General features: G+C 71.9%; 109 protein-coding genes and 1 pseudogene (1 of these 110 cut by a window edge). 49 read left to right on the top strand and 61 right to left on the bottom strand.

Annotation, left to right across the window (positions count from 1 at the left end):
• Positions 1-160: the start of a gamma carbonic anhydrase family protein gene (locus BM424_RS17100; protein WP_093418931.1), read on the bottom strand. 362 nt of this gene lie to the left of the window's left edge; the window shows 160 of its 522 coding nt (coding positions 1-160); it begins with the start codon at positions 158-160; the stop codon falls past the left edge of the window.
• Positions 157-915, bottom strand: coding sequence for a GntR family transcriptional regulator (locus BM424_RS17095; protein WP_281248780.1), 759 nt, complete (start codon positions 913-915; stop codon positions 157-159). Before BM424_RS17095 ends, BM424_RS17100 begins: the two co-directional genes overlap by 4 nt.
• Positions 916-1,108: 193 nt before the next feature.
• Between BM424_RS17095 and BM424_RS17090 the strand changes: the two genes are divergently transcribed.
• The 5 genes from BM424_RS17090 to BM424_RS17070 are packed head-to-tail and all read left to right on the top strand — an operon-like array spanning position 1,109 to position 6,077.
• Entirely contained in the window at positions 1,109-2,341 is a 1,233-nt protein-coding gene (locus BM424_RS17090) for a CaiB/BaiF CoA transferase family protein (RefSeq protein WP_245775908.1), read from the top strand.
• 35 nt (positions 2,342-2,376) lie between these two features.
• Positions 2,377-3,336 carry a tripartite tricarboxylate transporter substrate binding protein gene (locus tag BM424_RS17085; protein WP_093418928.1) on the top strand — a complete coding sequence of 320 codons (960 nt, stop codon included), beginning with the start codon at positions 2,377-2,379 and terminating at the stop codon, positions 3,334-3,336.
• A complete protein-coding gene (locus BM424_RS17080; protein ID WP_093418926.1) occupies positions 3,333-3,800 on the top strand; it encodes a tripartite tricarboxylate transporter TctB family protein in 468 nt (155 codons plus the stop codon). The genes BM424_RS17085 and BM424_RS17080 overlap by 4 nt, the downstream gene beginning before the upstream one ends.
• A gap of 20 nt (positions 3,801-3,820) precedes the next feature.
• On the top strand, positions 3,821-5,314 hold the full coding sequence (locus BM424_RS17075; RefSeq protein ID WP_093418923.1) for a tripartite tricarboxylate transporter permease: 1,494 nt from the start codon (positions 3,821-3,823) through the stop codon (positions 5,312-5,314).
• Positions 5,304-6,077, top strand: a complete 774-nt coding sequence (locus BM424_RS17070) for an enoyl-CoA hydratase/isomerase family protein (RefSeq protein WP_093418921.1) — start codon at positions 5,304-5,306, stop codon at positions 6,075-6,077. Before BM424_RS17075 ends, BM424_RS17070 begins: the two co-directional genes overlap by 11 nt.
• Here the strand turns inward: BM424_RS17070 and BM424_RS17065 are convergent.
• The 8 genes from BM424_RS17065 to BM424_RS17030 all read right to left on the bottom strand — a co-directional run bounded on the left by BM424_RS17065 (position 6,074) and on the right by BM424_RS17030 (position 15,979).
• Positions 6,074-7,672, bottom strand: a complete 1,599-nt coding sequence (locus BM424_RS17065; protein ID WP_093418919.1) for an ATP-binding cassette domain-containing protein — start codon at positions 7,670-7,672, stop codon at positions 6,074-6,076. The two genes, BM424_RS17070 and BM424_RS17065, sit on opposite strands and share 4 nt — an antisense overlap.
• 268 nt (positions 7,673-7,940) lie before the next feature.
• Positions 7,941-8,471, bottom strand: coding sequence for a DUF1697 domain-containing protein (locus BM424_RS17060; RefSeq protein WP_093418917.1), 531 nt, complete (start codon positions 8,469-8,471; stop codon positions 7,941-7,943).
• Between the two features lie 30 nt (positions 8,472-8,501).
• Entirely contained in the window at positions 8,502-8,960 is a 459-nt protein-coding gene (locus BM424_RS17055; protein WP_245775907.1) for an STAS domain-containing protein, read from the bottom strand.
• 190 nt (positions 8,961-9,150) lie between these two features.
• Positions 9,151-10,146 (bottom strand): alpha/beta hydrolase, encoded by a 996-nt coding sequence (locus BM424_RS17050; RefSeq protein ID WP_093418914.1) that lies wholly within the window; start codon positions 10,144-10,146, stop codon positions 9,151-9,153.
• Positions 10,147-10,223: 77 nt separating this feature from the next.
• On the bottom strand, positions 10,224-12,611 hold the full coding sequence (locus tag BM424_RS17045) for an ATP-dependent Clp protease ATP-binding subunit (RefSeq protein WP_245775906.1): 2,388 nt from the start codon (positions 12,609-12,611) through the stop codon (positions 10,224-10,226).
• Positions 12,612-12,847: 236 nt separating this feature from the next.
• Positions 12,848-13,252 (bottom strand): hypothetical protein, encoded by a 405-nt coding sequence (locus tag BM424_RS17040; protein ID WP_093418908.1) that lies wholly within the window; start codon positions 13,250-13,252, stop codon positions 12,848-12,850.
• 247 nt (positions 13,253-13,499) lie between these two features.
• Positions 13,500-14,165, bottom strand: a complete 666-nt coding sequence (locus BM424_RS17035; RefSeq protein ID WP_093418905.1) for a phosphoribosyltransferase — start codon at positions 14,163-14,165, stop codon at positions 13,500-13,502.
• Positions 14,166-14,224: 59 nt separating this feature from the next.
• A complete protein-coding gene (locus BM424_RS17030) occupies positions 14,225-15,979 on the bottom strand; it encodes an ABC-ATPase domain-containing protein (protein WP_093418903.1) in 1,755 nt (584 codons plus the stop codon).
• Positions 15,980-16,247: 268 nt separating this feature from the next.
• On the opposite strand from BM424_RS17030, the gene BM424_RS17025 reads away from it, so the two are divergent.
• On the top strand, positions 16,248-17,072 hold the full coding sequence (locus BM424_RS17025; protein WP_093418900.1) for a lysozyme: 825 nt from the start codon (positions 16,248-16,250) through the stop codon (positions 17,070-17,072).
• A gap of 70 nt (positions 17,073-17,142) precedes the next feature.
• Here the strand turns inward: BM424_RS17025 and BM424_RS17020 are convergent, their stop codons facing one another.
• Both BM424_RS17020 and BM424_RS17015 read right to left on the bottom strand, forming a co-directional pair.
• Positions 17,143-18,276 (bottom strand): LCP family protein, encoded by a 1,134-nt coding sequence (locus BM424_RS17020; RefSeq protein ID WP_093418897.1) that lies wholly within the window; start codon positions 18,274-18,276, stop codon positions 17,143-17,145.
• A gap of 178 nt (positions 18,277-18,454) precedes the next feature.
• Positions 18,455-19,711, bottom strand: coding sequence for an aspartate aminotransferase family protein (locus BM424_RS17015; protein WP_093418895.1), 1,257 nt, complete (start codon positions 19,709-19,711; stop codon positions 18,455-18,457).
• A gap of 142 nt (positions 19,712-19,853) precedes the next feature.
• On the opposite strand from BM424_RS17015, the gene BM424_RS17010 reads away from it, so the two are divergent.
• On the top strand, positions 19,854-21,332 hold the full coding sequence (locus BM424_RS17010) for an NAD-dependent succinate-semialdehyde dehydrogenase (protein WP_093418892.1): 1,479 nt from the start codon (positions 19,854-19,856) through the stop codon (positions 21,330-21,332).
• A gap of 65 nt (positions 21,333-21,397) precedes the next feature.
• Here the strand turns inward: BM424_RS17010 and BM424_RS17005 are convergent, their stop codons facing one another.
• Both BM424_RS17005 and BM424_RS17000 read right to left on the bottom strand, forming a co-directional pair.
• Complete coding sequence (locus tag BM424_RS17005; RefSeq protein ID WP_093419299.1) at positions 21,398-22,039, bottom strand: LysE family translocator; 642 nt, start codon at positions 22,037-22,039, stop codon at positions 21,398-21,400.
• A gap of 141 nt (positions 22,040-22,180) precedes the next feature.
• Positions 22,181-22,600 carry an Imm1 family immunity protein gene (locus BM424_RS17000; protein WP_175548133.1) on the bottom strand — a complete coding sequence of 140 codons (420 nt, stop codon included), beginning with the start codon at positions 22,598-22,600 and terminating at the stop codon, positions 22,181-22,183.
• Positions 22,601-22,717: 117 nt separating this feature from the next.
• Here BM424_RS17000 and BM424_RS16995 point away from each other — a divergent pair, with 117 nt between their 5' ends.
• Positions 22,718-22,921: a DUF397 domain-containing protein gene (locus BM424_RS16995; RefSeq protein WP_093418887.1), complete on the top strand. Its 204-nt coding sequence runs from the start codon at positions 22,718-22,720 to the stop codon at positions 22,919-22,921.
• Positions 22,922-22,978: 57 nt separating this feature from the next.
• On the opposite strand, the gene BM424_RS16990 is transcribed toward BM424_RS16995, so the two are convergent.
• The 4 genes from BM424_RS16990 to BM424_RS16975 all read right to left on the bottom strand — a co-directional run bounded on the left by BM424_RS16990 (position 22,979) and on the right by BM424_RS16975 (position 25,837).
• Complete coding sequence (locus BM424_RS16990; protein WP_245775934.1) at positions 22,979-23,671, bottom strand: GntR family transcriptional regulator; 693 nt, start codon at positions 23,669-23,671, stop codon at positions 22,979-22,981.
• 33 nt (positions 23,672-23,704) lie between these two features.
• Positions 23,705-24,421: a maleate cis-trans isomerase family protein gene (locus BM424_RS16985; RefSeq protein ID WP_093418882.1), complete on the bottom strand. Its 717-nt coding sequence runs from the start codon at positions 24,419-24,421 to the stop codon at positions 23,705-23,707.
• A gap of 150 nt (positions 24,422-24,571) precedes the next feature.
• Entirely contained in the window at positions 24,572-25,333 is a 762-nt protein-coding gene (locus BM424_RS16980; RefSeq protein ID WP_093418880.1) for a maleate cis-trans isomerase family protein, read from the bottom strand.
• A gap of 9 nt (positions 25,334-25,342) precedes the next feature.
• Positions 25,343-25,837, bottom strand: coding sequence for a DUF3830 family protein (locus BM424_RS16975; protein WP_093418877.1), 495 nt, complete (start codon positions 25,835-25,837; stop codon positions 25,343-25,345).
• Positions 25,838-26,049: 212 nt separating this feature from the next.
• Between BM424_RS16975 and BM424_RS16970 the strand changes: the two genes are divergently transcribed.
• Together BM424_RS16970 and BM424_RS16965 are read left to right on the top strand one after the other, a co-directional pair.
• Positions 26,050-27,018, top strand: coding sequence for a D-2-hydroxyacid dehydrogenase (locus tag BM424_RS16970; RefSeq protein WP_093418875.1), 969 nt, complete (start codon positions 26,050-26,052; stop codon positions 27,016-27,018).
• 19 nt (positions 27,019-27,037) lie between these two features.
• Complete coding sequence (locus BM424_RS16965) at positions 27,038-28,441, top strand: amidase (RefSeq protein ID WP_093418872.1); 1,404 nt, start codon at positions 27,038-27,040, stop codon at positions 28,439-28,441.
• Positions 28,442-28,466: 25 nt separating this feature from the next.
• On the opposite strand, the gene BM424_RS16960 is transcribed toward BM424_RS16965, so the two are convergent.
• Both BM424_RS16960 and BM424_RS16955 read right to left on the bottom strand, forming a co-directional pair.
• Positions 28,467-29,897 (bottom strand): aldehyde dehydrogenase family protein, encoded by a 1,431-nt coding sequence (locus BM424_RS16960; protein ID WP_093418869.1) that lies wholly within the window; start codon positions 29,895-29,897, stop codon positions 28,467-28,469.
• Positions 29,898-29,965: 68 nt separating this feature from the next.
• Positions 29,966-31,249, bottom strand: a complete 1,284-nt coding sequence (locus BM424_RS16955; protein WP_245775904.1) for an MFS transporter — start codon at positions 31,247-31,249, stop codon at positions 29,966-29,968.
• A gap of 73 nt (positions 31,250-31,322) precedes the next feature.
• Between BM424_RS16955 and BM424_RS16950 the strand changes: the two genes are divergently transcribed.
• Together BM424_RS16950 and BM424_RS16945 are read left to right on the top strand one after the other, a co-directional pair.
• On the top strand, positions 31,323-32,000 hold the full coding sequence (locus BM424_RS16950; RefSeq protein ID WP_093418864.1) for a GntR family transcriptional regulator: 678 nt from the start codon (positions 31,323-31,325) through the stop codon (positions 31,998-32,000).
• Between the two features lie 157 nt (positions 32,001-32,157).
• Positions 32,158-32,538 (top strand): annotated as a pseudogene (locus BM424_RS16945) (PAS domain S-box protein); the annotation flags it as partial.
• Between the two features lie 40 nt (positions 32,539-32,578).
• On the opposite strand, the gene BM424_RS16940 reads toward BM424_RS16945, so the two are convergent.
• The 3 genes from BM424_RS16940 to BM424_RS16930 form a co-directional block, all read right to left on the bottom strand.
• On the bottom strand, positions 32,579-33,709 hold the full coding sequence (locus BM424_RS16940) for an SPFH domain-containing protein (RefSeq protein WP_093418859.1): 1,131 nt from the start codon (positions 33,707-33,709) through the stop codon (positions 32,579-32,581).
• Positions 33,710-33,729: 20 nt separating this feature from the next.
• On the bottom strand, positions 33,730-34,158 hold the full coding sequence (locus BM424_RS16935) for an NfeD family protein (protein ID WP_093418857.1): 429 nt from the start codon (positions 34,156-34,158) through the stop codon (positions 33,730-33,732).
• A 72-nt stretch (positions 34,159-34,230) separates the two neighbouring features.
• Positions 34,231-35,037, bottom strand: coding sequence for a DUF3097 domain-containing protein (locus BM424_RS16930; protein WP_093418855.1), 807 nt, complete (start codon positions 35,035-35,037; stop codon positions 34,231-34,233).
• 130 nt (positions 35,038-35,167) lie between these two features.
• Here BM424_RS16930 and BM424_RS16925 point away from each other — a divergent pair, with 130 nt between their 5' ends.
• Positions 35,168-35,962 carry a hypothetical protein gene (locus BM424_RS16925; RefSeq protein ID WP_093418852.1) on the top strand — a complete coding sequence of 265 codons (795 nt, stop codon included), beginning with the start codon at positions 35,168-35,170 and terminating at the stop codon, positions 35,960-35,962.
• 67 nt (positions 35,963-36,029) lie between these two features.
• Here the strand turns inward: BM424_RS16925 and BM424_RS16920 are convergent, their stop codons facing one another.
• The 3 genes from BM424_RS16920 to fabG form a co-directional block, all read right to left on the bottom strand.
• On the bottom strand, positions 36,030-37,046 hold the full coding sequence (locus BM424_RS16920; protein WP_093418849.1) for a ferrochelatase: 1,017 nt from the start codon (positions 37,044-37,046) through the stop codon (positions 36,030-36,032).
• A gap of 129 nt (positions 37,047-37,175) precedes the next feature.
• The gene (gene fabI, locus BM424_RS16915) at positions 37,176-37,943 is read right to left on the bottom strand and encodes an enoyl-ACP reductase FabI (RefSeq protein ID WP_093418847.1); all 768 of its coding nucleotides are present in this window, start codon (positions 37,941-37,943) and stop codon (positions 37,176-37,178) included.
• Positions 37,944-38,034: 91 nt separating this feature from the next.
• A complete protein-coding gene (fabG, locus tag BM424_RS16910) occupies positions 38,035-38,739 on the bottom strand; it encodes a beta-ketoacyl-ACP reductase (protein WP_093418845.1) in 705 nt (234 codons plus the stop codon).
• Between the two features lie 294 nt (positions 38,740-39,033).
• Here fabG and trxA point away from each other — a divergent pair, with 294 nt between their 5' ends.
• Positions 39,034-39,396, top strand: a complete 363-nt coding sequence (gene trxA, locus BM424_RS16905) for a thioredoxin (protein ID WP_093418842.1) — start codon at positions 39,034-39,036, stop codon at positions 39,394-39,396.
• 46 nt (positions 39,397-39,442) lie between these two features.
• On the opposite strand, the gene BM424_RS16900 is transcribed toward trxA, so the two are convergent.
• From BM424_RS16900 to BM424_RS16865, 8 genes are all read right to left on the bottom strand, one after another.
• Complete coding sequence (locus BM424_RS16900; RefSeq protein ID WP_093418840.1) at positions 39,443-40,162, bottom strand: MgtC/SapB family protein; 720 nt, start codon at positions 40,160-40,162, stop codon at positions 39,443-39,445.
• A gap of 180 nt (positions 40,163-40,342) precedes the next feature.
• Complete coding sequence (locus BM424_RS16895; RefSeq protein WP_093418837.1) at positions 40,343-40,933, bottom strand: class I SAM-dependent methyltransferase; 591 nt, start codon at positions 40,931-40,933, stop codon at positions 40,343-40,345.
• A gap of 23 nt (positions 40,934-40,956) precedes the next feature.
• Entirely contained in the window at positions 40,957-41,937 is a 981-nt protein-coding gene (locus tag BM424_RS16890) for a VWA domain-containing protein (RefSeq protein ID WP_217649743.1), read from the bottom strand.
• Between the two features lie 2 nt (positions 41,938-41,939).
• A complete protein-coding gene (locus tag BM424_RS16885) occupies positions 41,940-42,824 on the bottom strand; it encodes a DUF58 domain-containing protein (protein ID WP_093419294.1) in 885 nt (294 codons plus the stop codon).
• A gap of 83 nt (positions 42,825-42,907) precedes the next feature.
• Complete coding sequence (locus BM424_RS16880; RefSeq protein ID WP_245775932.1) at positions 42,908-43,930, bottom strand: AAA family ATPase; 1,023 nt, start codon at positions 43,928-43,930, stop codon at positions 42,908-42,910.
• Positions 43,931-44,281: 351 nt separating this feature from the next.
• Positions 44,282-44,854, bottom strand: a complete 573-nt coding sequence (mobA, locus tag BM424_RS16875) for a molybdenum cofactor guanylyltransferase (RefSeq protein ID WP_093418830.1) — start codon at positions 44,852-44,854, stop codon at positions 44,282-44,284.
• Positions 44,855-44,895: 41 nt separating this feature from the next.
• On the bottom strand, positions 44,896-46,200 hold the full coding sequence (locus BM424_RS16870; RefSeq protein WP_425442024.1) for an NlpC/P60 family protein: 1,305 nt from the start codon (positions 46,198-46,200) through the stop codon (positions 44,896-44,898).
• Between the two features lie 137 nt (positions 46,201-46,337).
• A complete protein-coding gene (locus BM424_RS16865) occupies positions 46,338-47,180 on the bottom strand; it encodes an SIR2 family NAD-dependent protein deacylase (protein WP_425442023.1) in 843 nt (280 codons plus the stop codon).
• Between the two features lie 186 nt (positions 47,181-47,366).
• Between BM424_RS16865 and BM424_RS16860 the strand changes: the two genes are divergently transcribed.
• The 8 genes from BM424_RS16860 (at position 47,367) to BM424_RS16825 (ending at position 60,316) form a co-directional block, all read left to right on the top strand.
• On the top strand, positions 47,367-48,761 hold the full coding sequence (locus tag BM424_RS16860) for an MFS transporter (RefSeq protein ID WP_093418827.1): 1,395 nt from the start codon (positions 47,367-47,369) through the stop codon (positions 48,759-48,761).
• The gene (locus BM424_RS16855) at positions 48,754-50,823 is read left to right on the top strand and encodes a molybdopterin oxidoreductase family protein (RefSeq protein ID WP_093418824.1); all 2,070 of its coding nucleotides are present in this window, start codon (positions 48,754-48,756) and stop codon (positions 50,821-50,823) included. The genes BM424_RS16860 and BM424_RS16855 overlap by 8 nt, the downstream gene beginning before the upstream one ends.
• Positions 50,820-52,235, top strand: a complete 1,416-nt coding sequence (locus BM424_RS16850; RefSeq protein WP_093418821.1) for an FAD-dependent oxidoreductase — start codon at positions 50,820-50,822, stop codon at positions 52,233-52,235. Before BM424_RS16855 ends, BM424_RS16850 begins: the two co-directional genes overlap by 4 nt.
• Complete coding sequence (nirB, locus tag BM424_RS16845) at positions 52,232-54,751, top strand: nitrite reductase large subunit NirB (protein WP_093418819.1); 2,520 nt, start codon at positions 52,232-52,234, stop codon at positions 54,749-54,751. Before BM424_RS16850 ends, nirB begins: the two co-directional genes overlap by 4 nt.
• Positions 54,748-55,071: a nitrite reductase small subunit NirD gene (gene nirD / locus BM424_RS16840; RefSeq protein WP_093418816.1), complete on the top strand. Its 324-nt coding sequence runs from the start codon at positions 54,748-54,750 to the stop codon at positions 55,069-55,071. Before nirB ends, nirD begins: the two co-directional genes overlap by 4 nt.
• Positions 55,068-56,210 (top strand): uroporphyrinogen-III synthase, encoded by a 1,143-nt coding sequence (locus BM424_RS16835; protein ID WP_093418813.1) that lies wholly within the window; start codon positions 55,068-55,070, stop codon positions 56,208-56,210. Before nirD ends, BM424_RS16835 begins: the two co-directional genes overlap by 4 nt.
• Entirely contained in the window at positions 56,207-56,887 is a 681-nt protein-coding gene (locus tag BM424_RS16830) for a sirohydrochlorin chelatase (protein ID WP_245775903.1), read from the top strand. The genes BM424_RS16835 and BM424_RS16830 overlap by 4 nt, the downstream gene beginning before the upstream one ends.
• A 630-nt stretch (positions 56,888-57,517) precedes the next feature.
• Positions 57,518-60,316: an aconitate hydratase gene (locus BM424_RS16825; RefSeq protein ID WP_093418808.1), complete on the top strand. Its 2,799-nt coding sequence runs from the start codon at positions 57,518-57,520 to the stop codon at positions 60,314-60,316.
• A gap of 293 nt (positions 60,317-60,609) precedes the next feature.
• Here BM424_RS16825 and BM424_RS16820 read toward each other — a convergent pair whose 3' ends face one another.
• Together BM424_RS16820 and BM424_RS29745 are read right to left on the bottom strand one after the other, a co-directional pair.
• The gene (locus BM424_RS16820) at positions 60,610-61,206 is read right to left on the bottom strand and encodes a class I SAM-dependent methyltransferase (protein ID WP_093418806.1); all 597 of its coding nucleotides are present in this window, start codon (positions 61,204-61,206) and stop codon (positions 60,610-60,612) included.
• Between the two features lie 361 nt (positions 61,207-61,567).
• Positions 61,568-61,702 (bottom strand): hypothetical protein, encoded by a 135-nt coding sequence (locus tag BM424_RS29745; RefSeq protein ID WP_281248779.1) that lies wholly within the window; start codon positions 61,700-61,702, stop codon positions 61,568-61,570.
• Between the two features lie 335 nt (positions 61,703-62,037).
• On the opposite strand from BM424_RS29745, the gene BM424_RS16815 reads away from it, so the two are divergent.
• Positions 62,038-62,697: a TetR/AcrR family transcriptional regulator gene (locus tag BM424_RS16815; protein ID WP_093418803.1), complete on the top strand. Its 660-nt coding sequence runs from the start codon at positions 62,038-62,040 to the stop codon at positions 62,695-62,697.
• On the opposite strand, the gene BM424_RS16810 is transcribed toward BM424_RS16815, so the two are convergent.
• From BM424_RS16810 to BM424_RS16790, 5 genes are all read right to left on the bottom strand, one after another.
• A complete protein-coding gene (locus tag BM424_RS16810) occupies positions 62,694-64,034 on the bottom strand; it encodes a uracil-xanthine permease family protein (protein WP_093418800.1) in 1,341 nt (446 codons plus the stop codon). The two genes, BM424_RS16815 and BM424_RS16810, sit on opposite strands and share 4 nt — an antisense overlap.
• Positions 64,035-64,144: 110 nt before the next feature.
• On the bottom strand, positions 64,145-65,143 hold the full coding sequence (locus BM424_RS16805; RefSeq protein ID WP_093418797.1) for a TIGR03842 family LLM class F420-dependent oxidoreductase: 999 nt from the start codon (positions 65,141-65,143) through the stop codon (positions 64,145-64,147).
• Positions 65,144-65,154: 11 nt separating this feature from the next.
• Positions 65,155-66,549 (bottom strand): dihydropyrimidinase, encoded by a 1,395-nt coding sequence (gene hydA, locus BM424_RS16800; RefSeq protein WP_093418795.1) that lies wholly within the window; start codon positions 66,547-66,549, stop codon positions 65,155-65,157.
• 11 nt (positions 66,550-66,560) lie between these two features.
• Positions 66,561-67,403, bottom strand: a complete 843-nt coding sequence (locus BM424_RS16795) for a nitrilase-related carbon-nitrogen hydrolase (protein WP_093418791.1) — start codon at positions 67,401-67,403, stop codon at positions 66,561-66,563.
• 202 nt (positions 67,404-67,605) lie between these two features.
• Positions 67,606-68,010 carry a DUF5313 family protein gene (locus tag BM424_RS16790; protein WP_093418788.1) on the bottom strand — a complete coding sequence of 135 codons (405 nt, stop codon included), beginning with the start codon at positions 68,008-68,010 and terminating at the stop codon, positions 67,606-67,608.
• A 215-nt stretch (positions 68,011-68,225) separates the two neighbouring features.
• Here BM424_RS16790 and BM424_RS28880 point away from each other — a divergent pair, with 215 nt between their 5' ends.
• Positions 68,226-68,378 carry a hypothetical protein gene (locus tag BM424_RS28880; RefSeq protein WP_175548131.1) on the top strand — a complete coding sequence of 51 codons (153 nt, stop codon included), beginning with the start codon at positions 68,226-68,228 and terminating at the stop codon, positions 68,376-68,378.
• An 84-nt stretch (positions 68,379-68,462) separates the two neighbouring features.
• Here BM424_RS28880 and BM424_RS16785 read toward each other — a convergent pair whose 3' ends face one another.
• Positions 68,463-69,629 (bottom strand): fumarylacetoacetate hydrolase family protein, encoded by a 1,167-nt coding sequence (locus BM424_RS16785; protein WP_093418786.1) that lies wholly within the window; start codon positions 69,627-69,629, stop codon positions 68,463-68,465.
• A gap of 193 nt (positions 69,630-69,822) precedes the next feature.
• On the opposite strand from BM424_RS16785, the gene BM424_RS16780 reads away from it, so the two are divergent.
• Together BM424_RS16780 and BM424_RS16775 are read left to right on the top strand one after the other, a co-directional pair.
• Positions 69,823-70,446, top strand: a complete 624-nt coding sequence (locus tag BM424_RS16780; protein WP_139274090.1) for a hypothetical protein — start codon at positions 69,823-69,825, stop codon at positions 70,444-70,446.
• Positions 70,447-70,501: 55 nt separating this feature from the next.
• A complete protein-coding gene (locus tag BM424_RS16775; protein WP_093419289.1) occupies positions 70,502-71,308 on the top strand; it encodes an SDR family oxidoreductase in 807 nt (268 codons plus the stop codon).
• Here BM424_RS16775 and BM424_RS16770 read toward each other — a convergent pair whose 3' ends face one another.
• Together BM424_RS16770 and BM424_RS16765 are read right to left on the bottom strand one after the other, a co-directional pair.
• Positions 71,309-72,313: an NADP-dependent oxidoreductase gene (locus tag BM424_RS16770; protein WP_093418780.1), complete on the bottom strand. Its 1,005-nt coding sequence runs from the start codon at positions 72,311-72,313 to the stop codon at positions 71,309-71,311.
• A gap of 78 nt (positions 72,314-72,391) precedes the next feature.
• The gene (locus BM424_RS16765; protein ID WP_093418778.1) at positions 72,392-73,384 is read right to left on the bottom strand and encodes a pirin family protein; all 993 of its coding nucleotides are present in this window, start codon (positions 73,382-73,384) and stop codon (positions 72,392-72,394) included.
• 74 nt (positions 73,385-73,458) lie between these two features.
• Between BM424_RS16765 and BM424_RS16760 the strand changes: the two genes are divergently transcribed.
• Both BM424_RS16760 and BM424_RS16755 read left to right on the top strand, forming a co-directional pair.
• Positions 73,459-73,770 carry a GNAT family N-acetyltransferase gene (locus BM424_RS16760; protein ID WP_093418775.1) on the top strand — a complete coding sequence of 104 codons (312 nt, stop codon included), beginning with the start codon at positions 73,459-73,461 and terminating at the stop codon, positions 73,768-73,770.
• A gap of 88 nt (positions 73,771-73,858) precedes the next feature.
• The gene (locus BM424_RS16755) at positions 73,859-74,842 is read left to right on the top strand and encodes an aldo/keto reductase (RefSeq protein ID WP_245775902.1); all 984 of its coding nucleotides are present in this window, start codon (positions 73,859-73,861) and stop codon (positions 74,840-74,842) included.
• Positions 74,843-74,863: 21 nt separating this feature from the next.
• On the opposite strand, the gene BM424_RS16750 is transcribed toward BM424_RS16755, so the two are convergent.
• From BM424_RS16750 to BM424_RS16740, 3 genes are read right to left on the bottom strand one after another with little or no spacing between them, the layout of a single operon-like run.
• Positions 74,864-75,664 carry a methyltransferase domain-containing protein gene (locus BM424_RS16750; protein WP_093418773.1) on the bottom strand — a complete coding sequence of 267 codons (801 nt, stop codon included), beginning with the start codon at positions 75,662-75,664 and terminating at the stop codon, positions 74,864-74,866.
• Between the two features lie 43 nt (positions 75,665-75,707).
• Positions 75,708-76,490, bottom strand: coding sequence for a methyltransferase domain-containing protein (locus BM424_RS16745; protein ID WP_093418770.1), 783 nt, complete (start codon positions 76,488-76,490; stop codon positions 75,708-75,710).
• Between the two features lie 43 nt (positions 76,491-76,533).
• A complete protein-coding gene (locus tag BM424_RS16740; RefSeq protein WP_245775901.1) occupies positions 76,534-77,655 on the bottom strand; it encodes a VIT1/CCC1 transporter family protein in 1,122 nt (373 codons plus the stop codon).
• Between the two features lie 156 nt (positions 77,656-77,811).
• Here BM424_RS16740 and BM424_RS16735 point away from each other — a divergent pair, with 156 nt between their 5' ends.
• The 13 genes from BM424_RS16735 (at position 77,812) to BM424_RS16680 (ending at position 89,897) form a co-directional block, all read left to right on the top strand.
• Positions 77,812-78,369, top strand: a complete 558-nt coding sequence (locus tag BM424_RS16735) for a YceI family protein (RefSeq protein ID WP_093418765.1) — start codon at positions 77,812-77,814, stop codon at positions 78,367-78,369.
• Positions 78,370-78,498: 129 nt separating this feature from the next.
• Entirely contained in the window at positions 78,499-78,684 is a 186-nt protein-coding gene (locus BM424_RS16730; protein WP_093418762.1) for a hypothetical protein, read from the top strand.
• Positions 78,685-78,766: 82 nt separating this feature from the next.
• Positions 78,767-80,443, top strand: coding sequence for a cytochrome bc1 complex cytochrome b subunit (gene qcrB / locus BM424_RS16725; protein WP_093418760.1), 1,677 nt, complete (start codon positions 78,767-78,769; stop codon positions 80,441-80,443).
• Between the two features lie 43 nt (positions 80,444-80,486).
• A complete protein-coding gene (locus tag BM424_RS16720; protein ID WP_093419287.1) occupies positions 80,487-81,401 on the top strand; it encodes a ribonuclease Z in 915 nt (304 codons plus the stop codon).
• A 101-nt stretch (positions 81,402-81,502) separates the two neighbouring features.
• Positions 81,503-82,012: a mycothiol transferase gene (locus tag BM424_RS16715; RefSeq protein ID WP_093418757.1), complete on the top strand. Its 510-nt coding sequence runs from the start codon at positions 81,503-81,505 to the stop codon at positions 82,010-82,012.
• Between the two features lie 49 nt (positions 82,013-82,061).
• Positions 82,062-82,562, top strand: a complete 501-nt coding sequence (locus BM424_RS16710; RefSeq protein WP_175548130.1) for a DnaJ family domain-containing protein — start codon at positions 82,062-82,064, stop codon at positions 82,560-82,562.
• Between the two features lie 66 nt (positions 82,563-82,628).
• Entirely contained in the window at positions 82,629-82,709 is an 81-nt protein-coding gene (locus BM424_RS29880; protein ID WP_425442026.1) for a putative leader peptide, read from the top strand.
• A gap of 50 nt (positions 82,710-82,759) precedes the next feature.
• The gene (locus BM424_RS29740) at positions 82,760-83,248 is read left to right on the top strand and encodes a winged helix-turn-helix domain-containing protein (protein WP_281248778.1); all 489 of its coding nucleotides are present in this window, start codon (positions 82,760-82,762) and stop codon (positions 83,246-83,248) included.
• 114 nt (positions 83,249-83,362) lie between these two features.
• Positions 83,363-84,652, top strand: coding sequence for a helix-turn-helix domain-containing protein (locus BM424_RS16700; protein WP_093418749.1), 1,290 nt, complete (start codon positions 83,363-83,365; stop codon positions 84,650-84,652).
• Positions 84,653-84,744: 92 nt separating this feature from the next.
• Positions 84,745-85,722: a LacI family DNA-binding transcriptional regulator gene (locus BM424_RS16695; protein ID WP_093418747.1), complete on the top strand. Its 978-nt coding sequence runs from the start codon at positions 84,745-84,747 to the stop codon at positions 85,720-85,722.
• 30 nt (positions 85,723-85,752) lie between these two features.
• On the top strand, positions 85,753-87,225 hold the full coding sequence (locus BM424_RS16690) for a mannitol dehydrogenase family protein (RefSeq protein ID WP_093418744.1): 1,473 nt from the start codon (positions 85,753-85,755) through the stop codon (positions 87,223-87,225).
• Between the two features lie 26 nt (positions 87,226-87,251).
• Positions 87,252-88,589 (top strand): MFS transporter, encoded by a 1,338-nt coding sequence (locus tag BM424_RS16685; protein ID WP_093418742.1) that lies wholly within the window; start codon positions 87,252-87,254, stop codon positions 88,587-88,589.
• A 126-nt stretch (positions 88,590-88,715) separates the two neighbouring features.
• Positions 88,716-89,897, top strand: a complete 1,182-nt coding sequence (locus tag BM424_RS16680) for an alpha/beta hydrolase (protein WP_245775900.1) — start codon at positions 88,716-88,718, stop codon at positions 89,895-89,897.
• Here BM424_RS16680 and lysX read toward each other — a convergent pair.
• A complete protein-coding gene (gene lysX / locus BM424_RS16675) occupies positions 89,827-93,123 on the bottom strand; it encodes a bifunctional lysylphosphatidylglycerol synthetase/lysine--tRNA ligase LysX (RefSeq protein ID WP_093418740.1) in 3,297 nt (1,098 codons plus the stop codon). The genes BM424_RS16680 and lysX overlap by 71 nt on opposite strands.
• Positions 93,124-93,292: 169 nt before the next feature.
• The gene (locus BM424_RS16670) at positions 93,293-94,081 is read right to left on the bottom strand and encodes an MBL fold metallo-hydrolase (RefSeq protein WP_093418737.1); all 789 of its coding nucleotides are present in this window, start codon (positions 94,079-94,081) and stop codon (positions 93,293-93,295) included.
• A 73-nt stretch (positions 94,082-94,154) separates the two neighbouring features.
• Between BM424_RS16670 and BM424_RS16665 the strand changes: the two genes are divergently transcribed.
• Positions 94,155-94,364, top strand: coding sequence for a DUF2277 domain-containing protein (locus BM424_RS16665; RefSeq protein WP_093419285.1), 210 nt, complete (start codon positions 94,155-94,157; stop codon positions 94,362-94,364).
• 188 nt (positions 94,365-94,552) lie between these two features.
• On the opposite strand, the gene BM424_RS16660 is transcribed toward BM424_RS16665, so the two are convergent.
• The 3 genes from BM424_RS16660 to BM424_RS16650 form a co-directional block, all read right to left on the bottom strand.
• Positions 94,553-96,463, bottom strand: coding sequence for a primary-amine oxidase (locus BM424_RS16660; RefSeq protein ID WP_093418735.1), 1,911 nt, complete (start codon positions 96,461-96,463; stop codon positions 94,553-94,555).
• Between the two features lie 100 nt (positions 96,464-96,563).
• Entirely contained in the window at positions 96,564-97,889 is a 1,326-nt protein-coding gene (locus BM424_RS16655; protein ID WP_093418733.1) for a PepSY-associated TM helix domain-containing protein, read from the bottom strand.
• Positions 97,890-97,924: 35 nt separating this feature from the next.
• Positions 97,925-98,722 (bottom strand): helix-turn-helix domain-containing protein, encoded by a 798-nt coding sequence (locus tag BM424_RS16650; RefSeq protein WP_093418730.1) that lies wholly within the window; start codon positions 98,720-98,722, stop codon positions 97,925-97,927.
• A 555-nt stretch (positions 98,723-99,277) separates the two neighbouring features.
• On the opposite strand from BM424_RS16650, the gene BM424_RS16645 reads away from it, so the two are divergent.
• The 3 genes from BM424_RS16645 to BM424_RS28875 all read left to right on the top strand — a co-directional run bounded on the left by BM424_RS16645 (position 99,278) and on the right by BM424_RS28875 (position 100,702).
• Positions 99,278-99,958: a hypothetical protein gene (locus BM424_RS16645; RefSeq protein ID WP_093418727.1), complete on the top strand. Its 681-nt coding sequence runs from the start codon at positions 99,278-99,280 to the stop codon at positions 99,956-99,958.
• A 114-nt stretch (positions 99,959-100,072) separates the two neighbouring features.
• Positions 100,073-100,522, top strand: coding sequence for an RrF2 family transcriptional regulator (locus tag BM424_RS16640; RefSeq protein WP_093418725.1), 450 nt, complete (start codon positions 100,073-100,075; stop codon positions 100,520-100,522).
• Positions 100,523-100,546: 24 nt separating this feature from the next.
• Complete coding sequence (locus BM424_RS28875; RefSeq protein ID WP_175548129.1) at positions 100,547-100,702, top strand: hypothetical protein; 156 nt, start codon at positions 100,547-100,549, stop codon at positions 100,700-100,702.
• Between the two features lies 1 nt (position 100,703).
• Here the strand turns inward: BM424_RS28875 and BM424_RS16635 are convergent, their stop codons facing one another.
• Complete coding sequence (locus tag BM424_RS16635; RefSeq protein WP_093418721.1) at positions 100,704-101,423, bottom strand: helix-turn-helix domain-containing protein; 720 nt, start codon at positions 101,421-101,423, stop codon at positions 100,704-100,706.
• A 521-nt stretch (positions 101,424-101,944) separates the two neighbouring features.
• On the opposite strand from BM424_RS16635, the gene BM424_RS16630 reads away from it, so the two are divergent.
• Entirely contained in the window at positions 101,945-103,198 is a 1,254-nt protein-coding gene (locus BM424_RS16630; protein ID WP_093418718.1) for an amidohydrolase, read from the top strand.
• On the opposite strand, the gene BM424_RS16625 is transcribed toward BM424_RS16630, so the two are convergent.
• The 7 genes from BM424_RS16625 to BM424_RS16595 form a co-directional block, all read right to left on the bottom strand.
• Positions 103,170-104,036 carry a class III extradiol dioxygenase subunit beta gene (locus BM424_RS16625; protein WP_093418715.1) on the bottom strand — a complete coding sequence of 289 codons (867 nt, stop codon included), beginning with the start codon at positions 104,034-104,036 and terminating at the stop codon, positions 103,170-103,172. The two genes, BM424_RS16630 and BM424_RS16625, sit on opposite strands and share 29 nt — an antisense overlap.
• Positions 104,029-104,373, bottom strand: coding sequence for a protocatechuate 4,5-dioxygenase subunit alpha (gene ligA, locus BM424_RS16620; protein WP_093418713.1), 345 nt, complete (start codon positions 104,371-104,373; stop codon positions 104,029-104,031). Before ligA ends, BM424_RS16625 begins: the two co-directional genes overlap by 8 nt.
• Complete coding sequence (locus tag BM424_RS16615) at positions 104,374-104,649, bottom strand: muconolactone Delta-isomerase family protein (RefSeq protein WP_093419282.1); 276 nt, start codon at positions 104,647-104,649, stop codon at positions 104,374-104,376.
• 42 nt (positions 104,650-104,691) lie between these two features.
• On the bottom strand, positions 104,692-105,402 hold the full coding sequence (locus BM424_RS16610) for an alpha/beta fold hydrolase (protein WP_093418711.1): 711 nt from the start codon (positions 105,400-105,402) through the stop codon (positions 104,692-104,694).
• A 129-nt stretch (positions 105,403-105,531) separates the two neighbouring features.
• Positions 105,532-106,200 (bottom strand): response regulator, encoded by a 669-nt coding sequence (locus tag BM424_RS16605; RefSeq protein WP_093418710.1) that lies wholly within the window; start codon positions 106,198-106,200, stop codon positions 105,532-105,534.
• The gene (locus tag BM424_RS16600; RefSeq protein WP_093418707.1) at positions 106,197-107,693 is read right to left on the bottom strand and encodes a PAS domain-containing sensor histidine kinase; all 1,497 of its coding nucleotides are present in this window, start codon (positions 107,691-107,693) and stop codon (positions 106,197-106,199) included. The genes BM424_RS16605 and BM424_RS16600 overlap by 4 nt, the downstream gene beginning before the upstream one ends.
• 87 nt (positions 107,694-107,780) lie before the next feature.
• A complete protein-coding gene (locus tag BM424_RS16595) occupies positions 107,781-109,064 on the bottom strand; it encodes an MFS transporter (protein ID WP_245775899.1) in 1,284 nt (427 codons plus the stop codon).
• Positions 109,065-109,273: 209 nt separating this feature from the next.
• On the opposite strand from BM424_RS16595, the gene BM424_RS16590 reads away from it, so the two are divergent.
• Positions 109,274-110,047: an NAD(P)-dependent oxidoreductase gene (locus tag BM424_RS16590; RefSeq protein ID WP_093418701.1), complete on the top strand. Its 774-nt coding sequence runs from the start codon at positions 109,274-109,276 to the stop codon at positions 110,045-110,047.
• Positions 110,048-110,073: 26 nt separating this feature from the next.
• Here BM424_RS16590 and BM424_RS16585 read toward each other — a convergent pair whose 3' ends face one another.
• Positions 110,074-110,880: an oxygenase MpaB family protein gene (locus BM424_RS16585; protein WP_093418698.1), complete on the bottom strand. Its 807-nt coding sequence runs from the start codon at positions 110,878-110,880 to the stop codon at positions 110,074-110,076.
• Positions 110,881-110,965: 85 nt separating this feature from the next.
• Between BM424_RS16585 and BM424_RS16580 the strand changes: the two genes are divergently transcribed.
• Together BM424_RS16580 and BM424_RS16575 are read left to right on the top strand one after the other, a co-directional pair.
• Complete coding sequence (locus tag BM424_RS16580; RefSeq protein WP_093418695.1) at positions 110,966-111,586, top strand: TetR/AcrR family transcriptional regulator; 621 nt, start codon at positions 110,966-110,968, stop codon at positions 111,584-111,586.
• 34 nt (positions 111,587-111,620) lie between these two features.
• The gene (locus tag BM424_RS16575; protein WP_093418692.1) at positions 111,621-113,087 is read left to right on the top strand and encodes a CoA transferase; all 1,467 of its coding nucleotides are present in this window, start codon (positions 111,621-111,623) and stop codon (positions 113,085-113,087) included.
• Positions 113,088-113,417: the final 330 nt, after the last annotated feature.

The raw sequence follows: 113,417 nt of genomic DNA, 5'->3' as shown, positions 1-113,417 counted from the left end.
TGATGGTTTCCTGGTCGGCGCGCAGCACCGCGCCGTACCAGATGCTGGCGCGGGCGGCGATGGTGAGCTGTCCGATGAGGCTGGTGCCGGGGGCGATGAAGGCCTCGGGGTCGATGTGGGGTGTGGCGCCGTCGACGGTGAGGGTCAGCGGGTCGTTCACGGGGTTTCCTTCCTGGTGGTGTCCTGGTGGGTGCGTTGCTGGGCGAGCCAGGTCAGGGCGACGTCGGTGTGTCCGTCGAGGGTGTTCTCGATGCCGTCGAGGAAGCTGCGGTCGCCGTGGGTGGCCAGGGCGTGCAGGACGGCGTCGGGGTCGCCGCTGTCGATGATCTCGAGCAGGTGGGTGTGGCGGGCGACGTCGCCGTCGAGGTTCTCGTGGTCCTCGCGGGCGCGGCGGTTGAGGGCCATCGAGAGCATGAGTTGCAGGTGCAGGGAGCGGTAGGCCTCTTCGAGGCGGGCGTGGCCGGACAGGCCGACGATCGAGACGTGGAATTCGAAGGAGCGCTCGAGGTAGGCGGGGCGGTCGCCGGCCGCGGCGGCGGTGCTCATGGCGTGCAGGGCCTGGTGGCAGCGGGCGCGTCGGGCGGGGTCGGTGACCGGGACGCCGAGGCGGATGGCCAGGCGTTCGAATTCGGCGCGCAGGGTGCAGATCTCGTAGACGTCGTGCAGCGTCAGCGGGGTGACGATGACGCCTTTGCGGGGGACTTGGCGGACGAGGCCTTCGCGTTCGAGGACGCGCAGGGCTTCGCGCAGGGGTGGCCGGGAGATGCCGAGTTCGCCGGTGAGGCGGTTTTCCACGATGCGTTGACCGCAGAGCAGGTCGCCGCCGACGATCATGCGCCGCAGGGTGGCCGCGGCGAGTTCGACGAGGCTGGGTGGCCCGGTGATGTGCGGGGCGCTGCTGCTGGTGGTGTCCACGGTGACGTCGTCTCCTTCGCGCGGGGCGCGATGTTGGTGGGCGCGATCCTATTGCCTCGGGTGGAGCAACCTGCGTGGCCGAGCTTGTCAGCCATGATCTGACTGCTGTAGACAAAAGTCAGGTGATGCCGATCACGGTCATCGCCGGTCGCCCGAAACGGCGGATCACCGACGACGGTGGGAGGCGTGGCAGGTGCCAACCCGTTCCGAGACCACCCGATCCGAGACCACCCGATCCGAGACCGCGCCGCTGACCGGGGTGCGCGTGGTGGAGATCGGCGCGTTCATGGCCGCCCCCTACGCGGCGATGCAGCTGGCCGACCTCGGTGCCGAGGTCATCAAGGTCGAAAACCCCACCGGGGGCGACCCGGTGCGCCAGACCGGCCCGTTCCTCGACGGCCACTCCTCCCCCTTCGTGCGGCTCAACCGCAACAAGCGCTCCGTGGCCCTGGACCTCAAGACCGCCGACGGCAAGCGGGTTCTGGAATCGCTGCTGGACTCGGCGGACGTGCTCATCGAGAACCTGCGGCCGGGGGCGTTGCGCGCGTTGGGGTTCGGGCCCGAGCAGCTCACCGAACGCTTCCCCCGGCTGGTGTACGTGGCGGTGTCGGGGTGGGGCCAGGACGGTCCGCTGGCCGCCCAGCCGGGGCTGGACATCATGGCCCAGGCCCGCGCCGGGCTGATGAGCATCACCGGCGAACCCGGGGGCGCCCCGGTGAAGGTCGGGGTGCCGGTGTGTGACCTGGTGTGCGGGCTCTACGCGGCGATGAGCGCGATGGCCGGGCTGCGGGCGCGGGAATCCACCGGCCGGGGCCAGTGCGCGGACGTGTCGTTGTTCGAGGCCGGTGCGTCGTTGGCGGTGTGGGAGGCCGGGACGTTCTTCGCCACCGGCGAGTCCGGTGCCAAGCACGGCTCGGCGCATCAGAACAGCGCCCCGTACCAGGCGATTCGCACCCGCAACGGGTGGGTGACGGTCGGGGCGACCACGGCCAAGACGTGGCCGGCGTTCTGCCGGGCGCTGGGGCTGGAGTCGTTGCTCGACGATGAGCGCTACGGCTCGTCCTACGACCGCTACCACCACCGGGCCGAGCTCATCGCCGCCATCGAGGAGACCACCAGCGGGTGGGAGACCGATCGGATCGTGGAGGTGCTGGTCGAGGCGGGGGTGCCGTGCGCGCCGATCGCCGAGACCGCGCAGGTGTTCACCGATGCGCACCTGACCGAGCGGGGGTTCTTCTGGGACGCGCCGCATTCGGAGTTGGGGGCGGTGCGTCAGATCGGGTCGCCGATGCGGCTGTCGCAGACCCCGGCTCGCCGGGACGCGGCGGGCCCGGTGCTCGGTGAGCACACCGGGCAGGTGCTGGCCGAGCTCGGCTGGGACCGGGAGCAGGTCGCCGCGTGGGTGGCGGCGGGAGTGTGCCGGTGAGGTGAGTTCTCGCGACGCGAGCTCGAGGAGGAGCGATGCGTGCGGTGGCGGTGATCGCGGTGGTGGTGCTGCTGGTGTCGGGGTGTTCGGCCGGGTCGGCCTCCCAGGACGCGGCCGGGGCGGATCGGCCGGTGGGCCCGGTGACGATGGTGGTGCCGTTCGCCGCCGGTGGCGGCAGCGACATCGCCGGGCGGGCGGTGGCCGACGGGCTGGTGGCGACGAGCCCGGGGTTGTCGATCAGCGTCGACAACCGCGAAGGCGGGCAGGGCGCGGTCGGCTACTCCTACCTCGTGGGCAAGGCCGGGTCGCCGAACTACCTGCTGGCCACCGAGACGTCACTGCTGTCGCTGCCGGCGTCGGTGCGGGTGGCGTTCTCGCACCGCTCGTTCACGCCGATCATGAAGGTCGGTGAGGACTTCACGCTGCTGGTGGCCCGCCCCGACTCGCCGCTGTCGAGCTGCGCCGAGGCCGTGTCCCAGGCACACCGGCGGCGGGTGCTGGCGGCGATCTCCGGGGCGATGGGCCCGGACGCGGTGGTGTTCTCCCAGATCCGCGCGGCCACCGGCGCCGACATCGACACCGTGCCCTACGAGGGCGGTGGCGAGTCGATGGCCGCGGTGCTGGGCGGGCAGGTCGAACTCGCCTCCCTCAACCCCAGCGAGGTCATCGGCCAGCTGCGGGCCGGGCGGCTCAAGGCGCTGTGCGTGTTCGCCGACCAGCGCTACCCCTACCCCGAGCTCGCCGGGATTCCGACGTCGGTGGAGCAGGGCGTGCCGGTGGTCTTCGCGCAGTTCCGGGGGATCATCGCGCCCGGCCGGTTGCACCCGGCGGCGCGGGAGTTCTGGCTCGCCGCGGCGCGCCGCTTCGCCGGATCGCAGGCCTACCGCGACTACGTGGCCTCGGAGTTCCTGCAGGCCCGCCCGGCCTTCGGTGCCGATTTCGGCGCCTACCTCGCCCGCGCGCAGCGGGAGATCTCGGAGGTGGTGGGGCGATGAACGCGCAGCGCTGGTTGTGGACGCTGCTGGTGGTGCTGGGTGCGGCCGCGGCGGTGTCGGCACCGGTCTACGGGGTGTTCGGTGAGCAGGGCCGCATCGGGCCGGGGTTCATGCCGCTGGCCGCGGGGTTGGTGCTGGCGGTGCTCTCGGCCGCGCAGCTGCTGGGCCGCCCGGTCGCCGAGGCCGCGCCGCAGGCGGAGGACGTGGATGAGGCGGGGCGGACTCCGGCGAGGCGGGCGTGGATCCTGCGGCGCGTGCTGGTGCTGCTGGTCGCCGCCCTGGCCTTGGTGCCGGTGATCGGGCTGGTGCCGGCGCTGACCGGGTTGGTGTGGGTGATCTCGGCCTGGCTGGAGGGCCGGAATCCGTGGTCGTCGCTGGTGTTCGCGGTGGCCGCGGGTGCGGCGGTGTGGGTGATCTTCCGGGTGCTGCTGGCGGTGCCGCTGCCGACGGGGCTTTTCGGCTAGTGGGAAGGAGGTGAGTGGGGATGTGGGACAACCTGTGGCTGGGGATCTCCACGGCCCTCACCCCGGTGAACCTGCTGTGGTGCCTGGTCGGGGTGGTGCTGGGCACCGTGATCGGTCTGCTGCCCGGGATGGGGTCGGCGACCGGGGTGGCGATTCTGATCCCGATGACGCTGACCGTCGAGCCCGTCACCGCCCTGATCCTGCTCGCCGGTATCTACTACGGCGCCCAGTACGGCGGCACGATCACCTCGGTGCTGCTGTCGACCCCGGGTGAGGCCGCCAGCGTGGTGACCACGCTGGACGGGTATCAGATGGCGCGGCAGGGCCGGGCGGGTGCGGCGCTGGCGATCGCGGCGATCGGCTCGTTCACCGCCGCACTGGTCTCGCTGGTGCTGTTGGCGGCGGTGGCGCCGCCGATCGCGCAGGTGGCGTTGCGGTTCGGGCCGCCGGAGAACCTCGCGGTGATGGTGCTGGCGCTGGTGACGATGGTGGTGCTCACGACCGGTTCCACGGCGCGGGCCGCGGCGATGGCCGCGGTGGGGGTGCTGATCGCCTGCGTGGGCATCGACGCCGGAACCGGGCAGGCCCGCTACACCTTCGGCAGCATCAACCTGCTCTCCGGCATCCCCTACGTGGAGGTCGTCATCGGCCTGTTCGCCGTCGGTGAGGTGCTGCACCAGATCCGGGCCGGTGCGGTGCGCCCGATCCGGGCGAGCTTCCGCGACCTGGTCATCCGGCGGCAGGACGTGCGGGATTCGGCGGGGGCGATCGGGCGCGGCAGCCTCGTCGGGTTCGCGCTGGGCACCCTGCCCGGCGCCGGGTCCACTTTGGCGTCGTTTCTGGCCTACGGGCTGGAAAAACGTCTCTCCCGCAACCGCGCGGCCTTCGGGCACGGCGCGATCCAGGGGGTGGCCGCGCCTGAGAGCGCCAACAACGCCGCCGCCAACGCCAACTTCATCCCCACCCTGACCCTGGGCATCCCGGGCGGGGCCACCACCGCCGTGCTGCTGGGTGCGCTGACGGTCTACGGCATCCAGCCCGGGCCGCTGCTGTTCACCGAACAACCGGAGCTGGTGTGGGGTTTGCTGGTGTCGTTCTTCATCGGCAACGTCATCCTGCTGGTGCTCAACCTGCCGCTGGCGCCGGTGTTCGCGCAGCTGCTGCGGGTGCCCTACGGGCTGCTGTACCCGCTGATCCTCATGACCTGCTTCGTCGGTGCCTTCGCCATCGACAACAACCTGTTCTCGGTGGTGCTGGTGGCGGTGTTCGGTCTGCTCGGCTACGGCATGAAACGCCTCGATCTGCCGATGGCGCCGCTGGTGGTCGGGGTGGTCATCGGGGGTCTGCTGGAGAAAGCGCTGGTGCAGTCCTCGGCGATCTTCGACGGCAACCTGGCGCTGCTGGCCACCCGACCGATCGCCGTGGTGATCCTGGCCCTGGCCGCGGCCGCGCTCATCACTCCCCTGCTGGCCCGCCGCCGGGCGGGAAGGAAGGAACACGCCGATGTCCGATGAACTGCTGGTCGACGCCGACGGGCCCGTGCTGCGGGTGCGGTTCAACCGCCCCGCTCAGCGCAACGCCATGAGCTGGAGCATGTACGACGGGCTGGTCGCCGCGATCGACCGCGCCGAATCCGATCCCGCGATCCGGGTGGTGGTGCTGCGCGGTGCGGGCACCGAGGCGTTCGTGGCCGGCACCGACATCGCCCAGTTCACCGAGTTCACCAGCGGTGAGGACGGGGTGGCCTACGAGCGGCGGATGGAAGCGGTGTTCGGGCGGCTGGAGGCCTGCTCGGTGCCGACGGTGGCGGCGATCTCCGGCTACTGCGTGGGTGCGGGGCTGGCCATCGCCGCGGCCTGCGACCTGCGGGTGGCCACCGGCACGGCCCGTTTCGGGGTGCCGGTGGCCCGCACGCTGGGCAACTGCCTGGCGATGAACACCGCCTCGATGCTGGTGTTTCACCTCGGGCCGTCTCGTGCCAAGGACGTGCTGCTGCGGGCCCGGATGCTCACCGCCGAGCAGGGCCACGACGCGGGTTTCGTCCACGAGCTCTGCGCTGTCGACGAGCTGGATGCGGTGGTGGCGTCGGTGACCGAGCGGCTGGTGGCCCACGCGCCGCTGACGATGTGGGCGAGCAAGGAGGCCATCCGCCGGCTGCGGCTGGCCTCGATGCCCGACGGGGACGACCTGGTGCGCACCGTGTTCGGCAGCGACGACTTCCACCGCGGTGTGCGGGCGTTCATCGACAAGACCCCGCACACCTGGAGTGGCTCCTAACCGTCCACATCGGACAGGGTGTGGTTCAGGCGCAGCCGGCGGGTGGGGTGCAGGTCGGTGAGGAACCGCTGGTCGTGGGAGACCACGATCAGCGCGCCCCGGTAGGTGCGCAGCGCGGCCGCGAGGTGCTCGACGCCTGCGAGGTCGAGGTTGTTGGTGGGTTCGTCGAGCATGAGCAGTTGCGGGGCGGGTTCGGCCAGCAGCACCACCGCCAGGCTCGCCCGCAGCGCCTCCCCACCCGAGAGGCTGCCGGCGGGCTGGTCGGCGCGGCGGCCGGCAAACCCCAGCCGCGCCAGCCCGGCCCGCACCCGGTTGTCGCCGAGTCCCGGTGCCGCGGCCGCGACGTTGCCGGCGACGCTGCGGTCGGGGTCGAGCAGGTCGAGGCGTTGCGGCAGCAGCCGCACCGGCACCGGCACCTCCACCACCCCCTGCTCGGGTTCCAGGTCACCGGCCAGCACGCGCAGCAGCGTGGTCTTGCCGGTGCCGTTGTCGCCCAGCAGCGCCACCCGTTGCGGGCCGTAAATGTCGAGATCCACCCGCGCCCCGGTGTGGGGCAGCACGACCTCCCGCAGCCGCGCCACGCTGCGCCCGGCGGGCACGGTGGTGGCCGGCAGGTCCAGGCGGATCACCGGATCCTCCTCGCGCACCGCTTCCTCGGCCTGGCGGCGGGCGTGGCGGGCGGCTTCGAGGCGCTGCTGGTGCAGGCCGGTGAGCTTGCCCGCCGATTTCTGGGCGGCGCGGCGCCGGGCCCCGGCGAGGATCTTGGGCATGTTCTCCCCCGCCCGTGCGCCCTGCTTGCGTCGTTTGGCGACGCTGTGCTGCGCCTGGGTCAGGTCGCGGTGCTGGCGGCGCTCGTCGGCCTCGGCGGTGCGCAGCGCCTGCTGCGCGGCGGCCTGCTGGGTGGCCAGGGCCTGCTCGTAGGAGCTGAAACCGCCGCCGTGGACGGTGATGCGGCCCTGGTGCAGCTCGGCGATGCGATCCACCGATTCCAGCAGGTCGCGGTCGTGGGAGACCACGACGCACACCCCGTGCCGCCACCCGGCCAGGGCTCGGGCGACGCGCTGGCGGGCCGGGTGGTCGAGGTTGTTGGTGGGTTCGTCGAGAAGCAGCACCCCGGGGCGGGCCAGCAGCAGCGCCGCCAGGTGCAGCAGCACCGCCTGCCCGCCGGAAAGCGCCGCGACTTCGGTGTCCAGGGGCAGGCCGTCGAGGCCGAGGTCGGCCAGCAGGGCGTGGGCGCGCTGCTCGACGTCCCAGTCCTGCCCGATGGTCTCCAGGTGCTGCGGGGTGACCTGGCCGCGCTCCACCGCCGCCAGGGCGGCCAGGGTTTGCTCGATGCCCAGCACCTGCGCCACCCGCGTCCCAGTACGGGTGGTGAGGTTCTGCGGCAGCACCGCCACCGGACCCGGGACGCTGATGCTGCCGCGGGTGGGCTGCAGGGTGGACGTGAGCAGCCGCAGCAGGGTGGTCTTGCCGCTGCCGTTGGCGCCGATCAGCCCGGTCACACCCGGTGGGAAGGTGACCGTGAGACCGGTGAACGCGCTGGTGCCATCAGGCCAGGTGTGGGACAGGTCGGTGCAGATCACCGAAGAGGACATGGGTGTTCTCGCCTTCGCCGTGCGGTCGATTCGGGCCAGGCGAGCACGCGGGCCACCGCGCGCGACGCGCCGGAGGTGGTGCGGGGTCTCATCGAGGGCTCGCCTGCCCACGCCCACCGGCAACCACCAGCCCGGACCTATCCGGGAGGGGTGCGCGCGTGGAGCGTGGTGTCACCAGGGGGTCCTCAGATGAGCAACGGGCACCTCTCTCGGCGGCGGCAGGACGCCCGGGATGCTACCGGCCCGTCCCGGGCGGGCGCGCGTGAATTTATCGGCACCACTCGGCCAGGGCGGTCACGGTCCGCCAGTTCCGGCAGGTCACCGGTGTGCCGAGGTGGCGTTGCAGGTGCGCGGTGGTCAGCTTCGAGCGCCCCACCCCGTCGGGGTAGTGCAGCGCGATCTCGCCGTCGACGCGCTGGGCGCGCTCGCGGGCGGGGATCGGCATGGCCGCCACGGTCTCACCGGCCACAGGCGTGAGGGGGAACGCGACCTGCAGGTGGGTGGGGTCGGGGTCGTCGGCGGCGAAGGGATGCCCGACCGTGGCGAGCGCGGCCAGCTGCTCACCCGTGCGGATCATGACCTCGGTGTCCAGGCCCTCGCCGCGCAGCGCCGCCCGCACCGCCTCGGCCACCTCCGCGGCGTCGTCGGTGGTGCTGGTGAACACGGCGTTGCCCGACTGCAGGTAGGTGCGCACCTCGCCCGCGCCCAGGCCGGTGAGGATGTCGCGCAGCCGCGCCATCGGCAGCCGCCCGCGGCCACCGAGGTTGACCGCCCGCAACAACGCCACGTAGGTGTTCACATCAGCTCATGCTGCCCGAGACCTCCGACATCACCGCTGCGCGCGGGCCAGGGCCTCGTCCAGATCAGCGGTCTGCTCGAACAACTCCGACAGCCCGGTCAGCTCCAGCACCCGCCGCACCCGGCCACCGCCGGGCACCACCAGCAGCCGCGCCTGCCGTCGCCCGGCGGCGTGGCGGGCCATCATCAGCAGATCCAGCACCGCGCTGCTGGCGAACCCGACCTCGGAGAGGTCCAGGATCGCGGTGTGCAGGCGCGCGGCGGTCAGGCGCTGGCGCAGGACCTCGGTGATGCGCGGCAGTCCGGCCATGTCGACCTCGCCGCCGATCGAGACCAGCACCACGCCGCGCTGCGGCCACTGCACGCGCACCCGTAACGCCGAGGCCGTGCGGGCGTGGCTGCCGAACCGGGCCTCGGCGGCTGCGCGAGGCGCGACGATCTCGCCGTCACCGTGACTGGTGCCGGTGGGCATGGATCGGGAGACGATCACGCTACCCCCTTCGTGGTCGGCCGATGAGCTCTCACCCGGCGCCTTCCGCGCGACGGCACCCGCCGTGCGCTGGGGAGATCGCACAGGCGGTGCGTGCGGTGACGACCGGGAGGGGAATGCACCACCACCGTAGGAGCCGTGTCCACCGCACAACAAGCAGCAACACTTTCGTGTGAAATCGTGGGGTGGTTCAGCGCAGGGCGGTGTCGAGGAAGTCGGCGATGAGGTTCCACGTCGCCGGCGCCTGACCGGTCGTTCCCCCGCCGGCGGTGTGCTCGACCTCGCGGGGCGTGAAATCACGCGTCTCGTCGAGGTAGTCGTGCTCGTGCACCCGCCCCCGCATCGCGTACAACGTCGCCGGCACCCCCGCCTCGCGCAGCGCCTCGAACAACACCCGGCTCTGCTGGAAGGGCACCAGCGGGTCGTCGGTGCCGTGCAGGATCAGCCACGGCGGGCACCCGGCCCGCACCCACTTCGACGGGTCGGCCTCGGCGACCCGCTCGGGCACCGTCTGGATCTCCGCGCCGATCAACCGCGACTCCGGCGACACCGCGTCGTCGTGGCCCCGGGTTCCGCCGGTGATCGCGTTGAACCGCTCGATCGCCCCCTCGGGCATGTGCGCGTCCATGCTCAGGAAATCCGTCGGCCCGTACAGGTCCACCACCGCCTGCACCTCGCTGGAGACCGACGTGGGCCCCAGATCGCCCTCCATGCCCACCACCCCGGCGGTGGCGCCGAGCATGCTGGCCAGCCACCCGCCGGAGGAGTTGCCCATGACCGCGATCCGCTCACCGTCGAGGCCGTAGCGGGCCGCGTGGGCCCGCAACCACCGCACCGCGGCCTTGCCGTCGTGGACCTGGGCGGGAAAGCGGTCCTGGGAGCTCGAGCGCACCGCCACCGCCGCCACCGCATACCCCCGCGCGCACAACGCGCGCGCGACCCGCTCACCGCCGGTGGTGCCGTTGTCCGAACGCCACGCCGACCCCGCCGACCACAGCACCACCGGCACCGCACCGGAGGTCTCGGCAGGCAAGTACAGGTCCATGCGGTGGGCGTTGCCGATCCGGGGCGCATAAGCCAGATCCCGCATCGCCACGTAGGGGTGACCGCCGGTGGCGCGCGGCTGGGCGAGCATCCCCCACACCGTCACCACACCGGCCGCCACGCTCAACCAACCCAGCCGCACTGCCCCACCGCCTGTCCACGCACCCGGAAACGATCAAGAACCCACCATGCCAAGATCGAACCCGTCTGGGAAGACGATCAGCCGAACGCGCTGGTGCGCGAGCGCCGGGATGGCGAGTTCTCGCCTCCGGCGGCGTGCTTGCCACCGGAGACCGGCCGCCACACCTGCCCCACCGACAGCACCAGCCCGGTCTCGTCGGCATCGACGGTGACCTCGTCACCGGCACCGGCCCGCCCCAACAGCACCAGCTGCGCCAGCCGGGTGTCGAGCTCGCGGGAGATCACCCGGCGCAGCGGCCGCGCCCCGAACTCCGGCTGGTGACCGCGTTCGACCAGCCAGTCCAGACCCGCCTCGGTCACCGCCAGCCGCATGCCCTTCTCGCCCAGCTGGGCGCGGGTGCGCTCCAGCAGCAGCGAGGCGATGCGCCGCAGCTCGACGGTCCCCAGCGGGCGGAAGACGACCACGTCGTCGATGCGGTTGAGGAACTCCGGGCGGAAGAACGCCCGCAACGCCTCACCCACCGCGTCCTCATCGATCGCGGTCTCGTCCTGCCCGGCGTGCAGGATCCGCTCCGCACCCAGGTTGGAGGTCATGATGATCACCACGTTGCGGAAATCGACCACCCGCCCCTGCGCGTCGGTCAACCGGCCCGCGTCGAGGACCTGCAGCAACGTGTTGAACACATCCGGGTGGGCCTTTTCGACCTCGTCGAACAGCACCACCGAGTACGGTTGCCGCCGCACCCGGTCGGTGAGCTGACCCGCGGTCTCGCCGTAGCCGACGTAGCCGGGCGGGGCGCCGATGAGCCGCGACACCGAGTGCTTCTCCTGGAACTCGCCCATGTCCAGCCGCAGCACCCGCTCGGTGTCACCGAACAACGCCTGCGCCAAGGCGCGGGCCAGTTCGGTCTTGCCGACACCGGTGGGGCCCAGGAACAGGAAGTTGCCGATCGGGCGCTGCGGATCGGCCAGCCCCACCCGCGCCCGGCGCACCGCCTCGGCCACCACCGACACCGCCTGGTCCTGGCCCACCACGCTGCGGCGCAGCTGCTCCTCCAGCTCCACCAGACGCTGGGCCTCGGCGGCGGTGAGATCGGCGACCGGGATGCCGGTGCGGGTGGCCACCACGTCGGCCACGTCATCGGCGACCACCGTCGGCTCGAACACCGCCGCCGCCCGCACCTGCCCACCGCGGCGCAACCGCACCCGGCTGCAGGCCTGATCGAGCAGGTCCACGGCCTTGTCGGGCAGGAACCGGTCGGTGATGTAGCGCTGCGAGAGCTCGGCGGCGGCCCGCAGCGCGGCCTCGTCGATGCGCACCCGGTGGTGGCGCTGGTAGCGCTCGGCCAGCCCGCGCAGCACGATCACCGTCTCCTCCACGCTGGGCTCACCCACGGTGATCGGGGCGAAGCGGCGTTCCAGCGCCGGGTCCTTCTCGATGTGCTTGCGGTACTCCTCGATGGTGGTGGCCCCCAGCAGCCGCACCTCGCCGCGCGCCAGCGCGGGTTTGAGCATCGTGCCGGCGTCCATCGAGCCCTCCCCGGCCCCGGCGCCGACGATGGCGTGCAGCTCGTCGATGAACACCAGCACCGAGTCGCGGTGCGCGCGGATCTCGCCGAGCACGTCGCGAAACCGCGACTCGAACTCGCCCCGGTACTTCGCCCCGGCCACCATCCCGGCCAGATCCAGCGACACCACCCGCAGATCGGCCAGCGACCACGGCACCTCACCGGCCACGATCCGCCGCGCCAGCCCCTCCACGATCGCGGTCTTGCCGACGCCGGGATCGCCCACGAACACCGGGTTGTTCTTCGACCGCCGCCCCAGCACCTCGATGGCCTGCTCGATCTCCTCGTCGCGGCCCACCACCGGGTCGAGCTTGCCCGCACGGGCCAGCTCGGTGAGATCCATCCCGAACTCGTCCAGCCGCGGCGTCAGGCTCAGCACCCCGCGCCCGTCACCGCCCTCCCCGAGCTCGATCGCGCGCGCCAGCGCCCGCCCGGCCACCGAGTCGGCGTCGGCTGCCAGCCCCAGCACCACGTGCCGGGCCCCGACCACATCGGCGCCTTCGGCCAAGGCTTGCCGGTAGGCGCCCAGCAGCGCCCGCCGCGCGGCCGGCGAGAGCACCGGCTGGCCCTGCAGCAGCGGTTCCTGCACGGCCATCACCGCCGAGCGCACCGCCTCGGCCAGCTCGGCCACCCGCACACCCGAGGAGGTCAGCAGCTCGGCGGTGGCCTGCACGCGCGTGACCGCCCACAGCAGATGGGTGCTGTCGAGCTCCCGCGAACCCCACTCCACGGTGGCGCGCACGGCCTTGGAAACCACCTCGTGGGCCTGGTCGTCCAGCAGCGCCGACAGCGTCGCCGACCCCGGCGCGGACTCGCCCGAACCGGCCAGCACATCGCGGAACAGCGAGTCGAAGGCGGCAGAGGAGTCTCCGGCACCGCCGCGATCCAACCGGGCCACCTCCACACGCCACGCACTCCGACGACACCGGGAGCCGATCACCGGCCCGTCACCCCGCACCCGGCGCGGTGGCCTCCACCGGCCACTGCGCCGGGAGGCCACCACGCGGTGGTGCCGTCACCAAACCCCTGCGCGCGCAACGCGTCCCCCGCCGCACCCCGAACCAACCGGTGCCGTCGCGCGCGTGATCATTGTGGCACGACGCCCGATTCGGGCCCGGCGCGGGGCGGGTCGGGTCAGCCGGCGCGCTTCTGCGCCTGCTCGATCGCGTCGGCCAGGCGCGAGAGCTCCTTGCCGATGTGGGACAGACGCTCCGACATCACGCTGGCGTGGCCTGACAGCGGGCCCACGTGCCCGGCGGCGCGCAGCCACTCGGTGACCCCCGACAGGCCACCGGACATGCCTTCCACGGTCAGCGAGAAACCCCGCATGACCTTCTCGATCTCCTCGACGCTGTGGGCCACGCCCGGGTCGCGCAACCGCTCGCCCAGCGCCACGGTCGCCTCACCGACCTGCCGGGCGACCTCCGAGGAGTAGCCGGAGTCGCCTCCGCCGTCCTCGCCGCCGCGCGTGCGGCGGGAGGGCGGGCCGTGCTTGCCCGCCTGTGACGACGAGTGGTCGGAATGTCCTGCGGCAGTCATAGCGAACCAATCAACCCGAATCCAGTACCAACTCCACCCCGACCGCCACGTGCCCCGCCCGATCCGACCTGGCTTGTCCGGATCGCGGGTTCGTCGCAGCACAGGAGCAGGTGCGCAAGAGGTTAGCGCGTCCACCCGGCCCGCGGTGAAGCCGTTGCGCAAGCCTTATCCGCCGCGCCGCAAGCCCTCGCGAGCCCACCAGCCAAGATCACCCACGGGCATCGCGCGGGCGCGCACGGTGATCGCATCAGGTGTCGCCGAGCTCGTCGAGCAGCCGGGTGATCTCGGCGTCGGTGGTGGCGGCGAAGTCGCGGTAGTACTGGCCGACGGCGGCGAACCCGACCGGCTGCAGCACGCACACCACCGCATCGGCGTGCCCTCGCAGCGCCCGCACCGACTCGGGTGCGCCGACGGGCACGGCCAGCACCAGCCGCCGCGGGCCGGTCTCGGCGAGCATGCCCAGGGCCGCGCGGACGGTGGCGCCGGTGGCCAGCCCGTCGTCGACCAGCAGCGCCTCCCGCCCGCCGAGTTCCGGGCGGTCGGCGTGGTAGCGGTGTTCGCGGCGGGCGGCCTCGGCCCGTTCCCGCTCGCAGTCCCCGGCCACCTCCGCGGGGGTGAGGCCGAACGAGCGCAGCAGCGCATGGTCGTAGCCGGGCGGGCCGTGCGCGGTGACCGCGCCGAGGGCGAGTTCGGGCTGGCCGGGCGCGCCGATCTTGCGGGCCACGCACACCCGCAGCGGCGCCGCCAGCGCCCGCGCGACCTCCGCGGCCACCGGCACCCCGCCCCGGGCCAGCCCGAACACCACCGGATCGGCCAGATCCAGCCCGCCCAGGTGCTCGGCCAGCACGCGGCCGGCGTGGGCGCGGTCGCGGTAGCCGGTGGCCGGCGACGGGCGGGAACGCATGCGCGGCATCAGCGGGCCTCCTCGCGAACACCCCGGGGGTGCCCACCGGCGCGGGCACCCCAAACCGGCTAGCCCCGCAGGTCCTGCACCGCCAGCACCCGCAGCCGGTTGAGGGCGGCGGCGACCTCCAGGGGCCGGGGCACGGCGAAGTCACCGACGAAGCGCTCGTCGACGGCCGCCACACCGCGCTCGGCGACGTCGGCGGCCCACTCGCGCAGCACCTCGGCCAGCACGCGCCGGTCGAACCGGCCGCGTCGCGCCAGGTTCACCAGCGCCAGGCCGATGCCGGTGACCTGGGAGGAGTCGGCGATCTGCTCGACCCCGCGCAGCTCGATGGTCGACTCGCCCACCGTCAGGGCGTCGGTGCCGCGGGCGCGGATCTTGGGCCGCTCGGTGGGGATGCTGCGGCCGTGCACCACGCGGTGGCGCAGCGGCGGATACCCGTCGGCTTCGCTGCGGCGCCCGGTGGGCCGGTCCCGGGCCAGTTCCCGGGCGCGGTCGGTGACGTCGTGGGCGCGGTAGGCATCGAGCATCAGGACCCGGTCGGCGACGTCCATGTAGTCGCCCGAGCCGCCCATGACCAGCACGGTGGACACGGCGTGGGTGGTGTGCAGGGGGCGGATGAGGTCGACGAACGGGGTCAGCGGTTCGGCGTCCTTGGCCACCAGGGCCTGCATGCGGGCGTCGCGGATCATCAGGTTGGTCGCGGCGGTGTCCTCGTCGACCAGCAGCACTCCGGCGCCGGCTTCGACGGCTTCGGTGATCGCCGCGGCCTGCGAGGTCGAGCCGGAGGCGTTGTCGGTGGAGAAGTCGCGGGTGTCGGCGCCGGTGGGCAGGTGGGAGACGAACGGGCTGACGTCGACCCGGTGCACCCGCCTGCCGTCCTCGGCGCGGACCTTGACCGCGTCGTCGCGGGCCACGACCAGTTCGCGCCCGTCGCCGGGCACGTGGTCGTAGACGCCGTGCTCGAGGGCGCGCAGCAGGGTCGATTTGCCGTGGAAGCCGCCGCCGACGATCAGGGTGATGCCTTCGGGCACGCCCATGCCGGTGACGCGGCCGCGGTGCGGCAGGTCGACGCTGACCCGCATCGAGTCCGGGGAGGCGAAGGGCACTCCGTCGGGCAGGGCGCGGTCGTCGACGCCGCTGCGGCGGGCGAGCATGGCGCCGTCGGCCACGAACGCCACCAGCCCGAGGTCGGGCAGGGCGCGGCGCAGGGCGTCGGTGTCGACGACGGTGCGCACGAACTCCTCGGCGGCGGCCTGGTCGGCGACCTCCCAGCGCAGGGCGGCGTCGACGACGTCGGGCAGCTGGTCGCAGAGGGTGTGGGCGGCGGCGTGGCCGTCGATGCTGCGGCCGCGACCGGGCAGGTCGATGCCCAGGCGCACGCGCACGGTGCCGTCGTGGATCTGGCACGAGCTGCGGTCGAGAACCTCCTGGCCGCCGGCGTCGACGCGCAGCCGGCTGTCGGCGAGTTCGCGGTGCAGGGCGCGGGCGAGGTAGCCGGCCAGGGCGCGGGCCCGCACCGGGGTGTCCCACAGGTGGGTGGGCAGTGCCGCGGTGGCGGCGTCGACGGTGACCTGCACGCGGCTGGCCGGGGCGTAGGGGTCGGGCTGCACGCGCTGGATCTGCAGGCAGAACTGGTCGAAGCGCCAGATGCCGGTCAGCGGCTTGTAGCGGCCGTAGCCGCTGCCGTGCATGCCGCGCAGTTCCCGGCGCAGCCGTTCGCCGTCGCCGCGGGGGCTGTCGGGGTCGCGCTGCGGGGTGGCCGCGCGGGTGCTGCTGCTGCGGCGGGGTCCGCCCCGGCCGCCGTAGTGCTGTGCCATGGCCACACTGCTACCGCAGCCGCGGCGTGAACTCCAACTCGGGGACACAGTGGACACACTGTGGACGGTGGCGGGCCGGGCATCTTAGCGGTGATTACGAAACACCGGCGCGTCGGTATCCGGCATCGGCGCCGTCACCGGGTTACCCTCCTTGCGCGCGCAAGATCACCCCGCGTGCGCCCGTGCTCGCCCGACCCCGATGCCGTCCGGCACCGCCCCGCCCGCCCGTGACCCGGGTCCGGCCGGTGCCGACGTGAGGAGGCCGCCCATGTTCCGACACCCCGGTCGCCCCCGCCGCGCCGCGCGCCGCCGCACCGCCGTGGTGTTACTGACCGCGGTGGCCGCCCTCACCGGGGCGGCCCTGCCGGCCCAGGCCGCCGCACCGCGTCCGGACCCGCACGACGGGACGGGCGCGTGGATGGGCTACAGCGCGGGCCCGGCCGATCGCGCCCCGGCGCAGGTGCCGGCGGGTGCGGTGGCCGGCACCGACGTCAGCGGCCACCAGCCGCAGATCGACTGGGCGCGGGCCTGGGCCGACGGCGCCCGGTTCGCCTACGTCAAGGCCACCGAGGGGAGCGGGTTCCGCTCCGACACCTTCGCCGGCCAGACCCAGGGCGCGGCCGGGGTGGGCATGGTGCGCGGCGCCTACCACTTCGCGCTGCCGGACCGCTCGACCGGCGCTCAGCAGGCGCACTTCTTCGTCGACAGCGGCGGCGGGTGGGCGCCGGGCACCGGCACGCTGCCCGGGGTGCTCGACATCGAGCACAACCCCTACGGCGACACCTGCTACGGCCTGGACCCGGTGGCGATGTCGCACTGGATCGCCGATTTCTCCAGCACCTACCAGGCGCGCACCGGCCGGTTCCCGATGATCTACACGACGACGTCGTGGTGGAACCAGTGCACCGGCGGCAACCCGGATTTCGCGGTGAACAATCCGCTGTGGATCGCCCGCTACGCCCCGGAGATCGGGCCGCTGCCCGCGGGCTGGGGGTATCACTCGATCTGGCAGCACGGTGACAGCGGTCCGATGCCCGGTGGTCAGGACGCCTTCAACGGCGACTTCAACCAGCTGCTGGCCTTCGCGGGCTGACCCACCCCGCACGACGACAGCGGGCCCTCTTCCACGGGGAAGAGGGCCCGCTGTCGTCGTGGCGCGGGGCCTACTGGTCGAGCAGGTCCTGCGGGATGGGCTGGTCGTTGGTGATGGCCTCGAACATGCGACTGGCCTTGTCCTTGTCCCAGACGATGACCGAACCGCCGTTGGAGTCGCGGCCGAAGCGCCCGAAGGGCACCTGGGTGGTGATGCCCTGCCCGCTGCTGACATCACCCATGGCCAGGGCCAGCGACATCAGGTGCCAGATGTGGTCGGAGTCGTTGACCAGGAACGTCTTGCTCGCCCCGGAGGCCAGCGGGAACAACCGGAACGGGTTGATCAGCGTGGCCGGGCTGGTGCCCTTGTCGACCAGCGCGCCGAGCAGCTTGCGCTGGTTCTCGGCGCGTTCGAGGTCGCCGCCGTCGAGGGAGTAGCGGGCGCGCACGAAGCCCAGCGCCTGCGGCCCGTCGAGCTCCTGGCAGCCCTGCGGCAGGTGGACGTTGGCCATGTTGTCGTCCATGGGCTTGTCCAGGCAGATGTCCACCCCGCCGACCGCGTCGACGAGGTCGGCGAACCCGCCGAACCCGATCTCAGCGTAGTGGTCGATGTGCACACCGGTGTTCTGCTCGATGGTCTGCGACAGCAGCTGCGGGCCACCGAAGGAGAACGCCGAGTTCAGCTTCGTTTTGCCGTGCCCGGGGATGGACACGTAGGAGTCGCGGGGCAGGCTGATCAGCGCCGGCTGCCCGCCACCGGAGGGGATGTGCACGATCATCATCGAGTCGGTGCGCCGCCCACCGGCGTCGCCGGCCGAGAGCTCCTCGCGCTGGGCCTCGTCGAGCCCTTCGCGGGAGTCCGAGCCCACCAGCAGCCAGTTGCTGCCCGCCGAGTCGGCGGCCTGGCCCTGGAAGTCCAGGGCGGCGGTGCGCTGCAGCATGCTGTCGAAGTAGAACACCAGCGCGCCCAGCAGCACCACGACCACCAGCAGCGCGATGCCGATGCGCCTGCCCCACCGGGGGCGCCGCCGCGGCGGGGGCGGTCCGGGACGCCTGCCCTGGGGCGGCCGTCCGGGCGGCGGTGGTGGTGGCGGCGCGGGGCGCCTGCCCTGCGGAGGCCTGCCGCCGCGGTAGTAGTCGTAGCGGTCGTCGCCGCCCTGGGGCGGCCTTCGCCTCGGCGGTCCGCCCGCCGACCAGTCGCTCATGCTCACACCTGCGTCGGTTGGTGGCGACGCGTCCCGCACGCGCCGCTGTGTGGCGTGCAGCATCGCAGAAGCACGTCGCGCAGGTGGCCGCCGCTATCGAACAGTGATCCGAGGATGCGGGTTTGTGCTGGTGGCGGGAACGAGCGAGATCTCACACCCGCCACCAGCGGCGCATCTCCTAGCTTGCCACGGCCGCCCGCACCGCGGTGGCCCAGCGCTCCAGCGCGGCGTCGACCTGCTCGGCGGTGACCACCAGCGGCGGGATCATGCGCACCACGTTGCCGTGCGGTCCGCAGGTCAGCAGCAGCAGCCCGGCCTCGGCGGCCTCGGCGTGCGCCCGCGCCGCCGTCGCGGCATCGGGCGTGCCGTCGGGCCGGGTGAACTCGTTGCCCAGCATCAGCCCGAGCCCGCGCACGTCACCGATGACCGGGTGGTCGGCGGCGACCTTGCGCAGCCCCTCGGCCAGCCGCGCGCCCTGCTCGGCGGCGTTGGTGACCAGCCCTTCCTGCTCGACGACGTCGAGGGTGGCCAGCGCCGCGGCGGCGGCCACGGCGTTGCCGCCGTAGGTGCCGCCCTGCGACCCGGGCCAGGCCTTGCTCATCAGCTCCTCGCTCGCCGCGATGGCCGAGATCGGGAAGCCGCTGGCCAGGCCCTTGGCGGTGATGAGGATGTCGGGGCGGATGCCGGCGTGGTCGTGGCCCCAGAAGCGCCCGGTGCGCCCGACACCGGTCTGCACCTCGTCGACGATGAGCAGGATGCCGTGGGCGTCGGCGCGTTCGCGCAGCCCGGCCAGGAACGCCGGCGGCGCGGGGATGTAGCCGCCTTCGCCGAGCACGGGTTCGACGATGATCGCGGCGGTGTCGCGCGGGCTGGTCTGGGTCACCAGCAGCTGGTCGAACTCCGCCAGCGCCCGCGACACGGCCTCCTCCACGGTGCACTGCCACCGGTAGGCCTCGGGGAACGGGGTGAACACGACCCCGCCCATCATCGGCCCGATACCGGCGCGCACCTTCACCCCGGAGCTGGTCAGCGCCGCCGCGCCCATCGTGCGCCCGTGGAAACCACCCTGGAAGGCGATGATGTTGGCCCGTCCGGTGGCGTGTCGCGCCAACCGCACAGAGGCTTCGACGGCTTCACTACCGGAGTTGACGTAGAACACCCGGTCCAGGCCCTGCGGGAGCACCTCGCCGAGGCGTTCGGTCAGCGCCAGCAGCGGCTGGTGCATCACGGTCGTGTACTGGCCGTGGATGAGGGTGCCCACCTGGCGCTGGGCGGCCTCGACGACGCAGGGGTGGCAGTGTCCGGTGCTGGTGACGCCGATGCCGGCGGTGAAGTCCAGGTACGGGCGGTCGTCGGTGTCGTAGAGGTAGACCCCTTCGCCGCGCGCGGCCAGCACCGGGGTCGCCTGCTTGAGCGCCGGGGAGAGCTCCGTCATGATCGACTCCAAGCGTGCGGAATGTAGGATTGTTGACAATCTAGGCAGTCATGCAACCATCAGCAGCGCCCGGTGTCCACCACCGAAGCGGTCTAGGTTGGCAATCGAGGAACCGTCGACACCCAGGAGGGTCCGCTCAGCGATGACCACCACCCCAACGCACCCCCGCGAGGCGACCGTCGTCGAGGCCGCCCCCAAGCAACTGCTCATCGGCGGCAAGTGGCGCGACGCCACCGGCGCCCGCACCTTCGACGTCGAAGACCCCGCCACCGGCACCACCCTGTGCCAGGTCGCCGACGCCTCCCCCGACGACGCCCTGGCCGCCCTGTCCGCCGCCCACGACGCCCAAGCCGACTGGGCCGCCCACCCGCCGCGCGAACGCGGCGAGATCCTGCGCCGCGCCTACGAGATCATCATCGACCGCCGCGAGGACCTGGCGCTGCTGATGACCCTCGAAATGGGCAAGCCCCTGCCCGAGGCCCGCGGCGAGATCACCTACGCCGCGGAGTTCTTCCGCTGGTTCGCCGAGGAGGCCGTGCGCATCGGCGGCGACTACGCCGTGCCGCCCAACGGCAGCGGACGCTTCCTGATCACCCGCCAGCCCGTCGGCCCGGCGCTGCTGATCACCCCGTGGAACTTCCCCATGGCCATGGGCACCCGCAAGATCGGCCCCGCCATCGCCGCCGGCTGCACCACGGTCATCAAACCCGCCCACCAGACACCCCTGTCGATGCTGGCGCTGGCCGACATCCTGCGCGAAGCGGGCCTGCCCGACGGCGTGCTCAACGTCGTCACCGCCGTCGACGCCGGCGGCGTGATGGAACCGATGATCCGCGACCCGCGCGCCCGCAAGCTGTCGTTCACCGGCTCCACCGGTGTCGGCCGCAAGCTCATCGAGCAGTCCGCCGAGCAGGTCCTCAAGGTCTCCCTCGAACTCGGCGGCAACGCCCCGTTCCTGGTCTTCGACGACGCCGACCTCGACGCCGCCGTGGAAGGCGCCATGCAGGCCAAGATGCGCAACATCGGCGAGGCCTGCACCGCCGCCAACCGCTTCTACGTCCACGCCGACATCGCCCAGGCCTTCTCCGACAAGCTCGCCGAACGCATGTCGGCCCTGACCATCGGCCGCGGCGTGTCCGACGACGTCCAGGTCGGCCCGCTCATCGACGCCAAGCAGCTGGGCAAGGTCACCGACCTGGTCTCCGACGCCATCGCCCAGGGCGCCCAGGTCGTCACCGGCGGCCACACCCACGACGGCGACGGCTACTTCTACACCCCCACCGTCCTGACCGGCGTGCCCGAAGGCGCCCGCATGGCCACCGAGGAGATCTTCGGCCCGGTCGCCCCCATCACCACCTTCACCGACGAACGCGAAGCCATCGACAAGGCCAACAACACCGAGTACGGCCTGGTCAGCTACCTGTTCACGCAGAACCTGCAACGCGGCCTGCGCGTCAGCGAAGCCCTCGAAACCGGCATGGTCGGCCTCAACCAGGGCATCGTGTCCAACCCCGCCGCCCCCTTCGGCGGCGTCAAGGCCTCCGGCCTCGGCCGCGAAGGAGGCAAGCTCGGCATCGACGAATTCCTCGAAACCAAGTACATCTCCATCGGCGGCGTGTAACCCCAAGCCCCCGTTGTGGAGCCCCCGCCCTCACCGAGAGCGGGGGCTCCACAGCGTCCACGCCCCTACACCGCGGCCGGGCGCTCACCGGTCAGCGCAGCAGTCGTCCCCAACGCGATGTAGGTCGTGCCGGAGGCGATCTTCCCGCTTCGCCGAATTCGAGCACTGCGCCGAAGACGCTGTCCAGCGGCACCGGTGATCAGCGCATAGGAGACATCGCTGAGCGCGGTCACCGCCACCAACAGCACTCCGAGAACCCCGACTTGCAGGGCGGCAGGTGCCCCGGAGGGGTCGATGAACTGGGACAGGAACGCGAGGAAGAACAGCGCCGTCTTCGGGTTGAGCACCCCGACCACGACGCCCTGCCGAAACACCCGCCACCTCGGCGCCGGCTCCACCGGCTGCCCGATCCCACCCTCATCGCGCCGCAGCAGCGTGCGCAAACCCAGGTAGATCAAGTACGCGGCGCCCAGGTACTTCACCACGCCGAACGCCACGGCCGAGGCGGCCAGCATCGCCGACAACCCGACAAGGGCCGCGACCACGTGCACCAGGTTGGCCGTGGCCACCGCCAACGCCGACACGACCCCGCACCCGCGTCCCTGCACCAGACTCCGCGTCACGATGTAGAACACCGCCGGCCCCGGGGAAACCGCGAACAGCACCGCGGCGACGAGGAACACGACCAGACTCTCCCAGGACGGCATGACGAACTCCTCCCGCAGCGGAAACACACCATCACCCGACCGAACAACCCGGTCAACCGAATTAGCCGCCACAGCACGAGAAACACCAGGTCAACACCCCGTGGCACCCACGTCGCATTCTTCGGCGGACCTGTGCGGGTCTCAGCGTTCCGCCGTCGCGCAGCGGCGATCCCATGCGTCGTCCTCGTCGCACCATTCGACGTTGGTCGGGCGCCGGCCCGTTCGCAGGAATTCCGCCGCCGCGGCCATCACCACCGCGAGCGGCAACTCGGTGTTGGGAGGGAAGTCGTTCTCCTCGGAACCGAAGCCGTACCAGACGACCTCGGTGTTGGTCCCGTTGACTGCGACCAGCGATTCGCCCAGTCCCGGATGCGACCAGACCAGCACGCCACGATCACCGTTCACCCCGACCAGCAAACCCGGCTCACCTGGAGAACGCGGATCCGGGAACAGCTGCACGCAATACGCCCCGCTCGCCGCCTCATCGCGCAACGCCGCCCGCAGCTCCTCGACGCTGTTCAGGACAACTGTGCTTGACTCGTTCACGCTCAGCTGTTTCACGCCGCTCTTCTCCTGGTCCAGGGGCAAGGGAGCCAGAGCGAGCTCGCCGCCCGGAAGGGGCCGCGGAGGCCTCGTGTGAGCTCATCGCCGGTGTGATCGACAGAATGGATTGACAGGATGACGTCACCGCACAAGCCCGACAATTGGCGGACGTCGACACGGTCTCAGAACGGCGAAGCCTGCGTCGAGATCGGTCGGCTCCCGCACGGCCAGGCGGCTGTGCGCGACACCAAGGACCGTCAGCAAGGGTTCTTCACCGCCACAGCAGCGCAGTGGCGGGACTTCGTCCACGCGGTCAAGACCGATCGCTTCAGCGCCTGACACACGTGTGCCCGCCGGGCGGAAATCGTCCGGCGGGCACACGGTTTCGTGCAGGGGTTACTGGGCGAGGGAGCCGTTGAGGCGGTCGAGGGCGTCGTTCATGTGGCCCTCCAGGCGGGCCAGCAACAACGCCTCGTCGCCGACCTCGATGGCGTCGACCAGGCCCCGGTGCTCGTCGACGAGCGCTTGGACGTCGGCGTGGTACTTGTCCTGCAGCGCCGTCAGGCACATGCGCTTTTCCACCAGCAGCGTCTGGGCCATGCGCTGCAGCCGGGCACTGCCCGACACGCGCACCAGGGTCTCGTGGAACTCCTGGTCGGCATCGGCGAGCTCAATGGCATCGCCCTTGCCCGCCGCGGCCACCATCCGCGACTGCGCGGCGGTCAGCTCCGCCACCGCCTCCACCCGGTGATGCCGCACGATCTGCTCGCACGCCGCCCGCTCCACCGCCAGCCTCGCCAGGTAGATGTCGGCGACGTCATCGGTGTCGAGATCCATCACGAACAGCCCGCGATGCGGCTCGCTGCGCAGCAACCCCTCGGCCACCAGCCGCTGCATCGCCTCCCGCAACGGACCCCGGCTCACACCCAACCGCTGCGCCAGCTCCGCCTCACCCAACTGCGACCCCGGGGGCAACGACCCGTACATGATCGCCGCGCGCAGCTGATCGGCCACGATCGCCGCCGTGGACTTGCGCTGCACCGGCTCCAGCTCACCGGGCTGCTGGTTCTGCTCCTCGGTCCCGAGCACTGCGCTCACCATTTCCTCATCCGCGAAACGCGCTCACCGACCTGCGGCGAACAGCGCTCCCAATCCGTGCCGCGGCCGGTCGTCCCCGGCCAGCCGCAACGCCTCCCAGGCGCTGACCTGATTGGCGGTCAGCACCGGTTTGCCCACCCGCGCGTGCAGGTCCTCCAGCCAGGCCGCGGTGTGCAGCGCCGTGTCCGGCAGCAGCAGCGCCTCGGCCTCGGGGTGATCGTGGGCCGCGGCGAACTCCAGCACCGCCTCCCGGCCCAAGGTGCCGACCTCGGCGGCGGTGACGATGCCCCGCGCGGCCATCCCGACCACGTCCAGGCCCGCCGCGTGCAAGAACTCCACGAACCGGGCCGCCACCTCCGCCGGATACGTCGCCGCCACCGCCACCCGCGACACACCCAGGTGCGCGGCGGCGTGGACGAACGCGAACGACGTGCTCGAGGTGGGCACCCCGGTCACCGCGCGCAGCTTGTCGACCTGCTCGCGCGCCCCGTCCCAGCCGAAGACGAAACTGCCCGAGGTGCACGCCCAGATCACCGAGTCCACCGGGCCCAGCGCGCGGGCTCCCTCGGCCAGCACCTGCTCGGAGCCCACGTCCAGCAGCGCGTCCACCCGGTGGGCGTCCTCGCGCATGAGCGTGTGCACCAGCGGCAGGCGCACGTCCTCGCCCAGCAGGTGCTGCAAAGTCGGGTAGTCGTCTTCGGCGCTGAAGCCGGGATACAGAATTCCTGCGGTGTGCGGCACCGGGAAGCTCCATCCTGTGCTTGTCACGTCCAACGACCACGCCCTGCGCACCCGAAACGGGGTGTCGATTGTCGACAATGTTACCGCAGAGTTCGCGGCCGGTGGAGCGTTCGTGATGTCTTCTTTACGGCCCGAGAGCACCCGAACCGGTCACGCCGCCGAGGCACCCACCGCCTGCAGCAGCCGCTGCTCGGCACCCACCCCGGCCAGTCCCATCGCCCGCAACGCCGCCCACATCGTGACCTGATTGGCCGTGAGCACCGGCTTGCCCAACTCCTGCTCCAGCGGGCCGATCAAGTCGTAGGTGGGCAGGTTCGTGCACGAGATGAACACCGCATCGGCCTCCGGGCGGTCGGCGGAGCGCACGATCTCCACCACCTCGCTGTAGCGGGTGGTCCAGATCCGCCCGTCCAGCCCCAGCCCCTCGCTGGCGGCCACCCCGATGCCGTGCTCACCGAGGAACGCGCACAACCGGTCGGTGATGCCCACGACGTAGGGAGTGGCGATCGCCAGATGACCCACCCCCAGCAGCTCCAAGGCCTGCACCAGCGCACCCGAGGTCGTCACCGCCTCCGGCGCACCCGCCTCGCACATCACCTCCACCAGCCGCCGCTGCCCACCCGCACCGTCGACGAAACTGCCCGACGTGCAGGCGTAGGCCACCACCTCCGGCTCGGGCACCAGCAGATCACGGGTCGCCGCGTGCACCGCCGCCTCGTCCGAGACCAGGCTCGCCTGCTCCACGCTCACCGGAACCGGCACGAACGGCGTGCGCGTGACGTGCAGCGACACCTCCGGCGGCACCCACCGCCACAGCTCGCGGTCCAGCGCCAGGTCGAACGGGGCGATCACCCCGATCCCCCGCTGCGCACCCGGCCCCGGCATCGCGCCGAGGAAGTCCTCGGTGGTCATCGCCGCCGCCTACCGCTCGAACCGGTCGTAGCGCAGCGTCTCCCCGACGCTGCCCGAACGCCACACGTCGTTGCAGGCCTCGGCCATCTCGGCCAGCCCCTCCACGATCGTGGCGTAGACGTTGCCGGGCACCCAGCCCACGTCGCCGTTGAGCAGCAGGTTGTTGCGCCCGTAGAAGATCGCCAGGTCGATCACCCCCGGCAACTCCTCGATCCCCTTGTCCTGCTTGAACTCCCGGTCCAGCATGCCGCCGGGGAAGGAGAAGTAGACGACATCACCCGGGATGGGCGTGACCGTCGGGTTCTCCTGCCCGGGCTCGTCGGCGGCGAAGCGCGGAACCATCGTGTAGATCTCGTTGCGCGCGTACTTGGCGTGGTGCACCGGACCGACCTGCGGCAGCGCGTTCCACACCGCCTCGCAGGTGCGGGGAGCGTCGGCGTCGAGCAGCTCCGCCACGCACGACACCCCGCGCTTCTCCAACGTGATCGACAGGTACCTGGGCATAGATCCACTCCTGTGCGGTGATGATGCGAATGCACTCCCCTGCGTGCCGGCCCCGCCGTCGCCCAGTGGATTGTTGACAATCCTACGAACCGTTCCTAGCGTGTCAATGCCTCCCCGAACCCCCACTTCCACGCCCCGCACCGGGGGAAACACGCGCGTAACCGGCGTGGGAGACGATCACCCACCACCCCTGCGGACCTAAGGTCAACGGCATGAGCCACACCCGCCCCACCGTCGTCGTCCTCCACGACGGCGACGCCCCCGCCGAAATGGCCCGCATCGCCGAGCACGCCGACCTGCGCTACGCCACCGGCGACGAACTCCCCCACGCCCTGCCCGGCACCGACGCCCTGTTCGTGTGGGCCTTCCGCTCCCAGGCCATCGCCGACGCCTGGCCCCACGCCGACGCGCTGCGCTGGATCCACGCCGCCAGCGCCGGAGTCGACCGCCTGCTGTTCCCCGAACTCCGCGACTCACCCGTCGCCCTCACCAACTCCCGAGGCGTGTTCGACCAGCCCATCGCCGAATACGTCCTCGGCACCGCGCTGACCTTCACCAAGGACATGCACACCACCCTGCGCCTGCAAGACCGCAAGCAGTGGCAGCACCGCGTCACCGACCGCCTCGCAGGCAAAACCGCACTCGTCATCGGCACCGGACCCATCGGCCGCGCCATCGCCCGCCAGCTCACCGCCACCGGCGTGCACGTCGCCGGAGCCGGCCGCACCGCACGCACCGGCGACCCCGACTTCGGCGACATCCACGCCTCCGACGAACTCACCCGCGTCGCCGGCGACTACGACTTCCTCATCTGCGCCGCACCCCTGACACCCCAGACCCACGGGCTCATCAACGCCGACGTCCTCGCCGCCATGCGCCCCACCGCCCGGCTCATCAACGTCGGCCGCGGTGAGCACGTCGACCAGCCCGCCCTGATCACCGCCCTGCAGCAAGGCCAGATCGCCGGAGCCGCCCTCGACGTCTTCGACACCGAACCGCTGCCCACCGACTCACCCCTGTGGGAGATGCCCAACGTGCTGCTCTCCCCGCACATGTCCGGCGACACCCTCGGCTGGACCGACGAACTCGTCGACCTGTTCCTGCACAACCTGCGCGCCTTCACCCACGGCACCGACCTGCGCAACGTCGTCGACAAGCACCGCGGCTACGTCACCACCTGACACACCTTCCGGAGACGCCATGGCCCGCACCCGGCCCACCGAGCTGTCCGCCACCGAACTGCTCGCCGCCTACGCCGCCGGAACCCTCTCCCCCGTCGAAGCCTGCCAAGCCGTCCTGCAGCGCATCGACGACCACGACCCCGCCATCAACGCCTACTGCCACCTCGACCCCGACACCACCCTCGCCGCAGCCCGCCAATCCGAGCAGCGCTGGCACCGCGGCCAACCCGCAGGACGCCTCGACGGCGTGCCCACCTCCGTCAAAGACCTCTTCCTCACCCGAGGCCACCCCACCCTGCGCGGCTCCCGCACCATCGACGCCGCAGGCCCCTGGACCGAAGACGCCCCCGCCGTGGCACTCCTGCGCGCCCACAACGCCGTGCTCGTCGGCAAGACCACCACCCCCGAACTCGCCTGGAAAGGCGTCACCGACAGCCCCCGGCACGGCATCACCCGCAACCCCCACGACACCTCCCGCACCGCGGGCGGCTCCTCCGGCGGAGCGGCCGCAGCCGTCGCCAGCGGCATGGCACCCCTGGCCCTGGGCACCGACGGCGGCGGATCCGTGCGCATCCCCGCCTCCTTCTGCGGCATCGCCACCCTCAAACCCACCTACGGCCGCATCCCCCTCTACCCGGCCAGCCCCTTCGGCACCCTCTCCCACGCCGGACCCATGACCACCACCATCACCGACACCGCCCTCATGCTCGACGTCCTCGCCCACCCCGACCCCCGCGACTGGTCCGCACTACCCGCACCCACCGACTCCTTCCTCGACCACCTCGGCGGACCGCTCACCGGCCTGCGCATCGCCGTCAGCCACGACCTCGGCTTCGGCACCCCCGTCGACCCGCAGATCGCCCACGCCCTCACCCGCGCCGCCACCGCCTTCGAAGAACTCGGCGCCCACGTCGAGACCACAGACCCCGGCATCACCGACCCCCGCGAGGACTTCCACGTCCTGTGGTTCGCCGGAGCCGCCAAAGCCACCGAACACCTCACCGACGACCAGCGCGCCACCCTCGACCCCGGACTCGCCGAGATCTGCCGCCACGGCCTCACCTACACCGCCCAGGACTACCTCGAAGCCACCAACACCCGCATGATCCTGGGCCAGCGCATGGGCGCCTTCCACCAGACCTACGACCTGCTGCTGACCCCCACCACACCCATCCCCGCCTTCGCCGCAGGCCGCGAATCCCCCACCGACGGCGACCGCTGGACCAGCTGGACGCCCTTCACCTACCCCTTCAACATGACCCAGCAGCCCGCCGCCAGCATCCCCTGCGGCCGCACCGACGACGGCCTGCCCATCGGCCTGCAGATCATCGGCGCCCGCCACCACGACGCCACCGTCCTGCGCGCCGCCCACGCCTACGAACAAGCCCACCCCTGGCCGCGCACCACCACACCACGCGGCTAGCGACACGATCACACAGGACAGAGCCCTAGTCCCACGCTGAGAGGACGTGCTTGATGCGGGTGTAGTCCTGCAGCCCATGCACGCCGAAATCCCGCGCCGACGCCGAATGCTTGAAACCCGAGTGCGGCATCTCCGCCACCAGCACGTCATGGGTGTTGATCCACACCGTGCCCGCCAGCAACCGCCGCGACATCCGCATCGCCCGGCCGTGATCACGCGTCCACACGCTCGCCGTCAACCCGTAGCGCACCCCGTTGGCCAACACCACCGCCTCGTCCTCATCAGCGAACGACTGCACCGTCACCACCGGACCCAGCACCTCGTGCTGCACCAGCTCATCGTCCTGACCCACCCCGTCGACGACCGTTGCCTCCAAGAAGAAACCCCGCTCACCCCGACGCCGCCCACCGGCCACCACCCGAGCCCCCTCCGGCAACCGCGCCAACCGCTCCAACACCCGCTCCAGCTGACCAGCGCTGTTGAGCGGACCGAACGCCGCATCCACGTCCTGCGGCGGACCCGGCCGCCACCGGCCCGCGCACTCCACCAACCGCCCCACCAACTCCTCCCGCACCCCCTCCTGCACCAGCACCCGGCTCGCCGCCGTGCAGCTCTGCCCCGCGTTGCCGAACGCCGCCGACGCGATCCCCTCCGCAGCACGCCCCAGATCCGCATCCGCGAACACCACCGCGGGCGCCTTACCACCCAACTGCAGATGCGCCCGCTTCAAATCCACCGCCGCCGACCCCGCCACCTCCATGCCCGACCGCACCGTGCCCGTGATCGAGAACATCCCCGGCACCTCGTGCGCCACCAACGCCCGCCCGCTGTCACGATCCCCGCACACCACGTTGAGCACACCCGGCGGCAGAACCTCACCCGCCCACTCACCCACCAGAACCGAACTCACCGGCGTGGTCTCCGCCGGCTTGAGCACCACCGCGTTACCCGCCGCCACCGCCGGCCCGATCTTGGCCGCGGCCTGCACCAGCGGATGCGTCCACGACGTCACCGCCGCGCACACCCCGATCGGCTCCCGACGCGTGAACGACGTGCACCCCGACACGAACTCACCACCGGCCGTACCCGGCTCCACCCGCGCCGCACCCGCGTAGAACCGCAGCAGATCCACCGCCCACGGCAACTCCCGGCCGCGCACCACCTCGAACGACTTGCCCGTCACCCGGCACTCGGCCAGCACCAGCTCCTCGGCCCGCGCCTCCAGCACCGCCGCCAACCCCAGCAACGCCTCCTGACGCTGCCGCGGCGTGGACCCCGACCACGACTCGAACGCCGCCGCGGCCACCGGCATCACCGCATCGACATCGGCCCACCGCGACAGCGGAGCCGACCCGCACACCTCACCGGTGCTCGGATCCACCAGCTCCGACCTCGCACCACCCACCGCCGGAACCGACTCGCCGCCGACCAGGTTGCGCAGCTGCCACCCCGTCACGCCACACCCCTCGGAACCGGGCCGGTCGCCTGTGACCGGCCACCGGCTCCGAGGCTAACGCCGCGACCTCACCGCCGAGCGGGCTCGCGCAACCACCACTGCGCGACCGTCCCGATCACCAGCAGCGCCAGCACCGGCAGGAACGCCCACCGGTAGCCCACCGCCGGATCCAGACCCGACACCAGCTCCAGCACCGCACCGACCAGCAGCTGGATCAGCACCGCAGCGCTGAAACCACCCATGTTCACCACACCCGTGGCAGTACCGGAGCGGTGCTCGGCGTTGGCCATCCGCGCACCGTCGAAGGCCAGCATCGCCGCACCCCCGGCCACACCGATCGCCAGCAGCGCCACCACCAGCAGCGGCAGCGGCAACGCACCCGGCCAGCCGACCATCAGCCCCCACACGACCACGACCAGCACCGACAACCCCAGCGTGTAGCGCTCACGCCGCCGCGGCCTGCCCGACACGTACTGCCCGGCCAGCCACGACCCCGCGATGAACCCGAGCACGCTCAGCAGCAGCAGCGAACCGATCTCCGACTGGCCGTGCCCCTGCGCCTCGCCCAGCCACGGCCCGCCCCACAGCGTGGTGATGGCGACGAACTGGGCCATGAGCACGAAGTGCGTCCAGAACGAGTGCCCCGTGCCGCGCTGGGCGATCACCGCCCGCAGGCTGTGCACGATCCGCTCACCCACCGGCTCGGACTCACCCGGCTCCGGAGCCGGGGCCGAGGAGTCGCGGTCGCGGATGATCAGCGCCGCCGCCAGGCCCAGCGCCGCGGTCAGCGCCGCCGCGCCCAGGAACGTGGGCACCCAGCCCAGCGAGTGCAGCGACAGGCTCAGCGGCAGCGTCGAGACGACCTGGCCGAGACCACCGGCCAGCCCGGTCAGCGCCGCGACCTTGCCGTAGCGCTGCGGCGGGAACCAGTGCGCGGCCAGCCGCAGCACGTTGGTGAACATGAACGCGTCACCGAAGCCGATGAGCATCCGCCCGGCGATACCGCCTACGATCGACCCGCTCAGCGCGAACACCGCCGAGCCCACCGCCAGGGCGATCATGCCGCCGGTGATGACCTTGCGGGGTCCGAGCCGGTCGGCCAGCAGTCCGGCCGGGATCTGCAGCACCAGGTACACGCCCAGCTGCAGGGCGGAGAACAGGGCGAGCACACCCGGTCCGGCGTCGAAGCGCTGCACGGCCTCGGGCGCGGCCACGCCCAGCCCGGCGCGGTGGAACAGCGCCGCGCAGTAGCACAGCGCCCCCACGCCCCAGATCAGCCAGGCCATGCGGCTCGTTGCGCCCGGCCCGCTGCTCGCCCGGTGCGGCGGCGCGGCTTCGACTGTGGTGGACACGTGCTACCCCTCCCCGAAAGAAAACAACTTGTATCCATCTTAGATACAAGAGGGGTGGAAGTAGGATGCACACGTGTCGAGCGCAACAGCATCCGAAACGCCGGCGGCCGACCGCGCGTACCAGCACGTCAAGTCCGGACTCCTCGACGGCAGCTTCCCCGACGGCGAGCTGCTCAGCGAAGGAGAGGTGGCCGGCGCCCTGCAGATGTCGCGCACACCCGTCCGCGAAGCCTTCCTGCGCCTGCAATCGGAGGGCTTCCTCAAGCTCTACCCCAAGCGCGGCGCCCTGGTCGTGCCGGTCGGCGCCGGCGAAGCCCGGGCCGTGATCGAGGCCCGGCTGGCCCTGGAGAGCTTCGCCATCGACAAGCTCGCCATCGAAGGCGCCGAGGCGATGGCCGCCATCGGCCGCGAGCTGGCCGCCCACCCGGCCTGCGACGGCACCGACCTCAGCGACGCCGAGATGCACGTCGCCGACCGCGCCTTCCACGCCACCCTCGTCAGCGCCGCCGGCAACCCGGTGGTCACCGACCTCTACAACACGCTGCGCGACAAGCAGATGCGCATCACCGCCACCGCCCGCACCCACTCCGCGCGCGAGCGCATCACCCACCAGCACGGCGTCCTGGCCGACACCCTCGCCGCCGGAGACGCCGAGCAGACCAAGGCCCTGCTGCGCGAACACCTGCTGGGCACCGTCCGCGCCCTCGGCATCGCCGGGGGCCCCTACCTGGACCCCTCCTCCGAGGCCTGAAGCCGGTTCTTCGGTGACGTGGTGTGCGGAGGTGCGATGTGGAGCATTGATTTCGGCGTGCACTGAAATCACAAAGGCTGTTAACTGAAAGGGGTGTTGTCGAAGAGCGCTCGGATTCGACCGGCCGCATCATCGGCCCAGGAACGAACACGCCTCGGCCGTCATCGTCGCCGACCGCAGCGGCACCATCGTCCTTCTCAACGACGCTGCCGAAGGGCTCTTCGGCCACCCCCGCGCCGAAGCCCTCGGCGCCAGCCTCGACCTCATCGTGCCCGGCGACTACCGGCAGGCCCACTGGGACGGCTTCCACCGGGCCATGGACACCGGTGAGTCAGGCCTGGAGGGCACCGCCATCCACCTGCCCGTGACCTGCCACGACGGCCGAATCCGGGTCTTCCCCGGCATGTTCAGCGTCCTGCGCGACCCCTACGGCCACGCCCTCGGCGCCGCGGCCACCTACACCGCCGCCCGCGACGACGCCCAGCCCTTCACACCCCTGGAACTCCCCGCCCAACGACTGCGTCCCGGCGCCGGATGACCGGCACCGGGACGCAGTCGCACTCGCACTGCTGTCGAGCTCAGCCCTGTTCCGGCGGCTGGGACACGTTGGCGGGCGGAACCTCCTTGCGGGCCACCGCTTCCGCGGCGCGCACCGCTTCGGCGACCTCCGGGTTGGTGGAGGTGTCGAACCAGGACTGCACCGACTCCTCGACGTCCTCGGCCGGCGGGGCGTCGGTGTGCTCCTGCGGCGGCTCGTAGCGGAACACCCCGTCCTCGCCCTGGGCGCCGAGCATCCGCGCGAAGCCCTCCAGCGACTTGCCGAAGTCGCTGGGCACCATCCACACCTTGTTCGCGTCGCCCTGAGCCATCTCCGGCAACGTCTGCAGGTACTGGTAGGCCAGCAGCTCCGGAGTCGGCTTGGACCGCTTGACCGCCGCGAAGACCTTCTCGATCGCCTTGGCCTGACCCTGCGACTTCAGGTACTGGCTGGCCCGATCACCCTGCGCGCGCAGGATGCTGGACTGCCGGTCGGCCTCGGCGGCCAGGATCGCGGCCTGCTTTTCACCCTCGGCCGCCAGGATCGCCGACTGCTTCTGCCCCTCGGCGGTCTTGATCGCCGACTCCCGGGTGCCCTCGGCGTTGAGGATCATCGCGCGCTTCTCCCGGTCGGCGCGCATCTGCTTCTCCATCGAGTCCTTGATCGACGGCGGCGGGTCGATCGCCTTGAGCTCCACCCGCGCCACCCGGATGCCCCACCGCCCGGTCTCGGTGTCGAGCACCCCGCGCAACTGCGTGTTGATCGCGTCGCGGGAGGTCAGCGTCTCCTCCAGGCTCATCGCGCCCACCACGTTGCGCAGCGTCGTGGTCGTCAGCTGCTCCACGGCCACGATGTAGTTGGAGATCTCGTAGACCGCCGCCCGCGCATCGGTGACCTGGAAGTACACCACCGTGTCGATCGACACGGTCAGGTTGTCCTGGGTGATCACCGGCTGCGGCGGGAACGACACGACCTGCTCCCGCAGGTCGATGCGCGCCCGCACCCGGTCGAAGAACGGCACCAGCAGGTTCAACCCCGGCTGCGCCACCGTCCGGAACCGGCCCAGCCGCTCGATCACCGCCGACTGCGCCTGCGGCACCACCATCACGGCCTTGACCACGACGATGAGCACCAGCAGCACCACGACCACCAGCACGATCAGTTCGGCCATCCCCACAAAGCCTCATCTCCTCACGGTTCGGCCCACACCACTGCCGTGGCGCCCGCGATCTCCATGACGGTGACCGTGCGACCGACCTCGATAACCTGGGTCTCGTCCAGGGCCCGCGCCGACCACACCTGGCCGTCGATGCGGACCCGACCACCCTGCGCATCCACTGTGGACTCGACCTGGGCGTGCTTGCCGACCAACGCGTCCGCGTTCGTCTTGAGCTCGGCTCGGCTCATCCGCCGCTTGATCGCCGGACGCGCCAGCACCACCAACCCCAGCGCGAGCACCGCGAACACCGCCACGTCCACGCCCAACGGCATGCCCAGCGCCGAACTCCCCGCGGCCCCCAGAGCCGCGGCGCCCAGCATGACCAGCACGAAGTCCCCGGACAGGGCTTCAGCGCCGACCAGCAGCACCCCGGCGATCAGCCACAGCAGCGCAGGAGTCATATCCCCATCGTGGCACGGACGTGCCAGGTCGCACCGGCATTTCGCGGCGCGTGATCAAGGCGTGATCCGATCTCACCCGTCAGCGGTGACGAAGTCGATCAGCTGCTCCACCGCCGTCAAAAGCGGCGTCTCCACGTCCCGGAACCCGCTCGCCCCGGCCAGCACGCGCCGCCACCCCTCGGCCGGCTCACCCCAGCCCAGCCGGGAGCACACCCCGGTCTTCCAGTCCTCACCGCGCGGCACCGAAGGCCACTGCCGGATGCCCACCGCCGACGGCTTGACCGCCTCCCAGATGTCGACGAACGGATGCCCGGTGATCATCACGTGCTCGTCGGTGATGCCCTCCACCAGACGCGACTCCTTGCTGCCGGCCACCAGGTGATCCACCAGCACCCCCACCCGGCGGCCCGGCTCCGGCCCGAACTCCGCCAGCAACCCCGGCAGGTCGTCGACGCCGTGCAGCGGCTCCACCACCACGCCCTCCACGCGCAGGTCGTGACCCCAGATCCGCTCCACCAGCTCCGCGTCGTGGATGCCCTCGACCCAGATCCGGCTGCCCCGGGCGGTGCGGGCCCGCAGACCCTCCACCTTCACCGACCCCGACGCCGACCGCTTCGCCGCCGCAGGAGCCTTCGCCGGCACCGCGACCAGCGTCGCGGGCTTGCCCTCGAACAGGAACGCCGCCGGGCGCATCGGGAACAACCGCTGCTTGCCGTGCCGGTCCTCCAGCACCACGTTGCCCTTGTCCACCCGCAGCACCGCACCGCAGAAACCGCTGGCCGCGTCCTCCACGACCAACCCCGGTTCCGCGGGCACCTCCGGCACCTTCTTGCGCCGCGAACCCGCCAGGACGTCCCGTCCGTACTCAACCGACCGCACGAGCGCACACGCTAATCCGATCGTGGCCCCGGGTGGTGCCGCCACGCCGCGACAACACCGCCATGGGCGGAGTCACACCGCGCCTCCCCCGGGACGCGGCAAGGGTTTTCGATCCGTACCCTCTACCGACGTGCCATGCCCAAGCGCCACTCTGGTTGTCTGGTCGTCCGCCTGGCTGCACGGCGCGGCCGCCTCGGACGACGTGCTCGATGCCCTGCAGACCTGGGCCGAGGTGCAGGAGTTCCGCGCCGCCGACGACGAACTCGCCGCGCGCCTGGACCTGCCCGGCCCCGACGACACCCCCGCCGGCCCCGCCCTGCTGCTCGCCGCCCTGCGCAGAGCCGGGGCCTCCACCGGCCAACTGGCGCTGCCGGTGCCCGGCGACGCCCGCGGACTCGACGGCGCCAGCACGCTGTCCAAGCAGGCCATGCGCGCCGGTGAAGCCGCGGTGCTGCCCGAAGCCGGACTGGGCCTGGTCCCCGAACGCATCGCCGAAGGCATCCTGCGCTGGACCGTGCACGCCACCGCCGACCTCCCGCCCGCCGAGCACCTGCCCATCGGCGAAGCCGAGCACGGCATGTCCTCGGCCATGCGCGAAGCCGCCACCGCCCTCATCGACCTCGGCGTGGCCAAGCAGCGCCCCGGCGTGCGCGAGGAGATCGCCCGCACCATCGCCGCCAAACCCGCCCCCGACTGGCCGGAGACCATCCCCCAGCGCACCCTGCGGATCCTGCAGCGCGCCACCGAGGTCGAGGCCATCCTGTGGGTGGCCACCGAGGACTCCCCCGGCGGCGCCCTGTCGGCCTCGGCCATCCGCGCCCGCACCGACGCGCTGCGCCCGCTGTTCGACTCGGTGCGCGCCGCCCGCCGCGCCTGCGTCGCCGAGATGGTCCGCGTCCTGGCCGACCAGACCACCCAGTCCTGACCCCCTGAAACGCCACGAGGGCGGCCACCCCATCGCGGGGTGGCCGCCCTCTTCGTCGACAGGGTCGTCAGCAGCCGGGAGCGCAGGGCTCACCGTTGGCCGTCGACCCGGCCGCCGGGAACTCCGAGAGCTTGCGCACCGGCGCACCGTCGGTGTGCTCGGCGATGAGCTCCACGATCATCCGCGCGAACCGCGGATCCGTGCCCGCGGTGGCGGCCCGGGCGAAACCCATCCCCCGCTCCTGCGCCGCCTCGGCCGCCTCGTTGTCCAGGTCCCAGATCACCTCCAGGTGATCGGAGACGAACCCGATCGGGCTCACCACCACCGAATCCACGCCCTTGGCGTGCAAGTCCTCGATGTGATCGACGATGTCGGGCTCCAGCCACGGCACCTGCGGCGGCCCCGACCGCGACTGCCACACCACGTCGTAGGTCTCCGCACCCACCTGCTCGGCCACCAGCCGCGCCGCCTCGGCCACCTGCCGCGAGTACCACTGACCCCGCCCGTCCGGGCCCACCGGCTCCTCCGCGCGCAGCGGGATCGAGTGCGCGGTGAACACCAGCCGCGCCTGCCCGGCCCGCTCCCCCAGCCGCTCGAACGCCGCCCGCACCGCGTCGGCGTTGGCCTCCACGAACAGCGGGTGGTCGAAGAACTGCCGCAGCTTCACCAGCTCCGGCGCCCCCTCGCCCACCGACTCGCGCGCCCGCGCGATGTCCTCGTGGTACTGCTTGCAGCCCGAATAACCGCCCCACGCCGACGTCGCGAACACCAGCGCCCGCCGCACCCCGTCGGCGCTCATCCGCGCCACGGTGTCCTCCACCATCGGATGCCAGTTGCGGTTGCCGAAGTACACCGGCAGATCCCGCCCCTGCGCGTCCAGTTCGGACCGCAGCGCGGCCATGATGTCCTGGTTCAGCCGGTTGATCGGCGACACCCCGCCGAAGTGCAGGTAGTGCTCGGCCACCTCGTCCAGACGCTCCGGCGGCACACCCCGACCCCGGGTCACGTTCTCCAGGAACGGCCGCACTTCCTCCGGGCCCTCCGGCCCCCCGAACGACAGGAACAACAACGCGTCGAAGCTCACCGCCCCATCATCGCGCCGCGCGAACACCCCCGCGCAACCGGGGCGCACCCGATGTGAACCACGGAATCCTCCGCACGCGACGAGGGCGGGGCTCCCGATGGGAACCCCGCCCTCGCACAGCACCGACCATCAGATCCCCAGCGAGTGCACCCCGCCGTCGACCATGATCATCGAACCGGTCGTCGCGGGCAGCCAGTCCGACAGCACCGCGCAGATCGACTTCGCCACCGGAGTCGGGTCGTTGACGTCCCAGCCCAGCGGAGCCCGGTCACCCCAGCCCGCCTCCAGCTCCGAGAAACCCGGGATCGACTTGGCCGCCATCGTCCGCACCGGACCCGCCGACACCAGGTTCACCCGCACGCCCTTCGGCCCCAGCTCCCGCGCCAGGTACCGCGACGTCGACTCCAGCGCCGCCTTCGCCACACCCATCCAGTCGTAGGCCGGCCACGCCACCCGCGCGTCGAAGTCCATCCCCACGATCGACGAGCCCTCGCTCAGCAGCGGCAGCGTCGCCGTGCTCAACGACTTCAGCGAGTACGCCGAGATCTCCACCGCCGTGGACACGTCCTCCCACGGCGCCTCCAGGAAATCCCCGCCCAGGCACGACGCCGGCGCGTAGCCGATCGAGTGCAGCACCCCGTCCAGACCACCGACGTGCTCGCGCACCCGCTCCGGCAGCGTCTCCAGGTGCTCGGCGTTGGTCACGTCCAGCTCCAGCACCGGCGCCGGCTTCGGCAACCGGGTGGCGATCCGCTCCACCAGGCTCAACCGGCCGAACCCGGTCAGCACGACCTCCGCGCCCTGCTCCTGGGCCACCTTGGCCGCGTGGAACGCGATCGAAGCATCGGTGATCACACCGGTCACCAGGATGCGCTTGCCTTCGAGCAATCCGCTCACGAAAAAGTCCTTCCCAGAAATTCACCCGCCGCGAACACCACCGCGCCGCGACGACCGGCACCCGCGGCGTGCCGGAGCTCCACCGAAACCGTCAGTGCCCCATGCCCAGACCGCCGTCGACCGGGATCACCGCACCGGTCACGTACCCGGCGTCATCGGAGGCCAGCCAGCGCACCGCACCCGCGACCTCCTCCGGAGCCGCCATCCGCGACAGCGGGATCTGCCCGAGGATCTCCTTCTTGCGGTCCTCCGGCAGCTCATCGGTCATGTCGGTGCTCACGTACCCCGGCGCGACCACGTTCGCGGTGATGTTGCGCGACCCCAGCTCCCGGGCGATCGACCGCGCCATGCCCACCAGACCGGCCTTGCTCGCCGCGTAGTTGACCTGACCCGGACCACCCGACAGGCCCACCACCGACGAGATGAAGATCATCCGGCCGAACCGGTTGCGCAGCATGCTGCTCGCCGCCCGCTTGGCCACCCGGTACGATCCCGCCAGGTTCGCGTCGATGACCCGCCCGAACTGCTCCTCGCTCATCCGCAGCAGCAACGTGTCGTCGGTGATGCCCGCGTTGGCCACCAGCACCTCGACCCGCCCGTGCGCGTCCTCCACCTCGTCGAACGCCGCCGCGACCTGGTCCGGATCGGTGACGTCGCACTGCACGCCCAACAGGCCCTCCGGGGCACCCGACCCGCGGTGCGTGACCGCGACCTTGTCCCCGGCGGCCTCGAACGCTCTCGCGATCGCCAGGCCGATGCCCCGGTTACCACCGGTCACCAGTACGGACCGTGCCACTGTGGATCTCCCATCGAACGCACCAAGATTCGTTTCAGCCGCGACAGTATCGGCTCAGCGCACCGCAGCGCTCATCGACTCCTGACACAAAAAGCGCCCCAAACTCGTGGCGCGCCTACACACCGGCGCACCCCGTTCGTGGCGAACCCGCCCCGCGGCAAGTACGGTGGCGCACCACGCTCGAGGTGATCACCACGAGCGTGGTGCAAGCGACATCCACCTGCGGGAATGCGCGGTCGAACCCCTGCGTTGCCCGAGGACCTGCCCCCAACCGTCTGCGAAGAGGGATCCCACATGGCCACGGTCGAACTGACCAAGGACAACTTCGACGAGGTCGTCGGCGACGACAAGTTCGTCATCATCGACTTCTGGGCCGACTGGTGCGGCCCCTGCAAGCAATTCGCGCCGGTCTTCGAGAAGGGCTCGGAGAACCACGACGACATCGTCTTCGCCAAGGTCGACACCGAGGCCCAGCCGGAGCTCGCCGCCGCCTTCGAGGTCCAGTCGATCCCGACGCTGGCGATCATCCGCGACAAGGTCCTGGTCTTCCAGCAGCCCGGCGCCCTGCCCGAGAACGTCTTCGAAGACCTCGTCGGCCAGGCCCGCGACCTCGACATGGAGCAGGTCAAGAAGGACGCCGCCGAACAGCAGCAGTGAGCGTCCCCGGTGGTGCCCGGGCCCTCCCGGCCCGGGCACCCCGGCGCTAGAACCCGGCCTCGGCCTCCCCGGCCGCCGCGTGCAGCACCCCCGGCAGCGCGCTGATCTCCTCCACCAGCGCCGCCACCGGCACCTTCCCCCGCAACCGCAGCGCCACCACCGCCGTGCGCTGCTCGTCGTCGGAATCCTCCCGCTCGACCTGCAGGTCCAGCAGCGCCCACCCGCGCGAGGTGCACATCGTCAGCACGCTGCGCAGCACCCCGAAACCGTCCAGGTAGCCCACCCGCACCACCTGCGGCTCCCGCAACGCCGGACGCCCCACCCGCAGCAGGTACGGGAACCCGATCGCCACCAGGAAGTGCACCGCGGTCGTCGCCGCCGCCAGCACCACCAGACCGCCACCGCAGGCCATCCCCACCGCGGCCACCAGCCACACCGACGCCGCCGTGGTCAGGCCCCGCACGGCATCGCGGCGCACGAAGATCAGGCCACCGCCGATGAACCCGATCCCGGACACGATCTGTGCCGCCACCCGCGACGGGTCCAGCGACACCCGGTCGAACACCAGCAGATCACCGAAGGCGTACTTCGACACCAGCATGAACAGCGCCGCACCCACGCCCACCAGCGCGTGCGTGCGCAACCCGGCGCTCTTGGCCCGAACCTCCCGCTCCAGCCCGATCAGGCTGGAGAACAGCAGCGCCGTCCCCAACTCCACCAGCAGCGGTAACTCGTCGAGCCCCGACACCACGGCATCACCAGGCATCCCCGCAAACTAACACCACCCCCACCCCGCAGCCGCCGCTCACTCCCCACACCCCCGGTCACTCTCCGCGTCCGCAAATACCGGGGTTTTCGACCGGTCAAAAACCCCGGTATTTGTCGGGTCGAAAACCGCAGGTTTTGACCGGTCGAATACCGCAGGTTTTGACCCGGGGAGGACGGGTCAGGTCGTGCGGGGGCGGCGGGCGAGGTAGACGACCGCCGGGGGCAGGTTGCGCCAGACCGTGCGGGAGACGACCGTTTCCTCGAACGTGGCGCGCAGGTCCGCGTGCTGCCTGCGAGCCGGCGGGGCCCAGCGGGTCCAGGTGTAGGCGAACTGCGTGAACACGCCGTCCGGAGCCATCACCCCGGCCAGCAGCTCCACCAGCGCAACCCCGGCGACCGGGGCGTGCGCCACCCACGGCAGGCCGCTGACGACCACGTCCGCCTTGCCCAGACCGCGCTCGGCCAGCAGCTCCGGAACACGCCGGGCATCAGCGCACACCGACTCCACACCCGGGAACCGGCCGCCCAGCTCCGCCGCCCAGGACTCGTTGAGCTCCACCGCCAGATGCGTCCCCCGGCCCGCCAGCCGCCGCTGGATCACCTCGGTGAACGCACCCGTGCCCGGCCCCAGCTCCACCACCACCGGATCACCGGTCAGCGGGATCGGGGCCACCATCTGCTCGGCCAGCGCCCGCGAACTCGGACCCACCGCCGCGGTCGTGGTCGGGGACTTGACGAACTCCCACAGGAAACGAGCTGCCGTGCTCAAGGCGACGTTGCTCCCGTCGTCGGTTAAGGCAGTCTTCGACCGGCGAACAGCGAGATCCCGGCCGCGATGATCGCGCAGAGCGTACCCAGCACCAACCACGGCTTGCTGGCATCTGTGTGCTTGGTCTCGTAGCCGATCTGCTCACCCAGCGTGTCGTAGACCTCGCGCAACTGCTCCGCGCTGGCCGCCTTGTGGAACTCACCGCCGGAGAGCCGGGCGATCTCCTGCATCGCCTCGTCGTCGACCTCGACCCACTCCTGCTCGCCCTCGATCTCGATCGACCCGTGCTTGGTGCCGAACGAGATCGTCGAGATCGGGATGCCGCTCTTCTTCGCCTCACCGGCCTTGGTGTAGGCGCCGCGCGGCGCGTCCATCTCGCGCGGGATCGTCTGGCCCCCGTCGGCCATGAGCACGATCCGCGCAGGCGGAGCCCCCGCCGGACCGCCGACCATCTTGCCGAACGAGTCGATCGCCTGCATCGAGGCGTTGATGCCGTCGCCGGTGGCCGTGGCCTCGGCGAGCTTGAGGCTGTCGATGCCCTGCTTGACGCTCGCCCGGTCGGTGGTCGGCATGACCAGCACCGTGGCCGTCCCGGCGAACGACACCAGCCCCAGGTTGATGCCCGGGGTGAGCTTGTCGGCGAACTCCTTGGCCGCGACCTTCGCCGCCTCCAACCGGTTTGGCTCCACGTCGGTGGCCTTCATCGACAGCGACACGTCGATCGTGAGCATCACCGTCGCCCGGTTGCGCGGGATGCGCTGCTCGGCCGTCGGACCCGCCAGCGCCACCGTCAGCATGATCAGCGCCACGCCCAGCAGCGCCGGCGGCACGTGCTTCCACCAGCCCTGCCTGCCCGACGCCACCCGGTCCAGCACCGCCAGGTTCGAGAACTTCAGCGTGTCGCGCCGGGCCCGGCGCATCGCCCACACGTACCCGGCGACCAGCCCGGCCACGACGAACAGCAGCAGGAACCACCACGGCGCGGTGAACCCGGTCAGACTCAACATCACCCAGCTCCTCCGCCGGACCAGCCTCGCTTGCGCGCCATCACGAACCGCACCACGTCGGCGATCCAGTCGGAATCGGTCCGCAGCACCAGGTGCGCGCACCCGGCCCTGCGCAGCACGCGCGCCACGTCGTCGCGGTGCGCGGCCGCCGCCGCGGCGAACTCCTTGCGCAGCACCGGACTCGTGTGCACCTCGCGCCGCTTGCCCGTCTCCGGATCCGACAGCAGCACCGTGCCCACGTCCGGCAGCTCCACGTCGCGCGGGTCCAGCACCTCGATCGCCAGCAGCGAGTGCCGGGCGCCCAGACCGCGCAGCGCCCGCTGCCAGTCGGTCGGACCGAGGAAGTCGGAGACCACCACCGCCAGGCCCCGGCGCCGCGGCGGGCGGCGCAACGACTCCAGCAGCGCCGCCAGGTTCCCGCGCGTGCCCTCCGGGGCGCGCGGCGTCTCGGCGACCTTCTTCAGCAGCGCCCGGGCGTGACCGGCACCGCCGCGCGCGGGCAGCCGGTGCTGCCCGGTGCCGTTGTCGACCACCGCACCGATGCGGTTGCCGCCGCCGCTGGTCAGGAACATCACCGCGGCCAGCGCCGCCACCGCCAGCTCCCGCTTGTCGCAGGCCGCGGTGCCGAAGTCCAGGCTCGGCGACAGATCCATCGCCACCCACGTCTCCAGCTCGCGGTCGGCGACGGTCTGCCGGATGTGCGGCTCGGCCATGCGCGCGGTGACCGCCCAGTCCATCCGCCGCACATCGTCGCCCGGCTGGTAGCTGCGCGCCTCCCCCGGCTCGCTGCCCGGACCGGGCACCAGACCGAGGTGGTTTCCCTGCAGGAGCCCGTCGAGCCGGCCGCGCACGGTCAGCTCCAGCGCGCGCAGCGCGACCTCCATCCGCCCGGGTTCCAGGGCCGGTGGCGCCCAGGCCGGGCGGTCACCGCCGTCGTGCGCGGGTGCCGCCACGTCAGCCCCTCCCCTCACTGGTGCGGAGGCATCGGCGGCTGGCCGTAGCCCGGCTGCCCGGCCGGACCGACCGGGGCCGGCTGCTGCGGGCGGGCCGAGACCTGCGGCAGCGGCACGGTCTGCAGCACCCGGCCGACGATGTGCTCCACCGGGATGCCGTCGGCCAGCGCGTCGTAGGACAGCACCAGGCGGTGCCGCAGCACGTCGGGCACCACGTCCACCACGTCCTGCGGGAGCACGTAGTCGCGGCCGCGCACCAGCGCCAGGGCGCGGGCGGCGGCGATGATGCCGAGGCTCGCGCGCGGCGAGGCGCCGTAGGAGACCCAGCCGGCGATGTCGGACAGGCCGTGGTCGTTGGGCATCCGAGTGGCGACCACCAGGCGTACCACGTAGTCGACCAGCGCGTGGTGCACGAACACCCCGGCGGCGACGTTCTGCAGCCGGATCAGCTCCTCGGGGTCGAGGACCCCGGCGGGCTCGGGCGGGGCGACGCCCATCCGGTAGATGATCTCGCGCTCCTCCTCCGCGGTCGGGTACTCGACCGGGAGCTTGAACAGGAAGCGGTCGCGCTGGGCCTCCGGCAGCGGGTAGACGCCCTCGTTCTCGATGGGGTTCTGGGTGGCCAGCACCAGGAACGGCGCGGGCATCGGGAAACTCTCGCCGCCGATGGACACGTGCCGCTCGGCCATGACCTCCAGCAGCGCCGACTGCACCTTGGCGGGCGCGCGGTTGATCTCGTCGGCGAGCACGAAGTTCGCCAACACCGGCCCGAGCTCGACGTCGAAGCGCTCGCTGCCCTGCCGGTAGATGCGGGTGCCGAGGATGTCGGCGGGCACCAGGTCGGGGGTGAACTGCAGGCGGGAGAACGAGCCGCCGACGACGCGGGCGAAGGTCTCCACCGCGAGGGTCTTGGCGACGCCGGGCACGCCTTCGAGCAGAATGTGGCCCTTGGCCAGCAGGCCGGTCAGCATCCGCTCCACCAGGCGGTCCTGGCCGACGATGACCCGCTTGACCTCGAAGACGGTGCGTTCGAGCAGCTGCGCGTCGCGCGCCGGGGTGCTGGACGCACCCGCCTGACCCGCCGGGCGCGCCGCGGCGGCTCCGCTCTCACCGTTGCCGGCCTCGGTCACTCTCAGCCTCCTCGTCGATGCGGCCTGGTCGGGCCGATCAAGATCCTGGCACGCCCCTCGCGCACCGCGCACGAGGGGGCGCATCGAACCCCCACCCAACCTCATCGCCGGTATGACCGCTGTGAAGCGCGGCCGCTCCGGCCTCCGGGCCTGTCTTGCGCGCTCAGCTCGAAGAGCATTGATTTCACTCGACACTGAAGCAATAGATGCTTTTGATGTATTGCGGCGCGGCGCTCCCCTCCTCCGGTTCCCCGCGGGTCAGCGGTCGGCGGAGCGGGCTCTGTCGAGGTCGTCCTGGGTGTCCACGTCGGACACCTCAGCTGTGGTGGCCGGGACGCGCACCGGGTCGAGGGCGTCGAAAACGGCTCGGACCGGCCGGTTCCGGACTTCGGCGGGCATCGCCTCGCGCAGCGCCCGCACCCGCCAGACGCCGAGGAGCCACTGCGGCCGGCCGCCGGGCTCGGCCAGCACCGCTCCCCCGGCCTCCGGGTCGCGCCGCAGCGCCTCGCGCAGCCGGTCGAGGGTGTCGCGGGTGAGGTGCGGGTGATCGCCCGCCAGGATCGCCACGACGGCGTCGCCGGGGCCGAGGCAGCGCAGCCCGGCGTCCACGGCCGCCAGCGGGCCTCCCCCGGCCGGCTCCTCGACGGTCCAGCGCACTCCCGGGACCTCCGGGCGGCGCGGGCCGACGACCACCACCGGATCGGCGCCGCGCAGCGCTTCGAGGGTGCGGTCGAGCAGGCTGCGCCCGCCGACCGGCAGCATCACCTTGTCCACCCCGCCGAGCCGGCTGGCGCGCCCACCGGCCAGCACCACCGCCGCGAAATCCGCCACGGCACCATGTTCGCAGCTCGCGGCGGGTGCGGGCGGACGGGTCAGAGCACCCGCACCGCGTAGGAGGTGATGCCGCTGTAGCGGACCGGGGCCACGCGCACCCGGGAACCGGAGTACGGGGCCTCGACCATCTTGCCGTTGCCCAGGTACAGCGCGACGTGGTGGATCGCGCCGCCGTCGTCCCAGAACAGCATGTCGCCGCGGCGCATCTGGGACAGCGGCACGCGCTTGCCCGCCTGGGCCTGGTAGCCGCTGTAGTGGTCGAGCGACACCCCGGCGGCGGCGAACGCGTAGATCATCAGGCCGGAGCAGTCGAAGCCGGTCTTGGCGTAGTCGCCGTAGGAGTCGGCCACTCCCCCGTCCCGGATGCCGCGCGTCGGACCGCGCGAGTTGCCGCCGCCCCAGGCGTAGGGCATGCCCAGCTGGGACAGCGCCCGCGAGATGACGGCCTCCACGTCCCCGGAGGACGACGACGCCGGTGCGCTGCTGCCCGCCTGGTGCCCGGAGACCGAGCTCGCGGCGGCGGCCTGCTCCTCGCGGGCCTTGTCCTCCTGCCACTGCTGGTAGTCGGCGCGCTGGGCCTGCAGGCCGGAGACGTGGGCGCGGGCGGCGTCGAGCTCGGCCTGCACCGAGTCGCGCTCGGAGCGCAGGCCCTCGGCCTGCTGCGTCTGCTCGGCGCGGGCCTGGATCGCGGCCTGCTGGGCGGCCTCGGCGGCGGCGCGGGCCTCGTCGGCGGCCCGGCGCTTGGCCTCGGCCTCGTTCAGGGCGGCGCGGGTCAGCGAGTCCTTGTTGACCTTCTCGATGCGGGCGCGCTCGAGGTCGTCGAGGACGTCGAGCTGGGAGTCGCTGATGGCGTCGAGCAGCGAGGCGCGCTCCAGCATCTCCTGCGGGTTGCGGGCGCCGACGTAGGCGGTGATCGATCCGAGCTTGCTGCCCTGCCGGTAGCTGCTGGCGGCGAAGTGGTCGAGCCGGGTGCGCTGGGCCTCGATCCGGTCGGCGGCGGCGCGGGCCTCGGCGGCCGCGGCGTCGGCGGCGGTGCGGGCCTGGCCGTAGGCGGATTCGGCGCGCTGGAGGTCGACGCGGGCCTTGTTGGCGTCCTCCATCTTGACCTCGACCTGCGATTGCAGGCCGACCAGGCGGGACTCGGCCTCGGCCAGCCGGTTGGCGAGCTCGCCGGCCTGACCGGCGGTGCGCTGGGCCTCGGCCTTGCCGGACTGGATCTCGGCGTCGCTGGGGTTGGGCGGGGGCGCCGGGACCGCGGCGCCGGTACCGGTGGCGCTGAGACCGACCGCGCCGAGCAGCACCAGCACGCCGATCCTGCGCGCGCCTCGTTTCGTGGACAACACCCGTCACCTCCAGCAGATGCACCCGTCCGGAGTCGATCATTAATCCGAACGGAGTCACAATCAGCTGGAGTTTTGCACTGCTGCCCCACGCGCACCAGGCGAAACGGTCACTTCGTTTGCAACATCAACCACTCGTGTCACATCTGCTCCCAGGTGCTGGGATCTCCCCAGGTGCGCAGCGGTTCCCCGGAGTCGATCAGCGGCGCCGCGGCGAGGGCGGGCAGGACCTCGGTCAGCGGTCCGCGCAGCACGGCGTCGGCGATGTCGTCGTAGGGCGTCGGCTCGGCGTTGCAGATGATCAGCTTCGCGCCCGCCCGGGCGGCCAGCTCCACGAACCCCGCCGCCGGGTGCACGGTCAGCGACGTGCCCGCGGCCAGGAACAGGTCGCAGTCCAGGGCGGCGTGGCGGGCCTCCCGCACGACGTCGGCGTCGAGGGCCTGGCCGAAGAAGACCGTCGCCGACTTGAGGATGCCGCCGCACGAGCGGCAGTCGGGGTCGGGCTCGCCGTCGGCGACCCGCTGCAGGGCGTCGGTCATGGCGCCGGTGGCCCCGCAGTGCAGGCACACCGTGCGGCGCATCGTGCCGTGCAGCTCCAGGACGCGGTCGCGGGCGAGGCCGGCGCGCTGGTGCAGCTCGTCGATGTTCTGGGTCAGCAGCGCCCCCAGCCGGCCGGCCTCGTCGAGGTCGACGAAGGCGCGGTGCGCGGCGTTGGGCTCGGCGTGCCAGGCGGGGTTGGCCGCGCGGGCCCGCCAGGCGAGCACGCGCACCTGCTCGTCGGCGAGGTAGCTGTCGATGTCGGTGAGGCGGGCCGTCTGCGGGTCGCGGGTCCAGACCCCGTCGGGTCCCCGGAAGTCGGGGATCCCCGAGGCGGTGGACACACCGGCCCCGGTGAGTGCGGTGATGCGGCGGGCCGCGCCGAACACCTCGCGGGCTCGCTGCCAGGTCGCGCTGTCGTCGACCTCCGGGCCTGGTTGGGTCACGTCTCCACGGTGCCACGCCGCACGGCGGGCACGGCGGACCGGGCTGGTCTGTGTCGCCGGTCACGGCCTTTCTGACCGGGCGTGGGGCGATCATGTGAAGGCCGTTTTTCTTGCCGGTAACGCGTGGCAATTAAATGGGAAACAGCCCGTTCCTACCTTCGTGGCAACCCGTTGAGAGGAGCCGCGTTGACTGCGAACGCACGGGCCCCGAGAGGCCGCTGGATCGAGGGCTGGGACCCCGAGAACGAGGACCTCTGGGAATCCTCCGGCAAGCACGTCGCCCGCCGGAACCTGATCTTCTCCATCATCTCCGAGCACATCGGCTTCTCCGTCTGGAGCATCTGGTCGGTGCTGGTGCTGTTCATGGGCCCGGACATCGGGCTGCCGTTCACCGCCTCGGAGAAGTTCCTGCTGGTGATCACCCCGAACCTGGTGGGCGCGCTGCTGCGGCTGCCCTACGCCGCGGCGGTGACCCGCTTCGGCGGCCGCAACTGGACGATCTTCAGCGCCGTGCTGCTGGTGGTCCCGGCCGGGCTGGCGTTCCACTTCGTGCAGCAGCCGGGCACGCCGCTGTGGGTGTTCATGCTCATCGCGGCCACGGCCGGTGTCGGTGGTGGCAACTTCGCCTCCTCGATGACCAACATCACGATCTTCTTCCCGCAGCGGCTGCAGGGCTGGGCGCTGGGGCTCAACGCCGGCGGCGGCAACATCGGCGTGGCCACCATCCAGGTGGTGGGCCTGCTGGTGATCGCCTTCGCGGGCAACACCCACCCCTCGTACGTGGCGGCGATCTACCTGCCGCTGATCGCGATCTCGGCGGTGTGCGCGGCGCTGTTCATGGACAACGTCGACGCCATCAAGGCCAAGCCGGGCGCGCTGGCCGAGGCCTGCCGCAGCAAGCACACCTGGTGGATCTCGCTGCTCTACGTCGGCACGTTCGGTTCGTTCATCGGCTTCAGCTTCGCGTTCGGCCTGGTGCTGCAGACCGAGTTCGACTTCACCCCGCTGCAGGCGGCGAGCTGGACGTTCCTGGGCCCGCTGGTGGGGTCGCTGTCGCGGCCGCTGGGCGGCTGGCTGGCCGACCGCGTCGGCGGCGCCCGGGTGACGCTGTGGAACTTCGTGCTCATGGCCGTCGGCGTGGCGGTGCTGCTGGTGGCCTCCGCGCAGGGCTCGTTCGGGCTGTACGTGACGGCGTTCATCGCGCTGTTCCTGCTGACCGGCCTGGGCAACGGTTCGACCTACAAGATGATCCCGGCGGTCTACGCCAAGGAGGCCGAGGACGAGGTCACCTCCGGTGGTGAGGCCGTGGCGGCCTTCGCCAAGGCGCGGCGGCTGTCCGGCGCGGTCATCGGCATCGCCGGCGCGATCGGCGCGCTCGGCGGCGTGGGCATCAACCTGGCGTTCCGCTCCTCCTACGGCGGCGCGGCCGGCAACGGTGACGCGGCGCTGATGGTGTTCCTCGCCTACTACGTCGTGTGCGTGCTGGTGACCTGGGCGGTGTACCTGCGGGGTGCGCTCAAGCCCGGTCAGGCTCCGGCGGCGGTGCCGGAGAAGCCGACCGCGGAGGCCGGCCGTGCCTGACGTGCGAACCGTGGCCACGCACTGCCCGTACTGCGCCCTGCAGTGCGGGACCCGGCTCACCCGCGAGCGGCGCGGGGTGTCGGTGCGGCCGACGGACTTCCCGGTGAACCAGGGCGGGCTGTGCCAGAAGGGGTGGACCGCTCCGTCCCTGCTGGACGTCGCCGACCGGCTGCGCCACCCGATGGTGCGCCGGGACGGCGAGCTCGTCCCGGTGTGCTGGGACATCGCGCTCGACACCATCGCCACGGGTCTCGATCGCATCCGGGCCGAGCGCGGCCCGGATGCGATCGGGGTGTTCGGCGGTGGCGGTCTGACCAACGAGAAGGCCTACCTGCTGGGCAAGTTCGCCCGGCTGGCGCTGGGCACCAGCCAGATCGACTACAACGGCCGGTTCTGCATGTCCTCGGCCGCCGCGGCCGGCACCGCCGCGTTCGGGCTGGACCGGGGGCTGCCGTTCCCGGTGACCGACCTGGGCGGTGCGGACGTGGTGCTGCTGGCCGGGGCGAACCCGGCCGAGACGATGCCGCCGCTGATGCAGCACCTGCGCTCGCCGGAGCTGATCGTCATCGACCCGCGCCGCACGGCCACGGCCGAGCAGGCGGCGCTGCACCTGCAGCCGCTGCCGGGCACGGACCTGGCGCTGGCGCTGGGCCTGCTGCACATCGCGGTGGTCGACGGCTACGCCGACACCCGCTACATCGCCGAGCGCACCAGCGGTTTCGACGCCGCCTGGCAGCGGGCGATGTCGTGGTGGCCGGAGCGGGTCGAGCGGGTCACCGGTGTTCCGGTGACCGAGCAGCGCCAGGCCGTGCGGATGCTCGCCGAGGCGGGCAGCGCCTACGTGCTCAGCGGCCGGGGCGCCGAGCAGCACAGCAAGGGCGTGGACACCGTCTCCGGGTTCATCAACCTGGCGCTGGCGCTGGGCCTGCCGGGCCGTCCCGGTGGTGGCTACGGCTGCCTGACCGGGCAGGGCAACGGGCAGGGCGGCCGCGAGCACGGTCAGAAGGCCGATCAGCTGCCCGGCTACCGGATGATCACCGACCAGGCCGCGCGCGAGCACGTCGCCGAGGTGTGGGGCGTGCGGCCGGAGGTGCTGCCCGGCCCGGGCCGTTCCGCTTACGAGCTGCTGGACGCGCTGGGCACCGAGGACGGGCCGAGCGCGCTGCTGGTGTTCGGCTCCAACCCGGTGGTCTCGGCACCCAACGCCGCGCACGTGACCGACCACCTGAAGGCGCTGGACCTGCTGGTGGTGGCCGACTTCGTGCCCTCGGAGACCACCGAGCTGGCCGACGTGGTGCTGCCGGTGACCCAGTGGGCCGAGGAGGAGGGCACCATGACCAACCTGGAGGGCCGGATCCTGCGGCGCCGCCGGTTGCAGGTGCCGCCCGGGCACGCGCGCAGCGACCTGGAGGTGCTGCACGGCATCGCCACCCGGCTCGGCGAGCCGGGCCACCGCTACCCCACCCGGCCGCGCGAGGTCTTCGACGAGCTGCGCCGCGCCTCCGCGGGCGGCAAGGCCGACTACTCGGGCATCAGCTACGAGCGGCTCGACTCCGGTGAGGCGCTGCACTGGCCGTGCCCGGACGGCGAGCACCCGGGCACGCCGCGGCTGTTCCTGGACGGCTTCGCCCACGCGGACGGGCGGGCGCGGTTCGTCGCCGTGGAGCACCGCGAGGCCGGGGACGTGCCCGCCGAGGTGTTCCCGCTGACGGCCACGACCGGCCGGGTGCTGGCGCAGTACCAGTCCGGGGCGCAGACCCGCCGGGTCGCCGAGCTCAACGACGCCTCCCCCGAGGCGTTCGTGGAGGTCCACCCCGACACCGCGTCCCGGGCCGGGCTGGCCGAGGGCGCGCGGGCGCGGGTGACCTCGCCGCGCGGCAGCACCGTCGCCACCGTGCGGCTGGTGCCGACGATGCGCACCGACACGGTGTTCCTGCCGTTCCACTTCCCCGGTGAGGGGCGGGCGAACCTGCTCACCTCCGGGGCGCTCGACCCGCGCAGCCGGATGCCGGAGTTCAAGGTCAGCGCGGTGCGCCTGGAGCCGGAGGTGAGCGCGCCATGACCACCCCGCTGCCCCTGCACCCGGTCGCCGGGCGCGTCGTCGTGGTCGGCAACGGGCCGGCCGCGCACCGCTTCGTGGAGCGGCTGCGCGCGCTGGGTCACGATGGCCCGGTGACGGTGCTCGGCGCCGAGGACCGGCCCGCCTACAACCGGGTGCTGCTGGGCTCGGTGCTCGACGGGTCGCTGCCCCCGGGCGCGGTGTCGCTGCCGGAGCTCGACGCGGAGGTGCACCTGGGGTGCGCGGTGACCGACATCGACCGCGCGCAGCGCGCGGTGCGCACCGAGGACGGCCGCGAGTTCGGCTACGACGCGCTGGTGCTGGCCACCGGGGCGCGGCCGCTGGTGCCGGAGGTCCTGGGGCTGGACGCCGAGCGGCTCACCGCGCTGCGCACCCTCGACGACTGCGCGCGGCTGGACGGGGTGAGCGGACCGGTCGCGGTGCTCGGCGGCGGGGTGCTGGGCGTGGAGACCGCGCGGGCGATGCTGGCGCGCGGGTGCCGGGTGACGCTGGTGCACCGCGAGCAGCACCTGATGGAGCGCCAGCTCGACGAGGTCGGCGGCCGGATGCTGGCCGAGCGGCTGACCGGGCTCGGCGTCGACGTGCGCCTGGGCGTCAAGGCCGGGTCCTACCGGGCGCCGGTGCTGCGGCTCGGCGACGGCGAGGAGGTCCCGGCCGAGCGGGTCGTGGCCTGCACCGGGGTGTGGCCGGAGGTGACCCTCGCGCAGCGCGCCGGGGTGTCGGTCAACCGCGGTGTGGTCGTCGACGACCGGCTGCGCACCAGCGACGAGCACATCCACGCGATCGGCGACTGCGCCGAGCACCGCGGCGGCACGCCCGGGCTGGTCGGGGCGGCGTGGGAGCAGGCCGAGGTGCTGGCCGCGCACCTGTCCGGTCGCGACGCGGCGCTGCCGGCGACCCGGGTGGTGTCCCGGCTCAAGGCCCGCGGCATCGACCTGGTCTCGGTCGGATCGGTGGGAGCGCTGAGCTCCGCCGACGCCGAGATCGTCACGCTGTCGGACCCGGCGCGCGGCCGCTACGCCAAGCTCGCGCTGCACTCCGGGCGGATCTCCGGCGCGGTGCTGCTGGGCTTCCCGGCCGCGATCGCCGCCGTCAGCCAGCTGCACGACCGCGACCTGCCGATGCCCGCCGACCGGCTGTCGCTGCTGCTGGGCACCCCGGCTGCGGTGCCGGGCGCTCAGGTGGAGCTGCCGGAGGACGCGGTGCTGTGCCGCTGCAACAACGTCACCAAGAAGTCCCTGATCACCGCCTGGCACGGCGGTGCCCGCTCGGTCGCCGAGCTGGCCAGGGCAACGCGCGCCACCACCGGTTGCGGCAGCTGCGTCGACGACGTCGGCCGGCTGTGCAGCTCGTTGGCGGATCGCATCGAATCAGAAAGGGAGGGCGCGGCATGACCCGCACGCTCGTCGTCGTCGGCCACGGGATGGTCGGCCACCGGCTCGTTGAAACACTCCGCGATCGCGATGAGGCGAACGCCTGGCGGATCGTCGTGCTCGGCGAAGAGCCCCGCCCCGCCTACGACCGGGTCGGGCTGTCGTCCTACCTGGACGGCAAGAGCGCCGAGGACCTGAGCCTCACGAGCCAGGACGTGCTCGACGACCCGATGGTCGAGCTGCGGCTCAACGTTGCGGTGACCGGTGTGGACACCGCGGCCCGCACGGTGACGCTGGACGGCGGCGAGTCGCTGAGCTACGACGCGCTGGTGCTGGCGACCGGTTCGAAGCCGTTCGTGCCGCCGGTTTCCGGCCACCAGCTGCCCGGTTCCTTCGTCTACCGCACGATCGAGGACCTCGACGCGATCCGCGAGGCGGCCACGGAGGGCCGCGACGGCGTGGTCATCGGCGGCGGTCTGCTGGGCCTGGAGGCGGCCAACGCGCTGCGGCTGCTGGGGATGCGCCCGCACGTGGTGGAGATGGCGCCGCGGCTGATGCCGCTGCAGGTCGACGAGGGCGGCGGGCAGGTGCTGCGCGGCCTGGTCGAGGAGCTGGGCCTGACGGTGCACGCCGGTGCGGCCACCCAGTCGATCGACGGCGAGGAGCGCGTCACGGGCGTGACGCTGGCCGACGGCACGGTCATCGACACCGATCTGGTGGTGTTCTCCGCGGGTGTGCGCCCGCGCGACGAGCTGGCCGAGCTCGCCGGTGTCGAGCGCGGTGAGCGCGGCGGTTTCCTGGTCGACGAGGCGTGCCGCACCAACGTCGAGGGCGTGTGGGCGATCGGTGAGTGCGCGGCGGTCGAGGGCCGCTGCTACGGGCTGGTCGCGCCCGGTTACACGATGGCCGAGGGCGTGGCCGATCAGCTGCTGGAGCTCGGCGAGGGCACCTTCCCGGGTGCCGACATGTCGACCAAGCTGAAGCTGCTCGGTGTCGACGTGGCCAGCTTCGGCGACGCGCACGGCACCACCGAGGGCGCGCTGGAGGTCGTCTACGCCAACAACGCGGCGGGCACCTACGCGAAGCTGGTGCTCTCCGACGATGCGCGGGTGCTGCTGGGTGGTGTGCTGGTCGGTGACGCCAGCGCGTACGCGGTGCTGCGGCCGCTGGTGGACCGCGAGCTGCCCGCGCCGCCGGAGCAGCTGCTGCTGCCCGCCGGGTCCGGTGTGGACTCGGGCGCGCTGCCCGACGAGGCCACGGTGTGCTCCTGCAACAACGTGACCAAGGGCGAGATCACCTGCGCGATCGCCGAGCACGGGCTGGCCGACGTGCCGGAGGTCAAGGCCTGCACGAAGGCGGGCACCAGCTGCGGGTCGTGCGTGCCGATGCTCAAGACGCTGCTCAACGAGTGCGGCGTGGTGACCTCGAAGGCGTTGTGCGAGCACTTCACCCAGTCGCGGGCGGAGCTGTTCGAGATCGTGCAGGCCACCGGCATCGGCTCGTTCTCCGAGCTGATCACCAAGCACGGGTCGGGGCGCGGCTGCGACATCTGCAAGCCGGCGGTGGCCTCGATCCTGGCCAGCCTCGGCAACGGCCACATCCTGGAGGGCGAGCAGGCGACGCTGCAGGACACCAACGACCGGTTCCTGGCCAACCTGCAGCGCAACGGCACCTACTCGGTGGTGCCGCGGGTGCCGGGCGGGGAGATCACCCCGGACAAGCTCATCGTGCTGGGTGAGGTCGCCAAGGAGTTCGGCCTCTACACCAAGATCACCGGCGGGCAGCGCATCGACCTGTTCGGCGCGCGCGTGGAGCAGCTGCCGGAGATCTGGAAGCGCTTGGTGGAGGCCGGTTTCGAGTCCGGGCACGCCTACGGCAAGGCGCTGCGGACGGTGAAGTCCTGCGTCGGCAACGACTGGTGCCGCTACGGGGTGCAGGACTCGGTGAGCATGGCGATCCGGCTGGAGCTGCGCTACCGGGGTCTGCGCTCGCCGCACAAGCTCAAGTCGGCGGTGTCGGGGTGCGCCCGCGAGTGCGCGGAGGCGCGCGGCAAGGACTTCGGCGTCATCGCCACCGACAAGGGCTGGAACCTCTACGTCGGCGGCAACGGCGGGTTCACCCCGCGCCACGCCGAGCTGCTGGCCGCCGACCTCGACGACGAGCGGCTGATCCAGCTCATCGACCGGTTCCTGATGTTCTACGTGCGCACGGCCGACCGGTTGCAGCGCACCTCGGCGTGGGTGGAGTCGCTCGACGGCGGGCTGGAGCACCTCAAGGAGGTCGTCGTCGAGGACTCGCTCGGCATCGCCGAGGAGCTGGAGGCCGCGATGCAGCGGCACGTCGACACCTACTCCGACGAGTGGGCGGGGGTGCTGCAGGACCCGGGCAAGCTCTCCCGGTTCGTGTCGTTCGTCAACGCGCCCGACGCGCCCGATCCCACGATCCGCTTCATCGAGGAACGCGGTCAGATCCGCCCGGGCCCGGTGACCCTGCCGATGCCCGAGATCGTCTCCCCGAACCAGGAGGTCCTCTCGTGAACTGGCACCAGATCTGCGACATCGACCTGCTGCTGCCCGAGTACGGCGTGCCCGCGCTGATCGGCGAGCACCCGGTCGCGGTGTTCCGCACCCACGACGACGAGCTGTACGCGGTCGGCAACGTCGACCCGTTCTGCGGGGCCGGGGTGATGAGCCGCGGCATCGTCGGCGACCGCGACGGCGAGCCGACGGTCGCCTCGCCGATGCTCAAGCAGGTGTTCTCGCTGCGGACCGGGCAGTGCCTGGACGACCCGGACGCGCGGCTGCCGGTGTTCCCGGTGCGGCGTCGCGAGACCGTCGTGGAGGTCGCGCTCCCTTGAGCGAAGAGCTGACCGGATACACCGTCGCGGTCACCGCGGCGCGGCGTGCCGAGGAACTGGGTTCGCTGCTGGAGCGCCGCGGCGCGCGGGTCGTGCACGGCCCGGCGCTGCGGATCCTGCCGCTGTCCGACGACACCGAGCTGCGGCGCGCCACCGACGAGTGCCTGCAGGACCCGCCGGACGCGGTCGTGGCCACCACCGGCATCGGTTTCCGCGGCTGGGTGGAGGCCGCCGACGGCTGGGGCGTGGGTGCCGAGCTGCTGGAGGCGCTGGCCTCGGCGCGGCCGCTGGCGCGGGGGCCGAAGGCGCGGGGCGCGGTGCGGGCGGCGGGGCTGCCCGATCCGTGGTCGCCGGCCTCGGAGTCCTCGGCGGAGCTGCTGGAGCACCTGCTCGCCGAGCCGCTCGACGGGATGCGGGTCGCGGTGCAGCTGCACGGCCAGCCGCTGCCGGACTTCGTCGAGGCGCTGCGCTGTGCCGGGGCGACGGTCATCGAGGTGCCGGTGTACCGCTGGACCGCTCCGGCCGACATCACGGCGCTGGAGAGCCTGCTGTCGGCGGTGTGCGCGCACCAGGTCGACGCGGTGACCTTCACCAGCGCTCCGGCGGCGGCGAGCATGCTGTCGCTGGCCGCCGAGCGCAACTGCCGGGACGAGCTGCTGGCGGCGCTGCGCGGTCCGGTGCTGGCGGCGTGCGTGGGTCCGGTGACGCACGCGCCGCTGGCCGACCACGGGGTGCCCGCGGTGATCCCGGAGCGGTTCCGGATCGGCGCGCTGGTGCGGTCGCTGTGCGAGGCGTTGCCGATGCGCTCGCCGACGCTGCCGGTGGCCGGGCACAACCTCCAGGTGCGCGGCCACGCCGCGATCCTCGACGGCGAGGTCAAGCAGCTCTCGCCGCAGGGCACGATGCTGCTGCGGGCGCTGGCCGAGCGGCCGGGCCGGGTGGTCTCGCGGCCCGCGCTGGCCAAGGCGCTCAACTGCGCCGGTGGTGTCGCCGACGAGCACGCCGTCGAGCAGGCAGTGGCGCGGCTGCGGTCGTCGCTGGGCGCGCCGCACCTGGTGCAGACCGTGATCAAACGCGGATACCGACTTCCGCTGGAACCGATGAGGGACTCCCCGCGATGCGCCGATCCGTTGCTGTGAACTCCGCGAACCCGCCGCTGCTGCTGGTGGCCCACGGAACCCGCGACCCCGAGGGTCCGCGGGTGATCGAGCAGCTGGCCGAGGCGACCGCGGCGGTCCTGGGTGTTCCGGTGCACGTCGGCTACGTCGACGTGATCGGCCCGACCGTGGCCGAGACGCTGGAGCGGGTGCCGGGCCCGGTGGTGGCGCTGCCGGCGTTCCTGGCGGCCGGGTACCACGTGCGCACCGACCTGCCCGAGCAGGTGGCTTCGACGGGCCGGGAGGACGTGACGATCACCGCTCCCCTGGGGCCGTCGCCGGCGATCACCGAGGCGCTGCTGGACCGGTTGCGGCAGGCCGGGTGGCGGCCGGGCGACCGGGTGCTGTTCTCGGCGGCCGGTTCCTCGGACGCGCGCGCCCTGGCCGACGTGCGCGCCGCCGCCCGGGAGCTCGGCCGCCGCTGCGGGCAGTGGCTCAACCCCAGCTACATCACCACCGCGAGCCCGGCGACCGAGGACGTCTGCGCCCCGGGCGTTTTCATCGCCCCCTACCTGCTGGCGCCGGGCCTGTTCCACCGCCGCCTCGCCGAGCTGGCGTCCTCCGGTGTCGCCGACCCGATCGGGGTGCACCCGGCGGTCGTCGACCTCATCGCCCGCCGCTACCGCGGCGCGGTCCGCGACCACGTCACCGCGGCCTGACTCCCCGGCCGGGCCCCTCCCCGCCCGGCCGGGGTTCTCCCCGCCGCTCCCCCCGAGGGGTGGGGGAAGTTTTCATGAAAACTTCCCCCACCCCCACACACGCAAGTTCGCCACGAGGACTTCGACGACTTCGTCCGGGGTCGCACGCGGTGTCGTCGGCGACGGCCGACGGATTACCGCCGTCTTCCGCACGCGGATTACCGCCGTAATCGGGTCCCCGAATACCGCCGTAATCCGTCCACGCAACGGGACCACGCTCCGCCACGCGGGGTTCGGCACGTGAAGTCCGGGGCGCGGGGTCCGGGGCGGGGGGTCGGGGCGGGTACTGGGTGTTGGGAGGAGTGGGGGTTGAGGGGTGCGGGGGTTGGCGAGGGATGATCGTTGGCGTGAAGTTCTGGGGGGCTCGGGTGTGACGGGATCGGAAACCGGGTGTTCCGGAGTGGAAACACCGGCACTTTTTCACGAAACCGGGATAAGCGATCGACACTCAGGTCACCCTTTGTTGAGCGCCTTTATAGGACACGCGTACTGTTAGCGGTGAAGAGCGCGAGTCCCCGCGCACGCTCAGCTGACGTGCGCGAGACTCGCAATCGTTCCCGAACTTGCGCCCGTCGCGAGATGGAGTTGAACGTGACTGCACCTGCGAGCAAGGACAGCTTCGGCGCCCGCGGAACGCTGAACGTCGGCGACGCCTCTTACGAGGTGTTCCGGCTCAGCGCCGTCGAGGGCGCCCAGCGGCTGCCCTACAGCCTCAAGATCCTCCTGGAGAACCTGCTGCGCACCGAAGACGGTGCCAACATCACCGCCGACCACGTGCGCGCGCTGGCCGGCTGGGACTCCAAGGCCGAGCCCTCCACCGAAATCCAGTTCACCCCCGCCCGGGTGATCATGCAGGACTTCACCGGTGTGCCCTGCGTCGTCGACCTCGCCACCATGCGTGAGGCCGTGGCCGCCCTCGGCGGCGACACCTCCAAGGTCAACCCGCTGGCCCCGGCCGAGATGGTCATCGACCACTCGGTGATCATCGACGTGTTCGGCAAGCCCGACGCCTTCGAGCGCAACGTCGAGTTCGAGTACGGCCGCAACAAGGAGCGCTACCAGTTCCTGCGCTGGGGCCAGGGCGCCTTCGACGAGTTCAAGGTCGTCCCCCCGGGCACCGGCATCGTGCACCAGGTCAACATCGAGCACCTCGCGCGCTCGATCATGTCCCGCAACGGCCAGGCCTACCCCGACTCCTGCGTCGGCACCGACTCCCACACCACCATGGTCAACGGCCTGGGCGTGCTGGGCTGGGGCGTCGGCGGCATCGAGGCCGAGGCCGCGATGCTCGGCCAGCCCGTGTCGATGCTCATCCCGCGCGTCGTCGGCTTCAAGCTGACCGGTGAGATCCCGGCCGGCGCCACCGCCACCGACGTCGTGCTCACGATCACCGAGATGCTGCGCAAGCACGGCGTGGTCGGCAAGTTCGTCGAGTTCTACGGCTCCGGTGTGGCCTCCGTGCCGCTGGCCAACCGCGCCACCATCGGCAACATGAGCCCCGAGTTCGGCTCCACCGCCGCGATCTTCCCGATCGACGACGAGACCGTGCGCTACCTCAAGCTCACCGGCCGCCCGGACGAGCAGGTCGCCCTCGTCGAGGCCTACGCCAAGGAGCAGGGCCTCTGGCACGACCCGGACCACGAGCCGGAGTACTCCGAGTACCTCGAGCTCGACCTGTCCACCGTCGTGCCGTCCATCGCCGGCCCCAAGCGCCCGCAGGACCGCATCGAGCTGGCCCAGGCCAAGCCGTCCTTCCGCAGCTCGCTCGGCGACTACACCCAGCCGCCGACCGACGACGCGGCCCTGGACGAGGCTGGCGAGGAGTCCTTCCCCGCCAGCGACCCGGCCTCCATCAGCCCGCACGCCAAGCCCGAGCTGGTCTCGGCCGCCAACGGCTCCAACGGCCGGGTCTCGCGGCCCACCAAGGTCTCCTCCCAGGAGCTCGGCGAGTTCGAGCTCGACCACGGTGCCGTGGTGATCGCCTCGATCACCTCCTGCACCAACACCTCGAACCCGTCGGTGATGCTGGGTGCGGCGCTGCTCGCCCGCAACGCCGTCGACAAGGGCCTCACCCGCAAGCCGTGGGTCAAGACCTCCATGGCCCCCGGCTCGCAGGTCGTCACCGACTACTACGAGAAGGCCGGTCTCTGGCCCTACCTCGAGAAGCTCGGCTTCCACCTCGTCGGCTACGGCTGCACCACCTGCATCGGCAACTCCGGCCCGCTGCCGGAGGAGATCTCCGCCGCGGTGCAGGAGAACGACCTCACCGTCACCTCGGTGCTGTCGGGCAACCGCAACTTCGAAGGCCGCATCAACCCCGACGTCAAGATGAACTACCTGGCGTCGCCGCCGCTGGTCATCGCCTACGCGCTGGCCGGCACGATGGACTTCGACTTCGAGAACGACCCGCTGGGCAACGACACCGACGGCAACCCGGTGTACCTGCGCGACATCTGGCCCTCGCCGCAGGAGGTCCAGCAGACCATCGACTCGGCCATCACCAACGAGATGTTCACCTCCTCCTACGAGGACGTGTTCAAGGGTGACGAGCGCTGGCGCTCCCTACCCACCCCGGAGGGCGAGACCTTCGAGTGGGACCCGCAGAGCACCTACGTCCGCAAGCCCCCGTACTTCGAGGGCATGCAGATGGAGCCCGCCCCGGTCACCGACATCTCCGGTGCCCGCGTGCTGGCCCTGCTGGGCGACTCGGTCACCACCGACCACATCTCCCCGGCCGGCGCCATCAAGCCCGACTCCCCCGCGGGCCAGTACCTCTCCGAGCACGGCATCGACCGCAAGGACTTCAACTCCTACGGGTCCCGCCGAGGCAACCACGAGGTCATGATCCGCGGCACCTTCGCCAACATCCGGCTGCGCAACCTGCTGCTGGACGACGTGCAGGGCGGCTACACCCGGGACTTCACCCAGGAAGGCGCCCCGCAGGCGTTCATCTACGACGCCGCGCAGAACTACGCCGCGCAGGACATCCCGCTGGTCGTCCTCGGCGGCAAGGAGTACGGCTCCGGCTCCTCCCGCGACTGGGCCGCCAAGGGCACCCGCCTGCTGGGCGTGCGCGCCGTCATCGCCGAGTCCTTCGAGCGCATCCACCGCTCGAACCTCATCGGCATGGGCGTCATCCCGCTGCAGTTCCCGGAAGGCTCCTCGGCCAAGTCCCTCGGCCTCGACGGCACCGAGACCTACGACTTCTCCGGCATCACCAAGCTCAACGACGGTGAGACCCCGGAGACCGTCCAGGTCACCGCCACCAAGGCCGACGGGTCCAAGGTGGAGTTCGACGCCAAGGTGCGCATCGACACGCCTGGTGAGGCGGACTACTACCGCAACGGCGGCATCCTGCAGTACGTCCTCCGCAAGATGATCCGCTCCTGACCTGCATTACCCTCGCAGGAATGTGAAAGACCGGGCCCGGTTGGAGTCACAAGCTCCGGCCGGGCCCGGTCTTTCGTTTACTGACAAGACTCCGTGGTCTTGTTGCTGGGCGGTGCCAGTAGCGGAACCTGAGCGCCTTCGTGGTCTCCGTGCGCCGCTCCTTGAGTATGTCTATACGCGGCGTCACGGCGTACTCGCCACGAAGGCGCTCAGAACCCGCGGCGGTGCCGGTTGCTTGCTCGGGGTACTGCGAAAGCGCCTGCGGCGCTTGCCTGACGAACTCGTTTTGCTTCTCAGGCTGGGAGGTTGGGGCGCCTGCAGACGTAGGTCCTGGCCGGGGGGACGTTGCGCCAGATCGTTCGGGTGGTGAGGACTTCGTCGAAGCTGACGTCGAGGCGGCGGCGGAACTGGCGGGCGCCGGACATGCCCAGGGCGTGCAGGTAGGCGAACGTGGTGAACGCGCCGCCGGGGGTCAGCACCGAGCCGACCTGCTGCAGGATGTCGTGCTGCAGCTTGGCCGGGAAGATCGACCACGGCAGGCCGCTGACCACCGCGTCGACCTGGTGGATGCCCGCGTCGGCCAGCAGAGCGCCCAGGTGCGAGGCATCGCCCTGGATGACCTCCAGCCACGGCAGCTCCCGGTTCAGGTGCTCGATCATGCCCGCGTCCAGCTCGATGGCCACCTGACGACCACCGGCCGGCAGCCGGTCGGCGATGGCCGAGCTGAGAGCGCCCGTGCCCGGACCGAGCTCCACCACCACCGGGCTGCCGGTGCGCGGCACCACCGAGGCGATCTCCCGGGCCAGGTGCGGCGAACTGGGGGCCACGGCGCCCACCTGGCCGGGCTTGCTCGCCGCGCGCTGCAGGAAGGTCCGGTAGTTCTGCAGCATCGATCCCCCGCCGCGCCCGCTCCCCGGTCCCCGCCCGGCGGGCGTCGTCGAGTTCTGCGGGCTGCTGGGCGTGTGTGGTGAGCTCACGGATGCCTTCCGATCGGTGCTGCCGGTCGTGGGTGCCCGCCAGCCTATCGGGCGAAGTGCGACCGGGCGCACAGCAGTGCCCCACACCACGGGAGAAGAACGACTCCGGAAGCCGAGATCAGGAATTCCGCAATTCACCGGCGGGAAACCGGCCGGTAGCGGAATGGGCGCGAAGAAGGCGCCGGAAAAGGTGTAACGAATGGTCTTCCGCGAACGATGGAAGAAGCGTCACGGGCTTGTTCCACGAGGGAGCAAGCCCGTGCGCGCGCTTACCTCAGGCACTCTGCCCGGCGGGCTCGATGCCTTGACCCGGAACCTCGTCCGAACGACGAACCCAGCTGGTCAGCGCTCCGGCCGCAGCCAGGAGGACGATCGCCTCGGCCGCCAGGGCCACCCACACCGTTGCCACTTCTTGCCTCCTCTCCACTGTCCGCCCCGCCTTCCGAACGCGCGCACGCACACACCCGCCCGAGGACAGGTCGATCGGAAGAAGGTTTGGGTGATAACCCGGTACAAACCAATCTTACGACCGCGTTTCCCAAACGCCCAAACCGCCCGGTTGTAATGTGCGCGACACCCGAACAGCCGATCCGTGTGAGACCCTCGCCGTCACCCCTGCGGGGGACAGATCAAGGTGACGAAAGCGTGTGCGAGGAGCGGGGAAATGGATGCCGTTCATCCCCTTTCCGGAGTACCCGCCGTGCGACAATTCGCCGCAAGCACACCAGGGCCGAATCGAGGATCATGACCACCACCGACACGACGCCGCGACTGCGCGCGGACGCGCGCCGAAACCGGGACCGGATCATCAGCGCCGCTCAAGCCGTGTTCACCGAACGCGGCACCGAGGTGCCGATGGAGGAGGTCGCCCGCTCCGCCGGGGTGGGCGTGGGCACGCTCTACCGCCGATTCCCCGACCGCGATTCGCTGATCCGGGCCGTCGCCCAGGACGCCTTCGACACCGTTCTGGAGGACACCCGCGCCACCATCGCGCAGAAACCCGACGCCTGGACCGCGCTGAGCCAGATCATGCACCGCGGCCTGGCGCTGCGCACGGTGGTCCGGCTGACGGTCCTGTCGTCCCGGGCGCGGGCGATCATCAACTCCGACCCCAACACCGAGGCCGTCAACAACCAGTTCCTGGAGCTGGTCGAGGACCTGGTCCGCCGCGCCCAGGCCGACGGCAAGCTGCGCGAGGACATCAGCACCGGCGACATCGCCGTGCTCAGCGGCCTCGCCCTGCAGGGGATGCAGGCGCTGCCCGAGGAGCTGCGCACGATCGCGCCCGCCCGCTACATCGCGGTGCTGCTCGACGGCCTGCGCGCCGAGAACAGCCGCCCGCTGCCGGGCAGGCCGATCAGCGCCGACGAGGTCATCATCCGCACGCCGGAAGTCGAGTTCTAAGCCCGCCGGGCCGTGGCCGCGCGCAGCAGGTGGTAACCGACGAGCGTGACCACCGTGCCCAGGGCGATACCGCTGAACTCGAACGACGGGGTGATCTGCAGCGACACCCCGCCGATGCCGGCGACCAGCCCGGCGGCCGGCGGCAGCAGGTTGACCGGGTCGGCGAAGTCGACCCGGTTCTCCACCCAGATCTTGGCGCCGAGCAGGCCGATCATCCCGTAGAGCACGACGGTGATGCCGCCGAGCACCCCGCCCGGGGTGGCGGCGATGATCGCGCCGAACTTCGGGCACAGGCCGAAGGCGATGGCCACGATCGCCGCGACCCAGTAGGCGGCGGTCGAGTAGACGCGGGTGGCGGCCATGACCCCGATGTTCTCCGCGTAGGTGGTGGTCGGCGGGCCGCCGACGGCGCTGGACAGGGCGCTGGCGAAGCCGTCGGCGAAGATCGCGCGGCCGAGGCTGCCGTCCAGGCGGGCGCCGGTCATCTGCTCGACGGCCTTGACGTGACCGGTGTTCTCGGCGATCAGCGCGATCACGGCGGGCAGCACCACGACGATCGCGGCGAGGTCGAACGACGGGCCGTGGAACTGCGGCAGCCCGAACCAGGGCGCGTCGCCGACGCCGCTGAGGTCCAGCCGCAGGTGGGTGCCGACGTTGCCGTCGGCGTCCGGCGCGGTGATCGGCCCGAACGCCACGTCGAACACCCAGGACAGCGCGTAGCCGCCGGCCAGGCCCAGGAACACCGCGATGCGGCCCCAGAACCCGCGCAGCAGGACGGTGGCCGCGAGCACGATCACCATCGTGATCAGCGCGATCCACTGGTCCTGCGGCCAGTAGGTCTCGGCGACCACGGGCGCGAGGTTGAAGCCGATCAGCATCACCACGGCACCGGAGACCGCGGGCGGCAGGATCCGGTGCACCGCCCCTGCTCCGACGAAGTGCACGATCACCCCGACCGCGCCGAGCACGAGCGCGCAGATCAGGATCGCGCCGGTCACCGCCGAGCTGTCGCCGCCCCCGGCGCGGATGACGGTCACCGCGCCGACGAACGAGGCGCTGGACCCGAGGTAGCTGGGGATCTTGCCCTGCACGATCAGCAGGAACAGGATCGTGGCCACGCCCGAGACCAGGATCGCCAGGTTCGGGTCGAGCCCCATCAGGACCGGGAAGACGAAGGTGGCGCCGAACATCGCCACCACGTGCTGGGCGCCGAGCCCGATGGTGCGCCCCCACGAGAGGCGCTCGTCCGGTGCGACGGCCTCCCCGGGGCGCGGTGTCGTGCCGTCGCCGTGCAGTCGCCAGCCGATGCCGAGCCTGGCGCCCAATCCCTGCCGCATGGCGCACCTTCCTGTTCCGCCCGCAGCGCGGGAAGCCGAATCGAGGCGGAACTCTACAAACCACCTCCTCTGTGATCGTCGCCTCGGCCGGGGAGTTCACACGAAATTGATCAGCGCATGGCCGGGATGATCTTCTCGCCGTAGGCCCGCAGCGTCGGTTCGACGGCGTCGTGCATCGCGTAGAGCGCGAACTGGTCGACGCCGATGTCGCGGAGTTCGGCGAGCCGGTCCAGGTGCGCCTCGGGGTCGCCGAGCAGGCAGAACCGGTCCACGATCTCGTCCGGCACGAACGCGGTGCTGGCGTTGCCGGCGCGCCCGTGGTGCGCGTAGTCGTAGCCCTGCCGGTCCTTGATGTAGTCGGTGAGCGCGGCGGGGACGGCGCCACCGGAGTCGCCGTAGCGGGCGACGAGGTCGGCGACGTGGTTGCCGACCATGCCGCCGAACCACCGGCACTGCTCGCGCGCGTGCGCCAGGTCGTCGCCGACGTAGGCGGGGGCGGCCACGCACACGGTGACCTCGGCGGGGTCGCGCCCGGCCCGTCGCGCGGCGTCGCGGACGTGCTCGACCATCCACCGCGTCAGGTAGGGGTCGGCGAGCTGCAGGATGAAGCCGTCGGCCTGGCGTCCGGCCAGGTCCAGGGCTTTCGGGCCGTAGGCGCCCATCCACACCGGCAGCCGCCCGTCGCCGACCCACGGCAGCCGCACCGGCGTGCCGCCCGGGCGGGCCTCGCGGCCCTCGGCGAGGTCCTTGATCACCGCCATCGCCTCGCCGAGCCTGGCCAGCGTGGTGGGTTCGCCACCGGTCACGCGCACGGCCGAGTCGCCGCGGCCGATGCCGCAGACGGTGCGCGGGCCGTACATGTCGTTGAGGGTGGCGAACAGCGAGGCGGTGACCGTCCAGTCCCGGGTGCTGGGGTTGGTCACCATCGGGCCGACGCGCAGCCGCTCGGTGGCGGCGAGGATCCGGCTGTAGATGACGAACGGTTCCTGCCACAGCACGCAGGAGTCGAAGGTCCAGCCGTGGGTGAAGCCCAGCGCTTCGGCCTGCCGCATCCGCTCGACCACGAGGGACGCGGGCGGATCGGTCTGCAGGACCACTCCGAAGTCCATCGAACGCCTCCTCAGGTCAGGTAGTCGCAGGTGTCGCGGCGCAGGAACCGGCCGCGCCCGGGTCGTCCCCGGTACTCGCCCTCGTGCACGATCACCTCGCCGCGGGACAGGACGGTGCGGGCCCGGCCCGTGATGCGCCTGCCCTCGTAGGCGTTGTAGTCGACGTTCATGTGGTGGGTCTCGGCGGAGAGCACCTGCTCGGCGTGGGGGTCGTAGAGCACGACGTCGGCGTCGGAGCCGGGCGCGAGGGTGCCCTTGCGCGGGTGCAGCCCGAACATCCGCGCCGGGGTGGTGCAGGCCAGCTCCACCCAGCGGCGGCGGGTGATGTGGCCGGCGACGACGGCGTCGTGCAGCAGGTCCAGGCGGTTCTCGACCCCGGGGATGCCGTTGGGGATCTTGGAGAAGTCGTCGCGCCCGAGCTCCTTCTGGCCGGCGAAGCAGAACGGGCAGTGGTCGGTGGAGACCACCGACAGGTCGTCGGTGCGCAGCGCCCGCCACAGCGACGCCTGGTGCTCGGCGGGGCGCAGCGGTGTCGAGCAGACGTACTTGGCGCCGTCGAATCCCGGTCCGTCGAGCTCGTCGACGGTCAGGAACAGGTACTGCGGGCAGGTCTCGCCGAAGACGGGCTGGCCCTCGTGGCGGGCGCGGGTGATCTCGGCGATGGCCTGGGTGGCCGAGACGTGCACGACGTAGAGCGGTGATCCGGCCACCGCGGCCAGCTGGATGGCGCGGTGGGTGGCTTCGGCTTCCAGCCGCGGGTGGCGGACGCGGCCGTGGTGCTTCGGGGCGGTGCGGCCCGCGTCGAGCGCCTGGCGGACCAGGACGTCGATGGCGATGCCGTTCTCGGCGTGCATCATGATCAGCGCGCCGTTGTCGCCCGCCTGCTGCATGGCCCGCAGGATCTGCCCGTCGTCGCTGTAGAACACGCCGGGGTAGGCCATGAACATCTTGAAGCTGGTGATCCCCTCCCCGACCAGCGCGTCCATCTCCTTGAGCACGCCGTCGCCGACGTCGGAGAGGATGCCGTGGAAGCCGTAGTCGATGGCGCAGCGCTCGTCGGCCTTGGCGTGCCAGGCTTCGACGCCTTCGCGCAGCGTGCGGCCGACGGGTTGGATGGCGAAGTCGATGATGGTGGTGGTGCCGCCCCAGGCGGCGGCGCGGGTGCCGGTCTCGAAGGTGTCGGAGGCGAAGGTGCCGCCGAAGGGCATCTCCATGTGGGTGTGGGCGTCGACCCCGCCGGGGATGACGTAGCGGCCGGTGGCGTCCAGGACGGTGTCGGCGGTCCACTCCCGGGCCAGGGCGGGGGTGGCGATGGCGGCGATCGTGTCGTCCTCGATGAGGACGTCGGCTTCGGTCTCCTCGGTCGCGGTGATCACCAGGCCACCGCGGATGATGGTTCTGCTCATCGCGGGCTCCTTCAGGGCCTGGTCAGCGGGTCGTAGGCGTCGGGGCGGCGGTCGCGGTAGAAGGCCCAGGTGCGGCGGACCTCGTCGATGAGGCCCAGGTCGAGGTCGCGGACGACCAGCTCCTCGTCGGTATCGCTCGCGGGTTCGCCGACGAACCGGCCGTAGGGGTCGACGAAGTAGCTGGTGCCGTAGAAGTCGTTGTCGCCGTACTCCTCGACGCCGACCCGGTTGATGGCGGCGATGAAGTACTCGTTGGCCACCGCGGCGGCCGGCTGTTCGAGCTTCCACAGGTAGGACGACAGCCCGCGGCTGGTGGCCGACGGGTTGTACACGATCTGCGCCCCGGCGAGGCCGAGCGCGCGCCAGCCCTCCGGGAAGTGCCGGTCGTAGCAGATGTAGACGCCGACGCGGCCCACGGCGGTGTCGAAGACGGGCCACCCGAGGTTGCCGGGCCGGAAGTAGTACTTCTCCCAGAAGCCGGGCAGGTGCGGCAGGTGGTGCTTGCGGTACTTGCCGAGGTAGGTGCCGTCGGCGTCGATCACGGCGGCGGTGTTGTAGGCGAAACCGGGCCCGTCGGACTCGAAGACGGGGACGACGATGACCATCGACAGCTCGCGGGCCAGCGCGCACATGCGCTGCACCGTGGGGCCGTCCGGGACCGCTTCGGCCCACCGGTGGTGCTGATCCTCCTGGACCTGGCAGAAGTAGGGAGCGTTGAACACCTCCTGGAACCCGATGATGCGCGCGCCCCGGGCGGCGGCTTCTCGGGCGTGCTGCTCGTGCGCGTCGACCATGCTGCCGGTGTCACCGGTCCACTTGGCCTGCACCAGTGCTGCGCGAACGATGTCGGGCATCGGCGAAACCCCCTGCTCGCTCGGACTTCTCGCCGGATCTCGGCGGATGCGGACGAACCTAGGCCCGCCGGTGAACACCCGCAATCACCGTCCGGTCACGCGCGGTGACGGTTTTCGGGGGTGCGGGGGCCGCTGCGTGGGACGACGGGGCCGGGGGTGGTTCCGCGAATTCGCCCAGCCGGATCAAGCGCCGGTGTGTCGGTCACTCCCACCAGGGGCGGTAGCCGACGCCGTGCTTGTTGGCGCGGTCGAGGTCGCGGCGCATGGCGCGGGTGTCGCGGGCGACCCCGGGCGGGAACCCGTGCTTGATGGCGCGGTGCTCACCGGTCTCGCCCATGTAGCACAGCGAGTAGAACAGCCCGACGAGCAGGCCGAGGGCCAGCGAGCTCCACCGGATCCACAGCGGACCGGGCAGCAGCATGAGCGCGGCGCAGAACGGGGCGAGCTGGGTCAGCGCGCGGGCGATGTGGCGCAGCACCCACGTGCGGCAGGTGACGTCGTGCAGCACCCACTCGGCGCACCGGTCCGGCAGCTTGCCGCCGAAGGCGTACCAGACCCATTGCGCCGGATTGGGTCGCGTTCTCGGCGCGGGCGGGGTGGTCGCCATGGGTCCAGGTTAGTCCTCGTCGCGGGGCTTCTCGTCGGTCCGTTCGGCCGCTGCGGGAGATCCTATGCACCCGTTGCCGGCCGACATGACGCGACCACGGCACGTGACGTGAGACACATTCGGGTGAAGTCGCGCCACGCTGGCGGGTGAAGCGCGTCCCTCTAGTAACGAGGCAGTGCGGGAGCTCGATACCGCAGGCAGATAGGGGAGGAAACGTGTTCGTCGTCGTCGTGGCAATGCTGCTGGTTCTGGTTCTGGGTTTCGTCATGTTCACCGACGCGCTGGAGGACAGCGGGTCGATGAGCACGCGGCGCGGGCTCAAGGAGATCGCCGCGCAGGTGAAGCGGAGCGCCCGTCTGGGCGACTGAGTGCGGTGGCCACCTCGGGGGCGAGGTGGCCACCACTTCCGGGGTGGCGAAGTTTTCATGAAAACTTCCCCACCCCGCGGGGGTCTAGAGCAGCCCGCGGTGCACCAGGTTGGCGAGCAGGGAGCGCACGCCGAAGGTCCACCGCGGGCACCGCTCGCTGCGGTTGACGCGGTTGGCGAGGGCGCCGAGCTTCGGCGTGGAGATCCGCACGACGTCGCCGACGTGGTGGGTGAAGCCCTTGCCGGGCGCGCCGCGGTCCTCGGTGGGGGCGAACAGGGTTCCGGTGTAGAGGATCAGCCCGTCGGGGTACTGGTGGTGCGCGCCGAGCGCGGCCGCGGCCAGCTCCTCGGGATCGCGGCTGATCTCGCGCATCGAGCTCAGCCCGTCGAGGACGAATCCCTCCTGCCCGCGGACCTCCAGGCGCACGTCGAGCTCGCGGACGTCGTCGAGCCCGAACCCGTCGTCGAACAGCCGCAGGAACGGGCCCAGCGACGCCGAGGCGTTGTTGTCCTTCGCCTGGGGCAGCAGCAGGGCGCTGCGCCCTTCGACGTCGCGCAGGTTGACGTCGTTGCCGAGCGTAGCGCCCGCGATCCGGCCGTCGGAGCGCACCGCCAGGGCGACCTCGGGTTCGGGGTTGTTCCAGTCCGAGCCCTCGGCGATGCCGATCTCGGCGCCCGCGCCCACCGCCGACAGCAGCGGCGCCTTGGTGAAGATCTCCGGGTCGGGACCGAGCCCGACCTCCAGGTACTGCGACCACAGGCCGTCGCGCACCAGGACTTCCTTGACCGCGCGGGCCTCCGCCGAACCGGGGCGCACGGCCGCGAGGGCACCGCCGATGGCGGTCTCGACCTGCTCGCGGATCTCGGCCGAGCGGGTCACGTCCCCGGCGGCGCGCTCCTCGATGACGCGCTCCAGCATGCTCTTGACGAAGGTGACCCCGGCCGCCTTGAGCACCTGCAGGTCGGCCGGCGCCAGCAGCCGAGGACCCGGGCCACCCTCCAGCGTCGCGGTGAGCACGGCGTCCAGCGGCCAGGTCTTGCGCGGTGCGGTGGTGCGGGCGAGTCCGACGGGGTCGGGGTGCTCGAGCAGGTCGGTCAGGGTCGGGGCGACACCGCTGAGGTCGACAAGCTCGTCGCCGCGCACCGCGACCACGGCGGGTCCGTCCTCGTCCGGGTCGTGCAGGCGGCCGACCAGCGTGGCGGCGTCGTGATCGGTGGGCAGCACGTCGCGGGCGTCGTCGAGCAAGTTCACGTCTCACCTCTCGTTCGCACTCGACGATCAACGTAGCCGCCCGAACATCCCCTGGCCGCCCGCGGAAGCGGACGCCGCTCCCCCGCTTCCGGGGCGCTGGCCAGACACCGCCGCCGTGACGTAGGGTGCGATCCGCCTTCACACGTTCGGGTGAAGGACTGTGGTCGAAATGGATCATCCGACAGTGGGGTGAGTGGCAGTGGGCAGGTCGTCGTTGGCGCGGGCCGGGCGAGGGCGTCATCGTCGTGGCGCCGCGTGGCGCTTCACCGCACCCGTGCTCGGGTACACCACCGCGGCCGTGCTGGCGGTCCTCGCCGCCACCAGCGCGCACTACTCGCAGACGCGCGCGCAGGACGCCGCGATGCCCGAGCCGGCCAACGCCGTGCGCGCGCACGCCGCGGCCCCGACCCGGCAGTACCTGCCGCAGCTGGTCGAGCCCACTCCGACCCCGGCCGCGCCGCCCGCGCTGACCACCCCGCAGGCCGCGCCCGAGCCCGCCGCGGGCTCGACCCGCGAGGAGACGACGCGCCGTTCCGCGCCGACGTCGACGACCGAGACCAGCGAGCCCACCCGGACCTCGGAGCCGACGCAGACCTCCGAGCCGACCCGGACTTCGGAACCCACGCAGACTTCCGAGCCGACCCAGACCTCGGAACCCACCCAGACCTCCGAGCCCAGCCAGACCTCCGAGCCCACGCAGACCTCGGAACCGAGCGAGACGACGCAGCCGAGCGAGACGAGCGAGCCGCAGCCGGTCCTGCTGCCGCTGGTCGGCGACGTGGTCCAGGGGCTGACCGACCCGCTGCTGGGGCGCTGACGCCGCTCGCGGGAGCCGCGCACCGGTGGGATCGTCGATCCCGGAGGTGGCGGGCATGGACACGGTCGCGATCACCGGTGGCACCGGCCACCTGGGGCGCCAGCTGGTGCGGCTGCTCAAGCCGACGCACCGGGTGCGGGTGCTGACCCGCCACCCGGGAACGGATCCCGAAATCCAGTGGGTGCCGGGAGATCTGGCGACCGGGTCCGGTGTGGACGAGCTCGTCGACGGGGCCCGGACCGTGGTGCACGCGGCGACGTTCTCGCCGATGGCGCAGCGCGGTTTCCCGCACCCGGCGGACCTGTGGCGCAGCCCGCCGGAGGTCGACGTCGACGGCACCTCGCGGCTGCTGGAGGCCGCGGCGGCGGCGCGCGTGGAGCACTTCGTGCACGTCTCGATCGTGGGCGTGGACCGCCCGGCGATGCCCTACCTGCGGCTCAAGCACACCGCGGAGGAGCTGGTCAGCGTCTCCGACGTGCCGTGGTCGATCGCGCGGGCCACCCAGTTCCACTGGCTGCTGGACCGGATGCTCGGTCGTGCCGCGCGGTTTCCCGTCCTGCCGCTGCCGCGGTCGCTGCCGACGCAGCCGGTCGACGACCGGGACTTCGCCGATCACCTGGCCGGCTGCGTCACCGACGGGCCGATGGGGCGCCGTCCCGATTTCGGCGGCCCCGAGGTGCTGACGCTGGACGAGGCGATGACGACCTGGAGTCGGCTGCGCGGGATCCGGCCGCGCGCCGTTGGCGTTCCGGTGCCGAAGCGGCTGCGGCGCATCGCGTCCGACCTGACGTGCCCGAACGACCGGCACGGCCGCACCACCTGGGCGGAGTGGTTGCACGCCCACCCCGCCCAGGGGCGGTGATCACGCGATCTTGACCAGCATCTTGCCGGTGTTGTCGCCGCGCATCAGGCCCAGGAACGCGTCGGGGGCGTTGCGCAGGCCCTCCACGACGGTCTCCCGGTAGTTGATCTTGCCCTCGTTCAGCCAGCCGCCGACCTCGTTGAAGAACTGGTCCTTGAGGTGCGAGTGGTCGCCCACGATGAAGCCCTGGATCTTCAGGCGCTTCTGCACGATCATCATCATGTTGTGCGGGCCGGGCTGCGGGGTCTCGTTGTTGTACTGCGAGATCATCCCGCACTCGGCCGCCCGGCCGAAGTCGTTGAACGCCGAGATCGCCGCTTCCAGGTGCTCGCCACCGACGTTGTCGAAGTAGACGTCGATGCCCTCCGGGGCGGCCTTGGCGAGCTGCTCGCGGACCGGCCCGTCGTGGTAGTCGAAGGCGGCGTCGAAGCCGCCCTCGTCGAGCAGGTACTTGACCTTCTCCGGCGACCCGGCGGAGCCGATGACCTTCTTGGCCCCGCGCAGCTTGGCGATCTGGCCGACCAGCGAGCCGACCGCGCCCGCCGCGCCGGAGACGAACACGACGTCGCCCTCCTTCTGCTCGGCGACGTCCACCAGGCCCGCGTAGGCGGTCATGCCCGGCATCCCGAGCACGTAGAGGTAGGCGTTCGGGGAGGCGATGTTGGCGTCGACCTTGGTGGCGTGCTGGGCCGGGACGACGGCGTAGTCGCGCCAGCCGAACATGTGCAGCACGAGGTCACCGGGCTGGTAGCCCTCGACGTTGCTGGTCACGACCTCGCCGACGGCGCCGCCCTGCAGCGCCTCGCCGAGCTTGAAGGGCGGGACGTAGGACTTGGCGTCGTTCATCCGGCCCCGCATGTAGGGGTCGACGCTCATGACGAGGTTGCGCACGAGCAGTTCACCCTCGCCCGGCTGCGGAGCCTCCACCTCGACGACGTCGAAGTTGTCCATCGTCGGCAGACCCTGCGGGCGGGACGCGAGGCGGATCTCCAGACCCTTGCTCATCAAAGTGCTCCTTTCACTAGAACAGTTTCGCTTCAAAACTCTACGCCGCCCGCCTCGACCCGGCCACGAGCCGGTGGTTCAGGACGGGTTGCGGGTGCGCCCGCGAGCCCGCAGCGCCGCGTTCGGCAGGGCCGGCGCGGGCAGCGCGGGCGAGTGGTAGCCGTGCACGACGCCGAAACGCCCCTGCTCGTCGGCCTCCTCGCGCCCCCTCTCCCACTCGGCGCGGGCTCCGGCGACCTCGTCGTGGGTGCGCCCGACGAAGTTCCACCACATGACGATCTCCTCCTCGAACGGCTCACCGCCGAGCAGCATCGCCCGGCCCTCGCCGGACGAGCCGATCGTCACGTCGTCGCAGCCCATCCCGACGTAGAGCATGTCGCCGGTGGCGACCTCGCGCCCGTTGACCGTGATGTCCGACAGCGCCAGCACCGCGTGCTCGAACCCGGCCTCGACCGGGACGCGCATGGCCTGCCCCGGGTTGATCAGCAGTTCCGCGCCGACGAGCGGGGTGTAGGTCTTGGCCGGGGACGTGCCGCCGAGCAGCGAGCCCATCAGCACCGTCGCGGTGCCCTCCGGGGTGGTGATGACCGGCAGGTCGCCGTGGTGCTCGAAGTGCGGGTCGACGCCGCGCTGCTCGGCGGGCAGCGCGACCCACAGCTGGACGCCGTGCAGGATCGCCGAGTGGTCGACCGGGGATTCCTCGGAGTGCGAGATGCCGCGGCCCGCGGTCATCAGGTTCAGCTGCCCGGGTTCGATGAGCTGGACGTTGCCGAGGCTGTCGCGGTGCAGCACCTGCCCGTCGAGCAGCCAGCTGACGGTCTGCAGCCCGGTGTGCGGGTGCGGCGAGACCTGCATCCCGTCCTGGCCGGTGATGTCGGCGGGGCCGTAGAAGTCGGTGAAGCACCAGGCCCCGACCATCCGGCGGTCGCGGTTGGGCAGGGTCCGGCCGACGAGCATCGCCCGAGGCCCGCCGAGCGGGACCTCCCGCGGCTGCAGCAGCTCGGGTTCGGGCGCCCGGGTGGCCACGCCTCCGCAGCGGAGCTCATCCGGTTGGTTCTCGACGTTGCTCACGTGCTCAGCCTCCTCCATCGGTGACGTGCGTGCACAATATTGGTTGAAAGGTCATCTATCGACGGGAGCACGCCGTGAGCACCGAGCCCGAGGTCAAGGACAACCCCGACGCGAACCGGTTCGAGATCCGCGTGGACGGCGCGCTCGCCGGGTTCGCCGAGTACAAGCTCAAGCCGGGCCAGATCTCGTTCACCCACACCGAGATCGGCGAGGAGTTCAGCGGCCAGGGCCTGGCGGGCAAGCTGGTGCGGGCGGCGCTGGACGAGGTGCGCGGCCGGGAGCTGGCGGTCCTGCCGTTCTGCCCGTACGTGCGCGGCTGGATCGGCAAGCACCCCGACTACCTCGACCTCGTCCCGGCCGAGCGCCGCGCCGACTTCGAGCTCTGAGCCCGTCTCCCGGATCGTGAGCATTGCTCACGACCGGGTCTAGGCTGGCCGTGCACCACCAATCCACACGCGATGAGGAGTCGATCTCGTGTCCGACGCTCTCCCACGCCGCCGGCTCGGCCGCAGCGGCCCCGAGGTCAGTGCCATCGGCTACGGCGCGATGGGCCTGTCCGGGGTCTACGGCGACGCCGACGACGCCGAGTCGACGCGGCTGCTGGAGCAGCTGCTCGACCTCGGCGTGAACTTCCTCGACACCGCCGACGTCTACGGCAACGGCCACAACGAGAAGCTCATCAGCGGCCCGCTGGCCCGGCGGCGCGACGAGGTCGTGCTGGCCACCAAGTTCGGCGCCGACAAGGAGACCGGCGGCGGCAAGCCCGACTACATCCGGCAGGCGGTGGACGCCAGCCTGTCGCGGCTGGGCACCGACCACATCGATCTCTACTACCTGCACCGGTTGGACAAGACCACGCCCATCGAGGACACCGTCGGTGCGATGGGCGAGCTGGTCGGTCAGGGCAAGATCCGCCACGTCGGCCTCTCGGAGGTCAGCGCGGCGACGCTGCGCCGCGCGCACACCGTGCACCCGATCACCGCGGTCCAGCAGGAGTACTCGCTGTTCACCCGCGAACCCGAGGACGACCTGCTGCCGACGACCCGCGAGCTGGGCGTGAGCCTGGTGGCGTACTCGCCGCTGGGTCGCGGGGTGCTCACGGGCGCGTTCTCCAGCACCTCCGACGTGGAGAACCTGGAGGTGCGGGCGAAGCGCTACCCGCGCTTCGAGGAGGAGAGCCTGCGGCGCAACATCGAGCTGACCCGGCCGCTGCGCGAGCACGCCGAGTCCCTCGGCATCACCCCGGCGCAGCTGGCGCTGGCGTGGCTGCTGGCCCAGGGCGAGGACATCGTCCCGATCCCGGGCAGCCGCCGCCTGGAGCGCGTCCGCGCCAACCTCGAGGCCGCGAGCGTCAACCTCGGCCAGGACCTGGTCGCGGAGCTGTCGGCCCAGTTCCCGCCCGGAGCGGCCGAGGGCGAGCGCTACCAGCCGGAGGGCATGTCCAGGCTGGACCGCTGACCGACGCGGGTCCGCGGGCACTCACCGACCCGCGGACCCACCCGGCTTCGTCCCCACCACCGAGTGCATCGTCGGGCCGTGCACCACCAGGTCGCAGTCCGGATCGTCGAAGCGAGCGATGACGTCGTCCACCTGCTCGGCGGTCACCAGGCCGGCGTCGATGAGCCGGTCGCGGAGTTCGACGAACTGCGTCTGCCACGCCGGGATGTCCGGCATCCGCCTGGGGAACGCGACGGCTTCGGCATCGATGTCGACCAGACCCGCCTCGGCGAACATCCCCGGCAGCCGTCGCCCCAGTTCCGGGTCGAGGCCGATCCGCTCGGCGAGCTTCACCGGAGCTTCCCCGACCACGCGCCAGGTCTCGTCCGGTGGAGTGCTGTGCGGCAAGGTGCGCATGTCGTAGTCCTCGACGAGCAGTCGGCCGCCCGGCACCACCGCGTCGACGAGCTTGCGCAGCACGGCCTGCTTCTCGGGCAGGTGGAAGAGCACCATGCGGACGTGGATGAGGTCGTGGGCCGAGTCCTCGAGCGGATCCGCGACGAGGTCGTGCTCCAGCACTTCCAGGTTGGGCGCCTCGATGGCCCGCACCCACTTCGGCACGAGATCCGTCGCCACCACGCGTCCGGTCGCCCCGACCCGGTCCACGAGCCACCGCACCACGGTTCCGCTCCCCGCACCGACCTCCAGGCAGCGCCAGCCCTCCCCCACCCCGATCTCCTCGAGCCTGCGGAACGTCAGCCGATCCCACACTTCGGCCTGCCGCTGCAGACGACCGAACTCGGCTTCCTCCGAGGTGTCGAAGAAGTACCGCTGCGTCCTCATGCCCCCAGCGTCCGGCCAGGACCTTTCACAGGACCTTCGCCGGTCAGCCCGGCTTCGTGCCCACCACCGAGTGCATCGTCGGGCCGTGCACGACCAGGTCGCAGTCCGGGTCGTCGAAGCGAGCGATGACGTCGTCGATCTGCTCGGCGGTCGCGAGGCCGGCGTCGATGAGGCGGTCGCGGAGTTCGATGAAGCTGTCCTGCCAAGCGGGGATGTCCGGCATCCGCCGGGGGAACGCGACGGCTTCCGCGTCGATGTCGACCAGGCCCGCCTCGGCGAACATCCCCTGCAGCTTCGGCCCGAGGTAGGGATTCACTCCCTCCTGCACGAGGAGCTCGCTCATCGCGGTAGCCGCCGCACTCCAGGTGTCGTCCTGCGGCACGGAAGGCAACGTGGTGAGGTCGGCTTCCTCGACGAGCAGCCGCCCACCTGGTGCCAGCGCGGCGGCGAGCTTGCGCAGCACGAGTTCCGGCTCGGGCTGGTGGGCCACCATCATGCGCGCGGTGATCAGATCGTGGACCGGCTCGCCCAGCGGGTCGGTGTTGATGTCGAGCTCGCGGACCTCGAGGTGGGGCCCGACGTTCGTGGGCAGCCACTTCGGCGCGCGGTCGGCGGCCACGACGTGGCCCGTGGGACCGACGCGATCGGCGAGCCACCGCACCACGGTTCCGCTCCCCGCGCCGACCTCCAGGCAGCGCCAGCCCTCCGCGACCCCGATCTCGTCGAGTCTGCGGAACGTCAGCCGGTCCCACACCTGAGCCTGCCGGTGCAGGCGGTGGAACTCGGCTTCCTCCGACATGTCGAAGAAGTACCGCTGCGTCCTCATGCCCCCAGCGTCCGGCCAGGACCTTTCACCGCGCCTTCGTCGGTCAGCCGACCGTGGCGCCGAAGAGGAGGCCGAGGAGGTAGGTGACGCCCGCTGCGCCGAGGCCGATGGCGAGTTGGCGGAGGGCGCGCGGCAGCGGAGCGGCTCCGGACAGGACGCCGACGGTGGCGCCGGTGAGCATCAGCGCGAGGCCGACCAGGACGATCGCGACCAGCACGGCCAGACCGCCGCTCAGGCCGACCGCGAACGGCAGGACCGGGACCAGGGCGCCGGAGGCGAAGAACACGAAGCTCGACACCGCGGCCTTCGCGCCCGTGCCCACCACCTCGTGGTCGTCGGGGACCTCCGGCGCAGCCTCCCCGCCGCTGGGCTGGGCGGGCTCGGAGGCGGGGTCCTCGCGCGGGTGGGAGAGGTTGAGCTGGAACTTCCGCAGCAGCGCGTCGGCGCGGCGCTGGGCCTCGTCCTCCTCCATGCCCCGGGCGCGGTAGACCAGCGCGAGCTCGTTGGCGTCGACGTCGAGGTCCGGGACGACGGCGCGGGCGCGCGGGTCCGGGGCGGCCGCGGCCAGCAGCTCGCGCTGCGAGCGGACCGAGATGTACTCCCCCGCGCCCATCGACAGGGCACCGGCGAGCAGACCGGCCAGGCCGGTGAGCAGCACCGCCTCGGTGGGCAGGCTTCCTCCGATGACGCCCAGGACGAGGGCGAGGTTGCTGACCAGGCCGTCGTTGGCGCCGAAGACCGCCGCGCGGAACGAACCCGACACGCGGGCGCGGCCCCGGGCGGCCAGGGCGCGCACGACCTCCTCGTGGATGCGCTCGTCGGCGGCCATCGAGGCCGGCACGTCCTGGTCGTAGCGGTACGGCGAGTGGCTCTCCGCGCGCTGGGCCAGGGCCAGCACGAACACCGAGCCGAACCGGCGGGCCAGGGCCACCAGGATGCGCATGTGGAACTGGCCGCGGCGGTGCGGGCCGACGTCCTCGCCGAGCAGGTCCTCCCAGTAGCGGGCGTGGCGCTCCTCGGCCTCGGCGAGCCCGAGGAGGATCTCGCGCTCCTCGCCGCTGCGGCGAGCCGCCAGGCTGCGGTAGACCCGCGCCTCCTCGCGCTCGTCGGCGAGCCTGCGGCGCCAGCGCCGGATCGAACGGCCGTCGGTGATCTTGTCCTGCACGCGTGCAGCTTCGCAGCGCCGACACGCGGTCACCACTCGACTCGCCGGGTTCCCGCCCAGCGGACTCCGGGAGCCCGACGGCACGCGTAGTTGAAGCTTGTACGGCATAGTCGGAGCTGTCCCTACCCCCGTGGGAAGACCAGGGAGCGACGAGCAATGACCGAAGCGACCGATCCCGGACAGCTCACCGGCGACTACACCATCGACCCGGCGCACTCCCGGCTGGGATTCGTGGCCCGGCACGCGATGGTGACCAAGGTGCGCGGGCAGTTCCTCGACGTCGAGGGCCAGATCCACGTCGACGCGGAGAACCCGGCCAACTCCTCCGGCACCGCGCGGATGAAAACCTCCAGCATCGACACCGGGCAGCAGCAGCGCGACGAGCACCTGCGCACCGCCGACTTCTTCGACATCGACAACCACCCGGAGATCGTGTTCACCTCCACCTCGGTGCGCCCGAAGGACGAGAGCACGTTCACCGTCACCGGCGATCTCGACATCAAGGGCAATTCCAAGCCGGTCGAGTTCGACCTGGAGTACACCGGCCAGGCCAAGGACCCGTTCGGCGACGTCCGCGTCGGGTTCGAGGGCAGCCTGCAGGTCAACCGCAAGGACTGGGGCCTGACCTGGAACGCGGCCCTGGAGACCGGTGGCTGGCTGGTCAGCGAGAAGATCACCATCGAGCTCGACATCTCCGCGGTCAAGAAGAGCTGACCCCTGCGCGCGTGCCGCGGCGCTGCGCCGCGGCACGCGACACGCATGCCCCCGTCGTGTGACGGCTGGGGCGGCTGCGCGAGGTAGGGTGCCTCCGGCGCCGGGCGGACCGACGGAGGCTGATCTCGCATGAACCGCAAAGCCGTGACCGTGATCGTGATCGTCGTGGTGCTGGTCTGCGGCTCACTGCTGGTCCGCGACCCCGTCACGGCGGCGCAGACCGTCCGCGACGCCTTCACCACCGTCATCGCCGCGCTGACCACCGTCATCAGCGCGCTCACGACGTTCTTCCAGACGCTCTTCCACGCCAAGTAGGCCGAAGAGCAGCTGCTCAGCGGCGCCGAACGCAGTAATCTGGTTCGGCGATGTCGCGCATTCCGGCCCGCCTGGAGTCGACATGAGCAAGCTGACGCAGCCCACAAAACCCGAGAGCGGCCTGTCCCGCTCGGCCGCCCGCGGCGCCGACGAGCTGGACAAGCGATTCCGCGCTGCTCCCGGCATCCGGCGGCAGCTGAACAAGGTCTTCCCCACCAACTGGGGTTTCCTGCTCGGCGAGATCGCCCTCTACAGCTTCATCGTGCTGCTGCTCACCGGCACCTACCTGGCGTTCTTCTTCGACCCGTCGATGGCCGAGGTCACCTACGACGGCCGGTTCACCAACCTGCGCGGCGTGGAGATGTCGCGGGCGTTCGAGAGCACCCTCGACATCTCCTTCGAGGTCCGCGGCGGGTTGTTCGCGCGCCAGCTGCACCACTGGGCGGCGCTGATCTTCATGGCCGCGATCGTCGCGCACATGTTCCGGATCTTCTTCACCGGAGCGTTCCGCAGACCGCGCGAGACGAACTGGCTCATCGGCGTCGGCCTGTTCGTGCTGGGCATGTTCGAGGGCTTCATCGGCTACTCGCTGCCCGACGACCTGCTCTCCGGCACCGGCCTCCGCATCGCCTCCGGCATCCTGCTGTCCATCCCGGTCATCGGGACCTGGCTGCACTGGCTGCTGTTCGGCTCGGAGTTCCCCGGCACCGAGATCATCCCGCGCTTCTACCTGTTCCACGTGTTCCTGCTGCCGGGCATCATCCTGGCGCTGGTGGCCGCGCACCTGGCGATCGTCTGGTACCAGAAGCACACCCAGTACCCGGGTCCGCAGCGCACCGAGTCCAACGTGGTCGGGGTGCGGATCATGCCGGTGTTCGCGGTCAAGGCCACCGGGTTCTTCCTCATCGTCACGGGCGTGCTGGCGATCATGAGCGGCATCTTCCAGATCAACTCGATCTGGAACTTCGGGCCCTACGTCGCCTCGCAGGTCTCCTCGGCGTCCCAGCCCGACTGGTACATGATGTGGACCGACGGGATGGGCCGGTTGTGGCCGCCGTGGGAGCTCTACCTGGGGCCGTTCACCATCGGCGCCCCGTTCTTCCCGCTGATCCTGGGCATGGGGCTGGTGTTCACCATCGCCGCGATCTACCCGATGCTGGAGCGCAAGCTCAGCGGCGACGAGGCGCACCACAACCTGCTGCAGCGGCCGCGCGACAACCCGGTGCGCACCTCGCTCGGCGTGATGGCGATCGGGTTCTTCGTGGTCGTGCTGATCTCCGGGATGAACGACATCGTCGCGTTCGTGTTCGGGCTGTCGCTGAACATGATGACCTGGGCCGGGCGCGTCGGGGTGCTGGTGGTGCCGCCGCTGGCCTACTACCTCACCTACCGGATCTGCCTGGGGTTGCAGCGCAGCGACCGGGAGGTGCTCGAGCACGGCGTGGAGACCGGCATCGTCAAGCGGTTGCCGCACGGCGAGTTCATCGAGGTCCACCAGCCGCTGGGCCCGGTCGACGCGCACGGGCATCCCGAACCCCTGGACTACCAGGGCGCTCCGGTGCCCAAGAAGATGAACAAGCTGGGCGCGTCCGGGCATTCGGTTCCCGGCAGCCTGCTGCGCCCCGACCCGCCGGAGGAGACGGCCGCCCTGGAGCGCGCGGCGTCCGAGACTCCCCCATCGGGCAGCGGTGCCACGGGGCGGGAACGCGACGAGGAATCCGAGGTGAACTCCTCCCGATCCGGGCCTCCCGAGGCGTGAGGGCCGGCCCGCGCGGACGCCGGGGCGGCATAGGGTGACCGGCGTGTCCAACCGGGAACTCGTCGTGCTCGGCACAGCCAGCCAGGCTCCGACCCGCACCCGCAACCACAACGGCTACCTGCTGCGCTGGGACGGGACCGGGCTGCTGTTCGACCCGGGCGAGGGCACGCAGCGGCAGATGACCTTCGCCGGGGTCAGCGCCAACGACGTGGACCACCTGTGCCTGACGCACTTCCACGGCGATCACTGCCTGGGCGTGCCCGGGGTGATCCACCGGATGTCCAGCGACCGGGTGCGCGGCGCGGTGCACGCGCACTACCCGGCGTCGGGGGCGAAGTTCTTCCAGAACCTGCGCTACGCCTCGGCCTACGACGACGCGGTGCGGCTCGACGAGCACCCGATCACCCGGGACGGGGAGGTCGCGCGCGGCTCGTTCGGGACGTTGCGGGCGGTGCGGCTGGACCACCGGATCGAGGCCTTCGGCTACCGGCTGGAGGAACCCGACGGCCGCCGGATGCTGCCCGAGCGGCTGGCCGAGCTCGGGGTGCGCGGGCCGGACATCGGCCGGCTGCAGGAGGAGGGCTCGGTGCGGGTCGGAGACCGGGTGGTGGAGCTGTCCGAGGTCAGCCGCGCGCGGCCCGGCCAGCGGTTCGCGTTCGTGATGGACACGCGGCTCTGCGACGGGGTGTTCGAGCTGGCCGAGCGGGCGGACATGCTGGTGATCGAGTCGACGTTCCTCGACGCCGACGCCGCGCTGGCCGAGCGCTACCGGCACCTCACCGCCGCCCAGGCGGGCCGGGTCGCCGCCGAGTGCGGGGTGCGCTGCCTGGTGCTGACCCACTTCTCGCAGCGCTACCCGGACCCGCGCCGCTTCCACGAGGAGGCCGCGGCGGTCTTCGACGGGAGGATCGTAATGGCCTCCGACCTCGACCGGGTTCCGGTGCCGCCGCGCCGGTGAGCGCCCAACACACCGGGGCCGAAAAGCGCTGCCGCGTCCGGGGATGCGCCGTACCGTGGCGGCAGCAGCGTGTGCGTCCGGATGTGAGGAGCAGTTCTGCGATGACCAGCGCCGATGTGCTTGTCGATGCGTTCAGCAGGGTTCAGGAGGCGGTGCACGAGGCGGTCGCCGGGCTCGACGAGGAGCAGCTGGCGCACCGGATCGACGACGGGGCGAACTCGATCGCCTGGCTGCTGTGGCACCTCGCGCGCGTGCAGGACGACCACATCGCCGACGTCGCCGAGACCGAGCAGGTGTGGCTGGCGCAGAACTGGGCGGCGCGGTTCGCGCTGCCGCTGGACGAGGAGGACACCGGTTACGGCCACGACACCGAGCAGGTGGCGTCGGTGCGCGCCTCCGGTGAGCTGCTGACCGGCTACTACGACGCGGTGCACGAGCAGACGCTGCGCTTCGTCGCCGGGCTCGACGACGCCGAGCTGGACGAGGTCATCGACGCGAGCTGGTCGCCGCCGGTGACGCTGGGCGTGCGGCTGGTAAGCGTCATCGCCGACGACCTGCAGCACGCCGGGCAGGCGGCGCTGCTCAACGGCTTCCTGCTCCGCACCGCCTGACCGTCCCGATCGTGGCGCTCACCGGCGTCGGTGCAGGACAATGGCGGTCATGAGCGAGCGCAAGCCTCCCGGCGTCACGTTCGAGTCGTGGGTGGACCGGCAGATCCGCACCGCCCAGGAGCGCGGCGAGTTCGACGACCTGCCCGGTGCGGGCAAGCCGCTGCCCGGTGCCGGTGCGCCGCTGGACGAGCAGTGGTGGGTCAAGGAGCAGATCCGCCGCGAGGGGCTGTCCGGGGACGCGTTGCTGCCCACTCCCCTGCGGTTGCGCCGCGAGGTCGAGCGGTTGCCCGCGACGGCGGCGGAGCTGACCGACGAGCGGTCGGTGCGCGACCTGGCCGCCGAGCTCAACCGGCGGATCGTGGAGCACCTGCGCTTCCCGGAGGGGCCGCGGGTGGCGGTGGCCCCGGTCGACGTCGAGGCCGTGGTGGCGCGCTGGCGGGCCGACCGGGCGGCCGCGGCACCGCAAGCACCGGAACCCGCCCCCGAGCCGGCTCCGGAGCCTCCTCGCCGCGAGCGCCGACGCTGGTTCCGGAACCGGTTCCGCCGCTGACCTGAGCGTTCCCACCTGTCGGACGCACTTTGACCACGGCTGTGGGACCTGCTTCCATCTTGTGGCATGGCCACGGGACCGCTGCTGGTGCAGCGTGCGCACATCGACCTGCTGCGGGTCGCCTCGGCGGCGTGTCCGCGCGGTTGAGCTCTGCCGCTCCCGCCCGTTCACACCCCGCAGCGATGGAGAAACGTGCCATGACGCTGGAACCGACAGCAGCGGACTTCGCCCCCGAGCACGCCGAGCTGGTCGAGGTCAACGCCCGATTCGTGATCACCCGCGAGGACCTGGGGCTGCTCGAGAGCATCCTCAACCGCAACGCCGAGGTGCGCGGCTCGATCCCCGTTCAGTCCATCGTGGACACCGCGCCCGCACCGCCGCCGAAGCTGCGAATCCTGGTGGCCGCCAGGCAGATCGTGCGCCCGGACGGCACCCACATCCGCTTCACCCGCCTGGAGTTCGACCTGCTGCTGTTCCTGGCGCGCAATCCCGGCCGGGTGCACCACCGCAACACGCTGCTGGCGGCGGTGTGGGACTTCGCCAGCGAACCCCGCACCCGCACGGTCGACGTCCACGTCCGCCGCATCCGCACCAAGCTCGGACCCGAGCTCGACCTCATCACCACGGTCCGCGGCGTCGGCTACCGGCTGGATCACGCCGACCGGATCCGCATCGTCACCGATTGAGCCGGGCGCGGCGAATCGGTTGATCGCCACATCTGCCCGTGAGCACGTTGACCGCGTCCCCGGTTCGCGCAATCCTGGTGAAGTTTCGTCGGCGAACCGAATCCGGGTGGCGACATGAGCGTGGTGATCGGCGTGCTGGTGCACGCGCGTCGCCAGGAGGTCTTCCGCCAGGCCGCGAGCACCCTGACCGGCATCGCGGTGCGCTGGGGTGTCCACGATGCACCCGAGGAGGCCGCGGACAGGTTGCGGGAGCTGCTGTCCTCGCCCGGTGCGGACGGTCTGCTGATCGGTCCGGACACCTACGACGTCGTCCGCGATCAGGTCCCCGACCGGATGCCGGTGGCGGTGGTGCGGCCGGGACCGCTGGAGCTGGCGCTGGCGGTGGCGCGGATGCGCGGCGAGTTCCCCGAGCACCGGCGGGCGTGCATCGACAGCTTCGACCACCACGTGATCCAGGAGATCGCGACCTCGCTCGGGGTGCGCCACTCGGCGCTGCCCTACGCACCGGGCCAGCCGCCCGAGGAGATCGTGGCCCACCACCGGGAGGCGTTGCGCAACGGCGGGGTGGTGCTGACCCCGCGCCGCCGGGTCGCCGACGCGCTGCGCGCCGAGGCGCCGGTGGTCGAGGTGGAGCTGCCCGCGTCGTCGGTGGGAACCCGGCTGCAGGAGCTGGCGCTGCGGGTCCGGACCGAGCAGGCCGAGGATTGTCGTGTCGCCGCAGGGGTTTTCCAGGTCCGCGACGGTGACGAGGTCGAGCGCGCGCGGGCGGGTCTGCGCGAGTTCCTGCTGCAGGACCCGCAGTTGGCGGGGTCCTGGGTGGAGAACCGGGGCCGGCGCGGGCTGGTGGTGTTCGGGCACAAGGCGCTGTTCGAGCGCGCGACCGCGGACTGGCAGGTGGTTCCGGCGCTGCACCAGGCCGAGCGCGAGATGAACGTGCGCATCGCGGCCGGGTTCGGGCTGGGACCGTCGATGCGGGAGGGGATCTCGCTGGCAGAGCGGGCGGTGATGCGCGCCGAGGCCGAGCCGTACTCGTGCGGGTTCGTCATCCAGGACAGCGGGGTGATCATCGGGCCGATCGGCGGTTCCGGGCGACGGGCCGAGTTCGCCTACCGCGATCACAGCGCGCAGCTGGAGCGGCTCGCCCGCGACGTGGGGTTGAGCCCGACGACGTTGTCCCGGCTGGTGTCGCTGGAGCGCGAGCTGCACGGCCGCGCGGTCTCCCCCAGCGAGCTGGCGACGCTGATGGGCATCACCGACCCGAGCGGCAGGCGGCTGATCCGGAAGCTGGGCACCGCCGAGCTGGTGACCTCGGAGGGCAGCGCTCAGCCCACGCGTCGCGGCCGCCCCACGCGCCTCTACCGCCTCCGCCTCGGCGACGTCCTGGACAGCTCGGCCCGGGAGTAACGTCCGGCAACCGAGTTGACAAGTTTGCGCAAGGTTCGTCAAGATCTGCTCTGCCCGGTCGCCCGACCGGGGTGCGCGAGAGCGGAGGGGCGATGGCGCCGACCTTGACCGACGTGGCGAAGCGAGCCGACGTCGCCCTGTCCACGGCGTCGCGGGCGTTCAGCGACCCGCAGCGCCTCGGCGCCGACACCTTGCGCAAGGTCCTCGCCGCCGCCCAGGAGCTGGGTTACCAGGGCGCCAAGCCCGCAGAGGGCCAGGCCGCCGGGTCCACCGTGGCGATGGTGGTGCCCGACATCGCCAACCCCGTCTACGGCACGCTGGTCAAGGCCGCCCAGGGCGAGGGCAGGCGGCGCAAGCAGACCCTCGTGCTGCACGACACCGACCGCGACCCGGAGCGCGAGCGGGAAGCGATCACCCACCTGCGCAGCCAGGTCGAGGCGATCGTGCTGTGCTCCTCGCGACTGCCCGCCGACGAGCTCGTCGAGCTGTGCGGGTCGACGCCGTCGGTGCTGATCAACCAGGAGCACGACGGCGTGGACTGCGTGCTCGCCGACGCCGGCGACGGCCTGCGCCAGGCCGTGGACTACCTCGCCGCGCTCGGTCACCGGCGGATCGCGTTCGTCTCCGGCTCGCACCACTCGTGGTCCAGCCCGCGCCGGGTGCGGCTCGTGCAGGAGCTCTCCGCCGAGGCCGGGATCGAGCTGGAGGTGCTCGACTGGCAGGCCGAGACGGTCGCGGCGGGCACCGCCGTGGCCGCCAGCGTCCTGGCCACCGGCGCCTCGGCGGTGATCACGCACAACGACCTGGTCGCCATCGGCGTGATCAAGGGCGCCCGCGCGCTGGGCGTGGAGGTGCCCGACGGGCTCAGCGTCATCGGCATCGACGACGTCGCGCTCACCGAGGTCTCGCGCCCCTCGCTGACCAGTATCTCCATCCCCTGGTCCAAGGCCGGGTCGCTGAGCGTGGAGCTGCTCGGCGCGATCCTCGGCGGCAACCGCCCGGCACCGCGCAAGCACCTGCTGCCCGCTCAGCTGGTGGTGCGCGACTCCACCGCTCCCGCCTCCCGCTGATCTTCCCTCCTCCGCACCGATTGGTCCGCCATGCAACGACTTTCCGCCTCCACCACGCCCGTCTCGGCCCTGCAGCACCACCGCTCGCTGGGCGCGCCGGGCATCGTCCACCTCGGACTCGGCAACTTCCACCGGGCGCACCAGGCCGTGCACACCGCCCGCGCGCTGGAGCACACCGAGGGGCCGTGGGCGATCGTCGGGGTGGCGAACTCCTCGGCGGCGGTGGCGCAGGCGATGCGCGAGCAGGACATGCGCTACGGGGTCGTGGAGATCTCCCCCGAGCGCACCGAGGTCGGCGTGCCCGCGGTGCACAGCGACGTGCTGGTCGCCGCGCAGCAGCCCGAGGCCGTGCTCGACGCGCTGGCGGCGCAGGAGACCCGGATCGTCACGCTCACCGTCACCGAGAAGGGCTACAGCTACTCGCCGCGCACCCAGCGGCTCGACCTCGACGACCCGGGCGTGCGGGCCGATCTCGACGGCGGGACGCCGCGCACCACCGTCGGCAGGCTGGCCCGCGCGCTGCAGCGGCGCGCCGCCACGCACGCCGCGCCGGTGGCGATCCTCAGCTGCGACAACCTCACCGGCAACGGCGATCTCACCGGGCGCCTCGTGCGCGAGTTCGCCGAGGCGCTGCCCGCGCCCGAGCGCGAGGACCTGCTGGCCTACCTGCGGGACTCGGTGAGCTTCCCGAACGGGATGGTGGACCGGATCGTGCCCGCCACCACCGACGCCTACCGGGCCGCCGTCGCCGAGCGCCTCGGGCTGCGCGACGAAACCCCGGTCCCGGCCGAGCCGTTCAGCATGTGGGTGCTGGAGGACCACTTCGCCGCGGGCCGGCCCGCGTGGGAGCACGGCGGGGTGACCTTCACCGACGACGTCGAGCCCTACGAGCTGATGAAGCTGCGGCTGCTCAACGGCACCCACTCGCTGATCGCCTACCTGGGCGCGCTGGAGGGCTGCGACCTCATCGCCGAATCCATCGCCCGCCCGCACATCGCCGAGGCCGCGCGGCAGGTGATGCACACCGACTACCTGCCGACGCTGACGATGCCCGCCGACATCGACGTCGAGGACTACTCGGCCCAGCTGTTCACCCGCTGGAGCAACAGCGCGCTCGGGCACCGGACCCGCCAGGTCGGCTCCGACGGCTCGACCAAGCTCGCCCAGCGGATCCCGGTCCCGGCCGCGTTCCACCTGGCGGCGGGCCGGATGCCGCAGCACCTGGCCCTGTCGGTGGCGGCCTACCTGCGCGCCACGACCGCGCCGGAGTCCACCGAGCACACCACGGCGATCGCCGACCCGGCGGCCGAGGACCTGCGGGCCAAGCACGCCGAGTCGGGCGGCACCCGCGAGTTCGTGGCGGCGGCGCTGCGCGACGGTCTGCTCGGCGACGAGCTGGCCGCGCACACCGAGTTCCAGGCCCGGGTCGCGGAGTTCGTCGACGTGCTCGCCACCCACGGGGTCGCCGCCGCGACCGAGGAAGCCCTGCAAGCGCAGAGATAATCGCACGACCAGATTGCGTGGATCCGATGAGCGAACAAAGAAGTTCCACTGTGGACACCACCGACACCCCGCCGGACCGCAAGGCCGTGCGGCGCGCGGCGTGGGCCGGGCTGATCGGCACGACGCTGGAGCAGTACGACTTCGTCATCTACGGCACGGCGTCGGCGCTGATCTTCAGCAAGCTGTTCTTCCCGAACATCTCCCCCGTCGCCGGGATCCTGGCCTCGTTCAGCGCTTACGCGGTCGGGTTCGCCGCCCGGCCGCTGGGCGGGCTGATCTTCTCCCGCTTCGGTGACCGGCTGGGCCGCAAGTGGGTGCTGGTGGCCACGCTGCTGCTCATGGGCGGCTCCACGCTGGCGATCGGCCTGCTGCCGACCTACTCGCAGGTGGGGCTGCTGGCCCCGATCCTGCTGGTGGCCTGCCGGTTCTTCCAGGGCATGGGCGCCGGTGCCGAGCAGGCCGGTGGGGCGACGCTGCTGACCGAGACCGCCGGGCGCGGCAAGCGCGGGGCGCTGGCCTCGCTGGTGATGACCGGGGCGGCGCTGGGCACCGCGCTCGGCGCGGTCGCGTGGATCCTGGCGCAGTCGCTGCCGGAGGACGCGCTGATGAGCTGGGGCTGGCGGCTGGTGTTCGGCAGCAGCCTGCTGGTGACCATCGCCGCGCTGATCATCCGGCGCAGGCTCGACGAGAGCCCGGTGTTCCAGGAGCTCAAGGAGCAGGTCGGCGAGACGAAGGCGCCGATCTCCGAGACGTTCCGCAGGGGCAGGCGCCCGCTGCTGCTGGCGTTCTTCCTCAACGTCGGGTCCAACGCCCAGTCCTACACCTACCAGGTGTTCATGGCCTCCTACCTGGTCTCGACGGTGGGCGTGGACGAGGCGTTCGTGCCGAAGGTGCTGCTGCTGGGCGCGATCTGCGGCGGCATCGCGGCCTTCGGGTTCGGCGCCCTGTCCGACGTCCTGGGCCGCAAGAAGGTCTACTCGACGATCATGGGCGCGCTGGTGCTGCTGCCGGTGCCGACGTTCGTCGCGCTCAACACCGGGTCGCCGGTGGCGATCACGGTCGCGATCGTGCTCGGCTTCGTGCTGGCCTGCCACGGCTCGGTGGGCGTGCAGATGAGCTACTTCCCGGAGCTGTTCGGCAACCGCTACCGCTACGCGGGCGTGGCCCTGGGCCGCGAGTTCTCCTCGGTGCTCGGCGGCGGGGTGGCTCCGCTGATCTGCGCGGGCCTGATGGCGGCGTTCGCGGGTTCGTGGGTGCCGGTGGCGATCTACATGATGGTGATGATGGCGATCAGCTTCGCCGCCTCGCTGCTCGCCCCGGAGACCCGGGACCGCGACCTCACCACCGCCGACGACGCGAGCTGATCCTCCGCCGAGAACGGGCACCGGTGTCTCCGGTGCCCGTTCTCGCGCTTCGGCGGGACGAACGGGACGTAAGGTCTGAAAACAGCTGGCATCACCCGGCTTTCGCGGCCGGGGCATAATCACGAGGTGTCAGCGATCCTCGATCCCGGTCCGGTGCTGCCCTCGGCCGTCACCGATCAGGCCGGTGCGCGCAGCCCGTGGGAGTCCCTGGGACTGGTCGTGGTGCTGGCGGTGCTCACCGTCGCCGCGATCGCGCTCGTGCGCCGGCGGCGGATGCGCCGGGCCGCCCTCGTCGTCCCGGTCGTGCTGGGGCTGCTGACCTGCGCCGCCGGGGCCAACAGCTACATCGGCTACGTCCGGTCGCTGGACGACCTGGCGAGCCTGGTCCACCTCGCCGACGGCGGCGACAGCGAGCTGCGCGCGATCCCCGCGGCGGTGCCGGGCGGGGTGCGGGTGGCCGACCTGTCGGTGCCCGACCCGGCGCTGCGGGTGCCCACCGGTCGCACGCGGGTGCTGCTGCCGCCCGGCTACGACGACCCGCGCAACGCCGGGCGGCGCTACCCGGTCGTCTACCTGGTGCACGGCTATCCCAGCGGCGGGCCGGACGACTGGCTCGGGCCCGGCGGCGCCGCGGGCACCCTGCAGGCGCTGTCCGACACCCGCGCCGCGGCGCCGATGATCGTCGTGGCCGTCGACGCCACCGCGGGCAGCGGAACCGACTGGGAATGCCTCGACGTGCCGGGCGGACCGCAGCTGGAGTCCTACCTGACCGGCACCGTGCCGCGCGCGGTCGACGCCGCGTTCCGCACGCTGCCCGACCGCGGTGACCGCGCGATCGGCGGGATGAGCGGCGGCGCGTTCTGCGCGCTCAACCTGGGCCTGCACCACCAGGACACCTACTCGGTGATCCTGGCGACCGAGCCCGAGGCCACGCCCGACACCCCCGTGCTCGACGGCCACCCCGAGCTCGTCGCGGCCAACACGCCGCTGGACTACCTGGCGAGCACGCGGCTGCTGCGGCCGCTGTCGGTGATGCTGCACGCCGGGGTCGTGGCGCGCACCGACGTCGACGTCGCCGAGCGGCTCGGCCGCGCGCTGGCCTCGCGCGGTGCCGCCGTGGCGCTGCGGGTCGAACCCGGCGAGTGGCACACCTGGCGCACCGCCCGGCTCGCGCTGCCCTACCTGCTGACCTTCGCCGCCGAGCACTTCACCGGCGCGACCCCGGAACCCGCTCCGGTCACCGGTGGGCGGACTGCTCGGGCCGCACCAGCGGGAACGCCAGCGTCTCCCGGATCGACCCGCCGGTGAGCAGCATGATCAGCCGGTCCACGCCGAGTCCGAGGCCGCCGGTGGGCGGCATCGCGTACTCCAGCGCGGACAGGAACTCCTCGTCGAGCTCCATCGCCTCCGGGTCACCGCCCGCGGCCTGCAACGACTGCGCGGTGAGGCGGCGGCGCTGCTCGATCGGGTCGATCAGCTCCGAGTAGCCGGTGCCCAGTTCGGTGCCGAAGGCCACCAGGTCCCAGCGCTCGGCCAGTCGCGGGTCGTCGCGGTGCGGGCGGGTCAGCGGAGAGACCTCGGCCGGGAAGTCGGTGTAGAACGTCGGTGTCGTGGTGCGCGCCTCGACCAGCCGCTCGTACATCTCCAGCAGCACCTCGTCGCGGCTCCACTCCGGGCGCACCGGGACGGCCGCGACGTCGCAGAGCTTGCGCAGCCGGTCGCGATCGGTGTCGGCGGTGACCGCCTCGCCCAGCGCGGCCGAGATCGCCTCGTGCACGCCCACCACGGGCCAGTCGACGGAGAGGTCGACCTCCCCGTCCGGGCCGACGGCGGTGGGCGCGCCGCGCGCGGCGGTGGCCGCGGCCAGGATCAGCTCGCGGCACCGCCGGTGCATCGTCGCGTAGTCGCCGAAGGCCTCGTAGGCCTCCAGCATCGTGAACTCCGGGTTGTGCTTGTGGGAGACGCCTTCGTTGCGGAAGTTGCGACCGATCTCGAACAGCCGCTCCACCCCGCCCACGCACAGCCGCTTGAGGTACAGCTCGGGGGCGATGCGCAGGTACAGCTGCATGTCGTGGGCGTTGCCGCGGGTGGTGAACGGGCGCGCGTTCGCACCGCCGTGCACCGGCTGCAGCACCGGTGTCTCGACCTCCAGGAAGTCGGCGCGCACCAGTTCCTCGCGCAGCGCGTGCACCGCCGCGCCGCGGACCCGCAGGTTGGCCCGGGCCTCGTCGCGGGTGATGAGGTCGAGGTGGCGGTGGCGCACCCGGGCCTCCGGGTCGACCAGGCCGCGGTGCTTGTCCGGCAGCGGGTTCAGGCACTTCGCCGCCAGCTGGAATTCGGCGGCCAGCACCGACGGTTCGCCGCGCCGCGAGGTGACGACCTCACCGGTGACCGACACCTGATCGCCGATGTCGATCCGGGAGCGCCAGGCGCGCAGCACCTCCTCGCCGGAGTCGCCGGTGGTGAGCATGATCTGCAGGTCCCCGGAGAAGTCGCGCAGCGTCGCGAAGTGCACGCCGCCGTGGTCGCGCAGCAGCACGACCCGCCCGGCCACCGAGGCGCGCTCCCCGGTGCGGGTGTCGGGCGCGGTCTCGCGGTGCCGGGTGGTGATGGCCGCGCAGCGCTCGGTGCGCGGGACCGCCACCGGGTACGGGTCGACGCCCGCCGTCCGCAGCGCCGCGAGCTTGTCGCGACGCACCTGCCGCTGCTCGGCGACGCGCTCGCGCGGTGCCGGGGTCTCGGCCACCGGAGCCGGGAGGCCGGGTGCCGGAGCCGGGGCGGGATGTCGGCGCGGCACGGTCAGGAACCCTTCCGCGATGGCGGAGGCGATGCCGACGCGCGCCAGGTCGCGGCCCTCGGCGAAGGCGACGTAGCGCGGGTACCACTCCGGCCGGTACTTCACGTTCGACCGGTACAGCGATTCGAGCTGCCACCAGCGGGACAGGAACAGCAGCAGCCCCCGCCACGCGCGCAGCACCGGGCCGGCGCCGATGCGCGCGCCTTCCTCGAAAGCGGCCCGGAACATCGCGAAGTTCAGCGACAGCCGCCGCACCCCGAGCCGCGGCGCCGCCTGCGCGAGCGAGCTGACCAGGAACTCGATCACGCCGTTGTCGGCGTCGTGGCTGCGGCGCATGAGGTCCAGCGACAGCCCGTCGGCGCCCCACGGCACCAGCGACAGCAGGGCGACCGGTGCTCCGGAGGAGTCCAGTGCTTCGGCGAGCACGCAGTCCCCGTCCTGCGGGTCGCCGAGCCTGCCCAGCGCCATCGAGAAGCCGCGCTCGCTGTCGGTGTCGCGCCAGGCTTCGGCCAGCTGCGCGATCACGGCCATCTCCGTCGCGGGGATCTCGCCGTGGCGGCGCACGCGCGCGGTGTGCCCGGCCCGCCGGACCCGGTTGACGGCTTGGCGGACCGGGCGCATCTCCCGGCCGTCGAGCCCGAACTCGGGCAGGTGCAGCACTGCCTCATCACCGAGCTGCAGCACGCTCATCCCGGCTCGGGCGTAGGCGGTGGCGCCGGGTTCGCTGACGCCCATCACGGCCGGGATCCAGGTGTACTCGCGGCACATCGCCCGCCACCGGGCGATCACCGGCGGCCAGGACTCCGGGTCGCCGATCGGGTCTCCGCTGGCCAGGCACACACCGGCCACGACGCGGTAGGTGATCGCGGCCTTGCCGCTGTCGGAGAACAGCACGGCCTTGTCGCGGCGGGTGGCGAAGTAGCCCAGCGAGTCCCGGTCGCCGTGCTCGGCCAGCAGCGCGCGGATGCGCTGCTCGTCCTCCGGGCTCGGGGCGGCGGCCAGCCGCTGGGCGCGCAGCAGCAGGAACAGGGCGGTGAACAGCGTCGCCGCGCCGAACAGGCCCAGCACCAGGTCGACCCAGCCGGGTGCGTGCCCGACGCCGGTGATGTCGAAGTCGACGGCGCCGCCCAGCACCCGCTCGGCGGTCCAGGCCAGCCGGTCGCGCCAGCCGCGCAGCGAACCCGGGAACAGCGACACCAGCCCGAACCCGATTCCCACGAACCCGACTGTGAGCAGCACGAACGCCGCTGCCGCCTGGTAGCCGCTGCCGCGCTTGGCGCGCCCGTAGAACTCGCGGCGCGCCCACCACAGCAGGCCCAGCGCCGCGGCCGTCACCGCGATGTTGGCGCTGAAGATCCACACGTGCACGTTCGGCAGCTGGTACCGGGCGCCGAGCTCCTCGAGCCAGCGGGGCGCGATGTGCAGGTGGTCGCGCAGCACGACCAGCACCACGACGTCGGCGACGGCCTGCAGCGCCAGCACGGCGGTGAGGATCCACAGCGCGAGCTTCTTGCGGCGCTTGAGGGCGGTGGCCAGCACCGCGAGGAACGCACCGTAGGCGACGTTGGCCGGGGCGGGGAACAGCACGAGGTCGACGAACCGGCGCACCGGCTGGATGTGGCCGAACAGCGCCAGCCCGATCGCCGAACCCGTGCACAGCAGCGCGAGCACGAACAGCGTCCCGGACACGACGCCGGGAACCCTCCCGCGCCACCGCTTCCGCGCGTGCTGGACCACCGTGGACCTCCCGGGACGTGGCTCGGCGGCGGACCTCGATCACCTCCACCGCGAGGTCCAATCTACGGCCGGATCGTCTCGGGTATCGGGCGGCCCGGCCGTGCGCCCGGTCTGGCCACTCGCGTCGGTGATGTCGCGTTCGTGCTGGTGACGGCGCGTGCGCGAAGGTTCAGCGCTCCAGGACGTGGTCGAGGTAGCGGGCTGCGGAGCGCTGGACGATCTCGTGCGCGCCGGTGGGGATGACGCTGTCCCACCAGGCCCCGTGCAGCGCGTCGAAGGTGTAGCCGTCGAGGATCTCGGCGGCGCGGCGCACCACCGACGGCCGCTCCGGGATGAGGTTGGGGTAGCTGTACATGAACGCGACGTGGGTGCGGTCCGGGATGACCTGGACGATGTCGCCGCTGAACAGGGACCCGGCCCCGTCGGCGCGGTGCAGGACGGTGCCCCCGGCGAAGTGCACGCCGAGGTTGATCAGGGTGAGCCCGCCGGGGAGCTCGTGGGTGGTGCCGCTCCAGTAGTGCAGGGCCGGGTCGGGGCGCCCGACCCACTGGCGGTCGGATTCGTGCAGGTGGACCGGCACGTCGAACGCGCGGGCCCACTCGACCATGGTGGTGTAGTAGTGCGGGTGGCTGATCGCGATGCCGGTCAGCCCGCCGAGGTCGGTGATGGCGCGGACGATCTCGTCGTCGAGGTAGGCGGTGCAGTCCCACAGCAGGTTGCCGGCCTCGGTGCGCACCAGCAGGGCGCGCTGGCCGATGCCGAACCTCGGGGCGCAGCCGATGCCGAGCACGCCGCCCTCCTCGCGCAGGTCGGCCTCGTGCTCGGCCCGCAGGGTCTCCAGGTCGGTCCACTGCTGCCCCTCGCGCGGGACCCACTGGCGTTCGTCCTCGCAGATCGGGCAGTCCGGGCGGGTCTGGGCGTACTGGGTGCCGCAGGTCGCGCAGATCGGCAGCGTCATCGTGTCCTCCGCGGTCGGTGGCGGCTCCACGCTAACGCTGGTCGGGGCCGGTGGACAGGCGGACAATGCGGGCATGTGCCGCAGCATCAAGACCCTCCGCCCGCCCTACGCCGAGCAGGTCACCGACGCCGACGTCCGCGCCGCCGCCCTGCAGTACGTCCGCAAGATCTCCGGCTTCCGGGCTCCGGCCGCCCACAACGCGGAAGCCTTCGACCGAGCAGTCGACGACGTCGAACGCGCCACCGCCACCCTCCTGAACTCCCTCCACATCCGAGGCCACTGACCACCCCGCCGACCCGTCCGGTGCGGGAGCTCGGCTGCGGTGGCGCAGGGTCCCCGGCAGTGGACAGTTTTAGTGAGAACTGTCCGGACAAAAGGGACATTGATCATGGACAGTTTTCACTAAAACTGTCCCCTGGTGACCCGAGAACTCCCCGCCACGCCACGAACTCGGGCACGACGGGCGCGTGGTCAGGCCTGGCAGTGGCCTCCGGAGGGCGGGACGTCGAGAGTGGGGTTGCGGTCGAAGAAGCCCTGGGGCGTGAGGGTGAAGCCCGAGCGGTCGACGGGCATGATCGGCCAGTCCTCGGGCCGCGGGAAGTGGGTGAGCCCGAAGGTGTGCCAGACGACGATGTCCTGCCCGTCGACGTCGCGATCGGCTTCGGTCCAGGACGGCAGACCCGCCCCGCCCGGGTTCTGGTTGACGAAATCGCCCGCCGGGTAGCGCTGTTCGGGATCGTGGCGGGTGACCCACAGGTGCCGGGTGGCGAAGGTGCCGCGGGCGTGCACCGATGACGACTCGTCGGCGAGCATCACCGGCTGCCCTTCGGGCCGCAGCACGTAGGACACCGGGTCGCCGTAGCGGTTGCGGCGCTCGGGGTTGACGATGTGCCAGGTGCGGGCGCGGGAGTTGTCGGCGAGCCGGGCGGCCCGCTTCTCGGTGGTGAGGCGAGTTCGCTTGGCGCGGAAGGCGTTTCCGCGCGGGTTGGTGTCGCTGACCGGGAGCGCTTCGGCCTCGACCTCGTCGACGGCGTTGCGCTGCCCGTCGATAGCGACGTCCAGCCGGGCGCAGAACAGGTGCTGGTGGAACGGCGCCGCGAGACCGGGCGCGACCTGCGTCGCGTGCTCGAGGCCCTCCTCCGGGTAGGCGCCGGTGAAGGTGATGCCGGTGGCCTTGCTCTCCAGCTCGATGGTGCCGTCGAGGTAGAGGTACCAGTAGAAGCCGTAGTCGTAGTTGCCGACCGTGGTGAAGAACGAGAGCACGAGCCTGCGCTGGCGCCGGGTCTCCTGCGAGCCGGTGAACAGATCGGTGTGCTTCCACAGCACCCCGAAGTCCTCCTCGTGCAGGCAGATCCCGTTGCGGATGGTGCGCGGGCGCCCGAAGTCGTCGGCGATGACGGCGTCGAAGTAGTGGATCTCGCCGAGGCAGTCGCAGCCCAGCTCCAGGGAGTTGGTGTAGCGGGCGAACATGTACTCGCCGCAGTCGAAGTAGTTCTGCCAGAACCGCACCGGCGACGGGTCGGCGTAGGGCACCACCATCTCGGCGATCGAGGCGCGGTGGAGCACCGGCCGGTCGTGGAACGACACCTGGTGCAGGGTCAGGCCCTCGCGCTCGTTGAAACCGACCCGCAGGTCCCAGTTCTCCCACCGCACCCGGTGACCGTCGACGGTGAAGCCGGGACCGTCGGGCTGGGTGATCTCGATGGGTTTCAGGCTGGTGCGCGGCGGCCCGGTGACCTCGGGGTCGTCGTAGTTGCCGGGTTCGGGCGGCACCGGCAGGTCCCGGTGGTCGATGACGCGGGTGACCTCCCGGTTGGTGAGGTCGATGTAGGCGCACAGCCCGTCCACCGGGTGCGCCCACGGGTGGTCGGCGGGGTGGAACTGCTGGAACCCCAGCGAGCGGATCATGCGCCTGCCCCGCTCCCCCGGCTCGTCGTAGACCCCGGCCGACAGCGGCGCGGCCCGCACGGTCGCGGGGTCGATGCCGCGGCGGCGCAGCGCGGAGAGCCAGCGCTCGTCGGCGTTGACGATCTCCTCGACGAGCTCGAACTCGGTGTCGATGATGGGCGGCTGCCCGTCGGTGGCCGGGTCGAGCCGCCGCACCGAGTCCACGCTGGAGCGCGTGGTGGACACGACGGTGTCGTGCGAGACGCCGGTGGCCAGGTCCAGCAGCACGACCCGGAACCGGCGGTCGACCGGATCGCCCGGCCGGTGCGCCAGCAGCGCGGCCTTGCCGGGTTCCTCGGGGACGACGACGGTGAACCGGACGTGCTCGCCGAGCAGGCCGGCGTCGTCCAGCGCCGCGCGGAGGGCGTCGACCTCCCCGGCACTCATCGGGTCCAGCGGGTGGGCGGTGGCGGTGGGCCGGTCGGCGATCGTCATGGCGCTCCATTCCCCCAGGTCGGCCGCCGGTCGGACGGCCCTGCCACCTCCAGGATGGCGGCGCCACCCCGAACAGGCGAGCACGATCGCCCGAAGAGAGTCAGCCCGCGCGGATCTGGGAGCGCAGGCCCAGCAGCACGTCGACCACGAGGAACGCCAGCAGCGAGACCCCCAGCACCGGCAGCGCGTACCCGAGACCGCACAGCGCGAGCACGCCGGCCGGCACCGCGGGCCGGGGCAGGGCGCGCCAGGCCCCGCGCGGCGGGGGTGCGACGACCCCGCGGGTGGGCCGCCGCAACCACCACATCCGGTAGGCGAACCCGATGGTCGCGATGAGGGTGATCATGAGCGCGGCCAGCACCACCTGGTTGACCCAGCCGAACAGCAGGCCCATGTGCGCGTCGATGCCCCAGCGCGAGAGCTTGGCCATCAGCGGGTAGTCGGCGAAGCGCAGGCTGTCGGTGATCGCACCGGTCTCCGGGTGCACGGCGACGGCGTCCTGCTGGGTCGGCCAGGACCGCTGCACCTCCTGCACGGTGTAGGCGGACCCGGCGCCGGCCGGTGGGGTGATCTCGACCCGGCCGGTCAGCCCGCTCGCGGTGGCGATCTCGCGGACCCGGTCGAATCCGATATCGGTCCCGGCCGCGGGGGCGGGCACGGTGTTGGCGACGACCGGGGTCTGCCAGGACAGCGCGGCGCGGATCCGGCTCACGGTGTCCCCGGCGAAGGTCGACCAGGTCAGGCCGGTGGCGGACAGGAACAGCAGGCCCGCCGCGAGCCAGGCTCCGGCGATGCCGTGCCAGGACACCACTCGCGCGCGACCGGGCGGATGCGTCCGCAGGGCCCGGGCTCTGCGGTGCCGGGAGAACCAGAGCGCCAGCCCGCCGAGGACGACGACCCACAGCCAGCTCGCCGCCAGCTCGCTGTAGAGGCGGCCGACCTCGCCGAGGTGGAGGTTGCGGTGCAGCTCGTCGAGCCAGGTCCGCAGCGGTAACGCCTGATCGCTGCCGTAGGTCTCGAGCACCCCGCGCACCTCGGCGTCGCGCGGGGCGACGAACACGGTGCGGTAGTGGCTGTCCGGGAGGTCGTCGGTGGTGAAGATCACCTGCGTGGTGGAGGTGTCGTCCGCGGCCGGGCGCACGGCCTTGAGCTCGGTGCCGGGCAGCGCGGAGCGGGCGGCCTCGACCTGCGTCGCGAGCGGCGTTTCGGTCGCCGCGGCGGGCACGCGCAGCTGGTGGGCGTAGACCGCGGCCTCCAGCTGCGGGGCGAAGACGTAGAGCAGCCCGGTGAACGCGACGACGAGGAGGAACGGGGCCACCAGAACCCCGGCGTAGAAGTGCACGCGCAGTGCCAGCTGCCGCCAGGGGCGGAATCCGGCCGGGGGCGTGTCGGCGCGCTCGGGGGTGGTGGTGTCGTTGGCGACCACGGTCGCACCTCTTCTCGTGTGTGCCGGGCCCGCTCTCACCCGGGCGGGGCGTCGGTGTGCCGCGCGAGCGGGAAGATCGCGTTGATCCGGGTGCGGTTGTCGGCCAGCCAGGCCCGCAGGGCGCGGGGGCGTTCGATCGGGAACAGGTCCACCACGACGACGATCGGGCGGCCGGCGTGCTGCTCCAGCCGCTCGAGGAAGGCGATGACCGAGTCGGCGGTGACGGGTCCGGTGTGGACCGAGAACAGCACGGACCGGCGGGTCGACACCGCCGACAGCGACCGCAGGTCGTGGTGCTCGGTGCAGGTCATCCAGAACACGGCGGCGTCCTGCAGGTGCGCCATCCTGGCCAGCAGCGGGTACTGGTGGCGTCGCCACCGGGTGATAGCCCGCGGGTTGCGCGCCGCCGCGCGCGGCAGCACTTCCTGCCGGATCAAGCCCCAGCGGCGCAGGTAGCTGCTCACGGTGTTGGGCGTCAGCCGCACGCCGAGGGTCCGGTCGATGAGTTCGGCGACGGTGTGCCGGGTCCACAGCGCGGCGTCCAGGCCCGCGTCGTCCGGGTGGGTCCCGGTGAGCGCGGCGAGGACCCGGTCCTGGTCCTCGTCGGTGAGCACGCGGTGCATTCCGGTGCGCCGCCCTCGTTTTCGCGGCCGGAACGAGGCCTCGCCGTTGGCCTGGTAGGCGCGGACCCAGCGGTTGACCGTGGGCCGGGACACCCCGAACACCCGGGCCGCTTCGACCTGGGAGGCGCCGGAGTCGACGGCCGCGACCACGCGGCGGCGGAGGTCCTCCAGCGCCGGCGCGGAGATCTTGCGGACGTCCCTCACGTTCATCGCGCCTCCCCGTGCACGGCTTTCGAATCGAAAAACCCTTGTCGGGACTGATTCTCAGATGACCTTAACAGTCAGCTGGGGCTTTTCTCATGTATTCGGCGTTACGTCGTAGTTCCAGCGACACCGTCGTCTCTGGAATGACGCGAAATCACCTGATCACAGGCGGGTTCGACGCGATCTGCACGCAGGTACCGACAATTCCTCACCGCTGCGCGCCGAATCGGGATAAGCCCGCGCGGAGCATCGGGCGTGCGGGAGAAATGCGTGACACGCCCGCAGGTGCGGGCGTCGCTCCGAGATCTGAGGCCAGCGGACGATTCCCGTTGCCATTCCGATCGGGCGGGGTGTCGCACATTTCGCTGCCGCGATGCCGATTCCGGCCGATCGGCCGGAATTCGACCCCGCGCGGCACGCGCCGGAATCGGGTCCGGGGCTGCGGGAGGGGTTTTGCACGCGCGTCATCGCCCGGACACCGGACCGCACCGGCCGCGTTGTTTAAATAGGTCCGATCCGAACCCATTTGCGGGGCCGCGCGCCGCGCAGGAGGAGCACCCGATGATCCCTCAACAGGGTCCCGATCCCGAGTCTCCGGCGGGCGAGCTGGATCGGCTCCTCGATCGGCGGGCCGCGGAGCTGGGCATCGACCACGCGCTGCTTCGGGTGTGGCGCGAGCTCGGCTACGTGCCCACCAGCGCGACGCGCGACCTGTTCGCACCGGAGGAGCTCGCGCGGTGGGAGCGGATCGCGGCCTCCTCCGGCGACGACACGGACCTGACCGATCTGGTGCGGTTGCTCTCCGAGGACCTGGACGAGGTATTGGCCGCGACGCTGGCCGCCCGCTCCCCGGAACCGGCCCGCCGGTTCGCCGCGCGCGTCATCGAGACCGACCTGCTGGTGGCGCTGGAAGAGGGACCCGACCGGCGGGAACCCGAGACGCTCGGCGTGACGCTGGCGTTCCTGCTGCTGGCCGGGTGGATCACGCTGTCCACGCCCGGCCGCTGCGGTGCGGAGCCCGCGGTCAGCGCGGTGCGCGAGGGGATCGGGCCGAAGTGCGCGGAACTCGCCGCCGCAGCGGCACGACTGCTCGCCCGGGACCCGGTCGAGGATCTCGGCGAGGAGCTGCTGCCCGCCCTCGTCCTGCTGCTGGCCGGGGTGGTGCTGCGCCACGGCGACGGCGACCCCGGGTTCGTGCGCCGCTACGACCGGAGTCGCCACGAGGACACCCCGAGCCGCTGAGGCGAACGGGACCTTCCGGGACAACGCCGTTTCCCGGACATCGGGCACACAACGTCACACACCCGTCACGCGGCAAATACGCATCCGACATTCCCCTTCTCCAGAGTGCGGTCCGTGCGTTTGACGAAGTTCACCGATCTCTCGCTGCGCGTGGTGCTCCGGCTCGCGCACAGCGACGGCAGCAGGCGCATCACCGCGCGGGAAGTAGCGGGGTCCGTCGGCGCGCCGCACACGCACGTGGCCAAGGCGGTCAGCAGGCTGCAGCACCTGGAGGTCGTCGACGCGCGCCGCGGACGCGGAGGCGGGCTGACGCTGACCGCTTTCGGCAGGCAGGCGTCGATCGGGTGGATGGTCCGGGAGCTGGAGGGCGCCGGCGATGTGGTCGGCTGCGTCGACGACCCGCCGTGCCCGCTGCTGCGGGGATGCCGGTTGCGGGGAGCGTTGCGGGTCGCGCAGGAAGCGTTCTTCGTCTCGCTGGATCCGCTGACCGTCGCCGACCTGGTCCAGGACGGCACGACGTGGTTCGGCCCGACGCTGCCGCGCTCCTACTCCGACGCGGGCTGACCGGCGTTCGAGCGGAGGGCGGCGATGAACCGGCGCAGAACCACCTCGGTGGACGGAACACCTCCGGCGAGCCCGCGCCCTCCGGAACCGCTTCCGGACCCGGCGCGGGTCCTGGAAGCCGATGCCGAGACCTCCGCCAAGTGGGTGCGCACCTACCCGGGCCGGAACGAGCGCGGCTAGGTCAGGAGTCCAGCAGGGGCCGCAGCTCGTGGTGCTCGTCCGGCCAGGCTCGGACGAAGGGCCGGATGCTGCGGCTGACTTGCACGCCGAGGCGCTTGCGGAACTCCGCCAGCCGCTCCGGCTCGAACGGCCGCTCCCCCGCCATGAAGAACAGCACTCCGCGACCGGTGACCGCCAGCAGCACCTGCAGCGGTTCGGCTTCCGGCAGCGGGCGCGGGCACAGCCAGGCCACGGCGATCCGCTCCACACCGGGGACCGGGGCGGGCAGGTCACCGGGCAGGATCGGCGGCAGGTGCTTGGTGCGCACGCCCCACCGGACGAAGTACTGGTCCACGGTCGCCGGGGACAACGCCGTTCCGAGGTCGCGGTGGATCAGCTCGACCACGGCGCGGCGGGTCCACAGCAGGTGCGGCAGCCCGGCCTCGTCCGGCAGACGAGCGGACATGGTGCGCAGCACGGCGAGCTGCTGGGAGTCGTCGAGCGCGAGCCGTTCGCCGGGACGGCGTCCGCGCCGCTGCGGCACGAGCGCCGCCTCGCCGCGCCGCTGGTAGTCGCGGACCCAGTTCCCCACCGTTTTCCGGGAAATCCCGTACATGCGGGCGACGTAGGTGTGCGAGAGGCCGGATTCGCTGGCGGCCACGGCCTGCCGCCGGAGCTTCTCCAGCGCGTCGGCGGGCAGGCTCCTCGCGCCACCGTGCAGCAGGTGAGCGTGGATGTCCATCGGCATCTCCTCGTGGTGTGCGGTGGCGGTGCCGGCTTCCCGACCGCGGCCGGACTACGGCCGGGAGAGTTCGCGGCCCATTGAGGCGCACGGGCGTGTCACCGGCATGCCGCGCTCGTAACGCGGCCATGACGAAAGGCACATCCCGCATGCCGATTCAGCAGGGCCTCGCGGACGGCGGAGAACTCGCGTGGGAGCTTTGTCCGCACACCCGGGAAGGACCCGCCGATCCCGGAGAAGCGGCCCGTTCGCACCGGTCCCGCGACCGCGGAAACCCGGAGAACGACCCCGTCGCGGTGACGCCCATTCAACTGATCGAGGCGAGCAAAGCACTTCTCCCCCGCACCGGATCCCGAATTTTTGACGCCGCCCGGCACGCCTTCTCCGAACTGCGCGAATCACCTCCGCGACCGGCGTTTCGCCGGGGTGAACGCGTATTTCCGGGGTGGCGTCGCGGTTGGCCGGGGTCGGGACCGGCGTGCCATGATCGGCTCGATCCTGGACCACACCGAGGGGAACGCATGTCGGAGTTGCTGACCGGGCTGGACGAGCGCATCGGTGGGATCCGGGAGCTCTACGAGGACCTGCACCGGAATCCGGAGCTGTCGTTCCAGGAGGTGCGCACCGCCGAGGTGCTGGCGCGGCGGCTGCGCGAGGCCGGGTTCGAGGTCACCACCGGGGTCGGCGGCACCGGGGTCGTCGGGGTGCTGCGCAACGGCGACGAGCCCGGAGTCCTGCTGCGCGCCGACATGGACGCGCTGCCGGTGCGCGAGATCGAGGCGGTCGACTACCGCAGCACCGCCACCGGCACGGGCCCCGACGGCGACGAGACGCCGGTGATGCACGCGTGCGGGCACGACACGCACATGGCGGCGCTGATCGCTGCCGCCGAGCAGCTCGCCGAGCGGCGGGAGCACTGGTCGGGCACGGTGCTGGCGGTGTGCCAGCCCGCCGAGGAGGTCGGCGGCGGTGCGCGGGCGATGCTGGAGGACGGGTTCCTGGAGCGGTTCCCGGCGTTCGACGTGGCGCTGGGCCAGCACATCGCCTCCGCGCCCAGCGAGCACCTGTACGTGCGGCCAGGGACGTTCATGGCGGCGGCCGACAGCCTGCGGGTCACGGTGCACGGCCGGGGCGGGCACGGGGCGCAGCCGCAGGCCACCGTGGATCCGATCGTGATCGCCTCGTCGATCGTGCTGCGGTTGCAGACCGTGGTGGCGCGCGAGATCTCCCCGGAGGAGGTCGCGGTGGTGACGGTGGCCGCGGTGCACGCGGGCTCGAAGGAGAACGTCATCCCCGCCACCGCCGAGCTCAAGCTCAACGTGCGCACCTTCGACCCGGCGGTGCGGGAGACCGTGCTGGAGGCCATCGGCCGCATCGTCCGGCACGAGGCGGCCGCCGCGGGGGCGCCGCGCGAACCCGACATCGAGCCGATCAACTCGTTCCCGCTGCTGGTCAACGACGTGGACGCGGCCCGGCGGATCGGCGCGGCGTTCACCGAGCGGTTCGGGGCGGAGTTCGTGCACGAGCCGCCGGCGAAGGCGGGCAGCGAGGACTTCGGCGCGTTCGGCACCGCGGCCGGGGTGCCGTCGGTGTTCTGGAACTTCGGTGGTTTCGACCCGGCGCACTACCCGGACCCGGCGAAGCCGAACGCGGCGGTGGCCGCGGGTCTGGCGCCGGGAAACCACTCCCCCGAGTTCGTGCCGACGGGCCTGGAGCCGACGTTGCGGCGGGCCGCGGCCGCGATGGTCACCGCGGCCGGTCTGTGGCTGGCGTGAGGTTGTCGAACAGCGCGAGCGCGGCGGCGGTGTTGGACGCCGGGACGTGGTACACGTCGTGCACCCGGTGGATCTCGTCGGCCAGCGCGCCGCGCATGATCAGCCACATGACCAGTTCGAACCCCTCGGACCCGGCCCGGCGGACGTAGTCGGCCCGCGACAGCCCGGCCAGGTGCTCGGGGTCGGTCTGGATCTCCTCGAGGAACATCCGGTCGAACTCGGGGTTGATGAACCCGGCGCGGGATCCGGCCAGCTGGTGGGACATGCCGCCGGTGCCGAAGACCGCGACCGTGGTGTCGCCGGGGTAGCTGCGCAGCGCCCGCCCGAGGGCCTTCCCGAGCGCGTAGCAGCGGGCGGCGGTGGGCTGCGGGTACTGGATGACGTTGACCAGCAACGGGATCACCGCGCACGGCCACGACTCCCCCGGATCCGGGCAGTACACCGACAGCGGGACCGTGCAGCCGTGGTCGACCTCGAGGCCCTGCAACGCGGTCATGTCGAAGCCGTCGTCGACGAGGCTCTCCAGCAGGTGCAGCGACAGGTCCGGGGCGCCGCGCAGGTCGGGAACCGGGCGGCGGCCGAAACCCTCGTCGGCGACCGGGTAGGTCTCAGCGGTGCCGAGCGCGAAGGTCGGCACCACGTCGAGGTCGAGGGCGTTGGCGTGGTCGTTGTAGATCACCAGCGCCACGTCCGGGGTGCGCCCGGCCATCCACTCGCGGGCCGGCCGGTAGCCGTCGAAGAGCGGTTTCCAGTACGGGTCCCGGGTCCTGCCGCCGTCCATCGCGGCGCCGATGGAGGGCACGTGCGAGGTCGCCAGACCCCAGATCACCTCAGCCATCGGTCCGCCCTCCCGCGCGCATCATCGCCACGAACTCCTCCTCGGTCATGCCGGTGAACACCCCGCCGAGGTACTGCATGGACCGCCCGTCGACCATCGCGAGCTTGAAGACGTAGAAGATGCTGCCGCCCTCGTCGCACAGCCCGCGCCAGTCCCGGTCGAGGACCGCGCGGCGCTGGGCGTCGCTGAGCCCGAACTCCGCGCAGTAGGCGGCCTCGTCGGCGAGGAACCGCTCCCGGGCGGCCGGATCGCGGAAGGTCATGAGCATCTTGTTGAGCCGGTAGCCGCGGCGTCCCGCGCGGCCGTCGAAGACGTAGGTGCCGGGGATGTCCTCCACTCACGCCTCCTGCGGGTGGGTGGCCAGCGCCTCGACGGTGACGTCGAGCCACGGCGCCATCGGCAGCGACATCAGCGCCTCGTGCAGCCGCGCCGGATCGTCCGCCTCGTAGAGGCCGACGGTGGCGTTGCGGCCGGGCACCCGCCACAGGCGCTTGAGCACGCCCTGCTCGCGCAGCTGCATCGCGCGCGCCCGCTCGGCCGCGCGCAGCTCGGCGCGACGCTGCTCGGGCGTGTCGGGCGGCAGCCGGTTCTCGGAGCGGACCAGGAACTCCACGAGCACCTCCTGGGGACTGTGCGGGATCTCCTCGGGGCGAGATCAGCTCTCGACGAGGTCGAGCAGGGTCGCGGCGAGCTCGCCGGGGGCGGTGACCATGGCTTCGTGGCCGGTCTTGAGCTCGTGCACCGGCCAGCCGCGGGCGTGCGCGCGGGCGGCGTGGGCGCGGAACACCCGCATCCAGTCGACGCATTCGACGAACGCGGCGGGCACCTCGGATCCGGCGCCGGTCAGGTGCAGCGGGTCGGTGTAGGTCTTCCAGGGGTGCGCGGTGAGCTTCGGGGTGAGCCAGTCGAGGTCCTCGGGCCTGCTCACGCCGAGCACCGCCAGCGAGCGGGGCGGCACCAGCCAGCCGAACCCGTCGTCGGCCGCCGACGACGCCCAGTGGTGGCGCACCTGCTCGGGCAGCAGGTCGGCGGCGGCTTCGCCGTCGGAGCCGACGAAGGCGTCCAGGTACACCCGGCGGGCGATGACGTCGGGCCTGCGGTCGGTGACGGCGGTGACGAGCTGGCCCGCGTAGCTGTGCCCGACCAGCACCACCTCGCGCAGCCCCAGCACGTCGAGGTGGCGGACGAGGTCGTCGGTGTGGGTGTCGAGCCCGACCTGCGGCGAGAGCAGGTGGGAGCGCTCGGAGAGCCCGGTCAGCGTCGGCGCGTGCACCTCGTGCCCGGCCTCGCGCAGCAGCGGCGCCACCCGGTCCCAGCACCAGCCGCCGTGCCACGCCCCGTGCACCAGCACGAAAGTCTCAGCCATGTCCGGTGTTCCACCCCTGCCGCGTCGGTGATCTCCGCACCCGAACCTACGAACCCGGCGCCACCGGCAGATCCGACCGTTGACGCCTCGCGGCTACGTCATCCGTCGCGGGGTCATCCGTCGCGGGCGTCAGCCGGGTGCGGCGACCAGGCCTTCGCGGATGGCCAGCAGGGCGGCCTGGGTGCGGGAGGCCAGCTGCAGCTTGCCGAGCAGGTTGGAGACGTGGGTGCGGGCGGTGCGTTCGCTGATGACCAGCTGCTCGGCGATCTCCCGGTTGCACAGGCCCTGGGCGACGAGCACGAGGATCTCGCGCTCGCGCCCGGTCAGCGACGTCAGCCCGGTGCGGGGCGCGGCCATGCGGCGGGCCAGCAGCCGGGCCACGGCGGAGTCGAGGTGGACCTCGCCGGTGGCGGCGGCGCGGATGGCGGTGGCGACCTCGTCGGGGTCGGCGTCCTTGAGGACGTAGCCCGCGGCCCCGGCGGTGAGCGCGGCGTGGACGCGCTCGGCCTCGCCGAAGCTGGTCAGCACCACCACCTTCACCTCCGGGTGGGCGCGGGCGATCTGCCGGGTGGCCTCGACCCCGTCCAGCCGCGGCATCTGCAGGTCCATGAGCACGACCTCGGGCATCCGGTCGCCGGTGACCTGCCGCTCCTTGAGGCGCGCCACCGCTTCCCGGCCGTCGGCGGCCTCGCCCAGCATCTCCATCTCGGGTTCGGAGTCCAGGTAGGCGCGCAGGCCTCGGCGGACGATCGCGTGGTCGTCGACCACCAGCACTCCCACCGCGTCGGTGGTGATCATCGGTTCCCTCCGTCCTGCTCGTCGGGTCGCGGGGCGGGCAGAACGACGTCGACCGCCCATCCCCCACCGGGTTCCGCACCTGCGGACAGACCGCCGCGCCAGCGCTCGGCGCGTTCGCGCATCGACACCAGGCCGAGGTTCGCGCCGCCGGCCGCGGCGGGTCCGCCGACGCCGTCGTCGCTGACGCGCACCCGCAGGCCGCCGTCGCGGCCCCGGCCGAACTCGATGTCGGCGCGGGAGGCGCGGGCGTGCTTGACGACGTTGTGCAGGGCCTCCTGGACGATGCGGTAGAGGTCCTCGGCGACGTCGACGCCCAGGTCGGGTTCGGGGTCGGGTGCGCGCACCTCGACGACGAGTCCGGTGCGGGCCTCCACCCCGGCGGCGTGCGCGCGCACCGCGTCGACCAGCCCGCGATCGGCGAGGTCGAGCGGGTGCAGCTCGAAGACGAGGCCGCGCAGGTCGGCCAGCGCGGTGCGCGCCAGCCCGACCATCTCCTCCACCCCGTCGCGCAGCTCCCCGCCGGTGTCGCGCAGGCGGGAGCGCAGCGCGCGGGCCTGCATGCCCATCGAGAACAGCTGCTGCACCACGGAATCGTGCAGGTCGCGGGCGAGCTTGCGGCGCTCCTCCATCTGCGCGCGGGACCGGGTCTGCGCCAGCAGCGACGCGGTCTCGATGGCCACCGCCGCGTGGTCGGCCATCGCCGACAGGAACGCCAGCGAGCTCGGCCCGGGGTCGTCGCCGGGCACGTAGTAGGCGTTGAGGACGCCGAGCGTCCGGCCGCGCACCACCAGCGGCATGGACACGAACCCGTCCCACTCGGGTTCTGCCATGATCTTCTTCAGCGGCGCCCAGCGCGGGTCGGTCATGATCACCGGTTTGCGGTGCGGCACCACCACCGGCCTGCGCTGTTCGAGCGCGTCGATGAACCGCACGTCGGCGCCGAGCCTGCGGCACTCGCTGAGCCGGTCGGTGAACCCGGTGGTGTCGCCGAACCCGGCCATGCCGACCACCCGCAGCTCGTCGCGGGGGTGCTCGATGGTCATGATCTGGACGGCGGCGATGTTGCCGGTCGTCCACACCTCGCGCGCCATCGCTTCCAGGGTGGTGCGCAGCGAACCGGAGTCGGCGACGCTGGCGGCGGCGCGGGTGATCGCCGAGAGCCGCTTCTGCTCGCGCAGCGTCTCGGTGATGTCGGTGAACCACACGGCGGTTCGCCCGTCGGGCAGCGCGGAGGTCCGGTACTCCAGGTGCAGCCTGCGCCCGTCGCCGCCCTGCCACTCGGTCTGCCTGCGCGCGTCCGAGCAGGCGCGGCCGGTGTCGAACGGCGCCCGACGGCCGTGCAGCGCCTCGTCGCCGAGGATGCGGTGCCCGGCGGCGTTGACCTCGTCGAAGCGGCCGTCGGTGTCGAGGACGGCCAGCCCGTCGGCAAAGACGTCCACCAGCGCGCGCAACGGCGACCCGGCGGTGCCGGTCTCGCGCACGAGCGGTCGCATCCAGCCTCCTCGCCGTCGCCCCCTTCGAATCCAAGACCCTCCGAACGGGTCGGGGCAACCGCCCGTTTGCCCGGCGGAAGCGGGGATTCAGCCGGTCGGCGCGGTGCGCACGCGCAGCCCGAGGACGGTGACCAGGGTGATCGCGCACAGCGCGGTGAGGTAGAGCGCCAGCGGCGCCGACGAGCCGGTCGCGGCGTAGAGCGAGGTGGCGACGATCGGCGTCAGCGCACCGCCGATCATGCCGCCCATCTGGTAGGCGATCGAGATGCCGCTGTAGCGGAATCGGGCGTCGAAGAGCTCGGTGAACAGCCCGCCCTGGGCTCCGGCCATGATGCCCTGGACGATCGCCGCGACAAAGAACGCGAGCCCGGCCGCGCCCCAGTGCCCGGTGTCGACGAGCGCGAACATCGGGAACGGCCAGATCACGGCGGTCAGCGCGCCCAGCACGTAGATCCGCTTGGCGCCGAAGCGGTCGGCGGCCAGGCCCGCGACGACGATCGCGGCGATCCACACCAGCGTCGAGGCCAGGATCAGGGCGAGCAGCGTGGGCCGGGCGAACCCGGCGGCCTGGGTGCCGTAGTTGAGCATGTAGACGATCACCATGTACCCGGTGGCCGGCGGGGCGATCGAGGCCAGGCAGGCCAGCGCGAGGTTGCGGGGCTCGGTGCGCACCAGTTCACCGAAGGGCATCCGGCTCACGCCTTCTCGCTGCTTGACCTGCGCGAAGTCGCGGGTGTCGGCCAGCCGGGCGCGCACCAGGACGCCGACGAGGATGAGCAGGACGCTCAGCAGGAACGGGATGCGCCAGCCCCAGCTGAGGAAGCTCGCGTCGGGCAGCCCGGACACCGCCAGGAACGCCAGGTTCGAGGTGAGCACGCCGATCGGCACGCCGAACTGGGCGAAGCTGCCGTAGAAGGCGCGCTGCGCGGGCCGGGCGTGCTCGGTGGCGATGAGCACCGCGCCGCCCCACTCCCCGCCGACGGCCAGGCCCTGCAGCAGCCGAAGCCCGACCAGCAGCAGCGGGGCGCCGATCCCGATGGCGGCGTAGGTGGGCAGCAGGCCGATGCAGAAGGTCGCGCCACCGGTGATCACCAGGGTGATGACCAGCATGGACTTGCGCCCGATGCGGTCGCCGAAGTGACCGAACAGCGCGGCGCCGAGCGGGCGGGCGATGAAGCCCATCGCGAAGGTGCCGAACGCGGCGATGGTGCCCGCGGCGGTCGAGAACTGCGGGTAGAACAGCGTCCCGAAGACCAGCGCGGCGGCGGTGCCGAAGATGTAGTAGTCGTACCACTCGATCGAGGTGCCGACGAGGCTCGCGGTGAGGATCGTGCGTCGGGACGGGCCGGTTCGGGTCTCGGTTTCTGCCACGGTGCGCACTCCTTCGGATGCGGATGGGCCGAGGGCAGTCCAGCGCCTGCGTGGCCGGACCACCACCGCCATCCCAGTGGTTCCGGACATCTCGGGCTCGGGTCGGACGTCTCGACGCGAATCGGTCATCCGTCGCTTGACGGGCGTTGCGCCGGGGGCCGAGCGGTTATGTTCGGGGCGGACGGACCGGACGAGCGGAGGAGCACCGGATGTCGCAGCGAACCGTGATCGGCGTGCTGGGCCTGGGCGAGGCCGGCGGCGCGTTCAGCGCCGACCTGGCGGCGGCGGGCGCGCAGGTGCGCGGCTACGACCCGGCGGTTCCGGCCGGGCCCGGCCTCGTCGCGGCGAGCAGCGAGGCCGAGGCCGCGACCGGCGCGGACCTGGTGCTCAGCGTGAACCGCTCGGCCGTCGCCGTCGAGGTGCTGGAGGCCGGGATCGGTGCTCTGCCGGAGGGCGCGGTGTGGGCGGACCTCAACACGGCGTCCCCGGCGAAGAAGCAGCGGCTCGCCGAGATCGCCGAGCGGCGCGGGATCGCCTTCGCCGACGTGGCGATCATGGCTCCGGTGCCCGAGCCCCGGCTGCGGGTGCCGATGCTGGTCAGCGGCCCGGGCACGGCGCGATTCGCCGAGCTGCTGGGCCCTTTCGGCGCTCAGGTGGAGGTGCTCGACGGGCCACCCGGCCTGGCGGCGACGCGGAAGCTGCTGCGCAGCGTGTACTTCAAGGGCATGGCCGCCTCGATCGTGGAGGCGCTGGAGGCCGCGCGGGCGGCGGGTTTCGAGGAGCTGCTGCGCGAGAACATCGTCGCCGACCTCACCAGGGCCGGTGAGTCCACTGTGGAGCGCATCGTCTCCGGCACCTACCGGCACGCGGTGCGCCGCACCGACGAGATGACCGCCGCCACCGAGATGCTCACCGACCTCGGCATCACGCCGAACATGGCCGCAGGAAGCCGAGACCTGCACGCCCGTCTGAGCGAGAAATAAGTTCTCCGCTGAGGGATTGACACCCGCTAAGCCAGAGGCATTCCGCGGCGCATTCGGATTCGCAGGTCCCAGAGGGCGACGTTGAAGGGGAAGCGGCGCAGCGGTTTCGGGGTCAGCTTCTGGGCCGTGGCCAGCGCCGCGATGATGCGGTCGAAGCGGGCCTGGTCGCGGTCGGTCCAGGGCAGGCGCATCTCCTCGCGGAAGCGCGGCGGCAGGAATCCGGTGGTCATGAACAGGTTGAAGCCGCCGAACGCGGTGCTGAGCGGGGCCGGCAGGAACTTCAGCGCGGCCACGTCGTGCAGGAAGTCGCGGACGGTGTCGTCGATGTGGACGTGGTCGAGCTGCTCGTTCCAGTAGCGCTCGAACTCGGCGCGGTCGGCGGGCCACATGTCCTCGCGCACCTGCAGCGTGGTGCCCAGCGCGGCCGAGTCGCGGTAGAGCTCCTCCAGCACCTCGGGGTCGGTGACGTCGCCGATCAGGCGGTGCAGGTCCTCGACCCCCTTGTACAGGCAGGCCGCGACCCACAGCTGCAGCTCGGGGTCGAAGGCGTTGTAGGACACCGGGCTGCGCTCGGTGGAGCGGACCTGGGCGTGCTGCCGGTTGACCGCGCGGCGGAAGGCGGCGCGCTCCTCGTCGCTGCCCAGCAGCGCGACGGCCAGGTAGGTGATGGTGGTGCGGGTGCGCTTGACCGGGCGCTTGAACAGGTTGCCGCTGTCGACGCGGCTCTCCACCACGCCGTGACCGACGCCGGGCCTGCTGAGCTGCATGATCACGTTCGCGGCTCCGGCCAGCAGTCCCGCACCGAGCACCGAGTCGTCCGCACCACCGGCCATCGCAGGACCTCCCGGGACGAGATCTGGGAACAGTCGTTATCAAATCCATGAGACGAGTAGCCGCACGAGATGTCAAGATGGTCGGGTGGCCACCACACCTCTGCGCGTCTACGGCGGCGTGACGGGCTCGGACCGCCAGGCCGAGCGCCGCGCCCTGCTCCTCGAAGCCGGGCTGGAGCTGCTCGGCTCCCCCGACGGCGATCCGAGCCTGACCGTGCGCGGGGTGTGCCGCCAGGCCGGGCTGGCCAACCGGTACTTCTACGAGAGCTTCACCGATCGCGACGAGCTGGCCACCGCCGTCTACGACCACGTGGTCAACGAGATCGCCGCCACCGCCCTGGACGCCGTGACCGCCGTGGAGGACCCGCGCCTGAAGGTGCGCACCGGGCTGGCGACGATCGTGCGGCTCATCGCCGAGGACCCGCGGCGCGGGCGGCTGCTGTTCTCCCCGTTCCTGGCGGGCACCCCGCTGACGCACCGGCGCACCGAGTCCACCCGGCTGTTCACCCGGTTGCTGGGGACCCAGGCCCGCCAGGTCTACGGCGTGCAGGGCGGTGCGCGGCTGGAGCTGCTGTCGAGCTTCCTGGTCGGCGGGCTGGCGCAGACGCTGACCGCGTGGCTGGACGGCGATCTGACGGCCTCCGAGGAGGAGATCGTCGAGTGGTGCGCCGAGATCTTCCTGGCCACCTCGGACTTCCCGGATTGACCTGACCCAGCAGCCGCGAGACGGGAGACGCACCGTGACATTGACCGATCGGATCACCGAGGCCGTGGCCGCGCCGCGCACCGACGACGCCTTCGACGCCCACGCCGAGTTCGCCGAGGTGCTGGCCGGGATCGGGATGAGCCCGTCGGACACCGGCGGCGAGGTCCGGTTCCTGGGCGCGGATCCGGTGGTGCCCAGCACGCTGCGGCTCGGTGGCGCGGCGGCGATCACCCTGGCGGCGAAGTCGGCGGCGATCGCGCGGTTGTGGCGGCATCGCGGAGGCGAGGGGCAGGACATCGAGACCGACCTGCGGGTCGCGCCGCACCGGCTGTGCCCGTTCTACGACCGCAGGTGGGAGCTGCTCAACGGCTATCCGGGTGCCGGGGATTCCAACCAGGCCTTGGGTTTCCGCTTCTACCCCACCGCCGACGAGCGGTGGGTGATGCCGCTCAACCCGTACCCGAAGATCAAGGCCGGGGCGCAGCGGCTGCTCGACGTGCCGGAGGACTCGAAGTCGGTGGCCGCGGCCATCGCCCGGTGGAAGGGCCGCGACCTCGAGGAGGCCGGCGCGGAGGCCGGTGTGGTGATGCCGATGCTGCGCAGCGCCGAGGAGATGCTGGCCGAGCCGCAGTACCGGGACCACTTCGCCGCGATGCCGCTGGTGGAGATCGAGCGCATCGGCGACGCCGAGCCCGAGCCGCTGCCGCCGGGCGTCGACCAGCCGCTGTCGGGCGTGCGGGCGCTGGGCATGGGCCACGTCATCGCGGGCGCGGGCACCGGCCGGGCGCTGGCGCTGCACGGTGCGGACGTGCTGAACCTGTGGCGGCCGGGCGAGTTCGAGCACGAGGGCGCCTACATGAGCGCCAACGTCGGGGTGCGCTCGGCGACGGTGGATCCGCGCGCGCACCAGTCCGCGGTGACCGAGCTGCTGGCGGGCGCGGACGTGTTCTACGCCAACCGGCGTCCCGGCTACCTGGCCTCGATCGGGCTGTCGCCGGAGGAGGCGGCGCAGCTGCGGCCGGGGATCGTGCACGCGACGACGACGCTCAACGGCGAGCGCGGGCCGTGGGCCGACCGGGTCGGCTTCGACCAGACGGCGGGCAGCCTCGTCGGGATGATGAACCTGGAGGGCGACGGGACCACGCCGAGGCTCTCGCCGATCCTGGTGGTCAACGACTACATCGTGTCCTGGCTGCTCACCGCCGGAATCGTCGCGGCCCTGACGCGCCGCGCCACCGAGGGCGGCAGCTGGCGGGTGCACGTCTCCCTGACCCGCGCAGCCCTGTGGATCCTGAGCCTGGGCGTCTTCGACCGCGACTACGCCACCGAAATCGCCGGCCACGGCGAACAACACCGCTACCTCGACCCCGAAACCTTCACCGCAGACACACCCCTCGGCCACTACCAGGGCGTCACGGACCAAGTCCGCATGTCGGCAACCCCAGGCCACTACAACCACGTCCTCCTCCCCCGAGGCGCCTCCCGCCCGGAGTGGCTCTAGAACGTTTCGAAACGGACGCGACAAAAGCGACCCAAGCTTCGGTAGAGGCGACCCACGACGGGGACGTTTCGCAACGAACGCGACTAAAGCGACCCGAGCTTTGGTAGACGCGACCCACTACGGGTACGTTTCGAAAGGAACGCGACCAAGGCGACCCAAGCTTTGGTAGACGCGCCCCGCTACGGGTACGTTTCGCAACGAACGCGACCAAGACGACCCAAGCTTTGGTAGACGCGACCCACTACGGATACGTTTCGAAAGGCAGTGACAATTTCTTCTGAAATTGGCAGATCGCACAACGCAAGAGAAGCACGAAACGAAGCCAATTTC

It is taken from the genome of Saccharopolyspora flava, from assembly GCF_900116135.1.
GTDB classification, from domain to species: domain Bacteria; phylum Actinomycetota; class Actinomycetes; order Mycobacteriales; family Pseudonocardiaceae; genus Saccharopolyspora; species Saccharopolyspora flava.
This window is presented reverse-complemented; position numbering and strand designations above follow the sequence as displayed.

Coding starts and splice junctions, on each gene's coding strand:
- BM424_RS17085 (WP_093418928.1), top strand. CDS start 2,377: ATGCGTGCGGTGGCGGTGATCGCGGTGGTGGTGCTGCTGGTGTCGGGG.
- BM424_RS17080 (WP_093418926.1), top strand. CDS start 3,333: ATGAACGCGCAGCGCTGGTTGTGGACGCTGCTGGTGGTGCTGGGTGCG.
- BM424_RS17075 (WP_093418923.1), top strand. CDS start 3,821: ATGTGGGACAACCTGTGGCTGGGGATCTCCACGGCCCTCACCCCGGTG.
- BM424_RS17070 (WP_093418921.1), top strand. CDS start 5,304: ATGTCCGATGAACTGCTGGTCGACGCCGACGGGCCCGTGCTGCGGGTG.
- BM424_RS17065 (WP_093418919.1), bottom strand. CDS start 7,672: ATGTCCTCTTCGGTGATCTGCACCGACCTGTCCCACACCTGGCCTGAT.
- BM424_RS17040 (WP_093418908.1), bottom strand. CDS start 13,252: ATGACTGCCGCAGGACATTCCGACCACTCGTCGTCACAGGCGGGCAAG.
- BM424_RS17035 (WP_093418905.1), bottom strand. CDS start 14,165: ATGCCGCGCATGCGTTCCCGCCCGTCGCCGGCCACCGGCTACCGCGAC.
- BM424_RS17030 (WP_093418903.1), bottom strand. CDS start 15,979: ATGGCACAGCACTACGGCGGCCGGGGCGGACCCCGCCGCAGCAGCAGC.
- BM424_RS17025 (WP_093418900.1), top strand. CDS start 16,248: ATGTTCCGACACCCCGGTCGCCCCCGCCGCGCCGCGCGCCGCCGCACC.
- BM424_RS17020 (WP_093418897.1), bottom strand. CDS start 18,276: ATGAGCGACTGGTCGGCGGGCGGACCGCCGAGGCGAAGGCCGCCCCAG.
- BM424_RS17015 (WP_093418895.1), bottom strand. CDS start 19,711: ATGACGGAGCTCTCCCCGGCGCTCAAGCAGGCGACCCCGGTGCTGGCC.
- BM424_RS17010 (WP_093418892.1), top strand. CDS start 19,854: ATGACCACCACCCCAACGCACCCCCGCGAGGCGACCGTCGTCGAGGCC.
- BM424_RS17005 (WP_093419299.1), bottom strand. CDS start 22,039: ATGCCGTCCTGGGAGAGTCTGGTCGTGTTCCTCGTCGCCGCGGTGCTG.
- BM424_RS16995 (WP_093418887.1), top strand. CDS start 22,718: ATGACGTCACCGCACAAGCCCGACAATTGGCGGACGTCGACACGGTCT.
- BM424_RS16980 (WP_093418880.1), bottom strand. CDS start 25,333: ATGACCACCGAGGACTTCCTCGGCGCGATGCCGGGGCCGGGTGCGCAG.
- BM424_RS16975 (WP_093418877.1), bottom strand. CDS start 25,837: ATGCCCAGGTACCTGTCGATCACGTTGGAGAAGCGCGGGGTGTCGTGC.
- BM424_RS16970 (WP_093418875.1), top strand. CDS start 26,050: ATGAGCCACACCCGCCCCACCGTCGTCGTCCTCCACGACGGCGACGCC.
- BM424_RS16965 (WP_093418872.1), top strand. CDS start 27,038: ATGGCCCGCACCCGGCCCACCGAGCTGTCCGCCACCGAACTGCTCGCC.
- BM424_RS16940 (WP_093418859.1), bottom strand. CDS start 33,709: ATGGCCGAACTGATCGTGCTGGTGGTCGTGGTGCTGCTGGTGCTCATC.
- BM424_RS16935 (WP_093418857.1), bottom strand. CDS start 34,158: ATGACTCCTGCGCTGCTGTGGCTGATCGCCGGGGTGCTGCTGGTCGGC.
- trxA (WP_093418842.1), top strand. CDS start 39,034: ATGGCCACGGTCGAACTGACCAAGGACAACTTCGACGAGGTCGTCGGC.
- BM424_RS16900 (WP_093418840.1), bottom strand. CDS start 40,162: ATGCCTGGTGATGCCGTGGTGTCGGGGCTCGACGAGTTACCGCTGCTG.
- BM424_RS16885 (WP_093419294.1), bottom strand. CDS start 42,824: ATGGAGGTCGCGCTGCGCGCGCTGGAGCTGACCGTGCGCGGCCGGCTC.
- BM424_RS16850 (WP_093418821.1), top strand. CDS start 50,820: ATGACCACCCCGCTGCCCCTGCACCCGGTCGCCGGGCGCGTCGTCGTG.
- nirB (WP_093418819.1), top strand. CDS start 52,232: ATGACCCGCACGCTCGTCGTCGTCGGCCACGGGATGGTCGGCCACCGG.
- BM424_RS16820 (WP_093418806.1), bottom strand. CDS start 61,206: ATGCTGCAGAACTACCGGACCTTCCTGCAGCGCGCGGCGAGCAAGCCC.
- BM424_RS16815 (WP_093418803.1), top strand. CDS start 62,038: ATGACCACCACCGACACGACGCCGCGACTGCGCGCGGACGCGCGCCGA.
- BM424_RS16810 (WP_093418800.1), bottom strand. CDS start 64,034: ATGCGGCAGGGATTGGGCGCCAGGCTCGGCATCGGCTGGCGACTGCAC.
- BM424_RS16805 (WP_093418797.1), bottom strand. CDS start 65,143: ATGGACTTCGGAGTGGTCCTGCAGACCGATCCGCCCGCGTCCCTCGTG.
- hydA (WP_093418795.1), bottom strand. CDS start 66,549: ATGAGCAGAACCATCATCCGCGGTGGCCTGGTGATCACCGCGACCGAG.
- BM424_RS16795 (WP_093418791.1), bottom strand. CDS start 67,403: ATGCCCGACATCGTTCGCGCAGCACTGGTGCAGGCCAAGTGGACCGGT.
- BM424_RS16790 (WP_093418788.1), bottom strand. CDS start 68,010: ATGGCGACCACCCCGCCCGCGCCGAGAACGCGACCCAATCCGGCGCAA.
- BM424_RS16775 (WP_093419289.1), top strand. CDS start 70,502: ATGGACACGGTCGCGATCACCGGTGGCACCGGCCACCTGGGGCGCCAG.
- BM424_RS16770 (WP_093418780.1), bottom strand. CDS start 72,313: ATGAGCAAGGGTCTGGAGATCCGCCTCGCGTCCCGCCCGCAGGGTCTG.
- BM424_RS16750 (WP_093418773.1), bottom strand. CDS start 75,664: ATGAGGACGCAGCGGTACTTCTTCGACACCTCGGAGGAAGCCGAGTTC.
- BM424_RS16745 (WP_093418770.1), bottom strand. CDS start 76,490: ATGAGGACGCAGCGGTACTTCTTCGACATGTCGGAGGAAGCCGAGTTC.
- BM424_RS16735 (WP_093418765.1), top strand. CDS start 77,812: ATGACCGAAGCGACCGATCCCGGACAGCTCACCGGCGACTACACCATC.
- BM424_RS16730 (WP_093418762.1), top strand. CDS start 78,499: ATGAACCGCAAAGCCGTGACCGTGATCGTGATCGTCGTGGTGCTGGTC.
- qcrB (WP_093418760.1), top strand. CDS start 78,767: ATGAGCAAGCTGACGCAGCCCACAAAACCCGAGAGCGGCCTGTCCCGC.
- BM424_RS16715 (WP_093418757.1), top strand. CDS start 81,503: ATGACCAGCGCCGATGTGCTTGTCGATGCGTTCAGCAGGGTTCAGGAG.
- BM424_RS16710 (WP_175548130.1), top strand. CDS start 82,062: ATGAGCGAGCGCAAGCCTCCCGGCGTCACGTTCGAGTCGTGGGTGGAC.
- BM424_RS29880 (WP_425442026.1), top strand. CDS start 82,629: ATGGCCACGGGACCGCTGCTGGTGCAGCGTGCGCACATCGACCTGCTG.
- BM424_RS29740 (WP_281248778.1), top strand. CDS start 82,760: ATGACGCTGGAACCGACAGCAGCGGACTTCGCCCCCGAGCACGCCGAG.
- BM424_RS16700 (WP_093418749.1), top strand. CDS start 83,363: ATGAGCGTGGTGATCGGCGTGCTGGTGCACGCGCGTCGCCAGGAGGTC.
- BM424_RS16695 (WP_093418747.1), top strand. CDS start 84,745: ATGGCGCCGACCTTGACCGACGTGGCGAAGCGAGCCGACGTCGCCCTG.
- BM424_RS16690 (WP_093418744.1), top strand. CDS start 85,753: ATGCAACGACTTTCCGCCTCCACCACGCCCGTCTCGGCCCTGCAGCAC.
- BM424_RS16685 (WP_093418742.1), top strand. CDS start 87,252: ATGAGCGAACAAAGAAGTTCCACTGTGGACACCACCGACACCCCGCCG.
- BM424_RS16670 (WP_093418737.1), bottom strand. CDS start 94,081: ATGACGCTGCCGATCTGCGCGACCTGCGGCACCCAGTACGCCCAGACC.
- BM424_RS16665 (WP_093419285.1), top strand. CDS start 94,155: ATGTGCCGCAGCATCAAGACCCTCCGCCCGCCCTACGCCGAGCAGGTC.
- BM424_RS16660 (WP_093418735.1), bottom strand. CDS start 96,463: ATGACGATCGCCGACCGGCCCACCGCCACCGCCCACCCGCTGGACCCG.
- BM424_RS16650 (WP_093418730.1), bottom strand. CDS start 98,722: ATGAACGTGAGGGACGTCCGCAAGATCTCCGCGCCGGCGCTGGAGGAC.
- BM424_RS16645 (WP_093418727.1), top strand. CDS start 99,278: ATGATCCCTCAACAGGGTCCCGATCCCGAGTCTCCGGCGGGCGAGCTG.
- BM424_RS28875 (WP_175548129.1), top strand. CDS start 100,547: ATGAACCGGCGCAGAACCACCTCGGTGGACGGAACACCTCCGGCGAGC.
- BM424_RS16635 (WP_093418721.1), bottom strand. CDS start 101,423: ATGGACATCCACGCTCACCTGCTGCACGGTGGCGCGAGGAGCCTGCCC.
- BM424_RS16630 (WP_093418718.1), top strand. CDS start 101,945: ATGTCGGAGTTGCTGACCGGGCTGGACGAGCGCATCGGTGGGATCCGG.
- BM424_RS16625 (WP_093418715.1), bottom strand. CDS start 104,036: ATGGCTGAGGTGATCTGGGGTCTGGCGACCTCGCACGTGCCCTCCATC.
- BM424_RS16610 (WP_093418711.1), bottom strand. CDS start 105,402: ATGGCTGAGACTTTCGTGCTGGTGCACGGGGCGTGGCACGGCGGCTGG.
- BM424_RS16605 (WP_093418710.1), bottom strand. CDS start 106,200: ATGATCACCACCGACGCGGTGGGAGTGCTGGTGGTCGACGACCACGCG.
- BM424_RS16600 (WP_093418707.1), bottom strand. CDS start 107,693: ATGCGACCGCTCGTGCGCGAGACCGGCACCGCCGGGTCGCCGTTGCGC.
- BM424_RS16590 (WP_093418701.1), top strand. CDS start 109,274: ATGTCGCAGCGAACCGTGATCGGCGTGCTGGGCCTGGGCGAGGCCGGC.
- BM424_RS16585 (WP_093418698.1), bottom strand. CDS start 110,880: ATGGCCGGTGGTGCGGACGACTCGGTGCTCGGTGCGGGACTGCTGGCC.